74 protein-coding genes and 2 pseudogenes (1 of these 76 only partly in view) are annotated in these 83,899 nt (G+C 56.6%); 48 read left to right on the forward strand and 28 right to left on the reverse strand.

Features of this window, described 5'->3' with window-relative positions; translation table 11 throughout:
* On the reverse strand, positions 1–278 hold the 5' portion of the coding sequence (locus AO242_RS03220; RefSeq protein ID WP_099267642.1) for an NUDIX hydrolase. It extends 274 nt beyond the left edge of the window; only the first 278 of its 552 coding nucleotides appear in the window; the start codon lies at positions 276–278; its stop codon lies off the left edge, out of view.
* A gap of 156 nt (positions 279–434) precedes the next feature.
* On the opposite strand from AO242_RS03220, the gene AO242_RS03225 reads away from it, so the two are divergent.
* The 5 genes from AO242_RS03225 to purT all read left to right on the forward strand — a co-directional run bounded on the left by AO242_RS03225 (position 435) and on the right by purT (position 3,705).
* Positions 435–1,031: a CoA pyrophosphatase gene (locus tag AO242_RS03225; protein WP_027902593.1), complete on the forward strand. Its 597-nt coding sequence runs from the start codon at positions 435–437 to the stop codon at positions 1,029–1,031.
* Between the two features lie 42 nt (positions 1,032–1,073).
* The gene (locus AO242_RS03230; RefSeq protein ID WP_099267643.1) at positions 1,074–1,598 is read left to right on the forward strand and encodes a gamma carbonic anhydrase family protein; all 525 of its coding nucleotides are present in this window, start codon (positions 1,074–1,076) and stop codon (positions 1,596–1,598) included.
* Entirely contained in the window at positions 1,598–1,795 is a 198-nt protein-coding gene (locus AO242_RS03235; protein WP_176560563.1) for a DUF1289 domain-containing protein, read from the forward strand. Before AO242_RS03230 ends, AO242_RS03235 begins: the two co-directional genes overlap by 1 nt.
* A gap of 161 nt (positions 1,796–1,956) precedes the next feature.
* Entirely contained in the window at positions 1,957–2,424 is a 468-nt protein-coding gene (locus AO242_RS03240; protein WP_027902596.1) for a VUT family protein, read from the forward strand.
* 99 nt (positions 2,425–2,523) lie between these two features.
* Positions 2,524–3,705 carry a formate-dependent phosphoribosylglycinamide formyltransferase gene (gene purT / locus AO242_RS03245; RefSeq protein WP_099267645.1) on the forward strand — a complete coding sequence of 394 codons (1,182 nt, stop codon included), beginning with the start codon at positions 2,524–2,526 and terminating at the stop codon, positions 3,703–3,705.
* Between the two features lie 151 nt (positions 3,706–3,856).
* Here purT and AO242_RS03250 read toward each other — a convergent pair whose 3' ends face one another.
* From AO242_RS03250 to AO242_RS03260, 3 genes are all read right to left on the reverse strand, one after another.
* Positions 3,857–5,179: an MFS transporter gene (locus tag AO242_RS03250; RefSeq protein ID WP_099267646.1), complete on the reverse strand. Its 1,323-nt coding sequence runs from the start codon at positions 5,177–5,179 to the stop codon at positions 3,857–3,859.
* A gap of 314 nt (positions 5,180–5,493) precedes the next feature.
* Positions 5,494–6,729, reverse strand: coding sequence for an HlyC/CorC family transporter (locus tag AO242_RS03255; RefSeq protein WP_099267647.1), 1,236 nt, complete (start codon positions 6,727–6,729; stop codon positions 5,494–5,496).
* Between the two features lie 13 nt (positions 6,730–6,742).
* Complete coding sequence (locus tag AO242_RS03260; RefSeq protein ID WP_099267648.1) at positions 6,743–7,555, reverse strand: cytochrome C assembly family protein; 813 nt, start codon at positions 7,553–7,555, stop codon at positions 6,743–6,745.
* A gap of 210 nt (positions 7,556–7,765) precedes the next feature.
* On the opposite strand from AO242_RS03260, the gene ffh reads away from it, so the two are divergent.
* The 11 genes and pseudogenes from ffh (at position 7,766) to AO242_RS03315 (ending at position 19,081) form a co-directional block, all read left to right on the forward strand.
* Positions 7,766–9,142, forward strand: coding sequence for a signal recognition particle protein (gene ffh, locus AO242_RS03265; RefSeq protein WP_099267649.1), 1,377 nt, complete (start codon positions 7,766–7,768; stop codon positions 9,140–9,142).
* 248 nt (positions 9,143–9,390) lie between these two features.
* Positions 9,391–9,648: a 30S ribosomal protein S16 gene (rpsP, locus tag AO242_RS03270; protein WP_027902602.1), complete on the forward strand. Its 258-nt coding sequence runs from the start codon at positions 9,391–9,393 to the stop codon at positions 9,646–9,648.
* Positions 9,649–9,653: 5 nt separating this feature from the next.
* Positions 9,654–10,190, forward strand: a complete 537-nt coding sequence (rimM, locus tag AO242_RS03275; RefSeq protein ID WP_099267650.1) for a ribosome maturation factor RimM — start codon at positions 9,654–9,656, stop codon at positions 10,188–10,190.
* A 3-nt stretch (positions 10,191–10,193) separates the two neighbouring features.
* A complete protein-coding gene (gene trmD, locus AO242_RS03280) occupies positions 10,194–10,946 on the forward strand; it encodes a tRNA (guanosine(37)-N1)-methyltransferase TrmD (RefSeq protein WP_027902604.1) in 753 nt (250 codons plus the stop codon).
* A gap of 42 nt (positions 10,947–10,988) precedes the next feature.
* A complete protein-coding gene (rplS, locus tag AO242_RS03285) occupies positions 10,989–11,339 on the forward strand; it encodes a 50S ribosomal protein L19 (RefSeq protein ID WP_027902605.1) in 351 nt (116 codons plus the stop codon).
* Positions 11,340–11,450: 111 nt separating this feature from the next.
* On the forward strand, positions 11,451–12,347 hold the full coding sequence (xerD, locus tag AO242_RS03290; protein WP_027902606.1) for a site-specific tyrosine recombinase XerD: 897 nt from the start codon (positions 11,451–11,453) through the stop codon (positions 12,345–12,347).
* A 150-nt stretch (positions 12,348–12,497) separates the two neighbouring features.
* On the forward strand, positions 12,498–13,238 hold the full coding sequence (locus AO242_RS03295) for a DsbC family protein (RefSeq protein WP_099267651.1): 741 nt from the start codon (positions 12,498–12,500) through the stop codon (positions 13,236–13,238).
* Between the two features lie 103 nt (positions 13,239–13,341).
* Positions 13,342–14,646 (forward strand): homoserine dehydrogenase, encoded by a 1,305-nt coding sequence (locus tag AO242_RS03300; RefSeq protein WP_099267652.1) that lies wholly within the window; start codon positions 13,342–13,344, stop codon positions 14,644–14,646.
* Positions 14,647–14,752: 106 nt separating this feature from the next.
* Entirely contained in the window at positions 14,753–16,162 is a 1,410-nt protein-coding gene (thrC, locus tag AO242_RS03305) for a threonine synthase (protein WP_099267653.1), read from the forward strand.
* Between the two features lie 173 nt (positions 16,163–16,335).
* Positions 16,336–18,615: pseudogene (locus tag AO242_RS03310) on the forward strand (transporter substrate-binding domain-containing protein); the annotation flags it as partial.
* 169 nt (positions 18,616–18,784) lie between these two features.
* Positions 18,785–19,081 (forward strand): DUF3509 domain-containing protein, encoded by a 297-nt coding sequence (locus AO242_RS03315; protein ID WP_027902610.1) that lies wholly within the window; start codon positions 18,785–18,787, stop codon positions 19,079–19,081.
* Between the two features lie 171 nt (positions 19,082–19,252).
* Here AO242_RS03315 and AO242_RS03320 read toward each other — a convergent pair whose 3' ends face one another.
* Positions 19,253–20,143, reverse strand: coding sequence for a TIGR02285 family protein (locus AO242_RS03320; RefSeq protein ID WP_099267654.1), 891 nt, complete (start codon positions 20,141–20,143; stop codon positions 19,253–19,255).
* Between the two features lie 277 nt (positions 20,144–20,420).
* Here AO242_RS03320 and AO242_RS03325 point away from each other — a divergent pair, with 277 nt between their 5' ends.
* The 11 genes from AO242_RS03325 (at position 20,421) to AO242_RS03375 (ending at position 34,052) form a co-directional block, all read left to right on the forward strand.
* Positions 20,421–20,963, forward strand: coding sequence for a YaeQ family protein (locus AO242_RS03325; protein WP_027902612.1), 543 nt, complete (start codon positions 20,421–20,423; stop codon positions 20,961–20,963).
* A gap of 174 nt (positions 20,964–21,137) precedes the next feature.
* Complete coding sequence (recJ, locus tag AO242_RS03330; protein ID WP_099267655.1) at positions 21,138–22,853, forward strand: single-stranded-DNA-specific exonuclease RecJ; 1,716 nt, start codon at positions 21,138–21,140, stop codon at positions 22,851–22,853.
* Positions 22,854–22,954: 101 nt separating this feature from the next.
* Entirely contained in the window at positions 22,955–24,061 is a 1,107-nt protein-coding gene (locus AO242_RS03335; RefSeq protein WP_099267656.1) for an NADH:flavin oxidoreductase/NADH oxidase, read from the forward strand.
* A 243-nt stretch (positions 24,062–24,304) separates the two neighbouring features.
* Positions 24,305–25,042, forward strand: a complete 738-nt coding sequence (locus AO242_RS03340) for a tellurite resistance TerB family protein (protein WP_099267657.1) — start codon at positions 24,305–24,307, stop codon at positions 25,040–25,042.
* 392 nt (positions 25,043–25,434) lie between these two features.
* Positions 25,435–27,057 carry a methyl-accepting chemotaxis protein gene (locus AO242_RS03345; protein ID WP_099267708.1) on the forward strand — a complete coding sequence of 541 codons (1,623 nt, stop codon included), beginning with the start codon at positions 25,435–25,437 and terminating at the stop codon, positions 27,055–27,057.
* A 9-nt stretch (positions 27,058–27,066) separates the two neighbouring features.
* On the forward strand, positions 27,067–27,606 hold the full coding sequence (locus AO242_RS03350; RefSeq protein WP_099267658.1) for a chemotaxis protein CheW: 540 nt from the start codon (positions 27,067–27,069) through the stop codon (positions 27,604–27,606).
* Complete coding sequence (locus tag AO242_RS03355; RefSeq protein ID WP_099267659.1) at positions 27,603–28,901, forward strand: CheR family methyltransferase; 1,299 nt, start codon at positions 27,603–27,605, stop codon at positions 28,899–28,901. The genes AO242_RS03350 and AO242_RS03355 overlap by 4 nt, the downstream gene beginning before the upstream one ends.
* Positions 28,898–29,587: a chemotaxis protein CheW gene (locus AO242_RS03360; RefSeq protein WP_027902619.1), complete on the forward strand. Its 690-nt coding sequence runs from the start codon at positions 28,898–28,900 to the stop codon at positions 29,585–29,587. The genes AO242_RS03355 and AO242_RS03360 overlap by 4 nt, the downstream gene beginning before the upstream one ends.
* Positions 29,584–31,995 carry a hybrid sensor histidine kinase/response regulator gene (locus tag AO242_RS03365; RefSeq protein ID WP_099267660.1) on the forward strand — a complete coding sequence of 804 codons (2,412 nt, stop codon included), beginning with the start codon at positions 29,584–29,586 and terminating at the stop codon, positions 31,993–31,995. The genes AO242_RS03360 and AO242_RS03365 overlap by 4 nt, the downstream gene beginning before the upstream one ends.
* Positions 31,992–33,002 carry a chemotaxis response regulator protein-glutamate methylesterase gene (locus AO242_RS03370; RefSeq protein WP_099267661.1) on the forward strand — a complete coding sequence of 337 codons (1,011 nt, stop codon included), beginning with the start codon at positions 31,992–31,994 and terminating at the stop codon, positions 33,000–33,002. Before AO242_RS03365 ends, AO242_RS03370 begins: the two co-directional genes overlap by 4 nt.
* Positions 33,003–33,047: 45 nt before the next feature.
* Positions 33,048–34,052, forward strand: a complete 1,005-nt coding sequence (locus AO242_RS03375) for a response regulator (RefSeq protein WP_027902622.1) — start codon at positions 33,048–33,050, stop codon at positions 34,050–34,052.
* A 33-nt stretch (positions 34,053–34,085) separates the two neighbouring features.
* Here the strand turns inward: AO242_RS03375 and AO242_RS03380 are convergent, their stop codons facing one another.
* The 3 genes from AO242_RS03380 to AO242_RS03390 form a co-directional block, all read right to left on the reverse strand.
* Complete coding sequence (locus tag AO242_RS03380) at positions 34,086–35,324, reverse strand: hypothetical protein (protein ID WP_099267662.1); 1,239 nt, start codon at positions 35,322–35,324, stop codon at positions 34,086–34,088.
* Between the two features lie 163 nt (positions 35,325–35,487).
* Positions 35,488–37,062, reverse strand: a complete 1,575-nt coding sequence (locus tag AO242_RS03385; protein WP_099267663.1) for a YceI family protein — start codon at positions 37,060–37,062, stop codon at positions 35,488–35,490.
* Positions 37,063–37,269: 207 nt separating this feature from the next.
* On the reverse strand, positions 37,270–37,614 hold the full coding sequence (locus AO242_RS03390; protein ID WP_099267664.1) for a hypothetical protein: 345 nt from the start codon (positions 37,612–37,614) through the stop codon (positions 37,270–37,272).
* 409 nt (positions 37,615–38,023) lie between these two features.
* Between AO242_RS03390 and prfB the strand changes: the two genes are divergently transcribed.
* The 7 genes from prfB (at position 38,024) to AO242_RS03425 (ending at position 44,959) form a co-directional block, all read left to right on the forward strand.
* Positions 38,024–39,119 (forward strand): peptide chain release factor 2 gene (gene prfB / locus AO242_RS03395; protein ID WP_099267665.1). Its coding sequence is split into 2 segments (ribosomal slippage): positions 38,024–38,095 and positions 38,097–39,119, totalling 1,095 coding nucleotides; the frame shifts between segments, so codons are not numbered across the junction.
* Positions 39,120–39,192: 73 nt separating this feature from the next.
* Positions 39,193–40,695, forward strand: coding sequence for a lysine--tRNA ligase (gene lysS / locus AO242_RS03400; protein ID WP_099267666.1), 1,503 nt, complete (start codon positions 39,193–39,195; stop codon positions 40,693–40,695).
* A gap of 254 nt (positions 40,696–40,949) precedes the next feature.
* Entirely contained in the window at positions 40,950–41,681 is a 732-nt protein-coding gene (locus tag AO242_RS03405; protein WP_099267667.1) for a TetR/AcrR family transcriptional regulator, read from the forward strand.
* Positions 41,682–41,706: 25 nt separating this feature from the next.
* The gene (locus AO242_RS03410; RefSeq protein WP_099267668.1) at positions 41,707–42,294 is read left to right on the forward strand and encodes a hypothetical protein; all 588 of its coding nucleotides are present in this window, start codon (positions 41,707–41,709) and stop codon (positions 42,292–42,294) included.
* 14 nt (positions 42,295–42,308) lie between these two features.
* Positions 42,309–43,586, forward strand: a complete 1,278-nt coding sequence (locus AO242_RS03415; protein WP_027897880.1) for a flavohemoglobin expression-modulating QEGLA motif protein — start codon at positions 42,309–42,311, stop codon at positions 43,584–43,586.
* A gap of 192 nt (positions 43,587–43,778) precedes the next feature.
* The gene (locus AO242_RS03420) at positions 43,779–44,633 is read left to right on the forward strand and encodes an alpha/beta hydrolase (protein WP_231676243.1); all 855 of its coding nucleotides are present in this window, start codon (positions 43,779–43,781) and stop codon (positions 44,631–44,633) included.
* On the forward strand, positions 44,630–44,959 hold the full coding sequence (locus AO242_RS03425; RefSeq protein WP_099267670.1) for a hypothetical protein: 330 nt from the start codon (positions 44,630–44,632) through the stop codon (positions 44,957–44,959). Before AO242_RS03420 ends, AO242_RS03425 begins: the two co-directional genes overlap by 4 nt.
* Positions 44,960–45,135: 176 nt before the next feature.
* On the opposite strand, the gene AO242_RS03435 is transcribed toward AO242_RS03425, so the two are convergent.
* The 3 genes and pseudogenes from AO242_RS03435 to AO242_RS29625 form a co-directional block, all read right to left on the reverse strand.
* Positions 45,136–45,918: an OmpA family protein gene (locus tag AO242_RS03435; RefSeq protein WP_027902471.1), complete on the reverse strand. Its 783-nt coding sequence runs from the start codon at positions 45,916–45,918 to the stop codon at positions 45,136–45,138.
* A gap of 60 nt (positions 45,919–45,978) precedes the next feature.
* On the reverse strand, positions 45,979–46,407 hold the full coding sequence (locus AO242_RS03440; protein ID WP_027902470.1) for a DUF4398 domain-containing protein: 429 nt from the start codon (positions 46,405–46,407) through the stop codon (positions 45,979–45,981).
* A gap of 258 nt (positions 46,408–46,665) precedes the next feature.
* A pseudogene (locus AO242_RS29625) lies at positions 46,666–46,758 on the reverse strand (pilin assembly protein); the annotation flags it as partial.
* A gap of 178 nt (positions 46,759–46,936) precedes the next feature.
* Here AO242_RS29625 and AO242_RS03450 point away from each other — a divergent pair.
* The 3 genes from AO242_RS03450 to AO242_RS03460 are packed head-to-tail and all read left to right on the forward strand — an operon-like array spanning position 46,937 to position 51,370.
* Positions 46,937–48,592 (forward strand): hypothetical protein, encoded by a 1,656-nt coding sequence (locus tag AO242_RS03450; RefSeq protein WP_257153365.1) that lies wholly within the window; start codon positions 46,937–46,939, stop codon positions 48,590–48,592.
* Entirely contained in the window at positions 48,585–49,580 is a 996-nt protein-coding gene (locus tag AO242_RS03455; RefSeq protein ID WP_257153366.1) for a hypothetical protein, read from the forward strand. Before AO242_RS03450 ends, AO242_RS03455 begins: the two co-directional genes overlap by 8 nt.
* On the forward strand, positions 49,580–51,370 hold the full coding sequence (locus AO242_RS03460; protein WP_099267671.1) for a hypothetical protein: 1,791 nt from the start codon (positions 49,580–49,582) through the stop codon (positions 51,368–51,370). The genes AO242_RS03455 and AO242_RS03460 overlap by 1 nt, the downstream gene beginning before the upstream one ends.
* 9 nt (positions 51,371–51,379) lie before the next feature.
* Here AO242_RS03460 and AO242_RS03465 read toward each other — a convergent pair whose 3' ends face one another.
* Entirely contained in the window at positions 51,380–51,712 is a 333-nt protein-coding gene (locus AO242_RS03465) for a hypothetical protein (RefSeq protein ID WP_099267672.1), read from the reverse strand.
* Between the two features lie 89 nt (positions 51,713–51,801).
* A complete protein-coding gene (locus AO242_RS03470) occupies positions 51,802–52,110 on the reverse strand; it encodes a hypothetical protein (protein WP_099267673.1) in 309 nt (102 codons plus the stop codon).
* Positions 52,111–52,355: 245 nt separating this feature from the next.
* Here AO242_RS03470 and ppc point away from each other — a divergent pair, with 245 nt between their 5' ends.
* The 7 genes from ppc (at position 52,356) to AO242_RS03505 (ending at position 59,721) form a co-directional block, all read left to right on the forward strand.
* Positions 52,356–54,992: a phosphoenolpyruvate carboxylase gene (ppc, locus tag AO242_RS03475; protein ID WP_099267674.1), complete on the forward strand. Its 2,637-nt coding sequence runs from the start codon at positions 52,356–52,358 to the stop codon at positions 54,990–54,992.
* A 276-nt stretch (positions 54,993–55,268) separates the two neighbouring features.
* Positions 55,269–55,916: an adenylate kinase gene (gene adk, locus AO242_RS03480; RefSeq protein ID WP_095094409.1), complete on the forward strand. Its 648-nt coding sequence runs from the start codon at positions 55,269–55,271 to the stop codon at positions 55,914–55,916.
* Positions 55,917–56,005: 89 nt separating this feature from the next.
* A complete protein-coding gene (gene tsaB / locus AO242_RS03485) occupies positions 56,006–56,680 on the forward strand; it encodes a tRNA (adenosine(37)-N6)-threonylcarbamoyltransferase complex dimerization subunit type 1 TsaB (RefSeq protein ID WP_099267675.1) in 675 nt (224 codons plus the stop codon).
* A 277-nt stretch (positions 56,681–56,957) separates the two neighbouring features.
* On the forward strand, positions 56,958–57,269 hold the full coding sequence (locus AO242_RS03490; RefSeq protein ID WP_027902465.1) for a hypothetical protein: 312 nt from the start codon (positions 56,958–56,960) through the stop codon (positions 57,267–57,269).
* On the forward strand, positions 57,266–58,135 hold the full coding sequence (locus AO242_RS03495; RefSeq protein ID WP_099267676.1) for a DUF72 domain-containing protein: 870 nt from the start codon (positions 57,266–57,268) through the stop codon (positions 58,133–58,135). Before AO242_RS03490 ends, AO242_RS03495 begins: the two co-directional genes overlap by 4 nt.
* Positions 58,136–58,186: 51 nt before the next feature.
* Complete coding sequence (locus AO242_RS03500; RefSeq protein ID WP_099267677.1) at positions 58,187–59,020, forward strand: isocitrate lyase/PEP mutase family protein; 834 nt, start codon at positions 58,187–58,189, stop codon at positions 59,018–59,020.
* A gap of 2 nt (positions 59,021–59,022) precedes the next feature.
* Complete coding sequence (locus tag AO242_RS03505; protein ID WP_176560564.1) at positions 59,023–59,721, forward strand: extensin-like domain-containing protein; 699 nt, start codon at positions 59,023–59,025, stop codon at positions 59,719–59,721.
* A 105-nt stretch (positions 59,722–59,826) separates the two neighbouring features.
* Here the strand turns inward: AO242_RS03505 and AO242_RS03510 are convergent, their stop codons facing one another.
* Positions 59,827–60,450, reverse strand: a complete 624-nt coding sequence (locus tag AO242_RS03510; protein ID WP_099267678.1) for an energy transducer TonB — start codon at positions 60,448–60,450, stop codon at positions 59,827–59,829.
* 96 nt (positions 60,451–60,546) lie between these two features.
* Here AO242_RS03510 and AO242_RS03515 point away from each other — a divergent pair, with 96 nt between their 5' ends.
* On the forward strand, positions 60,547–61,338 hold the full coding sequence (locus AO242_RS03515; protein WP_099267679.1) for a class I SAM-dependent methyltransferase: 792 nt from the start codon (positions 60,547–60,549) through the stop codon (positions 61,336–61,338).
* A 104-nt stretch (positions 61,339–61,442) separates the two neighbouring features.
* Here the strand turns inward: AO242_RS03515 and AO242_RS03520 are convergent, their stop codons facing one another.
* Positions 61,443–62,090 (reverse strand): TetR/AcrR family transcriptional regulator, encoded by a 648-nt coding sequence (locus AO242_RS03520; protein WP_099267680.1) that lies wholly within the window; start codon positions 62,088–62,090, stop codon positions 61,443–61,445.
* Between the two features lie 90 nt (positions 62,091–62,180).
* Here AO242_RS03520 and AO242_RS03525 point away from each other — a divergent pair, with 90 nt between their 5' ends.
* On the forward strand, positions 62,181–63,281 hold the full coding sequence (locus AO242_RS03525; protein WP_099267681.1) for an efflux RND transporter periplasmic adaptor subunit: 1,101 nt from the start codon (positions 62,181–62,183) through the stop codon (positions 63,279–63,281).
* Positions 63,282–63,287: 6 nt separating this feature from the next.
* Positions 63,288–66,356, forward strand: a complete 3,069-nt coding sequence (locus tag AO242_RS03530; protein ID WP_099267682.1) for an efflux RND transporter permease subunit — start codon at positions 63,288–63,290, stop codon at positions 66,354–66,356.
* Positions 66,357–66,501: 145 nt separating this feature from the next.
* Here AO242_RS03530 and AO242_RS03535 read toward each other — a convergent pair whose 3' ends face one another.
* The 5 genes from AO242_RS03535 to dapE all read right to left on the reverse strand — a co-directional run bounded on the left by AO242_RS03535 (position 66,502) and on the right by dapE (position 72,542).
* Positions 66,502–67,191, reverse strand: a complete 690-nt coding sequence (locus AO242_RS03535; protein ID WP_099267683.1) for a DUF4197 domain-containing protein — start codon at positions 67,189–67,191, stop codon at positions 66,502–66,504.
* Between the two features lie 115 nt (positions 67,192–67,306).
* Positions 67,307–69,808: a glycerol-3-phosphate 1-O-acyltransferase PlsB gene (gene plsB, locus AO242_RS03540; RefSeq protein WP_099267684.1), complete on the reverse strand. Its 2,502-nt coding sequence runs from the start codon at positions 69,806–69,808 to the stop codon at positions 67,307–67,309.
* Positions 69,809–70,126: 318 nt separating this feature from the next.
* Entirely contained in the window at positions 70,127–70,504 is a 378-nt protein-coding gene (locus AO242_RS03545; protein WP_099267685.1) for a hypothetical protein, read from the reverse strand.
* Between the two features lie 77 nt (positions 70,505–70,581).
* Positions 70,582–71,391, reverse strand: a complete 810-nt coding sequence (locus tag AO242_RS03550; RefSeq protein ID WP_099267686.1) for a putative RNA methyltransferase — start codon at positions 71,389–71,391, stop codon at positions 70,582–70,584.
* Positions 71,391–72,542: a succinyl-diaminopimelate desuccinylase gene (gene dapE, locus AO242_RS03555; RefSeq protein WP_099267687.1), complete on the reverse strand. Its 1,152-nt coding sequence runs from the start codon at positions 72,540–72,542 to the stop codon at positions 71,391–71,393. The genes AO242_RS03550 and dapE overlap by 1 nt, the downstream gene beginning before the upstream one ends.
* 515 nt (positions 72,543–73,057) lie before the next feature.
* On the opposite strand from dapE, the gene tcdA reads away from it, so the two are divergent.
* Positions 73,058–73,903, forward strand: a complete 846-nt coding sequence (gene tcdA / locus AO242_RS03560) for a tRNA cyclic N6-threonylcarbamoyladenosine(37) synthase TcdA (protein ID WP_027900577.1) — start codon at positions 73,058–73,060, stop codon at positions 73,901–73,903.
* Here tcdA and AO242_RS03565 read toward each other — a convergent pair.
* From AO242_RS03565 to map, 8 genes are all read right to left on the reverse strand, one after another.
* Positions 73,879–74,292 carry a SufE family protein gene (locus AO242_RS03565; RefSeq protein WP_099267688.1) on the reverse strand — a complete coding sequence of 138 codons (414 nt, stop codon included), beginning with the start codon at positions 74,290–74,292 and terminating at the stop codon, positions 73,879–73,881. The two genes, tcdA and AO242_RS03565, sit on opposite strands and share 25 nt — an antisense overlap.
* Positions 74,289–75,494 carry an aminotransferase class V-fold PLP-dependent enzyme gene (locus AO242_RS03570; protein WP_099267689.1) on the reverse strand — a complete coding sequence of 402 codons (1,206 nt, stop codon included), beginning with the start codon at positions 75,492–75,494 and terminating at the stop codon, positions 74,289–74,291. The genes AO242_RS03565 and AO242_RS03570 overlap by 4 nt, the downstream gene beginning before the upstream one ends.
* Positions 75,495–75,551: 57 nt before the next feature.
* Positions 75,552–76,586, reverse strand: a complete 1,035-nt coding sequence (gene dapD, locus AO242_RS03575) for a 2,3,4,5-tetrahydropyridine-2,6-dicarboxylate N-succinyltransferase (protein WP_099267690.1) — start codon at positions 76,584–76,586, stop codon at positions 75,552–75,554.
* Between the two features lie 36 nt (positions 76,587–76,622).
* Positions 76,623–76,964, reverse strand: a complete 342-nt coding sequence (locus tag AO242_RS03580) for an ArsC family reductase (protein ID WP_027900581.1) — start codon at positions 76,962–76,964, stop codon at positions 76,623–76,625.
* Positions 76,965–77,221: 257 nt separating this feature from the next.
* Entirely contained in the window at positions 77,222–78,133 is a 912-nt protein-coding gene (locus tag AO242_RS03585; protein ID WP_099267691.1) for a hypothetical protein, read from the reverse strand.
* A gap of 395 nt (positions 78,134–78,528) precedes the next feature.
* Complete coding sequence (dapC, locus tag AO242_RS03590; protein ID WP_099267712.1) at positions 78,529–79,722, reverse strand: succinyldiaminopimelate transaminase; 1,194 nt, start codon at positions 79,720–79,722, stop codon at positions 78,529–78,531.
* Between the two features lie 76 nt (positions 79,723–79,798).
* Entirely contained in the window at positions 79,799–82,495 is a 2,697-nt protein-coding gene (locus tag AO242_RS03595; RefSeq protein ID WP_099267692.1) for a [protein-PII] uridylyltransferase, read from the reverse strand.
* A 41-nt stretch (positions 82,496–82,536) separates the two neighbouring features.
* Positions 82,537–83,319, reverse strand: coding sequence for a type I methionyl aminopeptidase (gene map / locus AO242_RS03600; RefSeq protein ID WP_099267693.1), 783 nt, complete (start codon positions 83,317–83,319; stop codon positions 82,537–82,539).
* Positions 83,320–83,899: the final 580 nt, after the last annotated feature.

Here is an 83,899-nt window from a genome sequence, read left to right on the forward strand (position 1 = left end):
GTTGCACAGGCTTCCTCATACGTTTCCCGGCGCGCCGCCTGTTCCATGGTTTCACCGTTTTCCATGAATCCGGCTGGCAATGTCCAGAAACCCAGGCGCGGTTCGATGGCGCGACGACATAACAAGACCTTGTTATCCCAGACGGCCAGACAGCCCGCAACGATATTGGGGTTTTGATAATGAATGGTCTGACAGTGCTCGCAGACAAAGCGCAGGCGGCTGTCGCCTTCGGGTATGCGCTGGATGACCGGTTTGCCGCATTGGCTGCAGAATTTCATGGAGGCGTTCAATTGCTGAATTCAGTCGCTATCTTGGCGTGTGCCAAGGGTGATCGGCAAGCTGCGCTTTTGTCTCGTTCACATTGTCCTGCGAGGACTTGGGCAGTTCGCCACTTTGGTGCATGATGCCGGGTAGGCAACAGATCGAGATTTCCCATGCTGGATGAGCTACTTCGCCGCGTAAGCAGTCATACGCCGAGCACCTTTGAGACGGATCGACTTTTTGCCGAAGCTGCGGTGTTGCTGCCGATTACCCGCAGCGACGAACCTGAGCTGATTCTGACACTGCGTGCCAGCGGCCTGTCGACTCACGGCGGTGAAGTGGCTTTTCCCGGTGGGCGGCGTGATCCGGAAGACCGTGACCTGATTTTCACCGCACTTCGCGAAGCCGAGGAAGAGATTGGTCTGCCGCCGGGGCTGGTTGAAGTGATCGGGCCGCTCAGTCCGGTGATCTCCAAGCACGGTATCAAGGTCACGCCTTACGTGGGGTTGATTCCCGACTTCGTGGAGTACCGCCCCAACGATGCCGAAATCGCTGCCGTGTTCAGCGTGCCGCTGGAGTTCTTTCGTCAGGACACCCGGGAGCATACCCACCGCATCGACTATCAAGGTCAAAGTTGGTACGTGCCCAGCTATCGTTACGGCGAGTTCAAAATCTGGGGGCTGACCGCGATCATGATTGTCGAGTTGATCAATGTGCTTTATGACAGCAAGATCAGCCTGCGTCACCCGCCAGAACATTCCGTGATCTAAGCATCGATTACACGGGCCGCAGAGCCTTGAGGATACTTGTGCATGAAATACCGTCTGGGCGATTTTCGCGTCGAAACCCATCCACAAAGCTGGGTTGCGCCTAATGCTGTGCTGATTGGCAAGGTCAAGCTGGAGGCGGGGGCCAATGTCTGGTTCAACGCGGTGCTGCGTGGTGATAACGAGCTGATCCATATTGGAGAGAACAGTAATGTGCAGGACGGCACGGTCATGCACACCGATATGGGCTCGCCGCTGGAGATCGGTAAAGGCGTGACGATTGGTCACAACGCAATGCTGCATGGCTGCAGCGTCGACGACTACAGCCTGATTGGCATCAACGCCGTCATTCTTAACGGCGCGAAGATCGGCAAATACTGCATCATTGGCGCTAATTCACTGATCGGCGAAGGCAAGGTTATCCCTGATGGCTCGCTGGTCATGGGTTCACCGGGTAAAGTGGTGCGCGAACTCACTGATGTGCAGAAGAAAATGCTCGAAGCCAGCGCCGCCCATTACGTCCACAACGCCCAGCGCTACGCTCGCGACCTGATGTCGCAGGAAGACTGATGGAAACCGAACGCCGCGTAGCCTCTCCGTGCGTCAGCATCTGTGCGCTGGATGACGACGACGTCTGCCTGGGATGCCAGCGCACTGTGAAAGAAATCACTGACTGGCACGCCATGAACAATGACCAGCGCCGCGCCGTGCTCAGGCTCTGCCATGAGCGGGCCGAGGCGAGTGGGCTGGTGTGGAAGTTGTCCTGATCGACTGGAATCTGTTGGAGCGAGGCTTGCCCGCGAAGAACGATAACTCGATTAGTCTGGCTAAACTCGCGTTATCGTTCTTCGCGGGCAAGCCTCGCTCCAACAGGTGGCGGTAAGGCTGATACTATTACCCATCCTCCCCGCCACATAAGCCTCACCTCATGCTCTTCCTGATCGCCTATATCAGCAGTGTCGTGCTGATCAACTTTGCTTTCTCTGCCGCGCCGCATCTGGACGTTATCTGGTCCGCCTGGGGTGGGTTGGTGTTCGTGTTGCGGGACATGGTGCAAACCCGTTTTGGGCATGGGGCGATCCTCGCCATGCTGGCGGCTTTGGTGCTGTCGTATGTGACGTCCGACCCGACTATCGCGCTGGCTAGTGCCACGGCGTTTGCGGTCTCAGAGTGCATCGACTGGCTGGTATTTACTGTAACCAAGCGCCCACTGCGTGATCGTTTGTGGCTCAGCTCTGCGCTGAGTATTCCGGTGGATACCTTTATCTTTTTCGGCATGATCGATGCGCTGACTCCGCCCGTGATTATCACGGCGCTGGTTTCCAAATTCGTCGGCGTCACGGCCGTCTGGCTGATCATGACCTGGCGTGCACGCAAGAATGCGAGTGCGGGCTGAGAATTACGGGCCTTCGTGGTAAATTGCGCGCCTTTCTCCACAGCGGTCGCTCGCACCTGACGCGGGCTGCCCTCGATATCTGCTCCACGAGGACCTGAGATGACTCAAATCGGAACTCCACTGTCGCCTGTCGCGACCCGCGTATTGCTCTGCGGTTGCGGTGAGCTGGGCAAGGAAGTCGTGATCGAACTGCAGCGCCTGGGCGTTGAAGTGATCGCTGTTGATCGTTATGCCAATGCGCCTGCCATGCAGGTTGCCCATCGCAGCCATGTGATCAACATGCTTGACGGTGCTGCGCTGCGTGCAGTGATCGAAGCCGAAAAACCGCACTACATCGTGCCGGAAATCGAGGCTATTGCTACCGCTACTCTGGTTGAGCTGGAAGCTGAAGGTTTCACGGTTATCCCGACGGCCCGCGCCACGCAATTGACCATGAACCGCGAAGGCATCCGTCGTCTGGCTGCTGAAGAGCTGGACCTGCCGACTTCGCCGTATCACTTCGCCGACACCTTTGAAGACTACAGCAAGGCAGTCCAGGACCTGGGCTTCCCGTGCGTGGTCAAGCCGGTGATGAGCTCGTCGGGCAAAGGCCAGAGTCTGTTACGCACTGCTGATGACGTGCAGAAAGCCTGGGATTACGCTCAGGAAGGCGGTCGTGCCGGTAAAGGTCGGGTGATCATTGAAGGATTCATCGACTTCGAATACGAAATCACTCTGCTGACCGTGCGCCACGCTGGCGGTACTACGTTCTGCGCGCCAGTGGGTCATCGCCAGGAAAAGGGCGACTATCAGGAATCCTGGCAGCCACAGGCAATGAGCCCGATTGCGTTGGCTGAGTCCGAGCGCGTTGCCAAGGCAGTCACCGAAGCTTTGGGTGGTCGCGGTCTGTTTGGTGTTGAGCTGTTCATCAAAGGTGATCAGGTCTGGTTCAGCGAAGTATCGCCGCGCCCTCATGACACAGGTCTGGTAACCCTGATTTCTCAGGACCTGTCGCAGTTTGCCTTGCACGCCCGCGCGATTCTGGGTTTACCAATCCCGCAAATTCGCCAGTTCGGGCCATCGGCTTCGGCGGTGATTCTTGTGGAGGGCCAGTCCACAAACACCACTTTCGCCAACCTCAATGAGGCATTGAGCGAGCCGGATACAGCACTGCGTCTGTTCGGCAAGCCTGAGGTCAACGGCCAGCGCCGGATGGGCGTTGCTCTGGCTCGAGACGAGTCCATCGAAGCGGCGCGCGCCAAGGCGACTCGTTCTTCGCGGGCTGTGAAAGTCCAGCTGTAACGCAGCCCAGCAGGAAATAGCGCGGTGTCACTGACACCGCGCTATCTCGAAGCAAGCATTGGACCTGTAGGAGCTGCCGAAGGCTGCGATGGCGGTTTGTCAGGATGAATGCTTCGCAGCCTTTGGCAGCTCCTACAGGATCAGATTTGAGCTAAACGATTTTATCCAGATCCGCCTCACGCGTTTCTTTCAGGCACAGCACGGCAATCACGCTGATCAACGCTGCTGCCGACACATACCCGCCCACCCAGCTCAGTCCGCCCATCGCCACCAGTTTCTGGGCGAAGAAGGGCGCTACCGATGCGCCGACGATGCCTCCCAGGTTGTAGGCTGCTGACGCGCCGGTGTAGCGTACACGGGTCGGAAACAACTCGGGTAACATTGCGCCCATGGGTGCGAAGGTCACGCCCATCAGGAATAGTTCGATACACAGAAACAGCGCCACCGCCCATGTCGTGCCGTGGGTCAGCAACGGCTCCATGGTGAAACCGGACAGGATCGCTAGCACGCCACCAATGATCAGCACCGGGCGACGTCCGAAGCGGTCACTGGCCCATGCCGCCAGCGGAGTCGCTGCTGCCATGAACAGTACTGCGAAGCACAGCAGGGCGAGGAAGGTCTCACGGCTATAGCCGAGGGTTGATACGCCGTAGCTCAGGGAAAACACCGTTGAGATGTAGAACAGCGCATAACAGACCACCATCGATGCGGCACCCAGCAATACCGGCGCCCAGTATTGGCTGAACAGCTCCACTATTGGCATCTTCACCCGCTCGTGGCGGGCGATGGCGTTGGTGAAGACCGGGGTTTCTTCCAGCTTCAGTCGCACGTAGAGCCCAACCATCACCAATGCCGCACTCAGCAGGAACGGGATTCTCCAGCCCCAGGAGCGAAACTGCTCGTCATCCAGCGTCATGGCCAGTGTCAGGAATAGCCCGTTCGCGGCGAGGAAGCCAATCGACGGGCCGAGTTGCGGGAACATGCCGAACCAGGCGCGTTTACCTTTTGGGGCGTTCTCCGTGGCAAGCAAGGCTGCGCCGCCCCATTCACCACCCAGTCCCAATCCCTGGCCGAAACGCAACACGCACAACAGAATCGGTGCCCAGGCACCTATCGTCGCGTAACCCGGCAGTACGCCGATCAGCGTGGTGCATACGCCCATCAGCAGCAACGAGGCGACCAGCGTCGACTTGCGTCCGATGCGATCACCGAAGTGTCCAAACAGCGCGGAGCCTAGCGGGCGGGCGAGGAAGGCGATGCCAAACGTCAGAAACGCGGACAGCATTTGTGCGGTGCCGGACGTTTGCGGGAAAAACACCGGGCCGATCACCAGCGCAGCGGCGGTGGCGTACACGTAGAAATCGTAGAACTCGATAGCGGTGCCAATGAAGCTGGCGGTGGCGACGCGTGTGGCAGAGTTGACCGGGCGAGCCGGTGCGCTCTCATTTTCATGGGTGGCAGAAGTCGTAGTCATGCGGGTCTTCCTGACAGTCATAGTGCCTGTCGGTGATCGCCAGAAACGACGATCCACGGCGGCACACATTAATTATTGTGGGTACAGCGCTGATCAGGTTAGCCCGGATAAGGGCAAGAGGCGTTGGTCATGCCGGGGGTAGGGCACGGCCAGGGAGATGCGCGAGACGTTCAGGCTGAATGACTGGCCGGATCACATGGGGTGCGGGTAGCACACGGATCGGCGGGCTGGGTAAGCGGCCCGATTATAGGAATCGAGCCGCCGGTATAACAAGAGGCTTCTGGCAAGGACGTCTGGCAAAAACGCCTGTTACGTTATCGAGCGGCGGGTTTCTGCCACATCATGACCCGTGCGACACGGTTGTCTTCGGTTTCGAGAATTTCCAGACGATACGGCCCGATCTTCAGGCAAACCGCGCTTTCTGGAATGGTTTCCAGCGCTTCGGTGACCAGACCATTGAGGGTCTTGGGTCCGTCGGACGGTAGATGCCAGCCCAGGCTCTTGTTCAAATCGCGAATTGACGCAGCACCGTCCACCACCAGACGACCGTCGGCCTGTGGATGAATGTGCGGGTTGTTCAGGGTTTGCTCGTTTTCGAATTCGCCGACGATTTCTTCAAGAATATCTTCGAGGCTGACGATGCCCAGCACTTCGCCGTATTCATCGACCACGACGCCCATGCGGCGCTGTTGCTTGTGGAAATTCAGCAGTTGCAATTGCAGCGGAGTGCTCTCCGGAACGAAGTACGGCTCATAGCATGCGGCGACGATCTGTTCTTTGGTCAAATCGCCCTTGGGCAGCAGATGACTGATCTGCCGGGTATTGAGTACGCCCTGAACCTGATTGATGTCGTTGTGGTAGACCGGCAGCCGGGTGTGGCGCGAAATGATCAGGCGCTCGACGATCTGTTCGATGCTGTCGTCGAGATTGACGCCATCCACTTCACTGCGCGGTACCAGAATGTCATTGACCGTGATGCTGTCCAGTGCATGAATGCCTGACAGCACGGGCGAGCGGCCGGGATGGTGCTCATTTACGCCGTCATGATGCGCGTGCGGGCGCTCGCCATCCTCATCGCCTGCAATGGCCTGCTTATTGCGCGTGCCGAAGGGACGCAGCAGCGTCCTGGCTATGGAGTTGAACAGCCAGGCCAGCGGCCAGAGGATGATCATCGGAATACGCAGCAAGCTGTTGGCCATGTGCACGATGGCTTGCGGATGACGCGCCGCCAACCTGCGCGGGATGAGTTCGGCGAAGATCAGCGTGATGCTGGTGACAATGATCCAGGCCAGTGTCGGGCCGTTGTAAAACCAGTAGTTCACCGACAGTAAGGTGACGATTACGGTGATCAACACTTTGATAAGCGTGTTGGCGAGGATCAGGCTCCCCAGCTCGAATTTAAGCTCTGGCCAACTGGACGTGGGCAGGCGGTCGCCGTTGCGCAGCACTTTGAGGTGATGGTGGGCAGTTTCAATGGCCGTGAAAAGGGCTGCCCAGAGAATCAACAGGACCACGACACCGAGCATCGGCGCGATTGGCAAATTATCCATAATCAGCGAACCGTCAGATGTGCAGAATGAATTCGCGGACCAGCTTGCTGCCGAAATAGGCCAGCATCAGCAGGCAGAAGCCGCCCAGGGTCCAGCGGATAGCCTTGTGTCCACGCCAGCCGAGACGGTTACGACCCCACAGCAGTACGCTGAACACGACCCAGGCCAGGCACGCCAGCAGGGTTTTGTGCACCAGATGCTGCGCGAACAGGTTCTCGACGAACAGCCAGCCGGAAATCAGAGACAGCGAAAGCAGCGACCAGCCGGCCCAGAGGAAACCAAACAGCAGGCTTTCCATGGTTTGCAGTGGCGGGAAATTCTTGATCAACCCGGAAGGGTGCTTGTGTTTGAGTTGATGATCCTGCACCAGCAGCAGTAACGCCTGCACCACAGCAATGGTGAACATGCCGTAAGCGAGGATCGACAGCAGGATGTGGCTGAGGATGCCCGGTTCTTCAACGATGGGTTGCACGGTGCCGACTGGCGCGAACTGCGCGAGCAACACGGTAACCATCCCCAGCGGGAATAAAAGCACGAGCAGGTTTTCAACCGGAATGCGCACGGTCGCCAGCAGCGTGAGGGCAATCACCGCCACGGCAATCAGGCTGGCGGCGCTGAAAAAGTCCAGGCCAAGTCCGATGGGGCGGATCAACTGGGAAAAAAGTCCGAAGGCATGAGCAACAACGGCCAGCGTACCGAGCAGGCAAAGCAGCCGTTTGTCGGCGCGTTTCGCCTGGCTGAGGCGGATGCCTTGATAGATTGTCGCAGCGGCATAAAGGCAGGCGGCGGCGAGGCTGGGTAGCAGGCTGGGTGGCAAAGGGAACATAAATCCTGATGGACGGGCCTCTAAAGGCGCTGAGTTTGGCATACAACCGCCATTTCACGAAAGACCACAGATGCAGACTCCATGGTGTCCGTGCCGCAGAGTCTTCGCTATAATCCGCGACCTGCTCAAGCCGCAGGCTCGCCGAGCGCCATTTTATAACGGGCCGGGCCGCATCAACCGGGGTTCGCCAAGAGCCTGAAAGGATCGCGCATGTTTGAAAATCTGACAGACCGTCTCTCGCAGACGCTGCGCCATGTAACTGGCAAGGCCAAGCTGACCGAGGACAACATCAAAGACACCTTGCGCGAAGTGCGTATGGCTTTGCTTGAGGCCGACGTTGCCTTGCCGGTCGTCAAAGACTTCGTCAACAAGGTCAAGGAGCGCGCTGTCGGCACCGAAGTGTCCCGCAGCCTGACGCCGGGCCAGGCTTTTGTGAAGATCGTTCAGGCCGAGCTGGAAGACATGATGGGGGCGGCCAACGAAGAGCTGACCCTTAATGTCACGCCGCCTGCCGTGATTCTGATGGCAGGTCTGCAGGGTGCGGGTAAGACCACTACTGCAGGCAAGCTGGCCAAATTCCTTAAAGAGCGCAAGAAGAAGACCGTCATGGTTGTGTCTGCCGACGTATATCGTCCTGCAGCCATCAAGCAGCTTGAAACGCTGGCGGCCGACATCGGCGTTACTTTCTTCCCGTCCGACATCAGCCAGAAGCCGGTAGACATCGCTGAAGCGGCAATAAAGGAAGCGAAGCTCAAGTTCATTGACGTCGTCATTCTCGATACCGCGGGTCGCCTGCACATCGACGCGGAAATGATGGGCGAGATCCAGGCGCTGCACGCAGCGGTCAAACCTGCCGAGACGCTATTCGTCGTAGACGCCATGACCGGTCAGGATGCTGCGAACACTGCCAAGGCGTTCGGTGATGCTCTGCCGTTGACTGGCGTGATCCTGACCAAAGTCGACGGTGATGCCCGAGGCGGTGCGGCATTGTCCGTGCGTGCTATCACCGGCAAGCCGATCAAGTTCATCGGTATGGGCGAGAAGAGCGATGCGCTCGAGCCGTTCCACCCGGACCGTATTGCGTCGCGAATCCTGGGCATGGGCGACGTGCTCAGCCTGATCGAGCAGGCCGAACAGACCCTCGACAAGGACAAGGCCGACAAACTGGCCAAAAAGCTGAAGAAAGGTAAGGGCTTCGATCTCGAAGACTTCCGCGATCAGCTACAACAGATGAAAAACATGGGCGGCCTTGGCGGGCTCATGGACAAGCTGCCGAGTATCGGCGGCGTCAATCTGTCGCAAATGGGCAATGCCCAGGGCGTGGCAGAGAAGCAGTTCAAGCAGATGGAAGCCATCATCAACTCGATGACCCCTGCAGAGCGTCGCGATCCCGAGCTGATCAGTGGTTCGCGCAAGCGCCGCATCGCTATGGGGTCGGGCACCCAGGTGCAGGACATCGGGCGTCTGATCAAGCAGCACAAGCAGATGCAGAAGATGATGAAGAAGTTCTCCGCCAAAGGCGGAATGGCCAAAATGATGCGCGGCATGGGCGGAATGTTGCCCGGCGGCGGCATGCCAAAAATGTGATGTATCGCGCGCAGGAAGCTCTGCGCGCATTCCACATGGGGGCTCGCCCCTACGTAAATTCCCGCTTTGCGGGTCTACACCAGCCGTCGGAAGCGACGGCTCCCTGGCAAATCTGGATGACACAAGAGCATGTGTCAGAAAAAGACATTTGCAAAAGTCCGGATATTCCTTAGAATATGCGGCCTTTCGGGCACCTATGCCCGCTGTGCATCTTAGATTTGCAGCACCGACTACAGGAACGATGTTCAATGCTAACCATTCGTCTTGCTCTGGGCGGCTCCAAAAAGCGCCCGTTTTACCACCTGACTGTTACCGATAGCCGCAATGCGCGCGACGGTTCGCACAAGGAACAAATTGGCTTCTTCAACCCGGTTGCCCGTGGTCAGGAAGTTCGTTTGTCCGTGAACGAAGAGCGCGTTAACTACTGGCTGAGCGTGGGTGCACAAACATCCGAGCGCGTTGCCCAGTTGCTGAAAGAACACGCCAAGACCAAGGTCGCGGCCTGAGCAATATGAGCGCGGCGCCTACGATTGCCGACGACTTGATCGTCATTGGCAAGATTTATTCGGTACATGGCGTTCGCGGCGAAGTGAAGGTCTTTTCCTTTACTGATCCGATTGGAAACCTGTTGGATTACAAAACCTGGACGCTTCGGCGCGAAGGCAGCGTTAAACAGGTAGAGCTGGTCAGCGGACGCTTGCAAAACAAGTTCCTGGTCGCAAAGCTCAAAGGTCTCGATGACCGTGAAGAAGCTCGTCTTCTGGCCGGTTTTGAAATCTGTGTGCCGCGCAACCTGTTCCCTGATCTCACCGATGGCGAGTACTACTGGTACCAGCTGGAGGGTCTCAAGGTTATCGACCATCAAGGGCAATTGCTCGGGAAGATCGATCATCTGCTGGAGACAGGCTCGAACGATGTAATGGTGGTCAAGCCCTGCGCTGGCAGCCTGGATGATCGCGAACGTTTGTTGCCCTATACGGAGCAATGCGTGTTGGCAGTTGATCTGGAAGCTGGCGAGATGAAGGTGGAATGGGATTCGGACTTCTAAGCAATGGCTAGCCTGCGCATAGAAGTGATCAGTCTGTTTCCCGAGATGTTTTCCGCCATCAGCGAATACGGCATTACCAGCCGTGCGGTGAAACAAGGGCTGTTACAGCTGACTTGTTGGAATCCGCGGGACTACACCACGGATCGACATCACACTGTTGACGATCGCCCATTTGGCGGTGGTCCGGGCATGGTGATGAAGATCAAGCCCCTTGAAGATGCTCTGGTTCAGGCCAGGCAAGCGGCAGGGGATGCGGCGAAGGTGATTTACCTGTCGCCACAAGGCCGCCAACTGAATCAGTCTGCGGTACGCGAACTGGCGCAGGGGGAAGCGATTATCCTCATCGCCGGTCGTTATGAAGGCATTGACGAGCGTTTTATTGATGCTCATGTCGATGAAGAGTGGTCGATTGGTGACTATGTACTGTCTGGCGGCGAGCTGCCGGCAATGGTGCTGATCGATGCGGTTACGCGGCTGCTGCCTGGAGCTTTAGGGCATGCGGACTCTGCGGAGGAAGATTCCTTCACTGATGGTCTGCTGGATTGCCCGCATTACACCCGACCGGAGGTGTATGCGGATCAGCGTGTTCCCGACGTGTTGCTAAGTGGCAATCACGCGCACATCCGGCGTTGGCGTTTACAGCAGTCCCTCGGGCGGACCTATGAACGACGCGCCGATCTTCTGGAAAGCCGCTCGCTTTCTGGAGAAGAGAAGAAGCTGCTCGCGGAATACATCCGCGAACGGGACGATAGTTAACGTATCGATGGTAGATCGGACGATTTACCTTAGGAGCACAGCATGACTAACAAAATCATCCTTGCACTCGAAGCAGAGCAGATGACCAAAGAGATCCCTACCTTTGCCCCGGGCGACACTGTTGTCGTTCAGGTGAAAGTGAAGGAAGGCGACCGCGCTCGTCTGCAGGCGTTCGAAGGCGTAGTAATTGCCAAGCGTAACCGTGGCGTGAACAGTGCTTTCACTGTTCGTAAAATCTCCAACGGTGTTGGCGTTGAGCGTACTTTCCAGACCTACAGCCCGCAAATCGACAGCCTGGCTGTGAAGCGTCGCGGTGACGTTCGCAAAGCCAAACTGTACTACCTGCGTGACCTGTCCGGTAAAGCAGCTCGCATCAAGGAAAAACTGTCCTGAGTACAGTTTTTCGATGCAAGAAAAAAGCAGCCTAAGGGCTGCTTTTTTGCGTCTGGGGTTTTATTGTCCTCAGTCTGTAACTTATGTAGCACTGCTCAAGCGCGAATACCCATGTCTGCTATCGATGACCCTCTGATCGACCGGTTTCTTGATGCCCTTTGGCTGGAGAAGGGGCTCTCGGACAATACGCGTGATGCCTATCGCAGTGATCTTGCCTTGTTCAACGGCTGGTTGCAGGAGCAAGGCCTGGAATTGATCAATGTTGGACGCTCGGCGATTCTTGATCATCTGGCCTGGCGAGTGGATAAGGCCTACAAGCCTCGCTCCACGGCACGGTTTCTTTCAGGTGCCCGTGGCTTCTACCGTTACCTGCTGAGAGAAAAACTGATACAGGTCGATCCCACGCTGCAGGTGGACATGCCTCAGCTTGGCAGGCCATTGCCCAAGTCATTGTCGGAAGCAGACGTTGATGCGTTACTGGCTGCACCTGACCTGAGCGAAGCTATCGGCCAGCGGGACAAAGCCATGCTCGAGGTGCTCTATGCCTGCGGCTTGCGAGTTACCGAGCTGATCAGTCTGACCCTGGAACAGGTCAATCTCCGTCAGGGTGTATTGAGGGTGATGGGCAAGGGCAGCAAGGAGCGTCTGGTCCCCATGGGCGAAGAGGCTATTGTCTGGATCGAACGCTACATGCGCGGGGCGCGCGATGAATTGCTGGCGGGGCGTCCCAGTGATGTGTTGTTTCCCAGTCAGCGGGGCGAGCAGATGACCCGCCAGACCTTTTGGCACCGGATCAAACATCAGGCCATGGTTGCAGGTATCAGCAAGTCGCTGTCGCCTCATACATTGCGGCATGCTTTCGCAACCCACTTGCTCAACCATGGCGCTGACTTGCGCGTGGTGCAGATGTTGTTGGGGCACAGTGATCTGTCCACGACACAAATATATACCCATGTTGCCCGCGCCCGATTACAGGACATGCACGCCAAACATCACCCGCGCGGCTGAAAGGTCAGGGCGGTATCTTTTGCAGGCCGTCTGTGTCGGTCCGGGTAAGGTTTACGGCCCTTATGTGGTAGTCTTTGCCGGTTTCGCAGATTGAAGCTGACGGGCGCTTTTTTTGCCCAAGCCAGTCTGCCCACCGCCCGAGGAGTTTTCATGCGCGTGACCACGATTATCGCCGCCGCAGCCGTTGCGTTGGCCAGTACGTTCAGTATGTTTGCCCAGGCGGATGCTCCCGCCGATCAAGCCATTCGCAAGACCCTTGATTCGCTTAAACTCGAGCTGCCGGTAGAAAGCATCGGCGCCAGCCCGCTAAGCGGTCTGTACGAAGTCAAACTCAAGGGCGGCCGCGTGCTGTATGCCAGCGCTGATGGCCAGTTCGTGATGCAGGGTTATCTGTTTCAGATCCAGGACGGCAAGCCGGTTAACCTGACCGAGAAAACCGAGCGCCTTGCTATCGCCAAGACCATCAATGGTATTCCGACCGCCGAGATGGTGGTGTACCCGGCCATTGGCGAAACCAAATCGCACATCACTGTTTTCACCGACACCACTTGCCCGTATTGCCACAAGCTGCACGCCGAAGTGCCGCAGTTGAACAAAATGGGCATCGAAGTTCGTTACGTCGCTTTCCCACGCCAGGGGCTGGGCTCGCCGGGCGACGAACAACTGCAGGCTGTCTGGTGTTCCAAGGATCGCAAGGCTGCCATGGATCGCATGGTCGATGGCAAGAACATCGAGGCGCCCAAGTGCGCCAACCCTGTCACCAAACAATTTGAAGTGGGCCAATCGATCGGTGTGAACGGCACACCGGCCATCGTTTTGGCTGACGGCCAGTTGATTCCGGGTTACCAACCCGCTGCACAAGTGGCCAAACTGGCGCTCGGCGCCAAATAAGTCAGCGCGTCCCATGACCGTTGAGTAAATAGAGAGCCGTGTGTGATGCACGGCTGTTTTCCACGGTCGGTTCCGAGCCGGCCGTTTTTACGGGGAGTTCATAGTGAATCCGGTCAAAGTAGGCATCTGTGGGCTAGGTACCGTCGGTGGCGGTACCTTCAACGTACTTAAGCGTAACGCCGAGGAAATTGCCCGCCGTGCGGGTCGTGGAATCGAAGTGGCACAAATTGCCCTGCGTACGCCAAACCCCAACTGCCAGATTACCGGTACACCGACCACCAGCGACGTCTTCGCGGTGGCAACCAACCCTGAAATCGATATCGTCATTGAGCTGATCGGCGGCTATACCGTAGCCCGCGATCTGGTTCTCAAGGCCATTGAAAACGGCAAGCACGTAGTCACTGCCAACAAAGCGCTGATTGCCGTGCACGGTAACGAAATTTTCGCCAAGGCGCGTGAGAAGGGCGTGATCGTAGCGTTTGAAGCTGCGGTTGCCGGCGGTATCCCGGTCATCAAGGCAATTCGTGAAGGTCTGTCGGCCAACCGCATCAACTGGGTTGCCGGGATCATCAACGGCACAGGTAACTTCATCCTGACCGAAATGCGCGAAAAAGGCCGTACCTTCCCTGACGTTCTGGCTGAAGCTCAGGCGCTGGGTTATGCCGAAGCCGACCCGACGTTCGATGTCGAAGGTATTGATGCTGCACACAAGCTGACCATTCTGGCGTCCATTGCCTTTGGTATCCCGCTGCAGTTCGACAAGGCCTACACCGAAGGCATTACCAAACTGACCACTGCTGACGTGAATTACGCCGAAGCGCTGGGTTATCGCATCAAGCATCTGGGCGTCGCGCGCAGTACAGCTGCCGGTATCGAACTGCGGGTACACCCGACGTTGATTCCTGCTGATCGACTGATCGCCAACGTTAACGGCGTGATGAACGCGGTCATGGTCAATGGCGACGCTGCGGGCTCGACGCTGTTCTACGGCGCGGGTGCTGGTATGGAGCCTACCGCTTCGTCGGTGGTTGCCGATCTGGTCGACGTGGTGCGTGCGATGACGTCCGATCCGGAAAATCGCGTGCCGCATCTGGCGTTCCAGCCCGACTCGCTGTCTGCTCATCCGATTCTGCCGATTGAAGCCTGCGAAAGCGCGTACTACCTGCGCATTCAGGCCAAGGATCATCCGGGCGTGCTGGCTCAGGTGGCAAGCATTCTGTCGGAGCGCGGGATTAACATTGAGTCGATCATGCAGAAGGAAGTCGAAGAACATGACGGCCTGGTGCCGATGATTCTGTTGACCCATCGTGTGGTGGAACAGCGCATGAATGACGCCATTGAGGCCCTGGAAGCCTTGCAGGACGTGGTTGGCCCGGTAGTCCGGATCCGCGTCGAACATCTCAATTAAACACAGCGGCAAGGTACAAGCTACAAGCGGCAAGTGAAAGCGGACTGCTTTTGATTTGCAGCTTGCAGCTTGAAACTTGAAGCTCAAACCGAAGGTTTGAAATCTTATGCGCTACATCAGTACTCGCGGCCAGGCGCCGGCCCTGAATTTCGAAGACGTGTTGCTGACTGGTCTGGCCAGCGACGGCGGCTTGTACGTGCCGGAAAACCTGCCTCGCTTTACCCAGGAGGAAATCGCTTCCTGGGCTGGGCTGCCTTATCACGAACTGGCCTTCCGGGTGATGCGCCCGTTTGTGGCCGGCAGCATTCCGGATGCGGATTTCAAAAAAATCCTTGAAGAAACCTACGCCGTATTTGCCCACAGCTCGGTTGCGCCATTGCGTCAGTTGAATGGCAATGAGTGGGTTCTGGAACTGTTCCACGGGCCGACCCTGGCCTTCAAGGACTTCGCATTGCAATTGCTGGGTCGTCTGCTGGATTACGTGCTGGCCAAGCGTGGCGAGCGTGTAGTGATCATCGGTGCAACCTCCGGCGACACCGGTTCTGCAGCCATTGAAGGCTGCCGCAAGTGCGATAACGTCGATATCTTCATCCTGCATCCGCACAACCGGGTATCGGATGTTCAGCGTCGGCAGATGACGACGATCTTTGGTGACAACATTCACAACATCGCTGTGGAAGGCAACTTCGACGATTGCCAGGAAATGGTCAAGAACAGCTTTGCTGATCAGAGTTTCCTCAAGGGCACACGTCTGGTCGCGGTCAACTCGATCAACTGGGCGCGGATCATGGCTCAGATCGTCTACTACTTTCACGCTTCGCTGCAGCTTGGCGGCCCGGCGCGTTCGGTATCGTTCTCGGTACCTACCGGCAACTTCGGTGATATTTTCGCCGGTTACCTTGCTCGCAACATGGGGCTGCCGATCAATCAGTTGATCGTCGCCACCAACCGCAACGACATTCTGCACCGCTTCATGAGCGGCAATCAGTATGTAAAAGAGACCTTGTACGCGACCCTGTCGCCATCGATGGACATCATGGTCTCGTCGAACTTCGAGCGTCTGCTGTTCGATATGCATGGTCGTAACGGTGCCACGCTCGCCGGTCTGATGGACAGCTTCAAACAAGGCGGTGGTTTCAGCGTCGACGAAGAACGCTGGACCGAAACCCGCAAGCTGTTTGACTCCCTGGCTGTCAGCGACGCTGAAACCTGCGAGACCATTGCGGATGTTTTTGCGAAGACCGGCGAGGTGCTGGACCCACATACCGCGATCGGTGTGAAGGCCGCTCGGGCCTGCCGTCGCAGCCTGGATACGCCGATGGTGATCCTTGGCACGGCACATCCGGTCAAATTCCCGGAAGCAGTGGAGAAAGCGGGTGTAGGAAAAGCGCTAGAGCTACCTGCACATTTGTCTGATTTGTTCGAGCGGGACGAACGCTGCACGGTTTTGCCTAATGACCTGAAAGCCATACAGGCCTTCGTTAGCCAGCATGGCAACCGGGGTAAACCGCTCTAACGGTATATCCGTGTAACAACTTAAGGCCCGCCCCCCAGCGGGCCTTCTCATTTCTGCATGCCACACTTCGGGAGTTTTAGACACTTACGGATGAGTTAGTCGCTGTGAAAATTGCAAGCAAAGCGGGCGTCTTCGAGGGCAAGAACCTCGCTCCCATAAAAAGCACACTGGGTGTGCTGTCACTATTACTGGCTGTGTTTTTCATTCAGCCAAGCCATGCTGAACGGAGTCTTTCGTTCAGCCTTGTCGCGCCGTTCATAGCTCTGGAGCCTCTGGAATTATCTGCCTCGGATCGTGAATGGCTTGATGACCGACCCGCGTTACGCGTCGGGGTTGTTACGGTCGATTATGAGCCTGTGGATATCACCAGCGATCGCAACCGGTATCAAGGCATCAGTGCCGATTATCTGAGTCTGGTCGGCAGCAAGCTGAATGTGCGAATGCAGGTGCGCGGCTTCCCGAGGCCGGAAGGGGCAATCAATGCCCTGCGAGAGGGAACCATCGACATTATTGCCACTGCCAATAACTTTGAGCGCGGTTATAACGACTTGCGTTTATCTGCTGGCTATATGGCTGATCGCTCTGTCGTGGTCGGTCGTAACGTCGGGCGAGAACTGACCGAGGAGCTCAAAGGTGCCAAAGTGGTGGTTCTGGACGGCTATCAGGATCTGCTGGCCGTAAGAGCCGCTTACCCTCAAAGTGAAATCATCATTGCCCCGAGTCTGTTCAGCGCCATGGAAGCTGTGAGTCATGGAGAAGCCGACGCCTTCATAGGAAGCGACGTTATTGTCCGCTCCTATATGGCATTGCGGCCGTATATGGGATTGCAGGTTCACTTCAACAGCCTGTTACCTCAGGACAGCTTTTCATTTGCCGTGCACTCGGACCAGTCGCAGTTACTGTCCCTGATCGACACTGCGCTGGCTAGTCTGGGGTCTTCGATTACCCGGGAGATACTGGGACGCTGGACTCTGGGGCTGGGCGCTAACGCCAGCAGTCAGCGAATCGCGCTAAGTCGTGCAGAAAGACGCTGGATCGGCAGGCACCCGGTGGTCACAGTTGCTTCTCAGCAGCATCCACCGTACGTCTACCGGGACAAGAATGGGCAGTGGGTCGGACTTAATGTCGATATATTGAATCGAATATCGCGCATCACCGGTCTGCGGTTCAGGCATGAAGAAGCCTCGAATATTGAGCAGACTTTCAACCTCCTGCGTAGCGGTCAGGCCCAGATGAACACGACGCTTGCAGAGAATGCAGAGCGTCGGGAGATGCTCGATTTCAGCTATTCATTTGGCGGTAACAGCTGGGTATTTGTATTGCGCGCGGGAGAGGCTTCTCTGCATTCACTGCGAGACCTGGCCGGGCGCACTCTGGCGTTGCCTGCCAGACATGCTCTGGAAGGCATCATAAGGCGCGAGCATCCGCGTATAGATTTAATCCTTACGGCCAACTATGAAGAAGCTCGCCAACTGGTCGCTTCCGGGGGGGCTGTGGCGACTATTCAGAACGAGGCAGGAGCTTATCTGGATCCGCGAGGCGTGCTGAAAGTTGGTCGCAGTGTGGAGGGATGGTGGTCGCCTGACCGAATGTCTGTCATCAAGTCTCAGCCAGAGCTGCTCAGTATTCTCAATAAGGCGCTGGAAGAGTTTCCGGTCAGCGAAATGCGCGCCATCCGCACAAAGTGGATGGCGTCTGCTGTGCAGCAAACCAGTCTGTTAAGTTGGATTCCCGGCTGGGTCTATTGGGGACTCAGTATCGCCCTATCGCTGGGGCTGGTTTCGCTGATCTGGAATAGCCGTCTCAAGGCTCAGATCCATCAGCGTCTCAAGGCCGAAGAGGCACTCAATGACCAATTGGTCTTCAAGCACGCGCTGTTTGATGGAATACCCAACCCGGTCTATGTCAGGGACCTGAAAGGGCGATTGATTTCCTGTAATCGAAGTTATGAAGAGAATCTGGGCATCAGCTTCGAGCAGATGAATGGTCGGCGCTTGATTGACGTGGAGCTGATACCTAAAGAGACAGCGGAGCAATTGCACGGGGATTACATCAAACTGCTGGAAACGCGCCAGCCCATTTTCGCTGACCGCAGTATGCAACTGGGGGATAAACAGATTGATGCCTTGCACTGGACGGTGCCTTTCTATCGCGCTGATGGCGAGGTTCAGGGATTGCTGGGTGGCTGGATCGACATCAGCGAACGCAAACGACTGGAAACGCAACTGTATGAAGCCAAGGAACAAGCGGGCGCAGTCAATGATGCCAAAAAACTTTTCATGAAGGATGTCGGTCATGAGATGCGCAGAAATCTGGAAGTGATTGTCGGCTTTTTGGAGTTGGAGCTAGAGGAGGCTCTGCATAAGGGGCAGACGCCGTCCAGCTCGGTGGAAGTGGCTCTTGTTTCAGCCCGGTCGGTTCTCGACATGATCGACGTTAGCGACGAGGCGGCGTGATGCGCAATCACTCGATATCGTGCTCAGTACCGGTCGATGGTTTTTTCTCTGTCATGTTCGGCAGGCATGCTCGAACGGTGACATCGTTAAACCATCGAAACTTTCCAGCGATGCCGATGGTCATTGATAAGCACCTTTGCATTCAAATTGTTGAGTGGTGATCCGGATGGAAAATATCAGCTTACTGCTAAGTGAAGCGCTGGCACCTTACCAGGCCGACCTTGGGCCTGTTGGACCATTGGGTGAGCGCCTGGTGTCTATCAAGGATGCAGCCGGTGCAGTAGTAATCGAGCGCACATTCACCGCAGCGCATCTGTGTGACAAACGCCAGCTGACGGATGTAGTTGATGGTTTGCGTCGTGATTTGATGGTGGCCGAAGGGCGCATCGAGCCTTGCGTGATTGCGGCAATGCGCAACGCAGCCTTGGGTCGTCCGTTCATCCCGGCGCCGGGCTTTGTTTGAAGTGATCTGGAACCTTACGGTCCATTAGTGCTCTGACTCTTTACGGCAGGTTCAGACACTGTGCTCCGGTGGCTCAACCTGTTCGTACTGGTCCCGAATGGACCACGGTTTACCCCGAGTAGTCTCCCCGCTGCTCGGGGTTTCTTTTTTTCAAGCCTGCGCAATTCCGTTTTACATGCCCGGCTTCTCGAAAAACGTTTTGGCGTCTTCCAGATATTCCTCGCGTTTTGAGGGCGGTAGCCACTGCGCATAGAATCCCACCAGCTTCGTCTCGCGCAGTATCCGCATCTCGCGATTGATGATCTCCATGGCTTGCCGACCCTGCACTGTGTTCGAGCAGCCTATATGCGTGAACTGGTATTTGGGAGCGCCTTTGACCGGCAAGAAGACCAGATCCTGTTCGGGTATTCCTTGCTGGCGTGCTTGATACAGCGCTTCCGGCCAATAGCTGATCAGACCTTGCAAGCGTCCCAGTCGCTCCATTTGCAATAAACTGCCAACGGCATCGCCGCCGTAATGCATGCTCAATTCGTCGTCCGCAACCTTGCTCAGAATCTGATCAATGACCAGTCCATAGCTGCGCTCGGCAACCACGCCTATCTTCACGATCTTGCTTTTCAGCACGGCATCCAGATCGACCACGCCGCGATCCACATACGGAGTGAACTGGGCCATGTCCTGCTGGCGCACAATCAAACCGTTGCTGAATGCCGCAAAAGTCGGGATCGAAAATACAATGCTTTTGGCCCGTTCCTGCGTCCACAGTAAGGTGGGGTCGCACGCAAACACGCCCTCCTTGAGCATTTGCATCCCGCGTGCACGGTTCACGCGCATCAGCAGATGGTCATATTCAGGCATCCGGGCGATGAGTAAAGGCATCAGTCTGTCGACAGCGCCTTTTCCTTCATCAGGGCCGGAAAAAATCGTCGAAGGAGGCAAGTCCCTTAGCAGCCATATCAGCGTGTCCTTTGCATGGCTGAAGCGTGGCAGAGCCATGAGACTCAGCAGGGCGAGGCAGATGACCAGTGTCGGTCTGGCGGGATGCGAGTTGCGATAAGGCATCGCGGATGTCGTCCCCGGGAAATGGCTGGAGTATAGGCGTCAGATGACGCGCAGGAGAATAGACGCTCCAGGTCGAGCGTGCCGCGCAGTATCACTCATAACCCGTCGCCAGGAATATCGGGCTTTGCCTGACCCCCCTTAAGGGTATTTGTCACTGTGCAAACCGCTCCGGATCATCAACCACTGCAGACATCACAGCCAATCGGCTGGAGCAGGTCGTTCAATGGGGCTGCTTCGGGTAGACTTGCCGCCTTTCCCCGTATCTAGAAGCCCGTTCATGGCCCAGCCGTCCACGACATACAAATTCGAACTCAACCTTACCGATCTTGATCGTGGGGTTTACGAAACCGTCAAACAGACCATTGCCCGTCACCCTTCGGAAACCGAGGAGCGTATGACCGTGCGCCTGCTGGCTTATGCCTTCTGGTACAACGAGCAGCTGTCTTTTGGTCGTGGCCTTTCGGATGTGGATGAGCCTGCGCTGTGGGAAAAAAGTCTTGATGACCGCGTCCTGCACTGGATCGAAGTTGGCCAGCCTGACTCTGATCGCCTGACATGGTGTTCGCGCCGTACCGAACGTACCAGTCTGCTGGCCTATGGCAGCCTGCGCGTGTGGGAAGGGAAGGTTATTCCGGCTATCAAGAACCTGAAAAACGTCAACGTCGCCGCTGTTCCGCAAGAAGTGCTCGAGGTGCTGGCCAAGGACATGCCGCGGGTCATCAAGTGGGATGTGATGATCAGCGAAGGGACCATATTCGTCACGGATGATCGTGGTCAGCATGAAGTCCAGCTGCAATGGCTTACCGGCGAGCGCGGCTGAGGTCCTCCAGGTCTCGACGCCTCCTGTAGGAGCGCACGAGCACCGCGAGGCCGCGATAGCGGTTTATCAGACAGACCGCCATCGCTGCCTCGCGGTGTTCGTGAGTTCCTGCAGAAAAGCATTTAAATTCAGTTAGTCAGTTATTTAACGTCTGGTCGGAATCAAAAAAACCGCATGCGCATCGAACCTCGTCTCCTGCCGCAAACCCTGCCTTTTCTCGGCGATCTGCCGCCGCTGCTGACCCGGCTGTATGCCGCGCGGGGCGTGCTGTCAGAAGCCGAACTCGACAAGAGCCTGGCGCGGTTGATTCCTTATCAGCAACTCAAGGGGATCGATGCGGCGGTAGACTTGTTGGTCACGGCGCTGAACGAGCGGCAGCGCATCCTTATCGTTGGCGATTTTGATGCTGATGGCGCTACAGCAAGCACAGTAGGCGTGTTGGGGCTGAGGCTGCTGGGTGCCGCGCATGTTGATTATCTGGTGCCCAATCGCTTCGAGTACGGTTACGGCCTGACCCCGGAAATTGTCGCAGTGGCGCTGGAGCGCGAGCCTCAACTGCTGATGACTGTCGATAACGGCATCTCCAGCGTTGAAGGTGTCGCCGCGGCGAAAGCGGCAGGCCTGCAGGTGCTGGTCACCGATCACCACTTGCCAGGCCACGAACTGCCTGCGGCCGACGCTATCGTCAATCCCAATCAGCCAGGCTGCACGTTCCCAAGCAAGGCCCTGGCTGGCGTCGGGGTTATTTTCTATGTGTTGATGGCGTTGCGTGCGCGGCTGCGAGACAGTGGCTGGTTCGAGGCTAATCAGCGCGCACAACCCAACCTGGGCGAATTGCTGGATCTGGTCGCTTTGGGCAGCGTCGCCGACGTGGTGCCGCTGGATACCAATAATCGCATTCTGGTGCATCAGGGCTTGCTGCGTATACGCGCAGGCCGAGCGCGCCCAGGCCTCAAAGCGATTCTCGAAGTTGCACGTCGCGACCACAAACGCATTACCTCTACCGATCTGGGGTTTATTCTCGGGCCGCGACTGAACGCGGCGGGGCGTCTGGACGACATGAGTCTGGGTATCGAATGCCTGCTTTGCGAAGACGAAACCCTGGCCCGTGAAATGGCCGTGCAACTGGATGAGCTGAATCAGGACCGAAAATCCATTGAGCAAGGCATGCAGCGTGAGGCGCTGGCCCAGCTCAAGGACTTGCCGCTGGAGTCGATGCCGTTCGGTCTTTGCCTGTTCGAACCGGACTGGCATCAAGGCGTGATTGGCATCCTCGCGTCGCGCATGAAAGAGCGTTACCACCGTCCGACCATCGCCTTCGCCAGTGCTGGTGAGGGTATGCTCAAGGGGTCGGCTCGCTCAGTACCCGGTTTCCACATTCGTGACGCTTTGGACGCCGTGGCTGCACAGCATCCCGAACTGATCAGCAAGTTTGGCGGCCACGCAATGGCGGCGGGATTGTCATTGCCGGAGGAGAACTTCCCGGCGTTCGCCGAAGCTTTCGATGTAGAAGTGCGGCGCCAGTTGAATGAAGAGGACCTGACCGGCCGTCTGTTGTCTGACGGCGCGTTGGCGGTTGAAGAGTTTCACCTGGAGCTGGCGCGCGCACTGCGCAACGCAGGTCCGTGGGGTCAGCACTTCCCCGAACCGTTGTTTCACGGTGTCTTCCAATTGGTAGAGCAGCGGGTGGTAGGTGAGCGTCATCTGAAGATGGTGCTCAAGAGTGAGTGCGGCAGCGTGAAACTCGATGCCATCGCGTTTGGCGTTGATCGTGATGTCTGGCCGAACCCCAATATCCGTTGGGTCGAGCTGGCCTACAAACTGGACCTCAACGAGTTTCGCGGCAATGAAACCGTCCAGCTCATGGTCGCGCACATCGCGCCACGCTAGCGCACATAGCAGGAACCCTCAAAGCTATTGGGTTGTCGACTAGGCTTCAGGCACGTTTTTTATCACGTGCCCTGCTGCCTATTACAGCCTGAGAGGTTCCCATGAGCTTGTTGTTAGAACCCTACACCTTACGCCAGCTAACCCTGCGCAACCGCATCGCGGTATCCCCGATGTGTCAGTACTCAGCGGTCGATGGCCTGACAAACGACTGGCATCTGGTTCACCTTGGCAGCCGAGCAGTGGGCGGTGCCGGCCTTGTCTTTACCGAGGCCGTTGCGGTCACCAAAGATGGCAGAATCACGCCTGAAGACCTTGGCCTGTGGAACGATGAGCAGATCGAAGGCTTGCAGCGAATCACCCGCTTCATCAACGCTCAAGGTGTTGTTGCAGGCATTCAGCTTGCTCACGCCGGGCGCAAGGCCAGCACCTGGCGGCCGTGGTTGGGCAAGTCGGGCAGCATCAAAGCCGAAGAGGGCGGCTGGACGCCTTGGGGGCCATCGCCGATTGCTTTCGATCCCAAGCATACCGCTCCGGTGCAATTGAGCGAGGCGCAGATTCAGGACGTCATTCAGGCATTCGTGGCCTCTGCAAAGCGGGCGCTGACGGCCGGTTTCAAGGTGGTTGAAGTGCATGCCGCCCACGGCTATCTGTTGCACCAGTTCCTGTCGCCGCTCAGCAATCAGCGTCAGGATAAATACGGCGGCTCATTTGAAAACCGTATTCGCCTGACGCTGGAGGTGACTCAAGCGGTCCGTGCCGTGTGGCCTGAAGAGTTGCCTTTGTTTGTGCGGGTCTCCGCCACTGATTGGGTGGAAGATGGCTGGAACCCCGATGAAACCGTTGAACTGGCGCGCCGCTTGAAGGGTTTGGGTGTTGACCTGATTGACGTGTCGTCGGGCGGCACTTCAGCCAATGCTGAAATTCCGGTGGGGCCGGGGTATCAGACGCGCTTCGCCGAACGGGTTCGCAAGGAGTCGGACATGGCGACGGGCACCGTAGGCATGATCACTGAACCGGCTCAGGCCGAACATATCCTGCGCACTGGGCAGGCCGATATCATCCTGCTCGCCCGCGAACTGTTGCGTGATCCCTACTGGCCGCTGCATGCCGACGATGACCTCGGCGGCCGCAAGGCAACCTGGCCTGCGCAGTATCAACGGGCGACCCATCGCGATCAGCCGATTCATGAGTCTGATTTGCGGGATTAGTGTCTGACTCCACCCTTGACCTCGTAGGACCGGCTTCAGCCGGGAGGGCGGTATTTCTGCCGAAAGAGATTGAGGGAGAATCCTGACGTCCTCCCGGCTAAAGCCGGTCCTACGGATTCATGGCACGCCTGACATGCGTGGGGTTTTGCAACATCTGGAAGCACACCGGCTCTCCAGCCTCGACACACTTCGTTTTACTCTGCCGTGTACCCAATCGAATGAAAAAGTCTGTGGAGGCTTTCCATGAACACGCGTGGCTTACTCGACCAACTTCTTAAATCCGGCCAGGAGATGCTGCAGAACAAGGCCGGTGGTGCCGGGCATCAACAAGGCGGCAAGAAATCCTCTGCCGCGGGTGGCCTGGGTGGTTTGCTGGGCGGTGCTGGCGGCGGTGGTCTGAGCAGTCTGTTGTCTGGGGCGGGCGGTGGTGCCCTGGCTTCCGGTGCCATGGGTTTGCTGATGGGCAGCAAGGGCGCGCGCAAAGTCGGCGGCAAAGTGCTGACATATGGTGGCCTGGCTGCCTTGGGCGTTATTGCCTACAAGGCATATGGCAACTGGCAGGCCAAGCAGGGTCTCGCTGCTCAAGGTGAGCCACAGACCATTGATCGTCTGCCACCGGAGCAAGTTGAGGAGCACAGTCAGGCGATCCTTCGCGCGCTGGTTGCTGCGGCAAAATCTGACGGTCACGTGGATGAGCGCGAGCGTGAGTTGATCGAAGGTGAATTTACCAAGCTGACGGGTGATCAGGAATTGCAGCAATGGCTGCACGCTGAACTGAACAAGCCTCTGGACCCGGTTGAAGTCGCCCGCGCCGCGAAGACGCCGGAGATGGCTGCAGAAATGTATATCGCCAGTGTGATGCTGGTGGATGAAGAGCAATTCATGGAGCGTGTTTATCTGGACGAACTGGCCCGTCAGCTCAAGCTGGCACCTGCGTTGAAGGCTGAACTGGAGATACAGGTGCGTCAGGCTCAGGTTTAACAGCCAGTCGGTTGTGCTTGCTCGCAGCAAATGACAACGCGGTATGCCTTTCAGCTGCGTCTCATGTATCGCGGGCAAGCCTCGCTCCCACAGGTCCTACGGGTTGCGATCAATCTTCGGGTTTGTGAGGAGGCATAGAATCTCCCACAGTTCCTGCGTCAAGCTGGCCCAACCACCCATCTGCAACACCCCATCGAACACCTGCATTCATTCGAATACCCAAGGCCTGTAAGAAAATTCTAGGGGTCTTGTGGGAATATGCCTAATTTATCTCTGAAACAACCCCCTTAGTTCGTCAGAGCCTGGGCTATACTCAGGCCGCGTTGGGCCGTTAGTCGGTCCGCTTCTTGAACCCGGCGTGAAGTCCGGTGTTGAACTCTTGAGGGATGACCGTGAAGAACTGGACCTTACGCCAACGGATCTTGGCGAGTTTCGCCGTAATTATCGCCATCATGCTCATGATGGTTATCGTATCTTTTTCCCGCCTCCTGTCTATTCAGTCCAGTGAAGAAGAAGTTCGCCTTGATGCACTTCCAGGTGTGTATTACAGCACCCTGCTGCGCAGCGCCTGGGGTGAAAGCTACATTCGCACTCTCGAGCTGATCGGTGAAGGGGAAGGACGTGAGTTGACCGGCCCGGAAAAAGACCAGTTCAAGGATTTCGAGGCGCGTCTTCAGCAGCAGGTCGACAACTATAAACAAACCATTTTTGATGATAACGACCGCGCCAATTTCACTGACTTCGAGCGCCAGCGCGAGACGTACACGCGCCTGCTCAATGACGTGCACACCAGTTTCCAGCGCGGCGACTATATAAAAGCCAAGACCGAGTTTTATGATCAGACCAGGCCAGTATGGTCGGCGGGTCGTAAGCAACTTAACGACATCATCGTCATCAACAAAAAAGTAGCTGATGACGCTACCGACCGAATTGTCGTGGCTGTTACCGGCGCAAAAATCAGCATGGGGCTTTCTCTGCTCATCGCGATCATTGCCGCCACCTCTTGCGGTTTTTTGCTGATGCGCTCGATCATGTCGCCGATGCAGCGCATCGTCAGCATCCTGGAAACCATGCGCACGGGCGATTTGAGTAAACGACTCAATCTGGATCGCAAAGACGAATTCGGTGCAGTGGAAACCGGCTTCAACGACATGATGACCGAGTTGACCGGGCTGGTTTCCCAGGCTCAACGCTCTTCGGTACAGGTCACAACCTCCGTCACCGAGATCGCTGCAACCTCCCGGCAGCAGCAAGCCACGGCGACCGAGACCGCAGCGACGACCACCGAGATCGGCGCGACTTCCCGGGAAATTGCTGCCACATCCCGTGATCTGGTTCGCACCATGACCGAAGTGACCAGTGCTGCTGATCAGGCTTCGATCCTCGCCGGCTCCGGCCAGCAGGGCTTGGCCCGGATGGAAGACACCATGCATCAGGTAATGGGCGCAGCGGATCTGGTCAACGCCAAACTGGCGATCCTCAATGAGAAGGCCGGCAACATCAATCAGGTGGTAGTGACTATCGTCAAGGTTGCTGACCAGACCAACCTGCTGTCGCTCAATGCTGCCATCGAAGCTGAGAAAGCCGGTGAGTATGGCCGTGGTTTTGCGGTGGTTGCGACAGAAGTACGCCGTCTGGCTGACCAGACTGCGGTGGCGACTTATGACATCGAGCAGATGGTCCGTGAGATCCAGTCGGCGGTGTCTGCCGGTGTGATGGGCATGGACAAGTTCTCCGAGGAAGTGCGCCGCGGCATGTTCGAAGTCACCCAGGTCGGCGAACAGTTGACGCAGATTATTCATCAGGTGCAGGCGTTGGCGCCTCGGGTGTTGATGGTCAACGAAGGCATGCAGGCTCAGGCCACCGGCGCCGAGCAGATCAATCAGGCGCTCGTGCAGTTGGGCGATGCCAGTAGCCAGACTGTGGAGTCCTTGCGTCAGGCCAGTTTTGCCATTGATGAGTTGAGTCAGGTGGCGGTCGGTTTGCGTAGCGGCGTTTCGCGTTTCAAAGTCTGAGTACTGACCATGAGCGATCAACCGGTCAGTCGCGGCAGTTCCTCGATAGTGCCGAAAAATAAGCTGTTCCTGCTATTTCGTATCGGCGATGAACGCTACGCACTGGAGGCGCTGCAAGTCGCCGAAGTGCTGCCGCGTCTACCGCTCAAGGCCATTGCCCAGGCTCCACGATGGGTCGCAGGTGTGTTGTCCCATCGCGGCGATATGATCCCCGTGATTGATCTTGCAGCGTTGGCGTTCGGGCAGATCGCCAAGTCGCGAACCAGTACGCGATTGGTGTTGGTGCATTACCAGGTTGATGCCGGACAGCCCAAGCGCTTGCTGGGGCTGATTATCGAGCAGGCCACCGACATGCTGCGATGCGCGCCGGACGAGTTCAAGGACTACGGCCTGGACAATCCTGAGGCGTCCTATCTGGGGCCGGTACGCGAAGACGCGTCAGGGCTTGTGCAGTGGATCCACGTCCAGGACTTGCTCAGTGATCAGGTGCGTGAGTTGCTCTATCCGGCGCAGCCCCCGGAAGCTGAATTGATTGGAGAGGCACCATGAGCCAGGAGGCGCGCTTCTTCGGTTTTCTCAAGGACCGCATCGGCCTTGATGTCGCTTCCATAGGTGAGGCGATCGTCGAGCGTGCGATTCGTCAGCGTTACCTGGCCACCAAGGCTATCGACAGCGACGGTTACTGGCAGCTTCTGCAGTCGTCGGCTGAAGAGCAACAGGCGTTGATCGAGGCTGTCATCGTTTCTGAAACCTGGTTTTTTCGCTATCCGGAATCCTTTGTTTCATTAGGCAACCTCGCCAAGGCACGCATTGCCGAGCTGAACGGCGTACGGCCGATCCGTATCCTCAGCCTGCCGTGTTCCACGGGTGAAGAACCTTATTCCATCGCCATGGCTTTGCTGGATGCGGGTGCGCTGGCAGCGCAGTTCACCATCGATGCAATGGATATCAGCCCGATATCCATTCAACGCGCAGAGCGTGGCGTGTACGGTAAAAACTCGTTTCGCGGCGATGACATTTCTTATCGTGATCGTTATTTCAACGCCTCCGACGACGGTTTCGAGTTACAGGATCGGGTGCGTGAACGGATCAGCTTCCGTGCCGGCAATTTGCTCGATCCGGCACTGACAAACCAGACGGCCTATGACTTCGTGTTCTGTCGTAATTTGCTGATCTATTTCGATCAGCCCACGCAGAAACATGTGTTTGAGGTGCTCAAGCGCCTGACCCGCGATGACGGCATCCTGTTTATCGGACCTGCCGAAGGCAGCCTGTTGACGCGCATGGGCATGCGCTCGATTGGTATTCCCCAGACTTTTGCGTTCAGTCATTACAGCGCTCCGCAAGAGCCCGTACCGCTGCCTGCTGAGCCCTCTCCGCGCAGTGCAATTGTCCCGCCGGGTTTCAACCCGCGAAGCGTTTCGCGTACTCCGCGACCGACCACCGTGTCGCTTGCGCCTACGCAACGGTCACCTTCCGTTGCAACGGGGAGCCCTGTTACGGCAACGGGTAGAGACGACGTTGCGACATTGCTCGCCACCATCGCCAGCCTTGCCAACGAAGGCAAAAGCGCTGATGCACGCGCTGCGTGTGAGCGCTTTCTGAAAAGCCATGAACCCGTGGCGCAGGTGTTTTACTGGTTGGGGTTGCTCAGCGAGGTCGAAGGCAGCAATGCCCAGGCTCAGGGCTTTTATCGCAAGGCACTGTATTTGCAGCCGCAACACCCGGAGGCATTGGCGCAACTTGCAGCGTTGCTGGCGGCCCAGGGTGATAGCGCCGGGGCACGCAGGCTGAATGAACGTGCGGCCCGCAGTATGAACAAGCAAGGTGGTAGCCCGCGATGAGCAGAATCTTCAGCTATTCGAGCTTCATCCACGAGGATGCGCAGGCAATCGATGACTGCTGGAATCGCATCGGCATTCATGGTGACCGGTCGTGCCCGCTGCTGGTCGAGCATATCCACTGCCGTAACTGCCCGGTCTATGCCGCAGCGGCTACCAGTTTGCTGGATCGCTACGCGCTGACCCGAGGCGATGACGATCATGTGCAAGGGGCCGATTTCAAGGTCAAGACCAGGACGCGCTCGATTCTGGTTTTCCGTCTGGGCGAAGAGTGGCTGGGGTTCCCCACTCGCTGTATGGTCGAGATTGCACCATCACAAACTATTCATTCGCTGCCGCATCAGCGTTCCCGGGCACTGCTCGGTGTGGCCAATGTGCGTGGTGCGCTGGTTGCCTGCCTTTCACTGGTGGAATTGTTGGGGCTCGATACGACGGTTGTGCCTGCGCAATCGAGCCGGATTATGCCGCGCATGCTGATCGTGGCCGCTGACGGCGGTCCGGTGGTGGTGCCGGTGGATGAAATTCACGGTATCCATGCCATCGAAGAAGATCTGCTGGACTCGGCTTCGACTTCCGGAACGCATGCCAACGCGCGCTTTACCCGAGGTGTCTTGCAATGGAAGGATTACAGCCTGCGTCTGCTCGATGAAGAACAACTGTTGTCGGCGATCAATCGGAGCCTTTCATGACGCCAGATGAAATGCGCGATGCCTCGCTGTTCGAGCTGTTCACCCTTGAGGCCGAAGCCCAGACTCAAGTACTGAGCGGTGGTTTGCTTGCCCTTGAGCGTGACCCGACCCAGGCCGATCACCTGGAAGCCTGCATGCGTGCCGCCCACTCACTCAAAGGCGCGGCACGTATCGTCGGTGTCCATTTCGGTGTCAGCGTTGCCCATGTCATGGAAGATTGTCTGGTCAGCGCTCAGGAAGGTCGTCTTTATCTGCAGCCCGAACATATCGACGCCTTGCTGCAAGGGACTGATCTGTTGATGCGTATTGCGACGCCTGGCGTGAGCAACGTCGCGCAGGCCGATATCGACGCTTACGTAGAACGCATGAACACCCTGATGAGCCAGGGCAGCGGTATGCTGCGCGGTGCGACGTTATCAACCCCCTCCGCTGACGATGCCTTGTTGGCGGCCGCGATGGGGTTGACGCAATCGACGCCTTCCGGTCCTGATCCGTTGCTCGCACTCAACCTTCCTGACGAAACCCCAGGGCCCGGTATTGCCGCTGCTCCAGTGGCAATGCCAGAGCCAGAGCCAGCGCCGATGTCGTCTGTCGACGAAGGCCCGGTTGAGCCTGCTGCTGCGCCCGCCATGCGGCGTAACCGTCGGGCATCCGAGGGCGGCGAGCGCGTGCTGCGGGTGACGGCCGAGCGACTGAACAGCTTGCTGGATCTGTCGAGCAAATCACTGGTCGAGACACAACGCATCAAGCCTTATCTGGCCAATATGCAACGGCTCAAGCGTATCCAGACCGGCAGCAGTCGCGCGCTGGACGATCTTGAGGCCAGTTTCGGTGAGGCAGGTCTTGGTCCGGATGCGCAAAAAGCCCTGGACGAAGCGCGCCGTCTACTCGCCGAAGCGCAGCAAATGCTCGTCAATCAGACCGCAGAGCTGGACGAATTCGGCTGGGTGGCGGGGCAGCGAGCGCAGGAGCTTTATGACACTGCACTGGCTTGCCGGATGCGACCGTTTGCCGATGTTCTTGCCGGTCAGGCTCGCATGGTGCGTGATCTCGGACGGGAGCTGGGCAAGCAGGTCCGGCTGGAAATCGAAGGCGAAAAAACCCAGGTCGATCGTGACGTGCTGGAAAAGCTCGAAGCGCCGCTGACCCATTTGCTGCGCAACGCTGTGGACCACGGCATCGAGCTACCTGAAACGCGGCTGGCTGCGGGTAAACCGGCAGAAGGACTGATTCGTCTCAAAGCGTCCCATCAAGCGGGCCAGTTGCAGGTCGAGCTCAGCGATGACGGCGGCGGTGTTGACCTTGAGCGGTTGCGCAGCAATATCATCAAGCGTCAATTATCGCCTGCTGAAACGGCGTCGCAATTGAGCGAAGAAGAACTGCTGACGTTCCTGTTTCTGCCCGGTTTCAGTTTGAAAGACAAAGTCACCGAAATTTCCGGACGTGGCGTCGGCCTTGACGCTGTCCATGACATGGTTCGCCAACTGCGCGGCGTGGTCTTCGCTGAACAGCAGGCAAACCATGGCACCCGGTTTGTGATGGAAGTGCCGTTAACCCTGTCGGTAGTGCGCAGCCTGGTAGTAGAGGTCGGCGGCGAAGCCTATGCGTTCCCGTTGGCGCACATTGAGCGCATGAGCGATGTGCACAGCGACGATATTGTCCAGCTCGAAGGGCGCCAGCATTTCTGGCATGAAGGGCGACACGTCGGCCTGGTCGCCGCTAGCCAGTTACTGCACCGGCCACCAAGCCAGAGCTCTGAAGGTGTGCTCAAAGTCGTGGTGATCCGCGAGCGGGATGCGGTCTATGGCGTTGCTGTCGAGCGTTTTATCGGCGAGCGCACCCTCGTGGTATTGCCTTTGGATCCCCGGCTGGGCAAGGTCCAGGACATCTCCGCGGGTGCCTTGCTCGACGATGGCTCGGCAGTGCTGATCATCGATGTCGAGGATATGCTGCGTTCGGTAGAGAAGTTGCTCAACACCGGACGTCTGGAGCGCATCGACCGGCGCAATCTGCAGATTGACGCTGTATCGCGCAAACGTGTGCTGGTGGTCGACGATTCGTTGACGGTACGTGAGTTGCAGCGCAAGTTACTGGTCAATCGCGGCTACGAAGTGGCCGTTGCCGTGGACGGTATGGATGGCTGGAATGCATTGCGCGCAGAAGATTTCGATTTGCTCATCACCGATATCGACATGCCCCGCATGGACGGTATCGAACTGGTCACGCTGGTACGCCGGGATACTCGATTGCAGTCCCTGCCAGTGATGGTCGTTTCCTATAAAGATCGCGAAGAAGATCGCCGTCGTGGTCTGGATGCAGGGGCTGATTACTATCTGGCCAAGGCCAGTTTCCATGACGACGCGTTACTCGATGCCGTTGCTGAATTGATTGGGGATGCTCAGGCATGAAGATCGCGATCGTCAATGACATGCCTATGGCAGTCGAGGCCTTGCGTCGGGCGGTGGCCCTTGAGCCTTCGCACGAAGTGGTGTGGGTGGCGGGCAACGGGGCAGAGGCGGTGCGTAAATGCGCCGAGCTGCTTCCGGACGTCATTCTGATGGACCTGATCATGCCGGTCATGGACGGCGTTGAAGCCACCCGGCAGATCATGGCGGCGACGCCTTGCGCCATTGTGATTGTCACCGTCGACCGCCAGCAAAATATGAATCGGGTGTTCGAAGCGATGGGGCATGGTGCGCTGGATGTCGTGGATACGCCCGCCATCGGCGCAGGCAACCCCAGGGACGCCGCCGCACCGCTGTTGCGCAAGATCCTCAATATCGGCTGGTTAATGCGCCCGGAGCAACGTTCTGAACCGATTGTTTCAGCACCGTTGCGCTCCAGCAGTCAGCGTCAGCAATTGGTGGCCATCGGTTCGTCGGCAGGCGGACCCGCAGCGCTGGAGATATTGCTGAAAGGCTTGCCGGTCAATTTCCCGGCGGCCATCGTGTTGGTGCAGCACGTGGATCAGGTTTTTGCCGCTGGCATGGCTGAATGGCTCAGCAGCTCCTCGGGGTTGCCGGTGCGGCTGGCTCAGGAAGGCGAACCGCCTCGGCCAGGCACAGTTTTGCTCGCGGGTACCAATCACCATATTCGTTTATTGAAGAACGGCACGCTGTCCTATACGGCAGAGCCGGTCAATGAAATCTATCGGCCGTCGATCGACGTTTTTTTTGAAAGCGTGGCGCGTTACTGGACCGGAGAAGCAGTAGGTGTTTTGCTGACGGGCATGGGACGCGACGGGGCTCAAGGCCTCAAACTCATGCGCCAGCAAGGTTATTTGACCATCGCTCAGGATCAACAGTCCTGTGCGGTGTACGGCATGCCCAAAGCGGCGGCTGCCATTGATGCGGCGGTTGAGATCAGACCGCTGGAGACTATTTCGATGCGTTTGAAAGAGGTGTTCGCCCAATGAGTATTCAGGCGAAATCACCATCAGGCGTTGGACAGGAGTTCGGGAATGAATGACTTGCTGCTGGACTCCCTCCAGCCAGATGACGAAAACTCGGCCATGGTGCTCTTGGTCGATGATCAGGCGATGATCGGCGAAGCGGTCAGGCGTAGTCTGGCCAACGAGGAGCGTATCGACTTTCACTTCTGCGCTGATCCGCATCAGGCCATTGCGCAGGCGATCCAGATCAAGCCCACGGTTATCCTGCAGGATCTGGTCATGCCAGGCCTGGACGGCCTGACGCTGGTGCGCGAGTACCGCAATAATCCGCTGACCAAAGACATTCCGATCATCGTACTTTCGACCAAGGAAGACCCGATGATCAAGAGCGCGGCGTTCTCTGCCGGCGCCAACGATTATCTGGTCAAGCTGCCGGACACGATCGAGCTGGTCGCGCGGATTCGTTACCACTCACGTTCGTACATGACTCTGTTGCAACGTGACGAAGCTTACCGGGCATTGCGCGTGAGTCAGCAGCAGTTGCTGGATACCAACCTCGTGCTGCAGCGCCTGATGAACTCTGATGGTTTGACGGGCCTGTCCAACCGTCGTCATTTCGACGAGTACCTGGAGCTGGAGTGGCGTCGTGCGAGCCGTGATCAGACCCAGTTGTCGTTGATGATGATCGATGTCGATTTCTTCAAAGCGTACAACGACAACTTTGGCCATCTGGAAGGCGACGAAGCGCTGCGTCAGGTGGCCAAGGCCATTCGCGCCAGTTCGGCTCGCCCATCAGACCTGCCTGCGCGTTATGGCGGCGAAGAGTTCGCGCTGGTCCTGCCCAATACCTCACCCGGTGGCGCACGTCTGCTGGCCGAGAAACTGCGCATGACCGTCGCGGGCATGAACATCCCGCACATCGCGCCGACACCGGGCGCTTCGTTGACGGTCAGCATTGGCGTATCGACCATCGTCCCGCAGCCTGGCACCAATAGCCGTCAGTTGATTCAGGAGGCGGACAAAGGGCTTTATGCGGCCAAGCATAATGGGCGTAATCAGGTTTCGGTGGCGTAGGGCCAGATTGATGTCCGGCCTAAGCTGTTGGCTTCAGGGTTGCAAAGCCTGATCCGCCACGTTGTACCTGAAAGGGTTACCCGCCAGGCGATCCAGATTGAGTCTCACTACAGGGATCCAGATCCCTGTTTTGGCTTTATATTTAGTCTGGTAGGCCTTTGCTTCTTCCAGCGCACCGGTAATGCCGACTTTATAGAAGAATGACTCTATGGGCAGTCTATGACCTATGTCCTGAGCCCACGTTGCGATCATGATCTCGTTCCATCTGCGCCAGACGTTGGGTGCAGTGTTTTTTCTTGCGTCGATGCTGATTTGAAATTGAGCAGGGTCCTGAGTGCTGAGCGAGCATTGATAGGCAGGTTTGGGGAGCGGGTTTGTGTATGCGTTCCACTGCGCCAATGTGCGCACGCCGACTCCAGAACAGGTGCTCAAGTCACCCGCTAAATTCCGCTCTGTTTTAAGGCCGCATCCCTTGGCCGGGCGTACGCCTACCAGCGTTCCCGCATCATTGGCGTAGATGCACAAATATTCTTGAGCCCTGTTAGCTGCGATGGCGTCATTCTGACTCAGAAAAGTGAAGCCGCTGTTGTGATAGAGATTTTTAACATCCGCGTCTTTTCGCATGTAAGAGAATGATACGCCCCCCAGTAATACCGCCTTTGGGCTGGGATTCCACGGGTCGTAAGCGTCATTTATCGTGGAGCGTATGACCACGCCATTGCAGTAGTAGGCAGGTTTATTATTGGGACATACCGGGCGGATGTCTGAGTACCTTGCATTCATGGCGTCGACGACTACATCTCCTGACGGTGGAGTGACGCCAGCGGATACTGAAATAGTCAGTGGGCGGGATATCTCGAGAGGGTTTGTCCCCACTCCGACGCTGTAAGTCACGACCGCAGTAGCATTCGCATCTTTTTGAATTTCTGATTTGGGGATGTAAAACGTTACAGGCCGGTTTGCTCCAGCTGCTTGAACGGGGGCGTCGTACTGGGATTTACCTTTCCAGCGCAGGCCGACGGTATGTGCGTTCTGGATGGCAGGATAAGTCACAGTGGCCGTTGCAGTCGCGCCGAGTGTGGTCAGGTTGATGACTTTATTTGGTGCTTGCGTGATGGAGGGCTCCGGCAGGTCGAGGGCCAAAGCCTCGGGGACCGAAGTACTCGTGTACGCAGGCGAGCTTGATACACCGGGATGCTCGGGGGTTGAGGTACAGCTGGCAAGACTTAAGATGAACAGGCAGGCAGTCACCATTATTTTTGAGATGTGCATGTAAACTCCATGTAACGTCTATAAAGAAGTGCTGGCCCCTAAGCAATGAAAGCTTAAATGTCTCAATTTTTTCATGACGTTTATATTTTTGTAGCTCCGTAGCGTCATCACTTACCCGCGTGGCGGCTTGAAGTTCAGGGTATCCCGCACAGTGCTATGCCATTCATGGCTGGATAGCCTGGTCTCCCGCGGTGTAACTAAAAGGATTACCATTCAGTTGGGTCAGATCAAGTTTTATGATCGGCACCCATAGTGCTGTCCGAGCTTTGTATTTTGTCTGGTAGTTTTTTGCCTCAGCCAACGACGCTGGAATATTGGCTTTATAAAAAAATGACTCAAGGGGTAGCCTCGTACCAATACCGAGTGCCCACGTGGTCATCATTATTTCATTCCAGGTCCTATAAATGAGGGGGGCGGCAACAGATCGAGCCTGCAAGCTGACATAGAACTGCGCTGCATCTTCAGTACTTAATGAGCATTGATTGCTGGGGTGGGGCACTGTGGGCGCGTATGCTGTCCACTGCGCTAACGTGATAACGTTTTTGCTGGCGCATGAACTCAAATCCGCGAGCGCATCATTTTTAGCTTTCAGACCACATCCGTGGTTGGGGCGCGTGACATTAGCCGTCCATGCGTCATGCGGATAAATACACAAGTAAGTCTGAGCTTTATTGGCAGCAATCGCTTCCGTCTGGCTTAAAAATGTAAAGCCGCTGTTGTGATAAAGATTGATAACCTTACTGTCCTTTCTCATGTACGAAAATGATATGCCTCCTAGCTGGATTGCCAGAGGGGAAGGGTCCCAAGGGTCGTAGTTTTCATCTGTTGTCGAGCGGATAGTAATGCCTGAGCAGTAATAGGCAGGTTTATTATTTGGGCATGCTGCACGGGTGTCCGAATACCGGATGTTCATGGCCGCCGCTATGGATTCGCCTGAAATAGAATTAATAATTTCAAGGGGTAACGCTTCGGATATTTTTAGTGGCTCTAACCCAATCCCCACACTGTAGGTGAATATTCCGCTGCCCCCCACATCACCGGCCACTGCAGATGTGGGTACGGTGAACACCACCGGACGAGTCGTACCGACGAGTTGAACGGTTGCGTCGTATTGAGATTTACCTTTCCATCTCAGTCCTACATTGTGCCCACTGGTAATGGTGGGGTAGGTGACATTGACTGTCACGTTGGCACCCAGTGTTGAAAGGTTCAGCTTCCCTGCTGGTGCTTGTGGCGCAACCGGTTTCGGAAAAGTGGCGGGAACTGCGTTCCCTATTACATTGATCGATATACGATTGGATACTTCGATAGGGTTGTTATCGACGCCCACGCTGTAAGTCAATACGCCGCTGCTGCCTACATCGGCCGCTATGTTGGCCTTAGGCACAGTAAACGTCAGCGGTCCCGCTACGCCAACTGTCTGCACCGGCGATTTGTAGGTGTTCTTACCTGTCCACCATACCGAGACAGTATGACCTGTAGCAACAGCCGGATAGGTGACTTTCACAGTGGCATGAGTACCCAGCGTGTTCAGATCAATAGTCTTGTTCGGTGCTTCTGCCACCGTGGGATCAGGCAATACCAATGCGCGCGTTTCGGAGTTCTGAACAACCGACGTGTCTACGCTTGAGGTTGAGCCATGCACGCGGTTGTCGTCCTGGGCTGTAGTTAAACTACAGGCGCTCAATACGCAGGACAACATGAAGGCAAGGGCAGTGCAGTGTGTTGTCAAACGCATGATAACGCCTCGCCTTTTCCTAGTGTTGCCGTAGATACCAGAGGGTGTCCCCCTCGTTATCTGTATAGCGATGAGCGAACGGTATATTGCTTCTCGGAGCCATCTGGTAGGTGTGACTAAATATCGGGTCATTTATCAAAGTGGGGCGGCGCATGATTCACCGCCCGTTTTAAACTTTTACGGTATGAGTTATCAAGTAGTGGCTTACTAAGCGATGACTTTGACCGAAAGCGGTGCAGAGATGCTGATCGGATCGTTACCTGCCCCGACCGAGTAAGTAACCGTGGCACTGGCGTTTAAATCCGCTTCGATATTACCTTTGGGAATGAGGAATTGCAGTGGCTTAACGTCTGCTACTGTCTGGATGGGCGTGTTATAGATCACCTTGCCACTCCAGCGTACACCGACTGATTGGCCAACAGCCATGCCTGGGTAAGTGACACTCACCGTCGCACTATCGCCAAGAGTGCTTAATTGAATCGTACCGTTTTGCGCCTCCAGCACAACGGGCGACGGCAAGATGGATGAACGTGCATTCGTTTGAGAGGTCATTGCGGTCTTCCTGATTTTCTTATAAAGAGAGTTCTGGGAAGGAGGGGGTCCAACCGTAATGAAAGTCTGGCAGAAGGATGGATAAGTGAAAGACCATGTCGCTATGGTATTAATCGCTAAATTTTATATGTGTCGTTGAGAGGTAACTATTATCGGTGGTTGAAAGTACCCGTGATTAGTTATCCATGTTGATCTGCTCTGCTTCCCACTGTTCAAGCCGACCTCAGCCTTTTTCTCGTGGGGCATTGATAGCAGGATGCCGCGATGAACCGATATTTCGAAGAGGATGCCCAGTCCTGCAGCGGGCTTGCGTGAATGCTGCTCATCACTGCCCAACGGGCTGCCTTCATCGCCCTCACTCGGGTATACTCACCGGCTTTGAAAATTTCGCCTGCGAGTGCTGCCCACCATGGAAATCAACCCGATCCTAAACAGCATCAAGGACCTGTCCGAGCGCTCCGAAACCATTCGGGGGTATCTTTGACTACGATCACAAACATGATCGTCTGACCGAAGTTAACCGTGAGCTCGAAGATCCAAATGTCTGGAACAACCCAAGCTACGCCCAGGAACTAGGCCGCGAGCGCTCCCTGCTGGCGCAGATTGTAGACACCCTGGACGAAATGTCCTCCGGTCTGGCCGATGCCAAAGACCTGCTGCTGATGTCCGCCGAAGAAGAAGACCAGGCTGCCGTCGATGACGTGGCTGCCGAAGTCGAGCGCCTGCGTGCGTCGCTTGAGAAGCTTGAATTCCGTCGCATGTTCAGCGGCGAGATGGACCCTAACAACGCCTACCTGGATATCCAGGCCGGCTCCGGCGGTACCGAAGCACAGGACTGGGCCAACATCCTGCTGCGCATGTACCTGCGCTGGGCTGACAAGCGCGGTTTCGACGCTACGATCATGGAACTGTCCGCCGGTGAAGTCGCCGGTATCAAGGGCGCTACCGTGCATATCAAGGGCGAATACGCCTTTGGCTGGCTGCGTACCGAAATCGGCGTGCACCGTCTGGTGCGCAAGAGCCCGTTCGACTCCGGTAATCGTCGTCACACCTCGTTCTCGGCGGTCTTCGTTTCTCCGGAAATCGACGACAACATCGAAATCGACATCAATCCGTCGGACCTGCGTATCGATACCTATCGTTCGTCCGGTGCCGGTGGTCAGCACGTAAACACCACTGACTCGGCCGTGCGGATTACTCACGTACCGACCAACACCGTGGTGAGCTGTCAGAACGAACGTTCCCAGCACGCGAACAAAGACACCGCGATGAAAATGTTGCGGGCGCGCTTGTATGAGCAGGAAGTGCAGAAACGCAACGCCGCTTCCCAGGCACTGGAAGACACCAAGTCCGATATCGGCTGGGGTCACCAGATCCGTTCATACGTGCTGGACGCCTCGCGGATCAAGGATCTGCGGACCAACATCGAACGCAGTGACTGCGACAAGGTGCTGGACGGCGATCTCGACGAGTACCTGATTGCGAGCCTGAAACAAGGGCTGTAACCCGTCAGCCTTGATCTTCAAGACCCCCGTGCAAACGCGGGGGCAACGAACCTGTGATGGAATATTTAAAGACATGAGCGACCAACAACTCGACCCGCAAGCCCTGCAACAGGAAGAAAACACCCTGATCGCCCTGCGCAAGGAAAAGCTTGCTGCCGAGCGCGCCAAGGGTCAGGCCTTTCCTAATGACTTCCGCCGCGACAGCTACTGCAATGACCTGCAGAAAAAGTACGTGGACAAGACCAAGGAAGAGCTGGCTGAAGCGGCGATCCCGGTCAAGGTTGCCGGTCGCATCATGCTCAACCGTGGCTCGTTCATGGTGATTCAGGACATGACCGGTCGCATCCAGGTCTACGTCAACCGCAAGACTTTGTCGGAAGAAACCCTGGCCGCAGTGAAAACCTGGGACCTGGGCGACATCATTGCTGCTGAAGGCACGCTGGCGCGTTCGGGCAAAGGCGACCTGTACGTCGAAATGACCACTGTGCGTCTGCTGACCAAGTCGCTGCGTCCGCTGCCCGACAAACACCACGGCCTGACCGACACCGAGCAACGTTACCGCCAGCGCTACGTTGATCTCATCGTCAACGAAGAAGTGCGTGATACCTTCCGTGTGCGTTCTCAAGTCATCGCTCACATCCGCAGCTTCCTGATGAAGCGTGACTTCCTGGAAGTCGAAACGCCAATGCTGCAGACCATCCCTGGCGGTGCGGCAGCCAAGCCGTTTGAAACTCACCACAATGCGCTGGACATGGAAATGTTCCTGCGTATCGCGCCTGAGTTGTACCTGAAACGTCTGGTGGTTGGCGGCTTCGAGAAAGTGTTCGAGATCAACCGCAACTTCCGTAACGAAGGCGTCTCGACCCGTCACAATCCTGAGTTCACCATGCTTGAGTTCTATCAGGCGTATGCGGACTACGAAGACAACATGGACCTCACCGAGGAGCTGTTCCGCGAACTGGCTCAACTGGTTCTGGGTACTACTGATGTGCCTTACGGCGACAAGGTATTCCACTTCGGCGAACCATTCGTGCGTCTGTCGGTGTTCGACTCGATCCTCAAGTACAACCCGGATCTGACCGCTGCTGACCTGCAAGACATCGACAAGGCTCGTGCCATCGCCAAGAAAGCTGGCGCCAAAGTGCTGGGCTTCGAAGGTCTGGGCAAGCTGCAGGTGATGATTTTCGAAGAGCTGGTCGAGCACAAGCTGGAGCAGCCGCACTTCATCACCCAGTACCCGTTCGAAGTGTCACCGCTGGCACGCCGCAACGATGACAACCCGAACGTTACCGACCGTTTTGAACTGTTCATCGGCGGCCGTGAAATCGCCAACGCTTACTCCGAGTTGAACGACGCGGAAGATCAGGCCGAGCGCTTCCAGGCTCAGGTTGCCGACAAGGACGCGGGCGATGACGAAGCCATGCACTACGATGCTGACTTCGTCCGTGCGCTGGAGTACGGCATGCCGCCGACTGCCGGTGAAGGCATCGGCATCGACCGTCTGGTCATGCTGCTGACCAACGCTCCGTCGATCCGCGACGTGATCCTCTTCCCGCACATGCGCCCACAAGCGTAAGTGACGTGAAAAACGAGCCGCCTGTGATGGGCGGCTTTTTTTTGCGTGACGATTTGGCCTCTGAAAGCTTCAGTTCAGACATGTTGGTTTACATTTTCAGCGCAACTGGCATCTTGGCCTGGTGTGATTGCTCCGGGCTGGTAGGAGCGAACTTTGTTCGCGAGGCGCTTACATGACCACCGCCGCGTCGACAAACAGGCTCTTGCCGTTGCAATCCCAGACAGATCGTTTTCAAGCAAAAGGAAAGAACCGTCGTGACCCGTTCGATTGCTCAAAATGGAGCCGCTGGTGCTGCCAGCGCCGTGGTGCAAAGTGTCGAGTATCAAGGTCGCAAGGCGAGTCGACAGGGCAGTGAACAGCGCAGGCAGGACATTCTCGATGCCGCCATGCGCATCGTGGTCCGTGACGGCGTGCGTGCGGTGCGTCACCGCGCAGTGGCTGCGGAAGCGGGTGTACCGCTGTCGGCCACCACGTACTACTTCAAGGACATCGATGATCTGCTCACCGACGCTTTTTCTCAGTACGTCGAACGCAGTGCCGCGTACATGGCCAAGCTCTGGGAAAGTACCGAAGTCACCTTGCGCGAAATGGTGGGACGTACTGACGGCACTACTGCTGGTCGTGCGCGTCTGGCCGATGAAATCGCGATCATGGCCATGGAATATATTCGTCGGCAACTGTCGACCCGTCGCGATTACCTGATTGCTGAACATGCCTTCCATTGTGAGGCGTTGATTAACCCGCGGCTGGCCCGACTGGTGGATGCGCATCGGGATATTCTGCTCCAGGGTGCCTACCGCCTTTTGCAGGTCATGGGTTCGGTTCAGCCGCTTCAGGACGCTCAAGTGTTGACGGGGGTCATGTGTCGGATGGAGTATCAAGGTCTGCTACATGGCCCGCAGCCCGACGCGGACAAAGAAAACCTCGGTATTCTCACCCGTCAGATGCATCTGGTATTAGGCACGACAAAGCCGCTCGACGAGTGACAAGCCCCCCTCTCGGGAGTAGCCAATGAAAGCCTGGCGTCTGCTTGTCGCCTTGTCGTTCCTGCTGTTGAGTGGCTGCCTGGTGACGTTCAAGGATTCGATTCCTGCGCGCGAAGCAGCGCCAGCGCAACTGCTGGGCAACTGGACCAGCAAGAATGCCTGGGGCGAGCCGCTTGAGCTGGAAATCAGCCGGACCGGCAGCAACGAGTACAAGGCGGTCAGCTACCGTAAGGGGGATCGCAAGCGCCGCGATACATACGCTTTTACCGTGTCCCGGCATGGCAGTCGCTGGTATCTGAGCGCCGGTCTGCCGGAAAAATATGGCGGCCATTTCGTAATGGCTGGCTTTGAACTGGCGCAAACCGGCGAGTTGGTGGTCTACAACCTGGACATGGATCGCTTCAACCAATGGGTTGAGCAAAAAGTGCTCAGTGGCGAAAAAATGCCATTCGGGAAAGACGACGGATTGTTGATCACCAGCCCTCTGGATCAAGTATTTGGTTACCTGAACGATCCGGCCAATTCTGATGTTTTTCTCGAGGTAGCGCGTTACCAGCGGCTGCCCGAGCAGGGCACACGCCCGACCAACCAAGGGCCGACCAAGGCGCAATAACCAAGGAGCACGGGGTGGACGAGTACCAGCAGACTATACGAACGTTGTCGGATCGGATCGTCGCAGCCCAGACGCCGATTCGGGTTCTGGATGCGGTGAAGTGGGACGACACGGTGCGCAAGGATTTTCTTGCGGCCAAAGGCAAGGCCTTACCTGCGGTGGATCGCGCCTACTACGAAAATCGGCCTCTGGGTTTTGACTCTTCTGAACTGAAGCTCGAGTTCCAGAATATCGAGCGCGACATCACCCGTCAGTTGGGCCAGTTCAACCCTGTGGGCCAGATCATGCGCCGCATGTGCAAGGAGTACCGCATGGTAGTCCGCATGCTGGAGGCCCGAGGCACTGCGGATTTCGGGTTGATCTCCCAGGAGTTGTACGGCGCGGCGTCTGACGCTTTTCATGCCGGTGATCCAACCCTGGCTGATCTGGGTTTGATGCTTTCTGACTACCTCAATAACATCGCCGGTCGCGGTGACCTCAAGGATGAACCGAAAATCCTGACGGCCAAAGACGCGGTGTCTTTGTTGCAAAGTCGTCTGAACAAGGTTTTTGGTGAGGCCGAAGAGACCATTCGCGTCTTCGAATCCGACGGCATCGTCGCCGATGCCGCGGCAGGCGCCGACTACATCAAGATTCGCTCCGACGCGATGTTCAACGAGCGCGACGTCCGTGCGCTGGAAGTTCATGAGGGCCTGGTGCATGTGGGTACCACGCTGAATGGCCAGAATCAGCCTATCTGTACCTTCCTGTCAAAAGGACCGCCGTCCTCGACGGTGACGCAGGAAGGCCTGGCGATCCTCATGGAGGTCATCGCCTTTGCCTCCTACCCAAGTCGTTTGCGCAAGCTGACCAACCGGACTCGCGCCATCCACATGGCAGAGGAGGGCGCAGATTTCCTTCAGGTGTTCGAGTTCTACCGTGAGCAAGGTTTTGGCATGTCTGAAAGCTACGGTAATGCCAGCCGGGTTTTCCGCGGCTCGGTGCCCAATGGCCTGCCGTTCACCAAGGACCTGTCCTATCTCAAGGGTTTCATCATGGTTTACAACTATATTCAGCTCGCCGTGCGCAAGGGCAAGCTGGAACAAGTGCCACTGCTGTTCTGTGGCAAAACCACCCTTGAGGACATGCGTACATTGCGTCAGTTGGTGGATGAAGGCCTGGTCGTGCCGCCCAAATACCTGCCCGAGCAGTTCCGGGACATGAACGCGCTGTCGGCGTGGATGTGCTTCTCGAACTTCCTGAACCACCTGAGCCTGGACCGGATCGAGGCGGACTATTCGAATATTTTGTAGCGCCTCAGATCTCTTGTAGGAGCTGCCGAAGGCTGCGAAGGCGGTGTGTCATTAGAATCCGATCGCAGCCTTCGGCAGTTCCTACAGAAAATGTATTTTATTGATCCGAGCCGCATCAAAAAACAAAAGGAATCCCGCTTGAAATTCCTCATCACCCTCACGCTGCTCTTGTCCCTGAGCGGCTGCAGCTCGATGCTGTTCTACCCGGAACCCGGTCTGCCGTTCACTCCGGAAAAGGCCCATCTGCAATACCGCGACGTCACCCTTACCGCAGCCGACGGCACACAGTTGCATGCCTGGTGGCTGCCTGCCAAAGAAGGCGTTGAAGTCAAAGGCACGGTGCTGCACTTGCATGGCAATGGCGGCAATCTGGCCTGGCACCTGGGCGGTAGTTGGTGGTTGCCGGAGCAGGGTTATCAGGTTCTGATCCTTGACTATCGCGGCTATGGTTTATCCCAGGGGGCGCCCAGCCTGCCTGCGATTTATCAGGACGTGGATGCAGCATTCGACTGGCTGAACAAAGCCCCTGAAGTGCAGGGCAAGCCGCTGGTCGTGCTCGGTCAAAGCATCGGCGGGGCCTTGGGAGTTCATTACCTGTCTGAGCATCCGCAGCAACGTTCGCGGCTCAAGGCGCTGATTCTCGATGGAGCGCCTGCCAGTTACCGTAAAGTCGCTCGTTATACGCTGAGTACTTCATGGCTGACCTGGCCGTTCAAAACACCGCTTTCCTGGTTGATACCCGACGCCGACAGCGCCATCAATGGCCTGCCGAAATTGAAGGGGACGCCGATGCTGATATTCCAGAGCATGGACGACACCCTCGTGCCGCTCGACAACGGCATCAGCCTCTATCAGGCCGCGCCGCTGCCACGGGTGCTGCAACTGACCCGTGGCGGTCATGTGCAGACATTCTCTGACCCCACCTGGCGTCAGGTGATGATTCGCTACCTGGAAGATCCGCAGCACTTCAATGGTCTGCGTCGTCTCGGTGAAGTGCCGAATTACCCGGATCCCTCTGAAAAAGAAACATCTGAGAACCGCAAATGAGTGAAGAGCGCAATGCCATTCCCCTGATCATCACGGGTATTTGTACGATCTTCGTCACTGTCGGCACGCTTTGGTATTACGGCTATCTGCATTTTGCCAAGCCTGAAGATGCTCTGTTGCTCAACGAATTCACGATGCTCAAAACTGTGCCGGGCGAAGACTACAAAATCGCCGCCACACCTGCCGCCGAAGTCGCGCAGTGCATTGATGGTGTGCTGGTGTTGTTTGACACGTCGCAGAAGGGACTGTCAGGAGTTCTGATCAATAACAGGAAGCAGGCAGTGCGCTGTGCAGGGCAGGAGACGCCGCAGCAGCTTCAGCCTTAAATCGTCGCCGCATTTTGTAGGAGTGAGCTTGCTCGCGATAGCGTTGTGTCAATCGATGGACAGGTTGACTGACACGACGCTATCGCGAGCAAGCTCACTCCTACAGGATTGTGTAAGCAACAAAAAAGCCCGGCCTGTTTTCACAGGCCGGGCTTCTGGTTTGCAGCGTCAGCGATTTACTTCATCGACGAACGCGGCGCTACCGGCTGGTTGTCGTTGGAAACGGTCACTTCCACACGGCGGTTCTGGGCACGGCCCGAAGCGCTGGTGTTGTCGGCAACCGGGTATTCCTTGCCATAACCTTGGGAAACTACACGGGCTGGATCAACCCCCATCTTCACCAGTGCCATGCGCACAGAGTTGGCGCGACGCTCGGACAGAGACAGGTTGTAGGAATCGGAACCCGAACTGTCGGTATAACCTTCCACGATCACTTTGCGATCCGGGTTATCACGCAGGTAGGTCGCCAGTTGGTTGACGTTAACCAGACCGCTGGATTTCAGCTCCGCCTTGTTCAGGTCAAACAGCACGTCGCCGAAAGTCACCAGCGTACCGCGCTCGGTTTGCTTGGCGTTCAGGCTGCTTTGCAGTGCCTTGATCTGAGCGTCACGGGCATCCAGACGGGCTTGAGCGCGCTGAGCGGAGGCACCTTTCAGTTCCTCTTCAGCGGTGCGCAGGGCAATAGTCTGCTTCGCAACTTCAACACGCTGGTTGGTCAGATAAGCCAGTTGGTCGACTTTCTTCTCGTCTTCGCTGTTGCGATAGGCTGCGTCAGCCTTGTCCAGCCAGTCGCTGGCGTCTTTGGTTTCCAGCGCCGCTACTTTGGTAGCCTGCGGGTTGGTCTGCAGAGCGGAGAAGTTGGTGCGAGCCTGTTCCAGATTCTGGTTAGGCGGCGTCGAGCAAGCGGCCAGTGCAACACTCATGGCCAGCAGGGCAGGGATCATCACTTGTTTGCGCATAATAGTTTCGTCCTTTCAATCGAATTCGAAATGCATGAAAAACGTTGGCTGCAACGTTGGTTACTGGGCCGGTGCCGGTTGCACCTGACGCAGACCTTCTTCACGTAGTTCGTTGACGCCTTGACGGGCATCCTGCACAGCTCGCTCTGCCTTGGCAGCCTGGGATTTACGTTCGGCTACGCGAGCGTCCCATTCAGCTTGTTCAGCCAGGCGGCGTGCTTCGTCGTATTTCTGCTCTTGCATGGCGAGCTCGGCTTGCTTGAGTTTGTCTTGCGCCGATTTCATTTCCACTGCGGAGAACTCGGTACCACCGGCGCTGACGGCGCTGTTGACGGCCGATTGGCTCACAGCGTACTGCTCGGTCGGAGGATTACCTGCACAACCAGCGAGTACGAAGCTGGCACCCAGTGCCAGAGCAGTCAGTTTCAGACCGCGCAGGCCTTTGAATTTGGTGTTGGCAGTAAGCGTGTTCATCGTGATCGACTCCATTATTTAACTCCTGAAAATCTTGAGTGTTCCATGACAGTCGTTGGCCTGAAGCGTGCGAGGTAGCGTATGGCTGCGCCGTTGGCTATCCGTAGGCTTTTCTGTAATGGCTATGGGCTCGGACACATGAGCTTTTTGAATAGTTCAGGTTTTTTTTGACGTCAATAGTCAGTGGGGTCGGGGAACAAACCGTGTGAAAAAACGATCCTGGCGTGTCACTGCCAGGCCGTCTTGGGGCCCGCGCGACGCGTAAGCGGGTTATTACTCAGTGTCCTTTTTTTCGGACAACTCATGCAGATACCGCCGTGAAAGCGCCAGAAAACGTGGGGTAGGGCCTACGTCTTCGGATATAGGTTATACGAAGGAAAATTTCGTGGCCGAGGTTGTCCTTCACAGCCTAGCTCAGTCCAAATCAGTTGAGGGTAGTGGTCGATCCGGGTGGCAATCCCAGCACCATTGCTTGGTGTGCTTGAGCGTTCGATGTTAAAACGCCTGTACAGGATTCCGCTCATACGATAGCGAGTTATGAACGATGGCACCACGGAAGAACAGAGCACCAAAGGTTGTTGAAGAAGGAATCAGCGTAAGCACCCGCGACGACTTTTCTGATGTGACTAAGATCGAGCTGCTTGTGAGAGCGGCGAACCTCTGTTCGCGTTGCCATGTCTTCACCGTTGGCTCAACAGATGCTGGTGACAGGAAAAATAGCATTGGTGTCGCTGCACACATCTGTGCGGCTGCGAGTGGGCCGGGTGCTAAGCGGTATGACGCAACCCAAACGAAAGCCCAGAGAAAACATTTCGATAACGGTATCTGGCTCTGCTATTCGTGCTCCAAACTGATCGACAACGAAGAGACATTTCACACAGTAGCTCATTTGAAGGAAATGAAGGCCCGTCATCAGGTCTACGTGTCTAGGCTGGTCGGTGTAGTGCCTATGGCACCATTTGAAGCCAAATCTGAGATTCGTGCGGGGATTCTTGAAGCAACCCACTTCCTGATTACGAAGGCAGGTAGTCCAGCAAATTTCGATGTCTCGGCAGTCGTAGAAGGCTATGAAGAATCAATAAATAGTATCGATCCAAACTTTAAGGTTGTCGTCACTGCCACAAGCGGTTCTGTCGTGCATCAGTTGATTCCGGTCGCTGACCCTGCACCAGCAATTCAGATAGTTTTTAATGATGATGAGGCCAATGCTTCTGCTGATCAGGCATGGCACGTCATGACTGAAGTGGGGGGGGCTATTCACATACCTACAAAGGATTTCAAATTCGTAGGATCTAAACTATTTGAACACCTTAATGAAGTGATGGTTGGGGGAACGCTGACGCTCACTCCCAATAAACGAAGACTAGAAACGTGTATCTATTTTGTAAGTGATGATGCGGAATTCGAGCTTGCTGCTACTGAATCATTCATGGGGAAAGGTTCAAAACAGTTTGATATTGAAGGTTCTGCTTTAGACGGATTCTTGACTTATCGGTATTTCATTCATGACCGCTACAAGGTAGATGCAACCTATACGTTCGACGTTGCTGGTTGGTTAGGGCAGCCTTTCAATAATTTAAGGCATTATCACCGTATCAAAAGAGCCTATGACTTTGTTGTAAAATATCCAAGGTCTAGGATTTCAGTTGAAATAATTTTTAACGGTGAACCTATGCGTCTTTGGGATGGGACGTATGGTGACTACACTGAAATTTTTGCTCGATTGAAAAAAATAGTAGAGATTGTTGAGTGCTCGAAAGTAATCGCCTCGAAAACTTCAAATTTATTAAGATTGAAATCCCTAGACTTGACACTAGAAGATGAACGATACATTGAACTATACGCCCAGCTTTTCAAAGGTGATGTGATTCGAAGGCTCGATTATGGGGAGAGCATTTTTAGTGCTCGTATTGATGATGAAGATAGCAAGGCTGTTAAGGCTTTGTGCTCAAGAGAACGCAATGAAGTTCTTATTGCAAAGTCTCCCGCAATAGATTTTTTTGGTAATTTTATCCAGTTACCTAGAATGTCGAAAAAAGTAACATGTTTTGATGTTGTTTTTCTTTCAAGCATTAGGAAAGAAGACTGGCAATCTTTGTGGTGTGTTGGCAGGGCAAATCATTCTAGTGATTCTGTAATTTCTATTGCTACTGATGAAATCCCCCTGCTTTGCGATGATGAGGACGTTATACATGGATGAGCTTATGCTAATGGATCGGAGTCGCGTTCTTCATGAAGCACTTGAGCAGAGTGGGTGGGAGAATCCCGAAGAAGTCATTCAGCGTGTGAAGCGTCTCGACCTAGGGCTACCGGCTGAGGATGAATTCGCCGTCATATGTAGCTGGCTTGGGAAGTGTTCGCTTGTCCATAAATTGGATCAACAGCAAATTCCAAAATCTTCCCGAGAAACCTATCAGGTTCCCGATTTGTTGGCGGTTTTCAACACGGATAATAATCAATACAAAGTTTTGATTGAAGTAAAAACTAAGCAGGACAATAACCTAACTCTCAGGGCGAGAGATAGGGAAAAACTAATAAAGTATGGTGAGTTGCTGGGTATACCAATATTGTTTGCGTGGAAGCATCACAGCGTTTGGACACTTTTCGATATTTCTCTATTTGAGAGATTTAATAAAAACTACCGAGTCAACTTCTTTTCAGCTTTGTCGAATAGCTTAATGAGTTTGCTAGCGGGTGACATGCATTACCAACTAGGCGACGGCGTGGGGCTGCACCTGAAATTCAGAAAAGATGAAATTCATGAAAGCGATGGCGATACAGAGACTTGGAAAACTAGGATAGAAGATATTTATTTGCAGGATTACAATGGTGACAAAAATTACACGTTCTCACCTAGGACTCTTTCAATATTAAATACTTGCGAGCTAGATGAGAATACTGAGGTTGACGATGAAACTATTATGCAAAGTTTTACTGTGCGTTCCGAGGTTGGGAATGTCGCACATAGAGCAATAGAAACTTTGTTGAAGCTAAAAAAGTCTGATGCCGAAAATAATATACATTGGCGATCTTTGCTCGTTGATGAATCGCCCCTTCATTCCATTTCTAATTTTCAAAATGCGTTGGACGAAGCTCTTAGCCAGAAACTTGTTAAATACATTCTTATTCAACAGCCAAAAAAGTATCCTTTATTCATTAAGGATGATGACAAGGTCGGGGGTAACTGATGTCAGTAAGTAAAGTTAGGGCGGCTCTGGTCGATTTCGTTAAAGGCGAAAAAGATAGAGCTATCGTGCTCAAAGGAGATTGGGGTACAGGGAAGACACATCTCTGGAAACAGGTCGTGCTTCAAAGCCGTGACTCGTTTCATAAACGTAATTATGCTTACGTTTCTCTCTTTGGTCTGAACAGCCTTAAGGACTTGAAGAAATCAATTTACGAAAACAAAGTTTACCGGGAACGTGCCCATATCGCTTCTGATGAAAGCTCGTTTGAAGAAAACCTTAAAGATATTTCAGGTCGATTTGCTGGATGGATGCGTAAAGGCTCATCGTTGTTCAATGATGTATCAGCATTGGGCGTTAAAGGTATTGGGCCTATGGTTGAAAGCCTTCAATTTATACGTGTTACTGACACGCTTATCTGTCTAGACGATTTTGAGCGGAAAGGGTCAGGGCTGCATGATAGGGAGGTGCTTGGTTTAATCTCGCTTCTGGTGGAAAGCAAAAACTGCCGTGTCGTGATGCTGCTCAATGACGGTACCTTAAAATCTGGTGATGACTTCTTCTCTTATCATGAGAAAGTATTTGACTATGAAGTGACCTTCAATCCTTCAATAGATGAGTCGGTTAAACTTGTTTTTGGCTCTGGAAGTTTCTTTCACAGCACTCTGGCTAAAAATGTTACAAAGCTCGAAATCAACAATATAAGGCTGCTGAAGAAAACTGACTTTTTTGTAGGGTTGATTGAGAAAGCGTTGCAGGGGTGCAACGAGTATATAATTGAGCAGGCATTACTTGTTCTGCCACTGGCTATTTTAGCTAAATATGGTGGTGACGCTTCAAAGGTCGATCTAGACTTTATCATTTCTCATGGTCAGTTCCGGCGTACCCCTTTACCCGATTCTGATTCTACAAATGAAGATGACGAGGCTGCAAGAACAGAAGCTGAAAAAACTACGTTCCTTCAAGAGTATGGTTTCATAAGATGCAGTGAATTTGATTTGGCTATCATAAACCTTGTGAAAAAAGGCTACGCTGACGAAGATTTGATAAAGAAGGTTGTAGAGGGAATTGAGCAGGAAATTCAACACAATAAGGACGTGACTCTGCTTCGTGATGCTTGGAAAATTTATAATTCATCATTTCAGGATAATGAGTCTGAGGTTTTATTAGCATTTGAAAATGCCATTAAGGTTGGTCTGGGTAAGTTCTCTTTAGAAGATCTCGATTCGGTTGCTTATCTATATTGTGGCCTTGGTCGGGATGCTGAAATACAGGTGGTGATTGATAAATTCTTTTCTGAGATTTATCCAAGTCATGGCGTTACTGATAGAGACGATATAATTCAATGGCCTTCTAATCCTTATGTAAGGCGGTCTTTAGAATCCTTTTTTGATGGCTTGGTGTTCAAAGGTAGCTTTTCTGAGTTCATGCAGGCTGCATTTGAAAATTCCAATAATACCTATGAGGTTATCAAGGGGCTTGCTAGCAAAGACGGAAATGAGTTCTATAATTATTTTTCAAGCTTGAATGATCAGGCTTTCAATTTTCACGCTCGATTGTTACTCAAGCTCGGCAATACTTCTTTCTCGAATCAAGATGACGCTTTGATATACAGAGATATATTCATTAAAACATTTGAAGCTTTGAAGGAACTTTCGGAAACGACTACTTTGAATAAGTTGCGAATGGGTAAGTTTATGTCTTACGAGCCTATGTATCTCAGAGATTTGAAAAGAATTCAGATTGAAGAGAAGGAAGCTGCTGAAGCCGCAGCAGCCCCAAAAATAGAATAATGAGGTTTATTACTTCTGATTCGGTGTGTTCATAGATTTAAAAATTCTATTTTCCGCTTCCACAAATGCAGGTGTCTTACCCACATCTGCATAAATCTTTTCGCCTTCCTCAACCCTGATGACCTGTGAACCCTGCATGTATGGCATGGCCTGCTCTGCTTCCTTAAGAGCCGAGTGGATCAGACCTTCGGTGATCATGGCTTCGTCCAGTCCATATGCTTCTGCAAAAGCTTTGATTTTGACTAGATCATGCTTGTCCATAGTGAGGGTGTATTCAACCCTCTCACTGGCTTCCTGCGACTTGGATTCCCAGTTGTTGAGCATGTTCTTGAAGGTGTCCATGTGGTATCTCCGGCTTGGCTACATGTGTTCGTAAATCTGTGACTGTCTTTATCACTCATGGTTCGCTGAAATGATCGCAAACCCATGTTCTACGCGGCTTTCAAGAGACCTTGAGTTTTTCCTATTGCGTGCTCGCTTTCTTCGTAGACCGGGTCACCTTCTTCATCAGTGGTCACGACATGCTGGCCTTTGACGTAAGGGAAGCTCGCTTCGAGTTCCTCCAGGGCTGCACCGATCAGCTCGCCCAGTAACTCTTCAGGATGATGTTTGGGGTACATCTCGGTCAGCGCGCTCAGGCGCGCAGCGGATTCCATGTCCAGGTGGATCGCATATTCAGTCTGGGTCAGCCGTCCTTTGGCGTTCTCTTCCCAATGGTTGGCGAGTTCACGGATTTTCATAGGGACCTCTTCGTTTGCCCACCGATGGCAGGTCTGCTGGAGTGCTGATTCATTAGTGCTCAGCCATGGCTCACCGATGAGATTAGCCGGTTATTTCAAAAGGTTTACTCAGCGGGTGTTGGTGTGGCTGTTGATTTTGCTGCACTGATGGTAGAAAAGGGATAGATCAGATTTCTGCACGCCTGTTTAGTCGCTAACGCTTTGAGGCGGGTGGCGCCCATACAAAAATCAGGGGGAGAGGAACGATGGCTGATATCGACGCGCGGTTACGCGAGGATGTGCATCTGTTGGGTGAGCTGTTGGGCAATACTATTCGCGAGCAGCGAGGAAGTGAGTTTCTCGACAAGATCGAACGTATTCGCAAAGGCGCCAAGGCCGGTCGACGGGGTTCGGCTGAAGGCGCCGAGCAGCTGACTTCCAGTGTTGATGGCCTGGCCGAAGACGAATTGCTGCCGGTTGCGCGGGCCTTTAATCAGTTTCTCAACCTGGCCAATATCGCCGAGCAATATCAACTGATCCGGCGGCGTGACGATTCACAGCCGCAACCGTTTGAATCTCGAGTGCTGCCTGAGCTGCTCGACCGCCTCAAAAGTGCAGGACATAAACCCGAGACCTTGGCGCGGCAGTTGAGCAAGCTGGAAATCGAGCTGGTCCTTACTGCGCACCCCACTGAAGTGGCCCGGCGTACCCTTATTCAGAAATACGACGCCATCGCCGCACAACTTGCGGCCCTCGATCATCGTGATCTGAGCAGCGCCGAACGTGAACAGATCACCGAGCGCCTGCAGCGTCTGATTGCCGAAGCCTGGCACACTGAAGAGATTCGCCGCACCCGACCGACCCCGGTCGATGAAGCGAAATGGGGCTTCGCCGTTATCGAGCATTCGTTATGGCATGCAGTACCCAATTACCTGCGCAAGGCCGATCACGCGTTGCATGCAGCCACCGGTTTTCATCTGCCACTGGAGTCTGCGCCGATTCGTTTTGCCTCATGGATGGGCGGCGACCGTGACGGTAATCCCAACGTCACGGCGGCGGTTACGAGGGAGGTGCTGTTGCTGGCCCGCTGGATGGCGGCGGATCTATATGTGCGTGACGTCGATCAACTGGCGGCCGAGCTATCAATGCAGCAAGCCAGTGATGCGTTACGCGCCAGTGCAGGCGACAGCGCTGAACCCTACCGTGCTGTTCTGAAGCAACTCCGCGAGCGTTTGCGCGCAACCCGTAACTGGGCTCAGGCTTCATTGGCAGTGACGCAGCCCGCTCCGGATACCGTGCTGCATGATAATCGCGAGTTGCTTGAGCCGTTGATGTTCTGCTTTCAGTCGCTGCATGAGTGCGGCATGGGCGTGATCGCGGATGGTCCGCTGCTTGACTGTCTGCGTCGTGCAGTGACGTTCGGTCTGTTCCTGGTGCGTCTGGATGTCCGTCAGGATTCCACCCGGCACGAATCGGCTATGACCGAAATTACCGACTACCTCGGGCTTGGCCGCTATGAGGAGTGGGACGAGCAGGCACGCGTTGATTTCCTGTTGCGGGAATTGAACAGCCGACGCCCGTTGCTGCCTGCGCACTTCAAGCCGGCCGCTGACACCGCAGAAGTGCTGGCAACCTGTCGCGAGGTCGCTGCTGCGCCTGCCGCCTCGTTGGGTTCCTATGTGATTTCCATGGCCGGTGCTGCTTCGGACGTGTTGGCGGTGCAGTTACTGCTCAAAGAGGCCGGTTTGCAGCGTCCTATGCGCGTCGTGCCGCTGTTCGAAACCCTCGCGGACCTGGATAACGCCGGGCCAGCCATGGGACAGTTGTTGAACCTGCCGGGTTACCGGTCACGTCTGAACGGCCCGCAGGAAGTCATGATTGGCTATTCCGATTCCGCCAAGGATGCGGGCACCACTGCCTCGGCCTGGGCGCAGTATCGGGCGCAGGAAAAACTCGTTGATATCTGCCGCGCCCAGCAAGTCGAACTGCTGTTGTTTCACGGTCGCGGAGGCACCGTCGGACGTGGTGGTGGTCCTGCTCACGCGGCGATTCTGTCGCAGCCGCCGGGTTCGGTAGCCGGGCGTTTCCGTACCACCGAACAGGGTGAAATGATCCGCTTCAAGTTCGGCCTGCCAGACATCGCCGAGCAGAACCTCAATCTATATCTGGCCGCCGTGCTGGAAGCCACCTTGCAACCGCCACCACCGCCGGAGCCTGCATGGCGAGAGATGATGGATAACCTGGCGGCCGATGGCGTCAGCGCTTATCGCGCGGTGGTGCGTGAGCATCCGGAGTTCGTCGAATACTTCCGTCAGGCCACGCCAGAGCAGGAACTGGGTAGATTGCCTTTGGGGAGTCGTCCGGCCAAGCGCAGGGAAGGGGGCGTCGAGAGCCTGCGGGCCATCCCGTGGATTTTCGCCTGGACCCAGACACGATTGATGTTGCCCGCCTGGCTCGGTTGGGAAGCGGCGCTCAACAAGGCCCTCGAACGTGGCGAAGGTGAACTGCTGGGGCAAATGCGTGAACACTGGCCGTTCTTCCGCACCCGGATCGACATGCTGGAGATGGTGCTGGCCAAAGCCGACCACGATATTGCCCAGTTATACGATCAGCGTCTTGTGGAGCCGAGACTGCAACATTTGGGTACGCATTTACGCGACCTATTGTCGCAGGCATGCTCCGTAGTGCTGGGGCTGACCGGGCAATCGCAACTACTGGCTCATAGCCCTGCGACGCTTGAATTCATCAGCCTGCGCAACACGTATCTGGATCCACTGCATCTGCTTCAGGCAGAGTTGCTTGCCCGTTCACGCAACCGTGAGGCAAGTCTGGACAGTCCTCTGGAGCAGGCACTGCTGGTGTCTGTGGCGGGTATTGCCGCCGGATTGCGTAACACCGGTTAGTCAGCGCTTCCGTTAATGGCGCGCCGTCAATTGCCAGTGCGCCATTGGCATCAATGACTTGCGCGCTTTTGGCTGCCTCAAGCCACCTGAACCAATTTCGCACTCTGCTACCTCTGACCGGGTAGTGGATACTGCGACTTTTGGCGGCTTGTGCCACTTGTGTCGGCTGTGTATCTTGATCAGCCTTTGGCCATTCTTCGGCTCGAACCACATTTGAGATTGGTCCAGTAGTGGCGAATCCGACGTTTACATATAAAAAATTTGAGGAGCACATCGATGCGCGTGATTCTGCTGGGAGCTCCCGGGGCCGGTAAAGGTACTCAGGCAAAATTCATCACCGAAAAATTCGGCATCCCGCAAATTTCCACAGGCGATATGCTGCGCGCTGCCGTCAAGGCTGGCACTGAACTGGGCCTTAAAGCCAAGAGCGTCATGGACAACGGCGGTCTGGTTTCCGATGACCTGATCATCGGTTTGATCAAGGATCGTCTGTCCGAGCCTGATTGCGCCGGCGGCGTGCTGTTTGACGGTTTTCCCCGCACCATTCCACAGGCGGAAGCGCTTCTGGCGGCGGGTCTGGAAATCGACCACGTGCTGGAAATCGCTGTAGATGACGAGGAAATCGTCAAGCGCATGTCCGGTCGCCGTGTACACGAGGGCTCTGGCCGTATTTATCACACCATTTTCAATCCGCCCAAGGTTGAAGGCATTGACGATGTGACCGGCGAGCCACTGAAGCAGCGCAAGGACGACGTTGAAGAAACCGTCCGCCTTCGTCTGGCCGTGTATCACGAACAGACCAAACCGTTGGTTGAGTTCTACAGTAAACTCGAAGCGAAAAATGGCAAGCCAAAGTGCAGCCATATTGCAGGCGTCGGTTCTGTTGAAGATATCACCAGAAAAGTGCTTGAAGCCCTGAACTGACAGCGCTGGTTGAGTCAACAAACGGTCCGCTTGCGGGCCGTTTTGTCATTTATAATGCGCCCCTTTTTTGATCTCGATGGATAACCCTGATGACCACCTTGCTGGCCCTGGACACCGCCACTGAAGCCTGCTCGGTTGCTTTGCTGCACGACGGCAAGGTGCTGAGCCACTACGAGGTGATTCCGCGCCTGCACGCCCAGCGCCTGCTGCCCATGATCAAAGCGATCATGGCAGAGGCGGGTATTGGCCTTTCAGCGCTGGATGCCATCGCTTTTGGCCGTGGCCCGGGCGCCTTTACGGGCGTGCGGATCGCCATTGGCGTGGTGCAGGGGTTGGCCTTTGGTCTGGAGCGTCCGGTGCTCCCCGTTTCCAATCTGGCAGTGCTGGCCCAGCGAGCCATGCGCGAGCACGGAGCCCATCAGGTTGCGTCGGCCATCGATGCGCGCATGGATGAGGTTTATTGGGGTTGCTATCGCGAGGTGGCGGGGGAGATGCGTCTCCTTGGCGCCGAAGCGGTACTGCCGCCAGAGCAGGTTGCTTTGCCCGTTGATGCGAGTGGTGAATGGTTTGGGTCCGGCACAGGCTGGGACTATGTCGAACGTCTACCGGTCAGCGTCATAGGCCACGACGCCAGTATGCTGCCCCACGCTCAGGATTTACTGACCCTGGCGACCTTCGCCTGGCAGCGCGGTGAGGCCATCGTTGCAGACGATGCCCAGCCGGTTTATTTGCGGGATAAAGTGGCCACGCCCAAAGCCCGATGATCCCCGTCAGGTGCGCTGTCCTGTAGGACCGGCTTTAGCCGGGAGGAGTACGACACATTCTCTGGTTGTGTTGTCAGGAATGCCGCCCTCCCGGCTAAAGCCGGTCCTACGAGATCAGCGCTAACCTGCCAAAACACGACCTTTCATCGCCTAAAATCCCCAACTTCCCGCTTGTTGCGAAACTTTTTCAAATTGTGTGGTCTAGTTATCGTTCGGGTAATTGCAACACTCTGCCCGTGAAGTTAGATTGCCACTATAAGATGCAGAGTACGCACTAATGCGCATAGACGGCCCTTCACAACGTTCATACCCCATCAAACGCAAGCCGCGTAATCAGCCTGCGATCGTTGATGGCACCTTCGAAGAAGTCGAAAACGACGCCGAAGTTGCCCAGCAGCCAGCGCAAAGTGCTCGCTCCGGTGGTAATGCACAGGCCAATTCGACTGCCAACGTTCCTGCACGTCCGCAAGACATCATCTTCCCGCGTTCCATGAGCACTCGCGTTGCAACCGCGCTGGCCAGTTACCTGACCACCGCCAGCTTCGTTGACTGGGATTTGGAAGTTTCAGGGCTTGATCTCCACGTTTGAATGATTCCCGCCTGCCTTACTTTCTAGGATGTCCGTCATGGAGTGAAAACGCCTGGCGCGAATCACTCTATCCAGAAGACGCTCGCAGCAATGAATTCCTGGGCTTGTACTCACAGGTCTTCAACGCCGTTGAAGGCAACACCACTTTTTACGCGCGGCCTGCGCCCTCCACTGTGCAGCGCTGGGCTGAAGTGCTGCCCGATGATTTTCGCTTTACGGCCAAATTTCCCGGCGACATCAGCCATGGCGGTGATTTGCGCCTCCAATTGCAGGCCGCGGAAACATTCATCCAGTTGCTTGCACCCTTGGGCGAACGCGTTGCACCTTTCTGGCTTCAGTTGCCTGCCAGCTTCACGCCGCAGCGGCTGGCCGAACTCGTCACGTTTATTGACGAGCTGAACTGCCCGTTGGCCGTCGAGGTGCGCAATATGGCGTTTTTCGAAAAGGGTGATGAAGAGCGCATGCTCAATCGCCTTTTGCTGGAACGTGGCGTTGAGCGCATCTGTCTGGACTCACGCGCGTTGTTCAGCTGTGTTTCCAGCGATCCGGCGGTACTGCATGCACAGTCGAAGAAACCCAAGGTCCCCGCCCGTCCGGCAGCGCTGACTCAATTTCCGCAGGTGCGCTTCATTGGTCATCCCGTGCTGGAGGCCAATGACCCGTTTCTGCTCCAGTGGGTGGCTAAAGTCGCAGCCTGGATTGAAGAAGGGCGTACGCCTTATGTGTTCCTGCACACCCCGGACAACCTCGAAGCGCCGCTTCTGGCCCGACGTTTCCACAGTCAGTTGATGGAACGCTTGCCAGGTTTGCCGCCATTGGTAGAACTGGAGCGCGCACCACCGGTGCAGCAACTGGGCTTGCTCTGAGGTCGATAACTATGGCTTCAATAGCCGTATTAACGATTACAGGAGTCAGCAATGGATTCGCAACAGCTTCTTCGCGCACAAACTTTCAAGGCACTGCACGAGCGTGATCATGCTTTTGTGATCCCCAATCCGTGGGACGCAGGGTCGGCCAAACTGTTGGCCTCCATGGGCTTCGAAGCGTTGGCCACCACCAGCGCGGGTCTGGCTTTCACCTTGGGTCGGGCGGATGCCGAAGGTGCGCTGAGCTTCGCCGAATCGTTGGAAAACATCCGGGCAATCGTTACCTCAACAGACTTGCCGGTCGCCGCCGATCTTGAAAACTGTTTCGCCGATAGCCCTGAAGACTGTGCAGCCAATCTGCTGGCGGCGGCGCGGACCGGCATCGTTGGTGCTTCTATCGAAGACGCCACCGGCAAGACCGATCAGCCGATTTATGATTTCGAATTGTCCGTAGCGCGGGTCAGGGCGGCGGCGCTGGCTGCACGCAGCTTGCCGTTCCCGTTCATGTTGACTGCACGAGCGGAAAATCTGCTCAACGACCGGATGGATTTTGCGGACACCTTGAACAGGCTGAAGGCCTACGCCGATGCCGGTGCTGACGTGCTATACGCGCCCGGCCTGCGCACTCGCGAAGAGGTTATTGCGGTGGTCCGTGCCGTTGCCCCCAAGCCAGTCAACGTGTTGATGGGGCTGGGCGGTGTCACGCTGACGGTCGCTGAGCTCAGTGAGTGCGGCGTGAAGCGTATCAGCGTCGGCTCATCCCTTGTGCGCGCGGCGTTCGGCGGCTTGTACCGCGCTGCAGAAGAAATCCGTACCCAGGGGACGTTTACCTACGCTGAGCAAGCGCTGCCGTTTGCCCAACTCAATGCTTTGTTCAAGGACTGAGGGTGCGGGGCTCGACGCTGTTTCTGGTTTTCCTGCTGCTCTGTGCGGGCGCCATCGCTGCGGTATGGCGGGGCTGGATCGAGGTGCCAGCGCAATGGAATCCCTGGGCGCCATTGGATATTCAGGCTGAGCCCAACTTCCTGACCTCCTGGAAGCTGTCACGCGTCAAGAATGATCCGCAGTTGTGCGATCAGGTGCTGAGTTCATCAAGCCTGCGTTTCAGTCGTCAAGCCGACAGCCCCGCATCCGCTGATTGCCCGCTCACCGGCGTGCTGCGCATACAGGGCGGAGAGGTGGCGCTGAGCAGCAGCTTCCTCGCCAGTTGTCCGTTGGCGGTGGCCTACGCGCTGTTTGAAGTTCACACCTTGCAGCCCGCAGCCCAGGCGGTATTTGGTCAGCGAGTGACGCGTATCGACCATCTGGGCAGTTTTGCCTGTCGCAACGTCTACGGTAGGAGTAGCGGACGATTGAGCCAGCACGCAACCGCAAACGCGCTGGACATCGCCGGCTTCCGCCTGGCCGATGGGCAGCGGATCAACCTGTTGCGGGACTGGAAGAACGAGGGCGACAAGGGCCGGTTCTTGCGTGAGGTTCGCGACGGAGCCTGTAAGAACTTCAATACGGTGTTAGGGCCTGATTACAACGCGGCGCATCAAAACCATTTTCATCTGGATATGGGCGGTTGGCGGGTGTGTCGCTGAGGTAGATGTTTATGTAGGCGCTGCCGAAGGCTGCGAAGGCGGCATGTCATGGGAATCCATTCGCAGCCTTCGGCAGCTCCTGGAGATGTCACCGAATCAACGGAATCAAGCAGCCATGCGCAGGTTTTGCAGAATGATCGGGCGTGCCCAGCCCATGTCGAAATTCAGTGCGCGTTGCTGGGCGACCATGGTGGCGTCATCCAGTGGCAGGGCGGGCTTGTCAGCCAGGTCCCATTCGAATTCGGCGATTGGCAAGTGCAGCGGACGAGGCTGAGGGCCCGGGCCTGGAATCACGCTGTCGTCGTAAGGATTGAGTACGTTCGGACGAACCCACTCGCTGTCGAACTCCAGATCGCGTTGCTGAGCAATCATTTCGCTGATGCTGAACGGTTCGTTCGGAGGTGGCAGCAGGTCGAGTTCGAATTCAGCGATCGGCAGAAACAGCGGCTCGGCAGGAACACGTGGCATGTCTTCAACCGGGCAGGCGCGCTGCTCGACGATCTTGCCCAGTGTACGCGCACCGGCAACAGGCTCGCCTGTTGCAACATCAGTCGCAACGCTGGCTGGATCAATGGGTTCAGCCGTTGTATCGCGTACTTGTTCAGCCATCACACGGGCAAACGCATCCGACCAGATCTGGGTAACACCGCCCAGAGCCCGGCTGTTACGCAGGGTAAAATCACCTGCGTGCGTTAGATAACCTATGGATGATTGCTGAATGTCTGACATATCGATCGTTACACGTCGTAGGTCTGGCAGAATGCCTGATACTTCTTTATCGGCAGATTTTGCCGATCATTAACACTTTTTGAGCGTGTGGACACAATGAGTGAGCAACAAGCGGGCAGTCGCATCCGGGTCGAAGCCCTTGGTAGCCCCTCAGGTAGCCAAAGTCAGGAACAGGCCGAGCATTGGGCACAGCGTCTGGACCTGCCGTTAGAGGACGATGACGCGGACTTTGCCCTGCAAGTGACTGACGATGGCCTGCAATTGCAGCAGTTGGGTGATGACGTGCCAGGCCCGGTGCGGGTGGATTTCGTTGAGGGGGCGGTGGCTCATCGGCGTCTGTTCGGTGGCGGCAGCGGGCAGATGATCGCCAAAGCGGTGGGCATTCAGCCTGGCGTTCGGCCTTCGGTGCTGGATGCAACGGCGGGCCTGGGCAAGGATGCGTTCGTGTTGGCCAGCCTTGGCTGTCAGATGAGCCTGATCGAGCGCCAACCGATCATCGCGGCATTGCTGGAAGACGGCCTGAACCGTGGACGGCAGGATCGGGAAGTGGGTTCGATCATTAGCCAGATGCGCTTGCTGACCGGCAATTCCATCGAGTTGATTCGGGGCTGGGAAAGCGAGCCGCCGCAAGTGATCTATCTGGACCCGATGTTCCCGCATCGGGAAAAAACTGCGCTGGTGAAGAAGGAAATGCGCCTGTTCCGCCCCTTGGTAGGCGACGACATGGACGCGCCTGCGCTGCTGGAAGCTGCATTGGCATTGGCCACCCACCGCGTAGTGGTCAAACGCCCACGCAAAGCCCCGTGCATCGAAGGCCCCAAGCCGAGCTATGCGCTGGATGGAAAATCCAGCCGGTATGACATCTATCCGAAGAAGGCGTTGAAATAGCCGTGAAGCCTGTTGGAGCGAGGCTTGCCCGCGAAGAACGATGATCAGGTTTTTCAGATAAATCGAGGTGTCCAGTTCGCGGGCAAGCCTCGCTCCAACAGGACCTAAACCCCATAAGCCCGCATAAACAACGCCACTACGTCCTGCACATGAGCTTCTGCGCTGGCTTCATCCGGCCGTTCGCCGCAGCCCACCAGAAGGCGGAAGTTGCAGACGCCTTTGATCAGGCTGAGAAAGTGCTCGGCGGCGGTTCCGGCGGATTCAAACTTCAGTTGCCCGCGCTGCTCCAGACGCCTCAGCAAACGCTCGGTTTCCTGAAGAACCCGCTGTGGTCCTGCGGCGAAAAATATCTGCGACAGCTTCGGATCCTGAGTGCCCAGCGTCACCATCAGGCGGTGCAACTCAACGGATTCAGGACTGTTTATGAGTATCTGGAAACCCCGCGCAACACTCAGCAACAAGGTCTTTGCCGGTAAGTCGCGGTTCAGCTCAATGAATAATTCCGGCAACTGCTCTTCGCAACGTGCCACCACGGCTGCGGTAAACAGGGTCTCCTTGTCATTGAAGTGGCTGTAGACCGTGAGCTTCGAAACCCCGGCCTCTGCTGCAACCGCATCCATGCTGGTGCCGGCGTAGCCATTGCGCACAAATAACTCTTTTGCCGCATCAAGAATGGCCCCGCGCTTGGCCTGATCTTTTGGCCGACCGGGCCCCGGATTGCCTTGAGCGCTGCTTTGAGAATGGTCAGGCATGTTCGTTTAATAATGTACTGGTGAGTTTGGTAATTTTTAATATACTCGTCAGTACAATTATTCCAAGTATCTTTTGCGAAGGCCTCCACCATGTTGCGCAAGTTCCTGTGCCTCGTCCTGCCTCTGGGTCTGATGTCACTGCTGTCTGGCTGTGGCCAGGAAGCAACTGCACCGACCACAATTCGTCCCGTCATGGTTATTCAGCCATCGCCATCCACGCAGTCCGTGGACAGTTATCCCGGTGAAGTCCGCGCCCGCTTTGAGCCGGATCTGGCGTTCCGGATCGGCGGCAAGGTCAGCAAGCGTCTGGTGGAAGAGGGGCAACGGGTCAAGGCCAATCAGCCCTTGGCCGAACTGGATGCCCAGGACGTTCGTCTGCAACTGGATGCCACGCGGGCTCAAGTCGCCGCCGCCGAGGCCAACCTGCAGCTGGTGCGCTCCGAGCGGGATCGCTACAAGACCCTTATGGATCGGCAGATGGTCAGCCGTTCGCAGTACGACAACGCCGAGAATCTCTATCGCTCCGGTGAGGCCCGTCTCAAGCAGATCAAGGCCGAGCTGACCGTTGCTGACAACCAGACCAGTTATGCCGTGCTGCGCGCGCCACAGGACGGCGTGGTGGCAAAAAGGCTGGTGGAAGTCGGTCAGGTTGTCGCTGCCGGGCAAACGGTCTTTACCCTTGCTGCTGATGGTGAGCGGGAAGTCTTGATCAGCCTGCCGGAACAGAACTTCGCCCGCTTCAAGACAGGGCAGCCCGTCACCGTCGAGTTATGGACTCAGCGCGAACAACGCTTCCCCGGGCGCATTCGCGAATTGTCGCCTGCGGCTGACCCGCGTTCGCGGACCTTCGCCGCGCGTGTTGCTTTCGCCAGCGGCAAAGTGCCAGCGGAATTGGGCCAGAGTGCGCGGGTATTTATTGCGACCGAGCAAGCCGTGCCGCTGTCGGTACCGCTCTCTGCCGTGACATCGGAGAACGGCATCAATTACGTCTGGCGAGTCGCGGCCGACAGCACCCTCAAACGCGTCAGTGTCCGACTCGGACCTTATGGTCAGGAGTCGGTGCCAGTGCTCGAAGGGCTGACCGCCAGTGACTGGATCGTCGCTGCGGGTGTGCATGTGTTGCACGAAGGTGAACAGGTGCGCCCTGTGGACCGTGAAAACCGTGCGGTCAAACTGGCTGCGAAGGAGTAAGCACGGATGCGATTCAATCTCTCCGAATGGGCGTTGCGCAATCGGCAAATCGTCCTGTACCTGATGATTGTTCTGGCGGTAGTGGGTGCGTTGTCCTACACCAAGCTGGGCCAAAGCGAAGACCCTCCATTCACCTTCAAGGCCATGGTGATCCGCACGCTGTGGCCCGGCGCCAGCGCTGAAGAGGTGGCGCGGCAAGTCACGGATCGCATCGAAAAGAAACTCATGGAAACCGGCGAGTACGACCGCATCGTATCGTTCTCGCGTCCCGGTGAATCTCAAGTCACTTTTATTGCCCGTGACTCGATCTTCTCTTCGTACCTGCCGGAGCTGTTTTATCAGATCCGCAAAAAGGTCGGGGATATCCGTCAGAACCTGCCTCCGGGTGTACAGGGCCCGTTCTTCAACGATGAATTCGGCACTACCTTCGGCAATATTTACGCGCTGTCCGGCAAGGGCTTCGACTATGCCGTGCTCAAGGATTACGCCGACCGCATTCAGCTTCAACTGCAGCGCATCAACGATGTGGGTAAGGTCGAGCTGATCGGCTTGCAGGACGAGAAGATCTGGATCGAGCTGTCCAACGTCAAGCTCGCCACCCTGGGGCTGCCTTTGCAAGCCGTGCAGCAGGCGCTTGAGGCGCAGAATGCCGTCTCGGCTACCAGCTTCTTTGAAACACCCAGCGAGCGTATCCAACTGCGCGTCAGCGGTCGTTTCCAGACGGTTGATGAGATTCGTGAATTTCCGATCCGCGTGGGTGATCGCACGCTGCGTATCCGTGATCTGGCCGAAGTACATCGCGGCTTCAATGACCCACCTGCGCCGCGCATGCGTTTCATGGGCGAAGAGGCGATCGGGCTGGCGGTGGCGATGAAGCCGGGCGGCGACATTCTGGTGCTGGGCAAGGCGCTTGAGGGCGAGTTTGCCCGCCTGCAGAAAAACCTGCCTGCCGGAATGGAACTGCGCAAAGTTTCCGATCAACCTGCTGCGGTGAAAACCGGCGTCGGTGAGTTCGTTCAGGTACTGGCCGAAGCACTGGCGATTGTGTTGCTGGTGAGTTTCTTCTCACTGGGCATGCGTACCGGCATGGTGGTCGCATTGGCGATACCGCTGGTATTGGCCATGACGTTTGCCTGCATGTACTACCTGGGCATCGGCTTGCACAAGATTTCCCTCGGTGCGTTGGTGCTGGCGCTGGGCCTGCTGGTGGACGACGCGATCATTGCCGTGGAAATGATGGCGATCAAAATGGAGCAGGGCTACGACCGGCTGCGTGCTGCGAGTTTCGCCTGGACCAGCACCGCTTTCCCGATGCTGACCGGCACGCTGATCACCGCTGCTGGCTTCTTGCCGATTGCCACCGCGCAGTCGAGCACGGGCGAATATACCCGTTCGATCTTTCAGGTGGTGACCATCGCGCTGCTGGCGTCCTGGGTCGCTGCCGTGGTGTTCGTGCCATATCTGGGCGAGCGGCTGCTGCCCGATCTGGCGAAGATTCACGCCAAAAAACATGGCACTGGACCTGACGCAGTGGACCCTCACGGTACGCCGTTCTACCAGCGGGTGCGGGCGATGGTGGGCTGGTGCGTGCGCTGGCGCAAAACGGTGATCGTCGCCACGGTTGCTTTGTTCGTGCTGTCGGTGGTGATGTTCAAGTTTGTCCCGCAGCAGTTCTTCCCGGCGTCCGGTCGCCTGGAGCTGATGGTGGACTTGAAGCTGACTGAAGGCGCTTCGCTGAACAGCACGGCCGAGCAGGTCAAGCGTCTTGAGCAGATGCTCAAGGATCATCCGGGTATCGACAATTATGTGTCGTATGTCGGGACCGGTTCGCCACGTTTCTACCTGCCCCTTGATCAACAACTGCCTGCAACCAGCTTTGCGCAGTTCGTGGTCCTGGCCAAAAGTATTGAAGACCGCGAAGCCTTGCGGACCTGGCTGATTAGCAGTCTCAATGAACAATTCCCGACCTTGCGCTCAAGGGTAACGCGGCTGGAAAACGGCCCGCCGGTAGGTTACCCGGTGCAGTTCCGGGTCAGCGGCGAGCACATCGACGAAGTCCGCGAGTTAGCTCGCAAGGTCGCGGCCAAGGTGCGGGAGAATCCTCACGTTGCCAACGTCCATCTGGACTGGGAAGAACCGAGCAAGGTGGTGTTCCTCAATCTGGATCAGGACCGGGCGCGCGCCTTGGGCGTGACCACGGCCGAACTGTCGAGATTCCTCCAGCGTTCGTTGACCGGCTCCAGCGTCAGCCAATACCGCGAAGACGATGAACTGATCGAAATCCTTCTGCGGGGCACACCTGATGAGCGCCAGCAACTGGGGGCGCTGGCGAGTCTGGCGGTGCCGACTGAAAACGGCACCAGTGTGGCGCTGTCGCAGGTGGCGACGCTTGAATACGGTTTCGAAGAGGGCGTGATCTGGCACCGTAATCGACTGCCCAACGTGACGGTCCGTGCCGATATTTACGGCAAGGAACAGCCCGCAACGCTGGTGCAGCAAATCCTCCCCACGCTGTCGGACGTGCGCAATGAATTGCCGGATGGGTATTTGCTGGAAGTCGGCGGAACGGTGGAGGACGCCGCTCGCGGACAGGACTCTGTGAAGGCGGGTGTGCCGCTGTTTATCGTGGTAGTGCTGACCTTGCTGATGCTGCAACTGCGCAGCTTCTCCCGGATGTTGATGGTGTTCCTGACCGCACCGTTGGGATTGATCGGCGTGACGTTATTCCTGCTGGTGTTCAACCAGCCATTCGGGTTCGTCGCCATGCTGGGCACCATTGCTTTGTCGGGGATGATCATGCGCAACTCGGTGATTCTGGTGGACCAGATCGAGCAGGATATTGCGGGAGGGCTTGATCAGTGGTCGGCGATTATCGAAGCGACCGTGCGCCGCTTCCGGCCCATCGTCCTGACCGCGCTGGCGGCGGTGCTGGCGATGATTCCGCTGTCACGCAGCGTCTTCTTCGGCCCGATGGCCGTGGCGATCATGGGCGGGCTGATCGTCGCTACAGCGCTGACGCTGCTTTTTCTGCCAGCGCTGTATGCGGCGTGGTTCAGAGTGAAGAAGGTGGATTAAAACGGGGTGCATGTTCGTGGGAGCGAATTCATTCGCGAAGGGGCAGGTACAGGCGATACATCTCCACCGTCTGAAAAACCGCCTTCCCGAATGAATTCGGTCCCACAGGGATGGCATTTCAACCGCAGTACCCGGTGGTGGCTGCTTACAACGCCCCAAACACCTTCTTCGCCAGGCTCGTCGCAGCCGCAGCCGGGTTGGCGCGGATGCTTTCTTCCTGCTTGGCGATCATTTCGAAAAGGCCATTGAGCGCCTGCTCAGTCACGTAACTTTCGATATTCGAGCTCTTGGCATCAAGCACACCCAATGTGGCCGCCTGACCCGCGAAAGCGTTGTACTTCTGCGCCAGGCCAACCTTGTCGGTAGCCTGCTTGACGATAGGCAGGAATTTGGCGCGGATCTGCTCGCGGCTGCTGCTGTTCAGGTACTGAGTGGCTGAATCCTTGCCACCGCTGAGAATGCCTTTGGCATCCGCCACACTCATCTTTTTCACAGCATCTACCAGTAACGCCTGGGCCTGCGGAACGGCAGCTTCAGCGGCCTGGTTCATGCTGGTTTCCAGTTGATCAACCTGGTCGCCCATGCCGAACTGCTTCATTTTCTTTGCGACCTTGCCCAGTTTGCCCGGCAGCTCGATGCGCACTTCCTGGTTGTTGCTGAAGCCACCGGGTTTACCCAGTTGCTTGACGGCGATCTGTGCACCCTGGGTCAACGCATCCTTCAAACCGCCGGTGGCGTCCGATTGCGATAGATCGTTCAGTGACAAGGCAAATACGCTGCTCGACAGCATCAGGCCCGCGCACACGCTGGCAAACGTAAAGGGGAGACGGAACATGGGGGCATCCTTTTCTTTGACTTGATTCGGAGACCGCGCCGAGCTGAACCTCGACGCGGTAATGCACAGAGCCTATCAGGAACTCGGTCTGGCTGGCTGCACGCAATTCCAACGGTCAGCGACTTTCCTCAGCGGGCTCGGGTTCGCCAGGCTCCTCTGTCTGATGCAGCGCCACTTGACGAATCGATAGCCGGATTTCTGCAGGCAACACACGCTTCGCTGCCCCCTCCGCCAGTTCGCCCAACAGCGGGTGATAGCTAAGCTTGCCGGCCGGATCCTTGCGCAGCACGCCCAGGTCCAGCAGCGTCTGAATGAAATGACGGAACAGGCTCTTGTCGAAAAACTCCGGCGCGTTCAGGCCGTGGAGAATTGATAACCGCTGGGCCATTACCGTACACAGGTCTTCCAGCTCTTCGGCGCTGAGGGTCTTCTGCCCGCTGTTGAGCAGCAAGGCGATGGCCATGTAGAAGCGCTGCAGGGTCTGAGCAATGGCTCGTGACAACAGGGTCAGCAGCACAAACTCGCGAGAGCTTGGCGCTGGCCTCATGTAGACGTTGTTTTCAAAGCGCAGCAGGCCTTGTTCGACGAAGGCTTGCAGCCATTGATCCACCACCTCGTCCAGCTCGTTCACCGGCCAGCGAATGAACAACTCCGATTGCAGATACGGGTACAGCGCCCGGGTGTAGCGCAGGATCTGCTCGCGGCTCATGCGCGACGAGCTCTGGAAGAAACTCGCCAGCAACGAGGGCAGAGCGAAGATGTGCAGGATGTTGTTGCGGTAATAGGTCATCAACACCGCGTTCTGCTCGTCCAGATACAGAATTTTGCCTAAGGCATCCTTCTGTTCCGACAGCAGGTTCATGCCTTTCACATGTTCAATCAAGGCTCGCCCATCGCCTTCCGGCAGGGTGGTGTGGGGCGAGTAAGGCACGTTGCGCAACAGCGTCAGGTACAGATCCAGTACCCGCTCCATGGCCTGATCGTCCAGCGCCAGTTTCTGTGTGGACAGCAGGGCCAGCGCTACAAGATTGACCGGATTGATCGCCGCGGCTTCGTTCAAGTGCTGAGCCACGCGTTCACCCAGGCGATTGGTGGTTTCGTTCAGCCAGTCCGGTTTGAACTGCGGGCCCAACTGTTGCTCCCGCCAGTCCGGTTGTTCATTGTCGAGAAACTCAGCCAGTTTGATCGGCTCACCGAAGTTCACCGAGACCTGACCGAAGCGCTGCTTCAAGGCACCGATGACCTTGAAAATATCGAAGATCGACTCTTTCTTTTTCGTCGCGCCGCGCAGCTCGCCCAGGTAAGTGCGACCTTCCAGTACGCGCTCGTAACCGATGTACACCGGCACAAACACGATCGGCATCCGCGAGTTACGCAGAAAGCTGCGCAGTGTAATTGCCAGCATGCCGGTCTTGGGTTGCAGCATGCGTCCGGTCCGCGAGCGTCCGCCCTCGACGAAGTACTCCACCGGGAAACCCTTGGTGAACAGCGTGTGCAAATATTCGTTGAAAACCGAGGTGTACAGCGGATTGCCCTTGAACGTGCGGCGCATGAAAAATGCGCCGCCACGACGCAACAGACCGCCAATCACCGGCATGTTCAGGTTGATGCCCGCCGCGATATGCGGAGGGGTCAGGCCGTTGCGGAACAGCAGATAGGACAGCAGCAGATAATCGATGTGGCTGCGATGGCACGGTACGTAAATGACTTCGTGACCCTGAGCAACGTCTTTCACGCCTTCGATATGGCTGACTTTGATGCCGTCGTAAATCTTGTTCCAGAACCAGCTCAGGATCACTTCCAGAAAGCGGATTGCTGAATAGGTGTAGTCCGAAGCGATCTCGTTGGCATAACGCAGCGCCTGTTCCCGGGCTTTGGCTTCAGGAATCTTTTCCCTTTCGGCTTCTTCGAGAATGGCCTGTTTGACCAAGGGTTCGTCGAGCAGGCCGTTGACCAGATTGCGCCGGTGCGACACGTCGGGGCCGATAACGGCGGTCTTCAGATTGCGGAAGTGCGTACGCAGCAGACGCTGGGCCATACGCAGGGTGAGCTCATGACCTTTGTTTTCGTTGACCAGATCGCGCATGTGGATCGGCGCAGAGAATTGCACCCGCGTCTTGCGGCCCAGAATCAGGATGCTGACGAAACGCCGCAGACGACCGGTAACGGCCCAGCTGTCAGCAAACAAAAGCTTCCAGGCGCTGGATTCACGATCCGGTGACTGTCCCCAGAACACACTGACCGGGATGATTTGCGCGTCCTCGGTCGCGTTCTGACTGACTGCGCTGACCAGTCGCTCAAGCGTCGGCGGCGCGCCTCGTTTGTCCTGACGGCCCAGCCAGTCTGGCGAAGGCGTCAGGTAGAAGTACGCAGCCGGTTCAACCAGCTCGCCCACCGACACCGGCAGGATAGGACGCGGCAAGCCGGCCTTGCGGCATTCGGTGTCGATCACCGCCAGGTCGCTCATGGACGGCGACTGCAAGGCGTAAAACACCGGGCGACTGCGATCCAGGTTGAGCGTGAACGACGACTGATTAATGGTCTCGGAACGAACCCAGAGATAGAGCAGACGGCGCAAGGTGCCGAATACAAGGCGGCGGAACGGTGATCGGGTCATACGGCATCTGCGAAAAGGGGGCGGTGCCCGCGAGGACGCTAGTGTGCCGTATCTGGGATGTATCGGCAAAAAGGCTGTTGATATCGCTATGTGAGCCGGTCTTGCCTGCGATATGGGCTGGAAGGGGTGTACTTGAACGATGACCTTATCGCTGGCAAGCACCGCACCCGGGATCACTGAACCCGTTGGAGCGAGGCTTGCCCGCGAATCAGACGATGCGGTTCGTCCGACACACCTCGCCATCGTTCTTCGCGAGCAAGCTCGGCTCCAACATAAGGCACGATTTGTTTAGGGGGCTTGCCCAAGAGTCGGCGCGGGTTACGCCGTCTTCCAGGTGATCTCTTCCTCGCCATCGGCGCTGATACGTATCCAGCGGTCGGCGGTTTCGTCGCTTTCTTCTTCGACCCAGGTGCCGGGGGCGCAGCGTACTTCTACGTTCAGGGTAGCGAACGCAGCGCGGGCGCAGGCGATGTCGTCTTCCCATGGCGTGTTGTCACTGTCCAGATGCAGGCTGTTCCACTTGCCTACTGCTTTTGGCAGCCAGGTCACAGGTACGTTGCCTGCCTTGCATTTCCAGGTCTGGCCTTTCTGTACCCAGTCGGTGCAAGGGCCGACCGCAACACTGAGCCACTCGGCGATGGCCTTGTGATCGACGTCAGTATCCTTCAGGTAAATCTCGATATCGGGTTGGCGCATGGATGCCTCGTGAGAAAGTGAAAAAATCCATTCGCGGATTCAATCGGATGCCCGGTACCGAGCATCTTCGTTGGTTGTTATTGCAATACGAAATAATCGTAGCGCATGGAAACGGTGACCTCGAAAGGTGCGGCCTGCTCAATCACATCTGCACGACGTTCCGCGCTGGCTCGCCAGCCGTGGGGCGTCATGGCCAGCAGATTGGCGCGGGCCTGACCGTCAACGAGGCTCAGCTTGAAACGCAGGGTTTCGCTATGAGCCAGCGACATGCCTTCCGGCACCAGAGCCAGATGTTTGTCATCGGCATAGTCCCGCACTGCGTCATAGAGTCGCTCGCGCAGTTCCATCAAATGCTCGCTGGTCGGGCCGACCCGCATCAAACCGCCGCCCGGCGTCAGCAGGCGCTTGGCTTCGTTCCAGTCCAGCGGGCTGAACACGCTAGCCAGAAACTGGCAGCTGGCGTCCGGCAGTGGCACGCGAGCCATGCTGGCAATCAACCAGGTCAGTTTCGGATTGCGACGGCAGGCGCGTTTGACCGCTTCTCGGGAGATGTCCAGCGCATAACCATCAGCGTCCGGCAGGGCTTCGGCGATTTGCGCGGTGTAATAACCCTCGCCACAACCGATGTCCAGCCAGTGCTCGGGAGCACGTTCAGCAGCCAGTTCAGCCAGGCGCCTGGCCACCGGCGCGTAATGGCCGGCATTGAGGAAGTCCCGGCGCGCCTCGACCATGGCCTGATTGTCACCAGGATCGCGGCTGTTCTTGTGCTGCACCGGCAACAGGTTCAGATAACCCTGACGGGCGCGGTCGAAGCGGTGGTTGGCCGGGCAGACCACCCCATTATCCACCGCGGTCAGCGGTGCAGAGCAGATCGGGCAGGTCAGCATCAGGCGAGCAACTTGACCAGGGTCTGGTAGTAGATCTCGGTCAGCACATCGAGGTCGCTGGCCAGAATGCGCTCGTTGACCTGATGAATCGTCGCGTTGACCGGACCCAGCTCTACAACCTGCGTACCCAAGGTGGCGATGAAACGCCCGTCAGAGGTGCCGCCGCTGGTGGACGCCTTGGTCTCGCGGCCAGTGACGGCCTTGATGCTGGCCGAGACCGCATCTAGCAAATTACCTGGCTCGGTGAGGAACGGCAGACCGGACAGCGCCCAGTCCACATGCCAGTCCAGACCATGCTTGTCGAGGATGGTCGACACCCGCTGCTGCAGGCCTTCGACGGTGGATTCGGTAGAGAAGCGGAAGTTGAACACCGCTACCAGATCACCCGGAATCACGTTGGTCGCGCCAGTGCCGGAGTTCAGATTGGAGATCTGGAAGCTGGTCGGCGGGAAGAAATCATTGCCTTCGTCCCAATGTTCGGCGGCGAGTTCTGCCAGAGCCGGAGCCGCCAGATGAATCGGGTTGCGCGCCAGATGCGGATACGCCACATGGCCTTGTTTACCGCGAACGGTCAGCGTCGCGCCAAGGGAGCCGCGACGGCCATTCTTGACCACATCGCCCACCAGCGTGGTGCTCGACGGTTCGCCAACGATGCACCAGTCCAGCCGCTCGTTGCGCTCACGCAACCGCTCAACCACGGCCTTGGTGCCATGATGCGCCGGACCCTCTTCGTCACTGGTAATCAGGAAAGTGACTTTGCCTTTGTGGTCAGGGTGATCAGCGACGAAACGCTCGGCGGCCACGACCATTGCGGCCAGACTGCCTTTCATGTCGGCTGCGCCACGTCCGCACAGCATGCCCTCTGCATCGATCAGCGCATCGAACGGATCGTTTTGCCAGGCTTGAACAGGGCCGGTCGGGACCACGTCGGTATGACCGGCAAAGCACAATACCGGCCCTTCGTTTTTGCCATGGCTGGCCCAGAAATTATCCACGTCCTCGATTCGCATCGGCTCCAGCTTGAAGCCTGCGTTCCCAAGGCGCCCCATCATCACTGTCTGACAATCGGCATCAATGGGCGTAACCGAAGGACGACGGATCAGGTCGCAGGCAAGTTGCAGCGTAGGCGAAAGGTCGGCTGGGGCCGTCATGTACAAAACTCCGGTTGATAGCGCGGATGGTCCGGTGACGCACGGATCATATAAGGGCGCGAAAAAGGCGCTTATCTTAAAGCAAAACGGGAAGGGGGAGCCGGCGTTTATGGATAAGGGCGCTTATTTTCTCCAGTGAAAGGGGTGGCATCGGGCCGGTATCGTGAGCGTGCTTCAAATCGCGTAAGCCCCTTTCGCCAACAAGTTGGCTCCTACCTTTAAAACTGAACAGTCCGGGCCTCCGCGTCGCCGTGGCAGGAGCGAACTTGTTCGCGAGGCGGCATGCGTGAATAACCGCGTCAGCCCCTCTCGCCAACAAGTTGCCTCCTACCTTTAAAGGCGACCAGTCCGGGCCTCCGCGTCGCCCTGGTAGGAGCGAACTTGTTCGCGAGGCGGTATGCGTGAATAACCGCGTCAGCCCCACCTCAGTACATTTTCTGACCAATCACCCACCTTCAGGATGCCCTAACCCAGCCAAAGCCCTATAATGCGCGCCGGTTTTTGGGGTATTGGTCATGAGTTCAGAAGATCCGCGTTTTGCAGGTATCGCCCGTTTGTACGGCATCGAAGGTCTGGAGCGGCTGCGTGCCGCCCATGTTGCTGTGGTCGGTATCGGCGGTGTCGGTTCCTGGGCGGCTGAAGCCATGGCGCGTTCTGGGGTGGGTGAGATTTCCCTGTTTGATCTGGATGACGTCTGCGTCAGCAACAGCAATCGTCAGTTGCATGCGCTGGACAGCACCGTGGGTCGTCCCAAAGTCGAGGTTATGGCTGAGCGTCTGCGGGCGATCAATCCGGATTGCGTTGTGCACGCGGTGGCTGATTTCGTGACCCGCGACACCATGGCCGAGTACATAACGCCGGATCTGGATTGCGTGCTGGACTGCATTGACGCGGTTAACGCCAAGGCCGCACTGATTGCCTGGTGCAAGCGGCGCAAGATTCAGATCATCACCACCGGCGGTGCAGGTGGGCAGATTGATCCGACGCTGATTCAGGTCTGCGATTTGAACCGTACCTTCAACGATCCACTGGCTTCAAAGGTACGCTCGACCCTTCGCCGTGATTACGGCTTCTCCCGCACCATGAACCGCCATTACAGTGTGCCGTGCGTGTTCTCCACTGAACAACTGCGCTATCCGAAGCCGGATGGCAGCATTTGCCTGCAGAAGAGTTTTGTCGGGGATGGGGTCAAGCTGGATTGCGCCGGTGGTTTTGGCGCGGTGATGATGGTGACAGCGACCTTCGGCATGGTCGCGGCCACCAAGGCGGTAGACAAAATTGTTGCTGGTGTACGTCGCCCATCGGAGCGCGCCAAGCCGGTGTCGGTACCGCCGTCTCAGCCCGCCGCTTCCGTCAGCTGACGCATCCTCTGCAGCACGGCATTCAGGCCGTTGCTGCGTGAAGGGGAGAGTTGACGGCTCAGGCCTAGCTGGTTGAACCAGTCAGGCAAATCCACGTGCTGGAGCTCTGTTGCCGACAGACCATTGACCCGAGCCAGCAACAGCGCCACCAGACCACGAATCATCCGCGCATCGCTGGCGGCGCGAAACTGCCATTGGCTGTTCGTCATCTCACCCAATAGCCAGACTTTGCTTTCGCATCCGTGGACCAGATTTTCGTCTGACTTTTCATCTTCGTTCAGTACAGGCAATCGCTCGCCCCATTGCATGAGCAATCGCGCACGTTGCTCCCAGCCTTGAGGTTTAGCGAAGGTGTCCAGTGCGGTTTGTGCGTCGAGGGGCAGGTTCATCGTAATAACTCCAGCGCTTGATCCAGCGCGTTGAAGAAGTGTTGCAAGTCGCTTGAGTCGTTGTAGAGCGCCAGGGAAACCCGAATTGCCCCCGACAGGCCAAGGCTTTTCAGCAGCGGCATAGCGCAGTGATGACCCGCACGCACGGCGATGCCCTGTTCTGTCAGCAGATGCGCGAGGTCGGCGTTGTGCACGCCTTCCACTGTAAAGCTGACCAACGCCAGTTGCGGCTCGCCCAGCACCCGCACACCATCCCGCTGACGCAAGCCTTCAAGCAGCATCGCGTGCAGCGCTGCTTCATGCTCCAGCACTGCGCGGTGATCAAGGCTCTGCAAATAATCCAGCGTTGCGCCAAGGCCGATCACACCGGCAATCGGTGGCGTCCCGGCTTCGAAACCCAGCGGTGCCGGGCGGAATTTCGCATGGTCGTAATCAGTGGTCAGGACCATCTCGCCGCCGAACTGCCAGTGTTGCAGGCGCGGCAGCACGTCATTGCGGCCATACAGAATGCCGACGCCTTCCGGGCCGTATAGCTTGTGGCTGGAAAACACGTAGAAGTCGCAGCCCAGTGCTTGCACGTCATGTCGACCATGGACGACACCTTGAGCGCCATCCACGACCGTTAGTGCGCCGTGGGCCTTGGCCAGTGCGAGTAATTCCGGCAGTGGCTGCCAGGCGCCCAGCACGTTGGACAGTTGGCTCACAGCAAGCAGGCGGGTGCGGTCACCGATCATTTGCGCAGCGGCGCTCAGGTCGATCAGCCCTTGCTCATTGAGCGGCAGAATGACTAGCTTCAGATCGCGGCGTTGAGCCAGTTGCTGCCAGGGCAACAGGTTGGCGTGATGTTCCAGTGCGCTGATTACGATTTCATCACCGGCGACGAACTCATGCTCCAGGCCGTAGGCCAGTAGATTGAGCGCAGACGTAGCACCATGGGTAAAAATAATCTGACCTGTCTCACCGGCATTGAGCCAATGAGAAACCTTGTTGCGGCTGTCCTCAAACGCCTGAGTCGCATGAGCTCCCGGCAAATGTTGGGCGCGATGCACATTGGCTGCGCCATTGGCGTAGTAATGATTCAGGGCGTCGAGCAGGGCTTGAGGTTTCTGGGTGGTCGCGGCGTTGTCCAGATAGGTCTGGCCTTGCCGTTGCAGGGCGTCGATGGCTGGAAAGTCAGCGCGCCAAGGGGAAAAGAGGGGCATTTGCTTTGACTCGGTGAGTCAGGCCCGATCATGAGATCGGGCCTGATGCAGCATCGATCAGTTGTGAGCGTGCAGCGCTTCGTTCAGCTCGATGGCCGACTTGTGGGTTTTGCATTCCACAGCGCCGGTTTCGGAGTTGCGACGGAACAGCAGGTCAGGTTGACCAGCCAGATCACGGGCTTTAACGATTTTGACCAGCTTGTTCTGGTCATCGAGCAGCGCAACCTTGGTGCCAGCGGTCACGTACAGACCCGACTCCACGGTATTGCGGTCGCCCAATGGGATACCGATACCTGCGTTGGCACCGATCAGGCAGCCTTCGCCGACTTTAATGACAATGTTGCCGCCACCGGACAAGGTGCCCATGGTGGAGCAACCGCCGCCCAGGTCAGAGCCTTTGCCAACGAAGACGCCAGCCGAAACACGACCTTCGATCATGCCCGGGCCTTCGGTGCCAGCGTTGAAGTTGACGAAACCTTCATGCATCACGGTAGTGCCTTCGCCGATGTAAGCGCCCAGACGAATACGTGCGCTATCAGCGATACGCACGCCGGTCGGTACGACGTAATCGGTCATTTTCGGGAATTTGTCGACGGAGAACACTTCCAGCAGCTCGCCTTTGAGGCGTGCTTCCAGCTGGCGCGGGGCCAGTTCGTTCAGGTCGATCGCACCCTGGCTGGTCCAGGCGACGTTTGGCAGCAACGGGAAAATCCCGGCCAGGCTCAGGCCATGTGGCTTGACCAGACGATGGGACAGCAGATGCAGCTTGAGGTAAGCCTCAGGGGTGGACGTCAGCGCAGCATCTTCAGCGAGCAGGGTCGCGACCAGTGGTTTGTGGCTCTCTGCCAGACGGGTCAGCAATGCAGCCTGACCAGCGTCAACGGACTTGAGCGCTTCAGCCAGCTTCGACGCCTGATCGGTGTTGAAGGTAATGGCCTGGTTGCCACCGGTATAACCCAGTACTGGCGTTACAGCTGCGATCAATTCAGCGGACGGGTTGATCATCGGCTGAGCGTAGAAAACTTCCAGCCATGCGCCTTGACGGTTTTGAGTGCCGACACCGAAGGCCAGGCTGAACAGGGAAGTGGACATGCAAATACCTCTTACTAATTTAAAGGGCTATCTCAGTCAGGCGATAGCCGCTGCATACAGGTCTGGTTTAAAGCCAATCAGGGTTCTGTCGCCGAGATCGAGCACCGGGCGTTTGATCATCGACGGTTGAGCGAGCATCAGTTCAATCGCTTTATCCTGATCGAGGTCGGCTTTCTGCGCCTCGTCCAGCTTGCGAAAGGTGGTGCCTGCGCGGTTCAACACTGTCTGCCAGCCGTGCTCATTGCACCACCGGGTCAGGTGTTCGCGGTCAATACCTTGGGTTTTATAGTCGTGAAAGTCGTAGCTCACCGGCTTTTCATCGAGCCACGTGCGGGCCTTTTTCATCGTGTCGCACGCTTTGATCCCATACAGGTGCAACTTGTTGATTTCATCAGCCACGAGCTTGCCCCCTTTGAGACGGTTGAAAAACGGTCACGGATTATGCCACGGACAGGCGGGCTGGGCGTGTCCTGCCGACGTGTTTATGTACCCAGGCATGACTTTTTTGCCTGTGTCCTGCCGTTGGCTGAAGGTGACGCGATAGTTTAAGCCGCCAATATGGCACTTCGATGGGTACCACGACGGAATGGCGCAGTCGGGTCTCAATGAGGCCAAACCGCGCGTGGCAAAGCAGATTAACCTTGGCTAGCCGTCTTCTCAGCGCTCGCCGCCGTGCCCTGGGTACTTGTGGCGTCAGGTACATTTAAAGTGATAGCCGGCTGAGGCGTCCCGCCCGTCGAGCTGGATTTTTTGCCCGTGAATGGGTCTTCCTCGTCTTCCTCGACTTTTTCCGAGTTCATTTCGGCAATGATGTCGAACAGGGTTTTCTGGACCTTGGGCTTCTCCGGGTTTTCCAGGCTGGCAATGCTCTCCTCCAGCCCCTGGTGCATGCGCATCCAGGTTGCAGAGCTTTTTTCTTCGCTGCTCACTTGGTTCAGAAACTTCAGGCCCACCTTGAAGCGCGTGAGATCGTCACCTTGGTATGGATCGACAAAGTCGTTTTCCAGCGACGTCAAGCCACTGTACAGGCCCATCGCCAGGCCAAACTGACGGTTCATCGCATCAGATGCTTCCTCCTGCTCCGCTTTGGTAAACAGGCCGCCTTCATTCTTGCTCACCGCGTACAGAGACCTGCGGTCAAGATCGCCCAGCAACGAGTTGGTGTCAGCAGCTTCCTTGTCGTAACGGTTATAGGGGGTGCCGCTGGCTTTCATCTGTGCGTACTTGTCGTCCATGCGAGCGCGGGCGTCAGTGGCGACATCAGCGAAAGCCAGGCCTTTGGAGCTTGATTCAAGACCAGGGTTGGCAACTGCCATCAACAAAGCATTGGCACTCATGCCGGGACGAGTTGGATACAGTTTAGAGGCGGAGGAGGTTTTCTGACTGAGTTCGAGCGCTGCGCTGGAAAAGGTCGCCTTGTCGACGCTCGGTGCTTCCTCTTGGAGGGCAGTCGTTGATGCGGTAGCAGCCCTGGTTGGGCTGGTCGCTGCATTGACACCGTTATAGGCGGCAGTGCCACTGTTGGAGAGCGTCGATACAAGGCTCATATGTTCATCCATGACGTGAGTTTCAGGTTGTATCGGCTTTGAAACAAATACCTGAATAGGGAATTGTTCAATATCTCAGGCAGCGCCGGTGCAGGATTTTTGTAGGAGCTGCCGAAGGCTGCGATGGCGGTATGCCAGGAAGATTGTTATCGCAGCCTTCGGCAGCTCTTGGAGAAAATTTTGACAGGAGCCCACTTGTTGCTGGCATCACACTGTCGTCCAGAAAACAGTGGAGCTGTAGGAGTGAGCTTGCTCGCGATGGCGTTTAATCAGACGAAGTGCTTCGATTGGTAAATAGCTATCGCGAGCAAGCTCACTCCTACAAGGAGAAGGGGCTGTGCTCTCTAGCATTGATCAACACCCCACGGCACGTTGCATGCCGTGGGGAATACGCATCACTTGTTGATAAAGTCGCGAATTCGTTCTGCCGCTTCAATGCATTCGGCCAGCGGCGCAACCAGTGCCAGGCGCACGCGTCCAGCACCCGGGTTGAAACCGTCCACTTCGCGGGACAGATAGGAGCCCGGCACCACGGTCACATGTTGATCAACGAACAGATCGCGGCAGAATTCTGCGTCGTCGCCGCCAACGCTTGGCCACAGGTAGAAGCCACCGTCGGGACGCTGCACATCCATCACTGGTGCAAGAATCTCCAGCACTGCATCAAATTTCTCGCGATATAGATCACGGTTGGCGCGCACGTGTTCTTCATCATTCCAGGCCGCAATGCTGGCCAACTGGGTTTGTACCGGCATCGCGCAGCCGTGGTAGGTGCGATAGAGCAGGAACGCTTTGAGGATATCTGCGTCGCCTGCCACGAAACCGGAACGCAGGCCCGGCAGGTTGGAACGCTTGGACAGGCTGTGGAAAACCACGCAACGTTTAAAATCCTGGCGACCCAGTTCCACGCAGGCGCTGAGCAGGCCGGCAGGCGGGGTTTGTTCGTCGAAGTACAGCTCGCTGTAGCACTCGTCGGCGGCGATCACGAAGTCGTGTTCGTCTGCCAGTGCGATCAGCTTCTTCAGGGTTTCTACCGGGATCAGCGCGCCGGTCGGGTTGCCCGGAGAGCACAGGAACAGAATCTGACAGCGCTTCCAGGTATCGGCCGACACTGCGTCAAAGTCAGGGTTGAAGCCGTTCTCAGCCAGGCACGGCAAGTAGTGCGGCTTTGCACCTGCCAGAAACGCTGCGCCTTCGTAGATCTGATAGAACGGGTTCGGGCTGATAACCAGCGCGTCGTCGCCACGGTTGACCACGGTCTGGGTGAAGGCAAACAGTGCTTCGCGGGTGCCATTGACTGGCAACACGTTACGCGCCGGGTCCAGCCAGCCACTCGGCACGCCAAAGCGCCGCTCGCACCAGCCGGTAATGGCTTCGCGCAACGCCGGTATGCCCAGTGTTGTTGGATAGACGGCCATCTGGTCCAGGTTGTCGGTCATGGCTTTGGCGACGAAGTCCGGCGAGCGATGCTTGGGTTCGCCGATGGACAGCGCAACCGGGCGCTTGTCGGGGTTTGGCGTCACGCTGCCGAGCAGGGCACGAAGCTTTTCGAAAGGGTAGGGCTGGAGCAGTTGCATCGCGTTATTCATGGGGCTGGCTTCCAGAAGCAGGGCGCTCAAGTGGCTGAGCGCCATAAGTCGATTCATTGAACAGCGTCAGGTTGACTCAGATGCTGATGCGCAATTCGCCGGGCTCGTGATTGACGTTCAGTTGCTCGACGATGGCGTCCTGCAGCTGACTGCATAGCTGCGGATCGGACAACGGCTGGTTGTTGGCATCGGTGATGAAGAACACGTCTTCCACTCGCTCGCCCAGCGTGGCGATCTTGGCGTTTTGCAGCGACAGGTCGAACTCCAGAAATATCTTGCCGATCCGCGCCAGCAGGCCGGGGCGATCCGGTGCTGACAGCTCCAGAATGGTCACCGGACGCTGGGCATCGTTGTGGATCGTTACCTGAGGCGCAAAGGCGAAATGCTTGAGCTGGCGCGGTACGCGACGTTTGATGATCGTCGGGTAGTCGTCAGGGTTACGCAATGCTTCGGTCAGGCCTTCGCGAATCTGCTTGATGCGTTCAGGGTTATTGCCGATCGAGCCGCCGTCGTTGTCCAGCACGATGTAGGTGTCGAGGGTGAACTTGCTACTTGAGGTGATGACTCGGGCGTCATGAATGTTCAGGTTCAACTGGTCCATCGCCGCCACGGTCACTGCGAAGAAGTCATGCTGGTCCGGGGCATAAATGAATATTTGGGTACCGCCTTCAAACTCGCGCTGGGTGGTTTCCTTGATCAGTACCAGTGAGCCGCCATCTGAAGGCTGCTGCAATATCGCATCGCTGTGCCAGGCCACATCGCCAGCGGTGTGGCGCAGGAAGTAATCGTCGCCCAGTTGTGACCAGAGCTGCTCGACATCGTCCGGATCGGTGCCGTTGCGAACCAGGATGTCCAGCGCCGCAGTTTGTGTGCGGCGTATCTGTTCTTCGCGGTCCACCGGGTTTTCCAGGCCGCGCTTGAGGGCGCGCTTGGTTTCGGTGTACAGCTGGCGCAACAGGCTTGCCCGCCATGAGTTCCACAGCGTCGGGTTCGTGGCATTAATGTCGGCAACGGTCAGCACGTAGAGATAGTCCAGGTGGATTTCATCCCCCACGAACTGGGCGAAATCGTGGATCACCTGCGGATCGGACAAGTCCTTGCGCTGGGCCGTCGTGGACATCACCAAGTGGTGGCTGACCAGCCAGACGATGAGGCGCGTATCCCATGTCGGCAACTGATGACGAATGCCAAAGGCCTCAGCATCAACGGCACCGAGTTCCGAGTGGTCGCCACCGCGGCCCTTGCCGATATCGTGATAAAGACCGGCGAGGTAGATCAACTCCGGCTTCGGCAACCTGCCCATGACCTTGCTGGCCAGCGGGAATTTCTCCGACACCTGCGTGTATTGAAGCTTGCGCAGGTGTTTGATCAGATTCAGCGTGTGCGCATCAACCGTATAGATGTGGAACAGGTCATGCTGCATCTGCCCGACGATATGGCCAAACTCCGGCAAATAAAGCCCGAGAATCCCGTAACGGTTCATTCGGCGCAGGTTGCGATGAATGCCTAGCTCACACTTGAACAGCTCGATGAACAGGCTGGTGTTGCGAATATCGTTACGGAAATCGTCGTTGATCAAGTGCCGGTGTTCGCGCAGCAGCCGAATGGTGTCGGCGCGCACACCTTTGATTTCCGGGTGCTGGGCCATCAGCACAAAAATCTCGATCATGGCAAACGGCGTGCGTTTGAAGACGTTTGCGTGGGTCGCCTCGATATAACCGTCGTGTACCTGAAAGCGTGAGTTGAGCGGTTGAGTGATCGCGCCTTCGTCGTCGGTCAGGATGACCTCTTCGAAATGCTGGATGATCAGATCACTGAGTTGCGCGATGCTCATCACCACCCGGTAGTACTTCTGCATGAAGCGTTCGATGGCCAGCTTGGCGTCATTGTCCTGGTAGCCCAGCAGATTGGCGATGCTGCTCTGATGGTCGAACAGCAGGCGATCTTCAGAGCGGCCAGCCAGCATGTGCAGCGCGTAACGCACTTTCCAGAGGAAGTCCTGGGAGGAGGCGAGCAGGTTGTTTTCGCTCTCCAGCAAAAAGCCTTCGCCCGCCAGTGCGTGGAGATTCAAAGTGCCGTACTGGCGGCGGGCGACCCAGAGAATGGGCTGGATATCGCGCAGGCCACCGGGCGAGCCTTTAACGTTAGGCTCAAGGTTGTATTCGGTGTCGTTGTACTTGTGATGCCGGGTTTTCTGCTCGGCACGCTTGGCCAGGAAAAACTCTTTGCTGGGCCACATCTGTTTCGGGCTGGTGACTTCCAGCATGCGCTGACGCAGGCGTTCAGGTCCGGCGATAGTGCGGCTTTCCATCAGGTTAGTGATCACCGTCAGGTCGGCACGACCCTCGACTGCGCATTCATCCACCGAGCGCACGCTTTGGCCTACTTCAAGGCCGATGTCCCAAAGCAGCGTGAGAAAGCGCTCGATGGGCTCGCGGAAAACTTCGTGGTCAGCACTGTCCAGCAGGATCAGCAGGTCGATGTCCGAATAAGGATGCAGTTCGCCACGGCCATAACCGCCAACGGCCAGCAAGGCGATATCGGCTTCTTCGCTCCAGTCGAAATGGTCCCATGCCTGTTGCAGGATGTTGTCCACAAACCAGGCACGGTCTTCGATCAGGCGTCGGATATCGCGACCAGCCTTGAAGCGCGCATCGAGCACCTCCCGCGCGTTGCGGATGGCTTTCTTGAACGCGGCAATCGGACTTGCCTTCAACGCCAGTTCGGCCTGGAACTGACCACGGTCGAACAAATCGGGATCCACCTGCGGCATGGAACTGCTTTCCTTTTATCTAGATCAAGCGAGCGTTGTGATCAGGCTGATGTGCGGGCGATGGTGTCGTCGCTGCGCAGGGTAAAAATTTCATAGCCCTCAGCGGTCACCAGAATGGTGTGCTCCCACTGTGCTGACAGCTTGCGGTCCTTGGTGATCGCAGTCCAGCCGTCACCCAGCAGGCGGGTTTCGGCACGGCCCTGATTGATCATTGGCTCGATGGTGAAGGTCATGCCTTCTACCAATGCCATGCCTTCGCCAGCCTTGCCGTAATGCACGACTTGCGGCTCTTCATGGAACACCTTGCCAATGCCGTGGCCGCAATATTCGCGAACTACGGAGAAGCCGCTCTTTTCAGCGTGTTTCTGGATGACTTCGCCGATATCACCCAATGTTGCGCCAGGGCGGACAACTTCGATGCCTTTATACAGGCATTCCTGAGTGATTTTCGACAGGCGCTCGGCCCACTCGGGGACTTTGCCTACGTGAAACATCTTGCTGGTATCGCCGTGGTAGCCGTCTTTGATAACGGTGACGTCGATGTTCAGAACGTCGCCATTTTTCAATGGCTTTTCATTCGGGATGCCATGGCACACAACGTGGTTGATCGAGGTGCAGATCGACTTGGGGAAGCCTTTGTAATTCAGCGGAGCCGGTATAGCTTTCTGCTCGTTGACGATGTAATCGTGGCAGATGCGGTCCAGCTCTTCAGTGGTGACGCCAGGCTTGACGTAAGCACCGATCATTTCCAGGACATCGGCAGCCAGACGACCGGCAATGCGCATTTTTTCGATGTCTTCGGGGGTTTTGATGGTGACGGTCATACGAACTCTCTCGGCGCACAGGGGGCGCGGCTAATACGGAAAACGGCGATTCTAGCAGACCGTCGCAGGTGGGGGATTGTTGCTTCCTTATATAGGGTGTCGTGCGGGAGTTTTGTGTACATATCCGTTATGGCGGTAAGGGCTGGCATTGGTTGCGCCCTTACGGCGCCTCACTTTTGAGAGCCCAAAAGTAAGCAAAAGGCTCTTGCCCCATCACTTGGCACCTCGCTGGTGCTCGGTGTACCCGCCCGCAGATCCTGAACCGTGGGCCGCCGCAATGGGCCATCCATGGCCCGGTGCGGCTAACCCGGCGTCCTGCCGGGTTGCCCACGCTTCAGAATCTGCGTTCGGCCAGCGTGATTTAATGGGGCGCCTCAGATCAAAATCAAAAGCGCGGCGGCCTGACAGCCGACCTGATTTGTTGCCGCGGCATTGTAGGAGCTGCCGAAGGCTGTGAAGCGGAGTGTCAGGCAACGAATGCGTTGGCAGTGATGACGTCTCGCGAACAAGTTCGCTCCTACCCAGACTGTGTGAAAACCCAAGCCTCACCGCATAACCAAAAAAATGCCTCGACCTGTTC

The organism is Pseudomonas sp. ICMP 561, assembly GCF_002699985.1.
GTDB classification, from domain to species: domain Bacteria; phylum Pseudomonadota; class Gammaproteobacteria; order Pseudomonadales; family Pseudomonadaceae; genus Aquipseudomonas; species Aquipseudomonas quasicaspiana.

What these genes read in the sequence shown, in the direction of transcription:
- AO242_RS03255 (WP_099267647.1), bottom strand. Translation starts at nt 6,729, where the DNA reads ATGGATAATTTGCCAATCGCGCCGATGCTCGGTGTCGTGGTCCTGTTG.
- AO242_RS03320 (WP_099267654.1), bottom strand. Translation starts at nt 20,143, where the DNA reads ATGCCTTATCGCAACTCGCATCCCGCCAGACCGACACTGGTCATCTGC.
- AO242_RS03390 (WP_099267664.1), bottom strand. Translation starts at nt 37,614, where the DNA reads ATGACCTCTCAAACGAATGCACGTTCATCCATCTTGCCGTCGCCCGTT.
- AO242_RS03595 (WP_099267692.1), bottom strand. Translation starts at nt 82,495, where the DNA reads ATGCCGCAGGTGGATCCCGATTTGTTCGACCGTGGTCAGTTCCAGGCC.
- dapC (WP_099267712.1), bottom strand. Translation starts at nt 79,722, where the DNA reads ATGAATAACGCGATGCAACTGCTCCAGCCCTACCCTTTCGAAAAGCTT.
- AO242_RS03490 (WP_027902465.1), top strand. Translation starts at nt 56,958, where the DNA reads ATGCGCATAGACGGCCCTTCACAACGTTCATACCCCATCAAACGCAAG.
- rplS (WP_027902605.1), top strand. Translation starts at nt 10,989, where the DNA reads ATGACTAACAAAATCATCCTTGCACTCGAAGCAGAGCAGATGACCAAA.
- AO242_RS03440 (WP_027902470.1), bottom strand. Translation starts at nt 46,407, where the DNA reads ATGGAGTCGATCACGATGAACACGCTTACTGCCAACACCAAATTCAAA.
- rpsP (WP_027902602.1), top strand. Translation starts at nt 9,391, where the DNA reads ATGCTAACCATTCGTCTTGCTCTGGGCGGCTCCAAAAAGCGCCCGTTT.
- AO242_RS03375 (WP_027902622.1), top strand. Translation starts at nt 33,048, where the DNA reads ATGAATGACTTGCTGCTGGACTCCCTCCAGCCAGATGACGAAAACTCG.
- AO242_RS03450 (WP_257153365.1), top strand. Translation starts at nt 46,937, where the DNA reads ATGGCACCACGGAAGAACAGAGCACCAAAGGTTGTTGAAGAAGGAATC.
- AO242_RS03370 (WP_099267661.1), top strand. Translation starts at nt 31,992, where the DNA reads ATGAAGATCGCGATCGTCAATGACATGCCTATGGCAGTCGAGGCCTTG.
- AO242_RS03435 (WP_027902471.1), bottom strand. Translation starts at nt 45,918, where the DNA reads ATGCGCAAACAAGTGATGATCCCTGCCCTGCTGGCCATGAGTGTTGCA.
- AO242_RS03380 (WP_099267662.1), bottom strand. Translation starts at nt 35,324, where the DNA reads ATGCACATCTCAAAAATAATGGTGACTGCCTGCCTGTTCATCTTAAGT.
- AO242_RS03385 (WP_099267663.1), bottom strand. Translation starts at nt 37,062, where the DNA reads ATGCGTTTGACAACACACTGCACTGCCCTTGCCTTCATGTTGTCCTGC.
- AO242_RS03535 (WP_099267683.1), bottom strand. Translation starts at nt 67,191, where the DNA reads ATGTTCCGTCTCCCCTTTACGTTTGCCAGCGTGTGCGCGGGCCTGATG.
- AO242_RS03225 (WP_027902593.1), top strand. Translation starts at nt 435, where the DNA reads ATGCTGGATGAGCTACTTCGCCGCGTAAGCAGTCATACGCCGAGCACC.
- AO242_RS03250 (WP_099267646.1), bottom strand. Translation starts at nt 5,179, where the DNA reads ATGACTACGACTTCTGCCACCCATGAAAATGAGAGCGCACCGGCTCGC.
- AO242_RS03410 (WP_099267668.1), top strand. Translation starts at nt 41,707, where the DNA reads ATGAAAGCCTGGCGTCTGCTTGTCGCCTTGTCGTTCCTGCTGTTGAGT.
- AO242_RS03510 (WP_099267678.1), bottom strand. Translation starts at nt 60,450, where the DNA reads ATGTCAGACATTCAGCAATCATCCATAGGTTATCTAACGCACGCAGGT.
- AO242_RS03470 (WP_099267673.1), bottom strand. Translation starts at nt 52,110, where the DNA reads ATGAAAATCCGTGAACTCGCCAACCATTGGGAAGAGAACGCCAAAGGA.
- trmD (WP_027902604.1), top strand. Translation starts at nt 10,194, where the DNA reads ATGGCTAGCCTGCGCATAGAAGTGATCAGTCTGTTTCCCGAGATGTTT.
- AO242_RS03355 (WP_099267659.1), top strand. Translation starts at nt 27,603, where the DNA reads ATGAGCCAGGAGGCGCGCTTCTTCGGTTTTCTCAAGGACCGCATCGGC.
- AO242_RS03465 (WP_099267672.1), bottom strand. Translation starts at nt 51,712, where the DNA reads ATGGACACCTTCAAGAACATGCTCAACAACTGGGAATCCAAGTCGCAG.
- purT (WP_099267645.1), top strand. Translation starts at nt 2,524, where the DNA reads ATGACTCAAATCGGAACTCCACTGTCGCCTGTCGCGACCCGCGTATTG.
- AO242_RS03235 (WP_176560563.1), top strand. Translation starts at nt 1,598, where the DNA reads ATGGAAACCGAACGCCGCGTAGCCTCTCCGTGCGTCAGCATCTGTGCG.
- ffh (WP_099267649.1), top strand. Translation starts at nt 7,766, where the DNA reads ATGTTTGAAAATCTGACAGACCGTCTCTCGCAGACGCTGCGCCATGTA.
- AO242_RS03565 (WP_099267688.1), bottom strand. Translation starts at nt 74,292, where the DNA reads ATGAACCTGCCCCTCGACGCACAAACCGCACTGGACACCTTCGCTAAA.
- AO242_RS03550 (WP_099267686.1), bottom strand. Translation starts at nt 71,391, where the DNA reads ATGCTGACCTGCCCGATCTGCTCTGCACCGCTGACCGCGGTGGATAAT.
- dapD (WP_099267690.1), bottom strand. Translation starts at nt 76,586, where the DNA reads ATGTCCACTTCCCTGTTCAGCCTGGCCTTCGGTGTCGGCACTCAAAAC.
- AO242_RS03420 (WP_231676243.1), top strand. Translation starts at nt 43,779, where the DNA reads ATGCTGTTCTACCCGGAACCCGGTCTGCCGTTCACTCCGGAAAAGGCC.
- AO242_RS03525 (WP_099267681.1), top strand. Translation starts at nt 62,181, where the DNA reads ATGTTGCGCAAGTTCCTGTGCCTCGTCCTGCCTCTGGGTCTGATGTCA.
- lysS (WP_099267666.1), top strand. Translation starts at nt 39,193, where the DNA reads ATGAGCGACCAACAACTCGACCCGCAAGCCCTGCAACAGGAAGAAAAC.
- plsB (WP_099267684.1), bottom strand. Translation starts at nt 69,808, where the DNA reads ATGACCCGATCACCGTTCCGCCGCCTTGTATTCGGCACCTTGCGCCGT.
- recJ (WP_099267655.1), top strand. Translation starts at nt 21,138, where the DNA reads ATGCGCATCGAACCTCGTCTCCTGCCGCAAACCCTGCCTTTTCTCGGC.
- AO242_RS03500 (WP_099267677.1), top strand. Translation starts at nt 58,187, where the DNA reads ATGGATTCGCAACAGCTTCTTCGCGCACAAACTTTCAAGGCACTGCAC.
- AO242_RS03325 (WP_027902612.1), top strand. Translation starts at nt 20,421, where the DNA reads ATGGCCCAGCCGTCCACGACATACAAATTCGAACTCAACCTTACCGAT.
- AO242_RS03455 (WP_257153366.1), top strand. Translation starts at nt 48,585, where the DNA reads ATGGATGAGCTTATGCTAATGGATCGGAGTCGCGTTCTTCATGAAGCA.
- thrC (WP_099267653.1), top strand. Translation starts at nt 14,753, where the DNA reads ATGCGCTACATCAGTACTCGCGGCCAGGCGCCGGCCCTGAATTTCGAA.
- AO242_RS03585 (WP_099267691.1), bottom strand. Translation starts at nt 78,133, where the DNA reads ATGAGCCTTGTATCGACGCTCTCCAACAGTGGCACTGCCGCCTATAAC.
- AO242_RS03360 (WP_027902619.1), top strand. Translation starts at nt 28,898, where the DNA reads ATGAGCAGAATCTTCAGCTATTCGAGCTTCATCCACGAGGATGCGCAG.
- AO242_RS03350 (WP_099267658.1), top strand. Translation starts at nt 27,067, where the DNA reads ATGAGCGATCAACCGGTCAGTCGCGGCAGTTCCTCGATAGTGCCGAAA.
- AO242_RS03340 (WP_099267657.1), top strand. Translation starts at nt 24,305, where the DNA reads ATGAACACGCGTGGCTTACTCGACCAACTTCTTAAATCCGGCCAGGAG.
- AO242_RS03230 (WP_099267643.1), top strand. Translation starts at nt 1,074, where the DNA reads ATGAAATACCGTCTGGGCGATTTTCGCGTCGAAACCCATCCACAAAGC.
- dapE (WP_099267687.1), bottom strand. Translation starts at nt 72,542, where the DNA reads ATGACGGCCCCAGCCGACCTTTCGCCTACGCTGCAACTTGCCTGCGAC.
- AO242_RS03460 (WP_099267671.1), top strand. Translation starts at nt 49,580, where the DNA reads ATGTCAGTAAGTAAAGTTAGGGCGGCTCTGGTCGATTTCGTTAAAGGC.
- AO242_RS03260 (WP_099267648.1), bottom strand. Translation starts at nt 7,555, where the DNA reads ATGTTCCCTTTGCCACCCAGCCTGCTACCCAGCCTCGCCGCCGCCTGC.
- adk (WP_095094409.1), top strand. Translation starts at nt 55,269, where the DNA reads ATGCGCGTGATTCTGCTGGGAGCTCCCGGGGCCGGTAAAGGTACTCAG.
- tsaB (WP_099267675.1), top strand. Translation starts at nt 56,006, where the DNA reads ATGACCACCTTGCTGGCCCTGGACACCGCCACTGAAGCCTGCTCGGTT.
- AO242_RS03365 (WP_099267660.1), top strand. Translation starts at nt 29,584, where the DNA reads ATGACGCCAGATGAAATGCGCGATGCCTCGCTGTTCGAGCTGTTCACC.
- ppc (WP_099267674.1), top strand. Translation starts at nt 52,356, where the DNA reads ATGGCTGATATCGACGCGCGGTTACGCGAGGATGTGCATCTGTTGGGT.
- AO242_RS03530 (WP_099267682.1), top strand. Translation starts at nt 63,288, where the DNA reads ATGCGATTCAATCTCTCCGAATGGGCGTTGCGCAATCGGCAAATCGTC.
- AO242_RS03570 (WP_099267689.1), bottom strand. Translation starts at nt 75,494, where the DNA reads ATGCCCCTCTTTTCCCCTTGGCGCGCTGACTTTCCAGCCATCGACGCC.
- AO242_RS03240 (WP_027902596.1), top strand. Translation starts at nt 1,957, where the DNA reads ATGCTCTTCCTGATCGCCTATATCAGCAGTGTCGTGCTGATCAACTTT.
- AO242_RS03545 (WP_099267685.1), bottom strand. Translation starts at nt 70,504, where the DNA reads ATGCGCCAACCCGATATCGAGATTTACCTGAAGGATACTGACGTCGAT.
- rimM (WP_099267650.1), top strand. Translation starts at nt 9,654, where the DNA reads ATGAGCGCGGCGCCTACGATTGCCGACGACTTGATCGTCATTGGCAAG.
- map (WP_099267693.1), bottom strand. Translation starts at nt 83,319, where the DNA reads ATGACCGTCACCATCAAAACCCCCGAAGACATCGAAAAAATGCGCATT.
- AO242_RS03425 (WP_099267670.1), top strand. Translation starts at nt 44,630, where the DNA reads ATGAGTGAAGAGCGCAATGCCATTCCCCTGATCATCACGGGTATTTGT.
- AO242_RS03520 (WP_099267680.1), bottom strand. Translation starts at nt 62,090, where the DNA reads ATGCCTGACCATTCTCAAAGCAGCGCTCAAGGCAATCCGGGGCCCGGT.
- AO242_RS03295 (WP_099267651.1), top strand. Translation starts at nt 12,498, where the DNA reads ATGCGCGTGACCACGATTATCGCCGCCGCAGCCGTTGCGTTGGCCAGT.
- AO242_RS03515 (WP_099267679.1), top strand. Translation starts at nt 60,547, where the DNA reads ATGAGTGAGCAACAAGCGGGCAGTCGCATCCGGGTCGAAGCCCTTGGT.
- AO242_RS03335 (WP_099267656.1), top strand. Translation starts at nt 22,955, where the DNA reads ATGAGCTTGTTGTTAGAACCCTACACCTTACGCCAGCTAACCCTGCGC.
- xerD (WP_027902606.1), top strand. Translation starts at nt 11,451, where the DNA reads ATGTCTGCTATCGATGACCCTCTGATCGACCGGTTTCTTGATGCCCTT.
- tcdA (WP_027900577.1), top strand. Translation starts at nt 73,058, where the DNA reads ATGAGTTCAGAAGATCCGCGTTTTGCAGGTATCGCCCGTTTGTACGGC.
- AO242_RS03315 (WP_027902610.1), top strand. Translation starts at nt 18,785, where the DNA reads ATGGAAAATATCAGCTTACTGCTAAGTGAAGCGCTGGCACCTTACCAG.